The following is a 115,343-nucleotide window of genomic DNA, read 5'->3' on the forward strand; positions in this document are numbered from 1 at the left end:
CCGACACCGCGTCCTTCGACGACGCCCTCGAACTCCTCCACCTGGGCGGCCGCTCGCTCCCGCACGCCGTGCTCATGATGATCCCCGAGCCCTGGGAGAACCACACCGAGATGGACCCGGACGTCCGGGCCTTCTACGAGTACCACTCCACCCTCATGGAGCCCTGGGACGGGCCCGCCTCCGTGTCCTTCACCGACGGCACCCTCGTCGGCGCCGTCCTGGACCGCAACGGCCTGCGCCCCGGACGCTACTGGGTCACCGAGGACGGCCTCGTCGTCCTCGCCTCCGAGGCCGGCGTCCTGGACATCGACCCCGCCACCGTCGTCCGCAAGGGCCGCCTCCAGCCCGGCCGCATCTTCGTCGTCGACACCGCCCAGGGACGGATCATCGAGGACGAGGAGATCAAGGCCGAACTCGCCGCCCAGCACCCCTACCGGGAGTGGATCGACTCCGGCGTCCTGCGCATGTCCGACCTGCCCGCCGCCGAGCCCGTCCCCGTGACCGAGCTCAACCGCGCCCAGCAGGTCTTCGGCTACACCGAGGAAGAACTCCGGATCATCCTCACCCCCATGGCCCGCACCGGCGCCGAGCCCATCGGCTCCATGGGCACCGACACCCCGGTGGCCGCGCTCTCCGAGCGCTCCCGCCAGCTCTTCGACTACTTCTCGCAGAACTTCGCCCAGGTCACCAACCCGCCCCTGGACGCCATCCGCGAAGAGATGGTCACCAGCCTGTCCACGCTCCTGGGCGCCGAGCACAACATCCTCGAATGGGCCCCCGGCGACACCCGACGCCTCGTCCTGGCCACCCCGGTCATCGACCAGGACGAACTCGCCGCCATCGTCTCCGCGGGCCGCACCGAACCGGCCCTGAAGACCTTCACCGTCGACGGCACCTACCCCGTCGACGGCGGCGGCGAGGCCCTGGCGGCCCGCCTCACCGAGATCAACGGCGAGATCGACGCCGCCATCGCCGACGGCGCCCACATCCTCGTCCTCAGCGACCGCGGCGCCGACCCGCGGCGGGCGCCCATCCCGTCGCTGCTGCTCACCGGGTCGGTCCACCACCACCTCGTCCGGGAGAAGACCCGCACCGAGGTCGGCCTCATCATCGAAGCCGCCGACGCGCGCGAGTGCCACCACGTCGCGCTCCTGCTCGGGTACGGCGCCTCCGCCGTCAACCCCTACCTCGCCCTGGCCACCGTCCGGGACCTGGTCCAGCGCGGCACCATCGGCGACATCGACGCCGACGACGCCGTCCGCAACACCGTCAAGGCGTTCGGCAAGGGCGTCCTGAAGGTCATGTCCAAGATCGGCGTCTCCACGGTCAGCTCCTACACCGGAGCCCAGATCTTCGAGGCCCTCGGCCTCGGCGCCGAGGTCATCGACCGCTGCTTCACCGGCACCACCTCCCGCCTCGGCGGCGTCGGCTTCGACGTCCTCGCCGAAGAGGTCGCCATCCGCCACCGCCGCGCCCACACCGACAACACCGGCTCCGGCGCCCACCGGCGGCTGGAGATCGGCGGCGAGTACCAGTGGCGCCGCGAGGGCGAACCGCACCTGTTCAACCCCGAGACGGTCTTCAAGCTCCAGCACTCCACCCGCACCCGCCGGTACGAGATCTTCAAGGAGTACACGAGCAAGGTCGACGACCAGGCCGAGAAGCTCATGACCCTGCGCGGCCTCTTCCGCTTCAAGGAGGGCGTGCGCGAACCGATCTCCATCGACGAGGTCGAGCCCGTCTCCGCGATCGTCAAGCGCTTCTCCACCGGCGCCATGTCCTACGGCTCCATCTCCGCCGAGGCCCACGAGACCCTCGCCATCGCGATGAACCGCCTCGGCGGCAAGTCCAACACCGGCGAGGGCGGTGAGGACCCCGCCCGCTTCGTCCCCGACGCCAACGGGGACCTGCGGCGCAGCGCCATCAAGCAGGTCGCCTCCGGCCGCTTCGGCGTCACCTCGCACTACCTCACCAACGCCGACGACATCCAGATCAAGATGGCCCAGGGCGCCAAGCCCGGCGAGGGCGGCCAGCTGCCCGGCCACAAGGTCTACCCGTGGGTGGCGAACACCCGCCACTCCACCCCCGGCGTCGGGCTCATCTCCCCGCCGCCCCACCACGACATCTACTCCATCGAGGACCTCGCCCAGCTCATCCACGACCTCAAGAACGCCAACCCGTCCGCCCGGGTCCACGTCAAGCTGGTCTCCGAAGCGGGCGTCGGCACCGTCGCCGCCGGCGTCTCCAAGGCCCACGCCGACGTCGTCCTCATCTCCGGCCACGACGGCGGCACCGGCGCCTCGCCGCTGACCTCCCTCAAGCACGCGGGCACCCCCTGGGAGCTCGGCCTCGCCGAAACCCAGCAGACCCTGCTGCTCAACGGCCTGCGCGACCGCATCGTCGTCCAGGCCGACGGCCAGATGAAGACCGGCCGCGACGTCATCGTCGCCGCCCTGCTCGGCGCCGAGGAGTACGGCTTCGCCACCGCCCCCCTCGTCGTCTCCGGCTGCGTCATGATGCGCGTCTGCCACCTCGACACCTGCCCCGTCGGCGTCGCCACCCAGAACCCCGTCCTGCGCGAACGGTTCTCCGGCAAGGCCGAATACGTGGTGAACTTCTTCGAGTTCATCGCCCAGGAGGTCCGCGAACACCTCGCCGCCCTCGGCTTCCGCAGCCTCGACGAGGCCATCGGCGCCGTCGACCTGCTCGACACCACCGAGGCCGTCCAGCACTGGAAGGCCAAGGGCCTGGACCTGGCGCCCATCCTCCACGAGGTGGAGCCCTGGGGCGGGGACCACCGCGTCCAGCGCCGCATCCAGGACCACGGCCTGGAGAAGGCCCTCGACAACACCCTCATCCAGCTCGCCGAAGGCGCGCTCGACTTCGGCCGGCCCGTCAACCTCGAACTGCCCGTCCGCAACGTCAACCGCACCGTCGGCACCATGCTCGGACACGAGGTCACCAAGCGCTACGGCGCCGACGGCCTGCCCGCCGACACCATCGACGTCACCTTCACCGGGTCCGCGGGCCAGTCCTTCGGCGCCTTCGTACCCAAGGGCGTCACCCTGCGGCTCAAGGGCGACGGCAACGACTACGTCGGCAAGGGCCTGTCCGGCGGCCGCGTCATCGTCCGCCCCGCCGACGCCTCGCGCCTCGTCGCCGAGGAGCACATCATCGCCGGCAACGTCATCGGCTACGGCGCCACCTCCGGAGAGATCTTCCTCCGCGGCATCGTCGGCGAACGCTTCTGCGTCCGCAACTCCGGTGCCCTCGCCGTCGTCGAAGGCATCGGCGACCACGGCTGCGAGTACATGACCGGCGGCCGCGCCGTCGTCCTGGGCCGCATCGGCCGCAACTTCGCGGCCGGCATGTCCGGTGGCATCGCCTACGTGCTCGACCTCGACCCCGGCCGCGTCAACGCCGAAATGGTCGCGATCGAAGAGCTCACCGACGAGGACCGCGCGTTCCTCACCGACGTGCTCACCCGCCACCACGCCGAGACCGGATCCACCGTCGCCCAGGGCCTCCTGGCCGCCGGCGACACCGGCCTCGACCGGATCGCCAAGGTCATGCCGCGCGACTACAAGCGCGTCCTGCTCGCCCAGGCCGAGGCCGAGCGAGACGGCCGCGACGTCGACGAGGCCGTCATGGCCTCCGCGCAGTCCTGAGCGTCAGCCGACACGAGAGGAGGAACGATCATGGCCGACCCCAAGGGTTTCTTGAAGATCACCGAACGCGAGCTCCCCGTACACCGACCGGTGGACGTTCGCATTCAGGACTGGCGCGAGGTCTACGAGGACTTCGACCGAGGGACCGTCACCAAGCAGGCGTCCCGCTGCATGGACTGCGGCATCCCCTTCTGCCACAACGGCTGCCCGCTCGGCAACCTCATCCCCGAGTGGAACAACCTCGTCCACACCCACGACTGGGCCGAGGCGATCGAGCGGCTCCACGCCACCAACAACTTCCCCGAATTCACCGGCCGGCTGTGCCCCGCACCCTGCGAATCCGCCTGCGTGCTCGGCATCAACCAACCCGCCGTCACCATCAAGAACGTCGAGGTCTCCATCATCGACCGCGCCTGGGAGGAGGGCTGGGTCAAGCCCCTGCCCCCCACCGTGCGCACCGGTAAGAAGATCGCCGTCGTGGGCTCCGGCCCGGCCGGACTGGCCGCCGCCCAACAGCTCACCCGCGCCGGCCACGACGTCACCGTCTACGAACGCGCCGACCGCGTCGGCGGCCTGCTCCGCTACGGCATCCCCGAGTTCAAGATGGAGAAGCGGCACATCGACCGCCGCGTCGCCCAGATGACCGCCGAGGGCACGGAGTTCCGCACGAGCACCGACATCGGCGTCGACATCACCGTCGAGGAACTGCGCGCCGACAACGACGCCGTCGTTCTCACCGGCGGTGCCACCGCCTGGCGCGACCTGCCCGTCCCCGGCCGCGAACTCGCCGGCGTGTACCAGGCCATGGAGTACCTGCCCCAGGCCAACCGCGTCCAGTTCGGCGACTACGACCGCGCTCCCATCCACGCCGAGGGCAAGCACGTCGTCGTCATCGGCGGCGGCGACACCGGCGCCGACTGCGTCGGCACCGCCCACCGCCAGGGCGCCGCCGGCGTCACACAGCTTGAGATCATGCCCAAGCCGCCCGTCCACCGACCCGACGCACAGCCCTGGCCCACCATGCCCATGCTGTACAAGGTCACCAGCGCCCACGAAGAGGGCGGCAAGCGCCTCTACTCCGTCAACACCCTGGAGTTCCTCGGCGACGACGACGGCCACGTACGCGCCCTCAAGCTCGTCGAGGTCAAGCGCACCGGCAAGGGCTTCGAACCCGTCGAGGGCACCGAACGCGAGATCCCCGCCGACCTCGTCACCCTCGCCATGGGCTTCGTCGGCCCCCAGAAGGAGGGCATGATCGAGCAGCTCGGCGTCGACCTCGACGGACGCGGCAACGTCGTCCGCGACACCGACTACCGGACCAGCGTCGACGGCGTCTACTGCGCCGGCGACATGGGCCGCGGCCAGTCCCTCATCGTCTGGGCCATCGCCGAGGGGCGCTCCGCGGCCGCCGCCGTCGACCGCGACCTCACCGGCCGGGACGGCGAACTGCCCGTCGCCATCCCGCCCACCGCCCGACCCCTCGTCTGACCCACGGGGCGCACCGTACGGGGCGCGCGGGATCCTCCCGCGCGCCCCGTACGCGTACCCGCCGTGACGTTGTACACCGGTGACCCCACCGTGTCGGACCCCCGACCCCGGCCCCGTCACAATGGAACCCCGGCCCCCGACCCCGGCGCCCCCCACCCCCCACGGGAGCAACGACCATGGTCTACCGCCTCATCGGCGACGCCGCCATGCTCTTCCACTTCGCGTTCATCCTCTACGTCGCCCTCGGCGGCTTCATCGCCTGGAGGTGGCCCCGCACCTTCTGGATCCACCTCGGCGTCGCCCTCTACGGCCTGGCCATCAGCATCGTCGGTTGGACCTGCCCCCTCACCCACGTCGAGAACTGGGGCCGTGAGAACGCCGGACAGGCCGGACTCACCGAGGAGGGCTTCATCGACCACTACCTCACCGGTGTCATCTACCCCGCCGACGACCTCCGCCTGGTCCAGACGGGCGTCGGCGTGGCCGTCGTCCTCTCCTGGGTCGTCCTCGCCGTCCTCACCCGCCGCCGCGCCCGCGCCGAGAGCACCACCGCGACCTGACCCTTTCGAGACCCGCGACGCCTACCATCGGACCATGGCCTACAGGCTCATCGCCGACACGGCCATGGTCCTCCACATGGCCTTCCTCGCCTATGTCGTCCTCGGCGGCTTCATCGCCTGGAGGTGGCCCCGCACCTTCTGGATCCACCTCGGGGTCGCCCTCTACGCCTTCGGCATCGTCCTCATCGGCTGGGAGTGCCCCCTCACCCACGTCGAACGATGGGGCCGCGACCGGGCCGGCCAGGAGGGCCTGCCCCCCACCGGATTCATCGACCACTACTTCACCGGTGTGGTCTACCCGGAGGAGCACCTGGGCACCGTCCGCCTCGCGGCCGCCCTCCTCATCCTCCTCACCTGGACGGTCCTCGCCGTCCGCGGCGCGCACCGCCTCCATCGCACGTAAAGAACACGAATGGATTGATCGACGGCGCGGGACCCCGTTCACCCCCAGGGGTACCGTTCCGACATGAGCGTTGTGACCTGGGAATCCTTCCTCGCGGCCGAACACTTCATCATGCGCACCGCCCGGCTCCTCGACCGGCACCGGTTCGCCTACCACTTCCAGGCCGGACCCGCGCAGCCCGTCCGCTCCGCCCTCTCCGCCTACCGCAACATCGACGGCGGCTACGGCAACGCCCTCGACCCCGACCTGCGCGGACACGCCAGCCAACCCCTGGCCGTCGACACCGCCCTGCGCGTCCTCGACGAACTCGGCCCCGTCCCCCATGACCTCGGCCAGGGCATCTGCCGCCACCTCGCCGCCGTCGCCGCCCCCGACGGCGGCCTCCCACCCGTCACCTCCGCCGTCCGCCACACCGAATCCGCCCCCTGGTGGCGCCAACGCACCGACTTCGGCCCCGACCTCGCCCTCACCGCCTCCGTCACCGGCCGCCTCCACCGGCACAACATCACCCACCCCTGGCGCGACCGCGCCACCGCCTACTGCTGGAAGCACATCGACGCGCTCCACTGGACCGAACCCCACGAGGCCGTCGGCATCTGCGCCTTCCTCCAACACGTCCCCGACCGGCCCCGGGCCCTCCACACCATCAACCGGCTGTCCACCATGATCCGGGCCGCCGTCAACGTCCGACCCGCCGACGGCGCGGGCGTCCCGGGACCCCGCTCCGCCGCTCCCCGCCACCACGTCCACACACCCCTGGACCTGGCGCCCGACCCCTCCTGCATCGCCCGTCCCCTGTTCACCGACTCCGAGATCGACGACGCCCTCGAACGCCTCGAACGCACCCAACGCCCCGACGGTGGCTGGGACACCTCCTGGGACCACTGGGACACCGCCGCCACCCTCGAACTCGAAGGCATGCGCACCGTCCAACGGCTCCGTGTCCTCCGTGCCTACGGCCGCCTCGCGCCGACCCTCCCCACCCCCCGACGCGACCGCTGAACACCCCTGGGGCCACCACCGCGAAAGCCCCACGGAACCGTTGGTGCACAGCCCGGATCCACCTTCCCGCAGCCTGAGATACGTCCATTCGCAACCTGGTTTAGACCACTGCATCCCCCGGACGCTCTAAAGTGTTATCCGTGACACGTCGAGCAAAGATCGTCGCGACCCTCGGTCCCGCCACTTCGAGCCCGGAGATCCTCCGCAAGCTCGTCCACGCCGGACTGGACGTCGCCCGACTCAACCTCAGCCACGGAACCCACGACGACCACAGCGCCAACCTCGCCACCCTGCGAGCGGCCGCCGAGGACGTCGGACGAGCGGTCGGCGTCCTCGCCGACCTCCAAGGACCCAAGATCCGCGTCGGCACCTTCGCCGACGGCCCCGTCGAACTCAACGTCGGGGACGAGTTCACCATCACCATCGATGACGTCCCCGGTGACGCGCACCGCGTCTCCACCACCTACAAGAGCCTGCCCAACGACGTCCGACCCGGCGACCGCGTCCTCATCGACGACGGACGCATCGTGCTGGAGTGCACCAAGACCACCGGCAGCGACGTCCACACCCGGGTCGTCTACGGCGGCGTCGTCTCCAACCACAAGGGACTCAACCTCCCCGGAGTCGCCGTCAGCGTCCCCGCCCTCACTCAAAAGGATGAGGACGACCTGCGCTGGGCCCTGCGCAACCGCGTCGACATGGTCGCCCTCTCCTTCGTCCGCAGTCCCGCGGACGCCGAGGAGTGCCACCGCATCATGGACGAGGAGGGCCTCACGGTGCCCCTCATCGCCAAGATCGAGAAGCCCCAGGCCGTCGAACGCCTCCAGGACATCATCGAGGTCTTCGACGCCGTCATGGTCGCCCGCGGCGACCTCGGCGTCGAACTGCCCCTCGAAAACGTCCCCATGGTGCAGAAACGCGCCGTCGAACGCTGTCGCGACAAGGCCAAACCGGTCATCGTCGCCACGCAGATGCTCGAATCCATGATCGGAGCCCCCCGGCCCACCCGCGCCGAGGCCTCCGACGTCGCCAACGCCGTCCTCGACGGCGCCGACGCCGTCATGCTCTCCGGAGAGACCAGCGTCGGCAAGTACCCCGTCGAGACCGTCGAGACCATGGCCCGCATCATCAGCGCCGCCGAGCAGGAGTCCCTGCGCGCCTCGCACATCCTCAACCGGGTGCCCGAGACCACCGGCGGGGCCATCGCCCGCGCCGCCGCGGAGATCGGCGCCACCATCGGCGCCAAGGCGCTCGTGGCCTTCACCATGTCCGGTGAGACCGCCCGCCGCCTCGCGCGCTACCGGTCGCCCATCCCGCTCCTGGCGTTCACCACCGAGAACGCCACCCGCGGACGCCTCTCCCTGACCTGGGGAGTGGAGACCAACCTCGTCCCCTGGGTCGACAACACCGACGACATGGTCCGCCAGGTCGAGAGCGAACTGCTCCAACTCGGTGACTACACCAAGGGCGACAAGGTCGTCATCGTGGCCGGCAGCCCGCCCGGGACCACCGGTTCCACCAACTCCCTGCGCGTCCACCGCCTCGGCGACACCGTCGCCCTCGACGGCGTCTGACACGCGTCATCCGGTGTCCGGTCCGGGACGTATGAGCCGCGTCCACGGGCCGGGGCCGGATGTGGGGGCACCCTCGGAACACGCCCTGGGGCCTGTTCTCGAATGCTCTTCCGCGCCCTCGGGGGACGGGGTTCCGGCGGCCCGGAGTGAACGTCCGGGGAACGAGGGCGTGAGCGCGGGGGAGAAGGCTCCCGTTCTCCGGGCGCGCCGAGCACGGCCCGAAGCGGGGCGGAGGTTCGAAGGAACACGCCCTAGCGGTGGGTCTCCTGCTCCTGGCCGCCCGTCTCGGGCAGCACCCGCTCCAACGGCATGTCCCATGGCAGCAGGTTCCACGGGCTGCGCGGATCCTCGGTGAGCAGGCCCAACGCCGCCCACACCCGGTCCGTCCCGCCGTGATCGCCCTCCACACCCTTCTCCGGCCACAACAGGTAACCGGCGTGGAAGGCCATCGACAGCTGCTGCCACGACGAGTACCGTCGCTGGAGATCCGACGCCACCCGGCGCAACGTCGTCTGCGACTCCACCGGACTCAACCAGTCCAGCGTGGCACCACCGCACACCAGGCGGATCACGTGCACCGACTTCCACCACTGGTACGCGCCGATGATCACCGTCTCATCGCCCTCGGCCACACCCGTGACCATCCGCAGCCGGTGCACCTGCTCCGGCGACAGGGGCACCTGCTCACCGGTGGTGCGACCGCCCTGGTCGAGCGGCAGCCGCGACCGGGCCGACCCGGCCGCCAGGTCCACCACCAGGTCCACCGAGGGACCGGTGTGCAACTCGCCCATCTGCCGGTCGATCGCCGCCAGCAACGACTCCCGATCGGTCACGTTCCACTGGCGCTCCAGCAGCCGCCGGTAGGGCCGCCGCAACGTCGGCCGCGCCACCACGTCCCAGGGTTCGGCCAGCGCCACCCGGAACGGCGCGGCCACCGCGGCCGCCCACCGCTCGGTGCTGAGCGGGGCGTCCGCGTCCTTGGTGCGCAACGTCGGGGACTCGCGGGAACCGAGCACCAGCTCGACGAAGGAACCGACGGCCAGCGCCACCGCCGGCGGGAACGCCCACCCGGGCGCCACCGCCACGAGCACGACCACGAGCAACGCGACCGGTGTCAACAGCCACGGCCGACGCCGCCCGGACCCCCAGGCCACCACGACCCAGGCGCCGATCACCAGTGCGCCGAACACCCCGGCCGCCGCGGTCAGCACCCGTTGCTCCTCTCCTGAGAACCCGCCTCCGATTCTCAAGGATCCTCGAAGCCCGCCCGCGCGGGCGACCGAACCCACGGGTTGTACTCAGGTTGTGGCCGTGATGTGACCGGTTGGACCCGCCTTGCCCGGGCATGAAGTGACAAACGGCCCTTTTCGTCCCGAACCGGCCGGGTAGTTACAGAGGTTGCGCGCAGCCAGAACCGGGCACCGAACCCACCGCCCCCAGTCCGGTCGTGACGCACGTCGGTCGACGTCCGCCGTCGGCCACCGCGACAGGGGAGAGGGCCGACCGGGCCGCCCCCGGCGCCGCCTCCACGACCACGCGCTCCACGCCGGCGGCCACCGCGAACGGAGGCCCCGGAAAACGGCTCGACGGACCCACCGTGCCCTGACACGGTGGCCCCCATGACGAACCTCGAACTCCTGACCGCCGCGGACGTACGACTCATGCAGGGTCTGGCGCAGCGCGTCACCGCCACCCGCCCGGACCTGGTCAACGCGGACGCGGCGTTCGGCGAACTGGCCTGGAACTGGGGCAAGGGGCACGCCGCCGACGGCGCGACCTGGCCCCGGCGGCTGTGGTTCTCCGACGGCGACCTGATCGCGTGGGCCTGGGCCCACCTTCCGCGCCGGGTGAGACTGAGCGACGGGTCGGTGAAGGACGTCACCGGCGCCCACCTGGTGTACCAGGTCCATCCCGACCACGCCGGGCTGGTCGACGAGGTGATCGACTGGTACGACGGCACGGCGGCGGGCCTCGAACGCACGGTGGTGCCCGGCGCCGCCGACGCGTTCGCCCTGGAGCGGTGGGCCGCGCACGGCTACGGGACCGACCCGTCCTCCCTCGGGGACACCGGCTCCTGGACCCTGCTCAACGAGCGGGACCTCACCGACCTGGAACGGCCGGTCCTGCCGGACGGATTCCGGTTCCGCACCGCCGACGAGGTCGGCCCCCAGGCCGCGGTCCGGGCCCACCTGGACGCCTGGGCCCCCTCGGCGTACACGATCGAGTCCTACCGGGGCGTCCGGGACACGGAGGCCTACCGCGGCGACCTGCACGTCCTGGTGGAGGCGCCGGACGGAACGTTGGCCTCCTCGACGATCATGTGGCTCGACGAGGCGAACAGGACCGCCCAGTTCGAGCCGGTCGGGACGCATCGGGACCACCGGCGCAGGGGGCTGGCGAGGGCGATGCTCCTGCACGGAATGCACCTGGCGCGGGCGGCCGGGGCCACGCACATGACGGTCGCCTGCCTGGGGGCGCCGGGGCATCCCCGTGCGCGCGGGCTGTACCACGGCGTCGGGTTCCGCGAGTTCACCCGGGACGCGCCGCTCGTCAAGACCGCGGGCTGAGGACCGGTCGGCGCGGACGAGGGCGGGGCGCACGTCCGTCCATCTCCCCGGAGGGTCCTCGATGGGCGGCCGACGGCGCCTTCCCTCGCGGCGACTCCTCCTCCGGCCTCGCGATGAACGCGCCGTGACTCCGCTCGCGACGGGCGGCACCCACGGGACACGCCTCAACTCTTCGGCCCCACGAACGTGTCGAGTCGCGCGACGGCGTCCCTTCGGGCGACGGAGACGGAGATCTTGTCCCGGTGCGGGGGCCTGCGTTGCACGCGGACCCTCCAGGGGATCTCCAAGAGGTCGAGGGCGTCGGTGAACAGGTCGACGATGTCCCGGGAGGCGTTGACGAACTCGTACCGGGGGTACTCGTGGTACCTCCAGCCTTCGGGGGTGAGGCGGCGCACCCGGTTGATCCCCCGCCAGCCGTCGGAGTGGATCAGACCTTTGACGAACTCCTCCGGGTGGACGCGCACGATCTCCCGCTGCCAGGGTTCCAGCGTGATGGTCCGCTCGTGCTTCTTGCCGGGGCCGTGCTGGGGGAACAGGCAGGGCCAGTGTTTCCAGTCCGAGTACACCTCGGTGCAGCCCGTGCGCTGGGCTCGTCCGATGGAATGGCCGGGTAGGACCATGCCCATGGAGACCGCGCACTCGTCCATGAGTCCGGGCCACATGTCGGTGCGGGAGACGCGCAGTCGCCACACACCGCGGGTGCCGTCGCCGGTGGGGCTGATGGTCCCATCGCCCAGATAGAGACCCAGAAGGTGGCCGTAGGCCCGGAGGTCGGTGGGAGGTCGAGGGATCGGCTCGCAGCGAGGGCACTCGCCGTTGTCACGGTACTTCTCTATGAGGGAGCGATTTCGAGACCAGGATCGGAGCGTGGCGCAACTGATGCCCAGGCTTCGGGAGACTTCGGCCTGCGATAGCCCCGTGTCCAGCATGGAGACCGCCGAGCGGCGGATGTGGGATGAGTACATACCGTGCAGGGTCGCTCACACCTAGGACAATATGGCGGCGTCTCCCCAGGTCATGGGTGGTATGTCTGAAATGACGAAAGCCGCCCGATCGGGCGGCTTTCGTCTGCTTGTACCCCGGGTGGGATTCGAACCCACACTGTATGGTGTTTGAGACCATTATCTCTGCCGTTGGATTACCGGGGCTTTTGGGGTTTATGTCCGGCTTTGGGTTGGGTTGCTCCAAGGCGGTGAACCGGCGACGGTCGGCCAACGGTGATGTCACGATTGGCCAGCATTGCCGGTCCCGACGAACAGCATCCTAGCGGATCTCGGTACTCTCGTGTACGTGACGAGGACGCAGAGCCGCGTGGTGATCGCGGAAGACGAGGCCCTGATCCGCCTGGACCTCAAGGAGATGCTCGAAGAGGACGGTTACGCCGTCGTCGGCGAGGCCGGGGACGGGGAGACGGTGATCCGGCTCGCGCGCGAGCTCAAGCCGGATCTGGTGATCACCGATATCAAGATGCCCGTGCTCGACGGCCTCTCCGCCGCCGAGCGCATCGCGGGGGAGCGGATCGCTCCGGTCGTGATCCTGACCGCCTTCTCGCAGCGCGAGCTGGTGGAACGGGCGCGCGACGCGGGTGCCATGGCCTACCTGGTCAAGCCCTTCAGTAAGGCCGACCTGGTGCCCGCCATCGAGATGGCCACCTCCCGCTACGCCGAGTTGGCGGCGCTGGAGGCGGAGGTGGGCGGCCTCCAGGAGCGTCTGGAGACCCGCAAGCTGGTCGAGCAGGCCAAGGGCCTGTTGCAGAGCCGGCACGGGATGAGCGAGCCCGAGGCGTTCCGTTGGATTCAGAAGAACTCCATGGACCGCCGCCTGACCATGCGCAAGGTCGCCGAGACGGTCGTGGAGACCCTCGGGGGCAAGCAGTCCTGACGAGCTCCTTCCAGGGGGACTGAACAGGGGGTCGTGCCCGTCCGGGCGCGGCCCCTTCATCGTGTCCGGATGGACGCGTAGTGTCGTAGGAAATGTGCAGATCGCTCACCCAAGGCGGGAGAAACGAGACAAGTGTCCAGGGTCAAGGGGGTTCCTGTGACGGTTGGGTCTCGTTTCTGCACGATGGGGTGACGTTTGGGTCACGTGGCTTAAGTGAAGCTGAATGACCAGCCTAAACCGGGCTAAACTCACCGCACCGAACAGCAATGGACAACGGTGTCGAATGCGCGCATACGGCACTGTTAACCCTCAGATGCGCAAGGAGCGCGCGTGCGCACACGCCTCGTGACCGTGCTGCTCGCCCTGATCACCGCCATCCTGGTGATCCCCGGGCCTGCGGCGACGGCGGACGAACAGGGCGGTGAGACGCTGCACGGTCAGATCCGCAACCCGGACGACCGGGATCAGGGTGTCGAAGGCATCTCGATTCAGGTGTTCGATGGTGAGGACGAGATCGGTGCGGCCGATACCGACTCTGATGGAAATTGGGAAGTAGGGCTGCCCGGACCGGGCACCTACCGTGTCGTGGTGGACCAGGAGTCCGTCCCCAGCACATTCGCCGTACGGGAGACGAGCCTCGTCTCCGACGGTGAGGCGGAGGTGGAGGTACCCGCAGGCGAACAGCGCGTCCTGATCGTCGCCCTGGAACGCCCTGACGGGGGTGAGGCCGAGGAGCCGGCCTCTCCCACGGACGAGGGCGCGGAGTCCGATGGGGCCGCCGAGGAAGAGGACACGGTCGTTCCGGCGGCCAGGGGTTCCTTCGGGGACCGGTTCGTTCAGCTGGCGGCCGCGGGTCTCCTGTTCGGCCTGGTGATCGCGGTGTCCGCGATCGGCCTGTCGCTGATCTTCGGTACGACGAAGATGATCAACTTCGCCCACGGCGACATGGTCACCTTCGGTGCGATGGTCGCCCTGGTGTTCAGCAGCGGCGCGGTGGGACTGGGCAACTCCCTGCTGGCGATCTTCGCCGGTCTGGGCGGCGCGGTGCTCATCGGCGTCCTCCTGGAACAGCGCCTGGGGCGTACCGCCCTGATCGTCGCCCAGTGGTCGTCGATCTTCGCGGGTATCGTGCTGGCCACCGTGCTCGGCGTGCTGGGCGACTCGGTGGGCTGGAAGGTGCCGCTGTGGATCGCCGCGGGCATCGCGGTGGTCATGGGCGCCGTCCTGGGCGCCTCCATGGAGCGGTACATCTGGCGACCGCTGCGCAAGCGCAACGTGGCGCTGATCCAGTTGTTCATCGTCTCGATCGGTCTGGCGCTGATCCTGCGCCACATGGTCCTGGTGATGTTCGGCGCGGGTCGCAGCCGGTACTCCGGTTTCCAGATCCAGGAGCTGGTGCGTCTGGGCCCGATCTCCATGCCGCCGCGCGACCTGGTGGTCATGGCCGTGGCGATCGTGGTCCTGGTGGCCGTGGCGTGTCTGCTCCAGTTCACCCGGATCGGCAAGGCGATGCGCGCGGTCTCGGACAACCGGGACCTGGCGGAGTCGTCGGGTATCGACGTGGACCGGGTCACCCTGTACGTGTGGGGCCTGGGCGGCGGTCTGGCGGCGCTCGGCGGTGTGCTCTACGGCCTGAACCAGGTGGTGGAGTACGAGATGGGCTTCCGCCTGCTGCTGCTGATGTTCGCCGCGGTGATCCTGGGTGGTCTGGGCACCGCCTACGGCGCGATGGTCGGCGGTATCGCGGTCGGCCTGGTGGCGATGCTGTCCACCCTGTGGTTCCCGTCCCAGCTGATGCAGGCGTGGGCATTGGCGTTGATGATCCTCATGCTGCTGATCAGGCCTCAGGGTCTGCTCGGTCGTGCTGAGCGGGTCGGCTAGGAGAGAAGACGATGGACATCATTTCTATCCTCGCCGAATCCGTGCGGTCGGCGTTCGGCCCGATCGCGGCGATCTACGCTCTCGCGGCCATCGGTCTGAACCTGCACTTCGGGTACACGGGCCTGCTGAACTTCGGCCAGGTCGGTTTCATGCTGGTGGGCGCCTACGGTGTCGGCATCAGCGTGTCGGTGTTCGAGCTGCCGCTGATCGTCGGTTTCGGTGTGGGCCTGTTGTGCGCCCTGGTGTTGGCGCTGCTGCTGGGTATCCCGACGCTGCGATTGCGGGCGGATTATCTGTCGATCACGACGATCGCGGCCGCGGAGGTCATCCGACTGATCTATCGGGCGGGGTTCGCCGAGCCGCTGACCGGTGGTGTGTACGGTCTGCAGAACCTGGCCGGTGACTTCCGCGTGTGGAACCCGTTCGACGCGGGTGCCCGGTACGGCTTCGGTGACATCACGTACACGGGTGCGCAGATGTGGACGATGACGGTGACCTGGTCCCTCGTCGTCCTGATGGCGGGTCTGACGTGGCTGTTGATCCACAGCCCGTGGGGTCGTGTCATCAAGGGTGTCCGTGAGGACGAGGACGCGGTCCGCAGCCTGGGCAAGAACGTCTTCACGTACAAGATGCAGGCCCTGGTGCTCGGTGGTCTGATCGGCGCGCTGGCGGGTTGCATGATGGCGATGCACCAGGCGTCGATCCAGCCGGACCAGTTCAAACCGCAGGTGACGTTCTTCCTGTGGGTGATCCTGCTGCTGGGCGGCGCCGGGAGGGTCCTCGGGCCGATCCTGGGTTCGATGCTGTTCTGGTTCCTGATGAACTTCACGGACGGTCTGCTCAAGGGCCTCGGTCAGGACCTGGGGCTGCTGCCGTTCCTGAACGGGCCGGACTACGGCGCGATCCAGCTGGCCTTCGCGGGTCTGATGCTGGTCGTGCTGATCGTGTTCCGTCCACAGGGCTTGATCGGGGACCGCAAGGAGATGTTGATCAATGTCAAGTGACGAGACCGTGGTCGACCGGATGACGGGTGCCGAGACGGTGCCCGGATCGAAGAAGCCCGACCCGATCCTGGTGGTCGACGACGTGCGGCGTTCGTTCGGCGGTCTGACCGCCGTGGACGTGGAGCACCTGGAGGTGCAGCGCGGCACGATCACGGCGTTGATCGGTCCGAACGGCGCCGGCAAGTCGACGCTGTTCAACCTGCTCACCGGTTTCGACCGGGTGGATCAGGGGACGTGGTCGTTCCAGGGGAAGCGGATCAGCGGAAGGAAGGGCCACCAGGTGGCACGGGCCGGAATGGTCCGTACGTTCCAGCTGACCAAGGCGCTGACCCGGTTGACGGTGCTCGACAACATGTTGTTGGGCGCGACGGGTCAGACGGGCGAGCGGATCGGCGGGGCGTTCCTGCGTCCGTTGTGGCAGGCCCAGGAGCGGGCCAACACGGAGCGCGCGCTGGTGCTGCTGGAGCGGTTCAAGTTGATCGCCAAGCGCGACGAGATGGCGGGTTCGCTCTCGGGTGGCCAGCGCAAGCTGCTGGAGATGGCGCGCGCGTTGATGACCGACCCGGACATGATCATGTTGGACGAGCCGATGGCGGGTGTGAACCCGGCGCTGGTGCAGTCGTTGCTGGGGCACATCACGTCGTTGCGCGATGAGGGCAAGACGGTGTTGTTCGTCGAGCACGACATGGACGTGATCATGGGCATCAGCGACTGGATCGTGGTGCTCGCCCAGGGGCAGATCATCGCCGAGGGGCGTCCGTCCGATATCCGCTCGAACCAGCAGGTCATCGATGCCTACCTGGGTTCCCGTGAGGAGGAATGACGATGAGTGAGAACGGGGACCCGCGGCCGGGTCCGGAGAAGCCGCCGGAGCCGGTGGAGGAGGTCGTGGTGGCCCAGGAGCACCGTGAGGAGCTGCTGGAGCACGCCATGGAGGAGTCCTTGGAGGTGGGTGCTCCGGAGGACTACCTGGTGCTGGCCAAGGAGCTGGTGGCCGGGTACGTGCCGGGAGTGAACATCCTCAACGGGTGCACCCTGACCCTCACCGAGGGTGAGGTCGTGGCGATCATCGGACCCAACGGCGCGGGCAAGTCGACGTTGATCAAGACGATCTTCGGTCTGATCCCGATCCGTGAGGGTGCTCTGACGCTGCGCGGCAAGAGCATCTCGGGTCTGCCAGCGCACAGTCTGGTGGAGCGCGGTGTGGGGTACGTCCCGCAGACGCAGAACGTGTTCCCGTCGCTGACGATCGAGGAGAACCTCCAGATGGGGGCGTTCCTGCGGCCGAAGGCGTTCACGGAGCGGTTCGCGTTCGTGGCGGAGCTGTTCCCGCTGCTGGGGGATCGGCGCAAGGCGAAGGCCGGGTCGTTGTCGGGCGGTGAGCGCCAGATGGTGGCGATGGGCCGGGCCCTGATGATGGATCCGTCGGTGCTGCTGCTGGACGAGCCGACGGCGGGTCTGTCGCCGCTCTACCAGGAGGAGGTGTTCCAGCGGGTGAAGCAGGTCAACGAGGCGGGTGTCTCGGTGATCATGGTGGAGCAGAACGCCCGCCGGTGCCTTCAGATCTGTGACCGCGGGTACGTGCTGGACCAGGGCCGCAACGCGTACACGGGTACGGGCGCGGATCTGTTGAACGACCCGAACGTCATCGAGCTGTACCTGGGGACCCTGGCCAAGGGCTGAGTCCGTTCGTGCGAGGGGCGTCCCGTGAGGGGCGCCCCTTCGTCGTGCGCGGTGCGGGGGCGGGCCCGTGCGGGGCGGGAGGACGCCCCGCCCGTGGGCGCCTCGCGTGGGCGGGTGCGGGACGCTCCGGGGTCTCCGGCCGCGGCCGGGGTCCGTCACGGGCGGCCGTCCGGGTGGGGGCCTCCCCTTTCGCCGTCTCCTCGGGTGGGGGCGGCGGCCTCCTCTCCCGGGGCGTGCGGGGGTGCGCCCCTCGACCGGTGGCCGGTACGACGACAGGAACGCCTCTCCCCGGTGTGCGGGTGCGCGACCAGGGGTCCGGGACGTGGACCCGATCTCCCCGGGGGTGCGGGGCGCTGGGCGTCCTCCACTCGCGGTCGGGCCCTTCCGGCGGTCGGGCCGGGACCCCGGGGAAGGACGGGGCCCCGGGAGGCGGACGCCACGTGGCCGCGGCCCAGGGGACGGAGGGCCGATCCGCCGGGACCGGGGACGTGCCCCGGGGCCGGGCGTCGACGCGGTCCTTCCGGGGGCACGGGAACGCCCCCGGGGGGATCCCCCCGGGGGCGTTCGCCGTGATCTTCGGATGGTCCGAGGTCGGTGTGAGCCGACTCCGGGTCCGTTACTCGTTGACCGAGTACTCCTCGAAGCCGAGGGTCTCGTAGCCGTCGTCGCCGAAGTGGAAGATCTGGAAGGTGGCGGAGGTCGGGTCGCCGTTGTCATCGAAGTCGATGTTGCCGCTGACGCCCTGGTAGTTGATCTCCTCGCCGTCGGCGAGCAGGTCACGGCACTCGGCGAAGCTACCGCACTCGGTGCCCTCCGGGGCGCTCACGCCGGCCATCTCGGAGACGTACTCCGCCGGGTCGACGCTGCCCGCGGCCTCGGCGGCCAGGGCGATCACGGTGACGCAGTCGAACACCTGCGGGGCGAACTGGTAGACCTCCAGGTCCGGGGCGAACGAGCCGAGGCCGTCGTTGAACTCGGGGTTGTCCGCGCCGGGGGCCACGCCGGTGATGCCGTTGACGATCTCCGGGTTGCTCTCGTCGACGCTGTCACCGAGCTCGGGGCTGTTGAGGCCGTCGGTGATGTAGAGCTGGTCGCCGGAGACGTCGTTCTCCAGGAGCTGGGCGATGACCTGCGCGCCCTCCTCGAAGGAGATGAGCGCGATGGCGTCGGGCTCTTCGCTGCCGACGGCGTTGACGACGGAGTCGAAGGTGGTCGAGTCGGGGTCGTAGGTCTCGCTGACGACGACCTCGACGCCCTCGGCCTCCAGCTCCTCCTGGAGACCGCCGGCGTAACCGGAGCCGTAGTCGTCGGCGCGGGCGACGATGGCGACGCTCTGGTGGCCGTCCTGGATGATCTTGCGGGCCATGACCGGGCCGGACAGCAGGTCGCTGGGGGCGGTACGGAAGTAGTAGCCGCCGTCCTCGATGTTGGTCAGTTCCGGGGAGGTGTTGGACCCGGAGCACTGGACGATGTTGGAGCCGGTGATGGTGTCGTAGGTCGCCTGGGTCATACCGGAGGCGGCGGCACCGATGACGGCGTGGACGCCGTCGGAGACGAGGGCGTTGGCGGCCTCGTTGGCCTGGGCCGCGTCGCCGGCCTCGTCGCCCTCGACGATCGCGGGGAGTTCGGTGCCGAGGATGCCGCCGGCGCCGTTGATCTCCTCGATCGCGTACTCGGCGGCGGTGATCTGGGGCGGGCCGAGGAAGGCGAGGCTACCGGTCTGGGGGTAGAGGATGCCGAACTGGAAGGCATCGCCGTCGCCGCCGCCACCTCCGCCGCCGTTGTCGCCGCCGTCGCCTCCGCCACACGCAGTAAGCCCCAGTACCAGGGCCGCGGTTGCGGCAGTGAGGCCTAGGACCTTCTTGCTTGCCATGATCGTGGTCACTCCGTTCAACCGGCGAGCACGTGCTGCGTGGCGCAGCCGTGCCGGATGGTGCTCTTGCGCCCTGATGCCCATGATGTGTGGCATGACTTAATCGGGAGCGTTAGCGGAGCTTAATCACGGAAGTTCGCCGATCGAAAGCGCGAAATGCCCGTTGGTGCCGACTCGCCGTCAGGCTGTTATGCCTCTGTAGTCATTCGTGACGTCCCAGGTGTTCTTCCTGGACGGTCGGCCGTGCTCTGTACCGGAGGGGTGACAAAGTGTCGCGACGGGGGAGGGGGAGGGGTCCGACCGTCGAGATGTGACGGTCGGACGACGACGGTGTCACGGGCGTGCTTCACGGTGTCGTGAAGAGGGACTGTTCTAGGCGGGCGTCTCGCGCAGCATGCAGGTGAGGCGGGAGGTGCACACCTTGCGGTCCTGCTCGTCGGTGATGGTGATGTCCCAGGTGGCCAGGGTGCGGCCGAGGTGGACGGGGACGGCGACGCCGGTGACGTGCCCGTCGGTGGCCGAACGGTGGTGGGTCGCGTTGATCTCGATGCCGACGGCGATCCTGCCGAGGGCCCGGGCGTGGACGTTGGAGCCGATGGAGCCCAGGGTCTCGGCCAGGACGCAGGAGGCGCCCCCGTGCAGGAGGCCGAACGGTTGCGTGTTGCCCTTGACCGGCATGCGGCCGACGACGCGTTCGGCGGAGACCTCGGCGAGCTCGATGCCCATGCGTTCGACCAGGCCGCTGGTGAGGGCGCCGATCTCCATCGCCTCGCGCGGGCCCTCGGGGTCCGTCGTCATGGTGTGCCGCCTTTCGGGTGGGTGAAGTGTCCGCGTCGCATCCTAGGATTCACCTGTGGTGACCAATCGTGAGACCCCCGAGACATCGCAGGCCGGCGGACGCGCCCGCCTTCTTCTTCTGGACGGCCACTCGATGGCCTTCCGCGCGTTCTTCGCGCTGCCGGTGGAGAAGTTCGGCACCGGCACCGGCCAGTCGACCAACGCCGTGTACGGCTTCGCGTCGATGCTGGTGAAGTTGCTCAGAGACGAGGAGCCGACCCATGTCGCGGTGGCGTGGGACCTGTCGGGTCCCACCTTCCGGCACGAGGAGTACGCCGAGTACAAGGACGGACGTTCGGAGACCCCTCCGGAGTTCCCCTCCCAGGTGCCGCTCACCCAGGAGCTGATGCGGCTCATCGGGGTGGTGAACCTGTCGTCGCCCGGTTACGAGGCGGACGACGTCATCGCCACGTTGGCGCGGTTGGGCGGCGAGGCGGGCGCGGAGGTGCTCATCGCCTCCGGTGACCGGGACGCGTTCCAGCTGGTCACCGAGTCCTGCACGGTGTTGTACCCGGGCAAGAGCCTGTCGGACCTGCGCCGTATGGACCCGGAGGCGGTCGAGGACAAGTACGGGGTGACCCCGCCCCGGTACCGCGATCTGGCGGCGCTGGTGGGGGAGAAGGCCGACAACCTTCCGGGTGTGCCCGGGGTGGGTCCCAAGACCGCGGCGAAGTGGATCGTCAAGTACGGGTCGTTGGACGGGTTGATCGAGCGCGTCGACGAGATCGGCGGCAAGGCCGGGCAGAACCTGCGCGATCACCTGGACGATGTGCTGCGCAACCAGAGGCTGAACCGGCTGGCCACCGATGTTGACCTGGGTGTGACCCTGGACGACCTGGTGTTGGGCCGGGCCGACCGGGCGGGGGTGGACGCCCTCTTCGACAACCTGGAGTTCGCCTCCAACCTGCGCGAGCGCCTGTACGCGGTGCTGGGCACCGGTGAGGACGAGGCGCGGGACCCGGTCGACGGAGACGGGTTCGAGGTCGACCTGACGGTGGCCGGGACCGGCGCGTTGGCGGACTGGTTGACCGAGCACGCCTCGGTGGACGACGTCACCGGGGCGGCGCCCGCCGGGTTGGCCGTGGACGGGGTGTGGGGTCAGGGCACCGGTCGGGTGGACGCGTTGGCGGTCTCCGTGGCCTCCGGCGCGGCGGTGTTCGTCGACCCGTCGCTGTTGGACGCCGCCGACACCGAGGCGTTGGGGGAGTTCCTGGCCGACCCGGAGCGACCCAAGGCGGTGCATGAGTACAAGGGCGCGGTGTTGGCGCTGGGCGCCCACGGGTGGGCCCTGGACGGCGTGGTCAGCGACACCGCGCTGGCCGCCTACCTGGTCCAGCCGGGGCAGCGCCGGTTCGACCTGACCGACCTGTGCCGTAAGTACCTGGGTCGGGAGTTGGAGGAGGGGACCTCCGGCGATCAGCTCGCCCTGGACCTGGGGGGCGGCGACGGTCCCTCGGGCCGCCGGCGCGAGGTCGCGGTGCGGGCGGTGGCCACCCGGGACCTGGCCGGGGTGTTGGCGGCCGAGGTGGACGAGCGCGGTGGTACCCACCTGTTGGGCGGGGTGGAGCTGCCGTTGGTGTCGGTGTTGGCGCGCATGGAACGGGCGGGGATCGCCGCCGACCGCGTCTACCTGGAGGAGTTGCAGGGCGAGTTCGCGTCCGCGGGGCGGGCCGCGGTGGAGCGGGCGCACGAGATCGTGGGCCGGGAGTTCAACCTGGGGTCGCCCAAGCAGTTGCAGCAGGTGTTGTTCGAGGACCTGGGGCTGCCCCGGACCAAGAAGATCAAGACGGGGTACACGACCGACGCCGACGCGCTGACGTGGTTGGCCGCACAGACCGACAACGAGCTGCCGGCGGTGTTGCTGCACCACCGGGACCAGACCAAGTTGCGGACCACGGTCGAGGGCCTGATCAAGACGATCGCCGATGACGGGCGTATCCACACCACGTTCAACCAGACGGTGGCGGCCACGGGACGGCTCAGTTCCACCGATCCCAACCTCCAGAACATCCCCGTGCGCACCGACGTGGGTCGGCGGATCCGGCGGGCGTTCGTGGTCGGTGAGGGGTACGAGGAGCTGTTGACCGCCGACTACAGCCAGATCGAGCTGCGGATCATGGCCCACCTGTCCGAGGAGAAGGCGCTCATCGACGCCTTCAACAGCGGCTACGACTTCCACGCGCAGATGGCGGCGCAGGTGTTCGGCACCACGGTGGAGGAGGTCGACGGTGAGGCCCGGTCGCGGATCAAGGCGATGAGCTACGGGTTGGCGTACGGGTTGAGCGCGTACGGTCTGTCGCAGCAGCTGGGCATCACCCCCGAAGAGTCCAAGCGGCTCATGGAGGACTACTTCGCCGAGTTCGGCGGGGTGCGCGACTACCTGAACGCGGTGGTGGAGGCGGCGCGCAAGGTCGGCTACACCGAGACGATGCTGGGGCGGCGCCGGTACCTGCCGGATCTGACCAGTGACAACCGCCAGCGCCGGGAGATGGCCGAGCGGATGGCGTTGAACGCGCCGATCCAGGGTTCGGCGGCCGACATCATCAAGGTGGCGATGCTCCAGGTCGACTCGGCGTTGGCCGAGGGAGGGTTCGCCTCCCGGGTGTTGTTGCAGGTGCACGACGAACTGGTCGTGGAGATCGCGCCGGGTGAGCGCGAGGCGGTGGAAAACCTCGTGCGTCACGAGATGAGCACCGCCTATGATCTGCGTGTTCCGCTGGCCGTGTCGGTCGGGGGCGGACGCAGTTGGCACGACGCCGCGCACTAGCGGTGTGAACGGAGGGGGATGGTGGTCGTGAACGCGGGTGCCGCCGATGACGGCGGTCTGATCGTGGGTCCGGTCACCGTCCCCGCCGACGCCCTGGTGTGGCGGTTCTCCCGGTCGTCGGGGCCGGGCGGGCAGCATGTCAACACGTCCGACACCCGGGTGTCGCTGTCGTTGGACGTGGCCGGGTGCGGCGGGTTGGGGCGGACCCGGCGCGAGCGGGCCCTGGAACGGCTGGCGGGGCGTCTGGTGGACGGGGTGCTGACGGTGACGGTGCAGACCCACCGGTCGCAGGTGCGCAACCGGGCGGAGGCCCGGGAGCGGATGGCCGCCCTGTTGGCGGAGGCGATCGCGCCGCCGCCGCGTGAGCGGAGGGCGACGCGGCCCGGTCGGGCGGCCCGGCAGCGGCGGCTCGACGCCAAGCACCGACGCGGTGATGTCAAACGGTCACGCTCGCGTCCTCCGTTGGACTGACCGTATCGGAGGAACGGGGCGTTCGACGATGCTCCGTTCCGGGGTGTGGACGGACCGTGTCGGTCGCCCCGGGGAGGGGCGGGAACACCTGCCGTGCCGGGTGTCGGACCAGTTCGAACGGGTCGGTGCCGCATGGTTGATCTTCGCCCGTGCCCTCGGGTACATTGCCGCCATTGCGATCTTCGTCGGGTTGGCTGCTCGGGGTTCCGATTGACCAGGACGCCCTTGTCTCATATGCTGGCCGGAGCGTTGTGGGTTCGTGCGCTGTTCCGCGCCTCCGTTCGGGGGGCAAGGGGCGGCACCACCCGGGTCCGGGCTTTGGGCCCGGCGGTCGGTGGTCGCGGAAGGCTCCTTTCCGCGGTGACACCGTTCCTCTCCTTTGGATGATGGATCGGCGGGCTCGGATCTGCGGCGTGCCCATCTTCCTGAATCTGTCCGTATCCGGAGTCCACCCACAAATGACGAGCAGCACCGAGGCCACCTCGACACCCCAGGTAGCGGTCAACGACATCGGGTCCGAGGAAGCCTTCCTCGCGGCGATCGACGAGACCATCAAGTACTTCAACGACGGTGACATTGTCGAGGGCACCATCGTGAAGGTCGATCGAGACGAGGTCTTGCTCGATATCGGCTACAAGACCGAGGGTGTGATCCCGTCCCGGGAACTCTCGATCAAGCACGACGTCGACCCCGGTGAGGTCGTCGCCGTCGGCGACCAGGTCGAGGCCCTGGTCCTCCAGAAGGAGGACAAGGAAGGCCGTCTGATCCTGTCCAAGAAGCGCGCCCAGTACGAGCGCGCCTGGGGCACGATCGAGAAGATCAAGGAAGAGGACGGCGTCGTCACCGGCACCGTCATCGAGGTCGTCAAGGGTGGTCTCATCCTCGACATCGGCCTCCGCGGCTTCCTGCCCGCCTCCCTGGTCGAGATGCGCCGTGTCCGCGACCTCCAGCCCTATGTCGGCCGTGAGCTCGAAGCCAAGATCATCGAGCTGGACAAGAACCGCAACAACGTGGTCCTGTCCCGCCGTGCCTGGCTTGAGCAGACCCAGTCGGAGGTCCGCCAGACCTTCCTCAACACCCTCCAGAAGGGCCAGATCCGCAAGGGTGTGGTCTCCTCGATCGTCAACTTCGGTGCGTTCGTGGACCTGGGCGGCGTCGACGGCCTGGTGCACGTCTCCGAGCTGTCCTGGAAGCACATCGACCACCCCAGCGAGGTCGTCGAGGTGGGCCAGGAGGTCACGGTCGAGGTCCTGGACGTCGACATGGAGCGCGAGCGCGTCTCCCTGTCGCTGAAGGCGACCCAGGAGGACCCGTGGCAGCAGTTCGCCCGGACCCACCAGATCGGCCAGGTCGTCCCCGGCAAGGTCACCAAGCTCGTCCCGTTCGGCGCGTTCGTCCGCGTCGAGGAGGGCATCGAGGGTCTGGTCCACATCTCCGAGCTGGCCGAGCGCCACGTGGAGGTGCCCGAGCAGGTCGTGCAGGTCGGCACCGAGATCTTCGTCAAGATCATCGACATCGACCTCGACCGCCGTCGCATCAGCCTCTCGCTGAAGCAGGCCAACGAGAGCGTCTCGCCGGACCAGGTGGACTTCGACCCCACCCTGTACGGCATGGCCGCCGAGTACGACGAGCAGGGCAACTACAAGTACCCCGAGGGCTTCGACGCGGACAGCGGCGAGTGGCTCGACGGTTACGAGTCCCAGCGCGACGAGTGGGAGCGCAGCTACGCCGAGGCCCAGACCCGGTTCGAGGCGCACCGCAAGCAGGTCGAGGAGGCCCGCGCGGCCGAGGCCGAGGCGGCCAACGCCCCGGCCCCGGAGGAGGAAGAGGAGTACACCGGTGGTGCTCCGAGCACCAACTCCGGTTCCGACACCTCCAGCGGTGCCCTGGCCTCGGACGAGGCTCTGGCCGCCCTGCGCGAGAAGCTCGCCGGCGGCGAGGCCTGATCGGTTCTCCGTGAGCTGATCGGCCGGTCCCGCTCGCGGGTCCGCTGAAAGTCGGCCGAAGGGCCGTCCCCTCCCGAGGGGACGGCCCTTCGTCGTGTCCCGGGGACGCGGACGGCACGCTCCGGGGCGCCGCCCACCGCGGGCGGTCGCGCCGCGCGCGTCCCCCGAAGACCTTCCGGGACGGGCGGGCGTGTTCATCGTGAGGAGGCGGGGCGGTTCTCCCGTGGACCGATGAGAACGCCGCGAAAGAGGGCGCGTCGGCCGCGGACGTCCGTTGAGGAGGGCGGGTCGGGGTGGTGCGCGGCGGGGCGGGTGTTCGCGGAACACGCCCTAAGGTCGTTGTATGCCCCGGTGGGCGGGGCGTGTGAGGAGACGGCGTGTTCGAGATCCACCCGGCCACCCCCGCCGACGCGGGGGAGATCCACACCGTGCAGCGGGCGGCGTTCGTCGACGAGGCCCAGGCCTACGGGGACCCGTTCATCCTGCCGCTGACCGAGAGCCTGGAGCGGGTGGAACACCTCTTGGGCGAGGCGGACGCACTGGTGCTCAAGGCGGTGGTCGGGCATCGGATCGTCGGGGTGGGGCGTGCTCGGGTGACGGGCACGACCGGGGTGGTGGGTCGCCTGGCGGTGGTGCCGGACCTGCGCCGCAGGGGGATCGCCCGGGCCCTGTTGGAGCGGTTGGAGGGGGAACTGCGCGCCCTGCGCCCCGACCTGGCGGCGATGACCCTGTTCACCGGGGCGCAGAGCGCCGAGAACCAGCGGCTGTACCGGCGGGCGGGGTACGCGGTGACCCATCGGGAGCGGGTCGCCGATCACCTGGTGATGGTGCACATGCGCAAGGAGCTGACGACGGTCACCGCGGCCGGCTGACGGTCGTACCCGGTGTACCCCGGGGTGACCCGCCCCCGCGCATGGCCCGGTCGACCCGATCGAGAAGGTGGAGTCGACCGAGGGGGCGGGTGCCGGCGGTCGCCCCCGCGAGGCGACCCGGGGCGGACACCGCGCCCGGGGACGAGGGAGGTCGTCGTCCGCGCGTCCCGGTCCGGCGCCGGGGCGGTACGCGCGGGTATGGCGACCTCGGGGCAGGTGGGGGTGCGACGGGCCCCGGGGTGGGGGCTAGGGTCGTCGCATGCTGAAAGTGGGACTCACAGGGGGGATCGGCTCGGGCAAGAGCGCGGTCTCCACGGAACTGTCGGGATACGGCGCGGTGGTCATCGACGCCGACGCCATCGCCCGTGAGGTGGTGGAGCCGGGCACGCCGGGGCTGGCCGCCGTGGTCGCGGAGTTCGGGGAGGGCGTGCTCACCGGGGAGGGGCGCCTGGACCGCGCCCGGCTGGGGGAGATCGTCTTCGCCGACGAGGAGCTCCTGGCGCGGCTCAACGCCATCGTGCACCCGCTGGTGGGCGAACGCAGCGCCGAGTTGATGGCGCGTGCCGAGGCGGAGAACGCCCCGATGGTGGTCTATGACGTTCCGCTGCTGGTGGAGAACGGCCTACAGACGCTCTACGACGTGGTGGTGGTCGTCGACACCCCCGACGAGGTGCGGGTGGAGCGGGTGGTGGCGAACCGGGGCATGGATCCCGAGCAGGTGCGGGCGCGGATCCGGGCGCAGGCCGATCGGGAGGTCCGGTTGGCGGTGGCGGACCTGGTGGTGGACAACTCCGGTTCCCCCGAGAGGCTCAGGGAACGGGTCGCCGAACTCTGGAAGGAACTGCTCGCCCGCGCCTCCTGACCGGGTGAGGGGGCGGGCGGGGCGCGGCGTCCGAGGGGCGTGCCCTCCTGAGCCCCGGGTGCGCTGAGGCCCGCGGAGCCGTCGTCGGCCGGGGTCCGGGCTCAGTCTTCGGCGGCCCCTGCCGAGGGCTGGGGTGTCGCGGCCCGTCGTGGTCGGGGGACGCCCGCCGGGCGGTCGTCCCCGGTGGGCGGGGCGTCGGATGCGGTGTCGGGCCGGTGGTCCCCGGGGTGCAGTGCCGCCGACAGCGACGAGCCGGCGTCGACGGCCTCACGGACCAGTTCCTCCCGGACCGAGTGCGCGGCCCGCACGCTGAGCAGGCTGTCGTCGATCTCGTCGGTGTACATGGTGTCGCGGGCGGTGGTCAGGGCCAGGTCGGCGTATTCGGCGGCACGGTCGGCGATGGCCTGGCACTGTTCCCACTCGCGGTGGGCGGTCACCGCGGCGTGGACGCGTTCGCCGTAGTCGGCCAGGACGGCGATGCGTTCGGAGAGGGCGGTGTGGGCGCGCGCGACCGCCTCTTCCTGGGGTTGCAGGGCCCGGGTGACCTGCGGTGAGACCGCCTCCCGTTTGCGCTGCACGACTTCCCTGCGCAGGGTGCGCAGTCGCAGCAACTCCTGCGACATGCGCCATTCCTCCTCACGGAGCAGGGGCAGGGTGTGGGCGGCGTCGAAGGACCCGCCGAGCACCCGGGTACCCTCCTGGACCCGGTCGGTGGCCTGCTGGAGGCGGGCGAACAGGTGGGCCTCGGGCTCCTCGTGGCGGGTGGCGTGGCTGTAGGGGCGGCCGAAGTCCTGGGGGAGGACGTAGCGGTGGCGGTGCTCGGAGGCCAGCCGGGGGAGCATGCCGGGGCGCATGACGGCGCCCGCCCCGCCCGCGGTGACGAGCAGGTAGAGGGCGGCGGTGGAGGCGCTGCCGGGCACGGTGGCGGCCAGCGGCTCCAGGGCGCCGCCCAGGAGCAGGTTCCCGGTGAGGACGATGGCGCTGGACACGGGCAGTGCCCAGAAACCGTGCATGAGGAGGTCGGCCCAGTCGTCGGCGAGGGATCCCCGGTCGGAGATCAGCCCCAGGAGGACGGCGGTGACGATCAGGCACAGCAGGGCGATGAGCGGTGCGGCGGAGCCGGGGACGAGCAGGGCGAGCGCGGCCAGGGAGGTGCCGCCGGCCGCGGTGAGCGCTGCTCCGCGCCGCCAGGTGAGCCGTGACGAGGGGCCGAGGGAGTCGGGCAGGAGCCGCTCGGGATGGCCGCGCAGGCGGGTGAGCGTGCGGCGCGGCAGGGTGGGGTCGAAGGTGGGTCGGGAGGGGTGGGACACGGCTGGCACCTCATTCCGGGGGCGCAGTGCGCTGATTTCGATGGTAACCCCGTGGCCCCTGCCCGGTCAGGGGTGTTTCCGGGCCTGTGGAGGGCCATCGGTGTCGGAGACGGGGCCGTGAGGGCCGCCGCCGCGTTCTCGGGCCGGTCCGGGCGGGCTTCCGGGGCGGGGAGCGGGTTCCCGGCCGTGGCGCGGACCGGGCGCGGGTGGTTCCGGACGTGGGATGTCGTGGGCGGTCGGTAGCGTTAGGGAGGGAGGGGCCCGTGTGCGGGGGCGGGTTCCGCGGCGACGAGGGAAGAGGGCGACGTGCGACCGGTCACCGAGATCAAGCGCAGTGAGAAGCCGTTCGAGGTGGTCTCGGACATGCGGCCGGCGGGCGACCAGCCCAAGGCGATCGAGGAGATCACCCGGCGGGTGCGGGCCGGTGATCCGCACACGGTGCTGCTCGGTGCGACCGGTACCGGCAAGACGGCGACGGTGGCGTGGACCGTGGAGCGGTTGCAGCGGCCGACCCTGGTGATGCAGCCCAACAAGACGCTGGCCGCGCAGTTCGCCAACGAGTTGCGGCAGATGCTGCCGAACAACGCCGTCGAGTACTTCGTGTCGTATTACGACTACTACCAGCCCGAGGCGTACGTCCCCCAGAGCGACACCTACATCGAGAAGGACTCCTCGATCAACGACGAGGTGGAGCGGTTGCGCCACTCGGCGACGAACTCGCTGCTCACCCGGCGGGACACGATCGTGGTGGCCTCGGTGTCGTGCATCTACGGCCTGGGCACGCCGCAGGAGTACGTGGACCGCATGGCGCGGCTGGCGGTGGGCATGGAGGTGGACCGCGACGATCTGCTGCGCCGCCTGGTGGACATGCAGTACAGCCGCAACGACATGGCGTTCACGCGCGGCACCTTCCGTGTGCGCGGCGACACGGTCGAGATCATCCCGGTGTACGAGGAGCTGGCGATCCGCATCGAGATGTTCGGTGACGAGGTCGAGCGGCTGCTCACGCTGCACCCGTTGACCGGCGAGGTGCTGGGCGAGAGCGAGGAGATGTTCATCTTCCCGGCCTCGCACTATGTGGCCGGTGAGGAGCGCACCGCGCGGGCGGTGGCCACGATCGAGGCGGAACTGGGCGAGCGGCTGGCCGAGTTGGAGGGGCGGGGCAGCCTGTTGGAGGCGCAGCGGCTGCGCATGCGCACCACCCACGACCTGGAGATGATCCGCCAGCTGGGGACGTGCTCGGGTATCGAGAACTACTCGCGGCACTTCGACGAGCGGCCGCCGGGCAGCGCCCCCAACACGCTGCTCGACTACTTCCCCGACGACTTCCTGCTGGTGCTGGACGAGTCGCACGTGACGGTCCCCCAGGTCGGGGCGATGTACGAGGGCGACGCCTCCCGCAAGCGCACCCTGGTCGAGCACGGGTTCCGGCTGCCGTCGGCGTTGGACAACCGGCCGTTGAAGTGGGAGGAGTTCGTCGAGCGGATCGGGCAGGCGGTGTACCTGTCGGCGACGCCGGGCCGCTACGAGCTGCGTCAGAGCGCCGGCGACGTGGTGGAGCAGGTCATCCGGCCCACCGGTCTGGTGGACCCGGAGGTGCTGGTCAAGCCGACCGAGGGTCAGATCGACGACCTGGTGCACGAGATCCGGGTGCGGGCCGAGCGGTCGGAGCGGGTGCTGGTCACCACGCTCACCAAGAAGATGGCCGAGGACCTCACCGACTACTTCGCGGAGATGGGGATCCGGGTGCGCTACCTGCACAGCGAGGTGGACACGCTGCGCCGGGTGGAGCTGCTGCGGGAGTTGCGGGTCGGCGAGTTCGACGTGCTGGTCGGCATCAACCTGCTGCGGGAGGGCCTGGACCTGCCGGAGGTGTCGTTGGTGGCGATCCTGGACGCCGACAAGGAGGGTTTCCTGCGGTCGGAGACCTCGCTGATCCAGACGATCGGCCGGGCGGCGCGCAACGTGGCCGGCCAGGTGCACATGTACGCCGACAACGTCACCGATTCGATGCGGTCGGCGATCGAGGAGACCAACCGGCGCCGGGCCAAGCAGGTGGCCTACAACACCGAGCACGGGATCGACCCGCAGCCGTTGCGCAAGCAGATCGCCGACATCCTGGACTCCCTGAACCGGGAGGACGTGGACACCGAGGAGCTGATGGCGACCGGGTACCGCGGCGCCGGCGGTAAGACGGCGAAGGCGCCGGTGCCGGCGTTGGGGGAGCGGGGCGTGGACGCGTCGAGTCTGCCCCGGGCCGAGTTGGCGGGTCTCATCGACCAGTTGGGCGAGCAGATGCATCAGGCCGCGGCGGACCTGCGGTTCGAGCTGGCGGCCCGGCTGCGTGACGAGATCGGTGAGCTCAAGCGTGAATTGCGCGGCATGGACGCCGCTGGAATGCCCTGAGGGGCGGGGATTCCGACTTCTCCTTGTCTCGGGAAGGATACGTTGAGGCAACGATAGGGTCGCGTAGTTATCTCCGCGTGACATAATCTTGGTCCTGCGCAGGATCTATGTCGCAATTGCCGGATGAATCCGGGTGTGGGGGAAACGATGAGGGCTCGACTCCAGGTCGCCGCCGGCGGCACCGTGCTGCTGAGCACCCTGCTGACCGCCGGATGCGGCCTGGCCCTCGGTCGCGAGGAGGTCCAGGGCCCGCCCCTGCCTCCCGGGGCGGACGCCGTCACGATCCCCGAGGAGAACGTCGACACCGCGGACGTGCTCGTCGTCGTCGACGACGGTTCGCAGATACACGCCGAATGCGCGGGTCGCGAGGTCGTGATCTCGGCCGACGACGCCGTCGTGGTGCTGGACGGGGCCTGTGGCCTGGTCCGCACCACCGGTCGCGGGTCCACCGTCGACGTGGGGTCCGCCGACAAGATCGTGCTGGTCGGTGTCGACAACACGGTCTCCTTCGCGGGCGGCGACCCGGAGGTCGTCAACCACGGTCGCAACACCACCGTCGCCGAGGGCGGCAGCGCCGAGGAATGAGTCCGGGGGCGGTCCCGGACGGGGCGCGGACCGAGGCGCACGCGAATCCGTGTCGGCGCATTGACCGCCCCGCCACCCGAGAGTGACCTTGGATCGGTTACCGTTGTGCGCGTCCACATCCACATCAGAGGGATGAGGGCCACAGATCGGGCAGAGGCCACCACCGAGAGTGAATTCTCGGTATCGGTCGGCTGTTGCGTTCCCCCGCCCGGCTCTGAGGCGATACGGTCGTTCCGTCCCGCTCGTCGTCGAGGCGGCACTGCGGCGGGGAGGACACGGAGACCCGCTAGGGGAGGGGTGGATGAGCGGTTATGTCGCACGGGTGCGACATGATGAGTCGCCCGGGGGCGATGCGGGCCTCGATCCGTTGGTGCGGTCCGCCGCTCAGCGCTGGGCCGCCGCCGACCCGCTGCTACCCGAACCGGTGAGCTTCGCCGCCGACTCCTACCCCCTGTTGACCGTCAGCGACGAGGACGGCCGCACGGTCGCCGCCGGCGCCATGCACTACACCTGGTACCAGCCCGGCGAGGTCGGCCGTATCTGGGGCGTGCCCGACCAGCATTGGCTGACCCCGATCGTCGGTGGCCCCGAGCCCGCGCGCGCCCTGGACTCCCTGCTCACGAGCTGGCGCGACCAACTGGAGGACCTGCCCACCGGCACCGGCTCGGAATCGGCGGCCCTGGTGAGCTGGCCGGCCCGCGACGTGTGCGGTGTCATCCCGCTCCAACGCCACGGCCTCCAGCCCTACACCGTGCTGGCCGCGCGCCAGCGCCGCCGGGGCGTGCCCCCGTCGCTGCCGCCGCGCGACGTCACCATCCGCCTGGCCGATCGCAGCGACCTGACGCAGGTGGTGGGGCTGCTCATGGAGGAGCACCGCTACGAGCAACACTTCGGCGGGGTGTTCCTGCAACCGGACACCGCCGAGCAGACCCGCAAGGTGGCCGCCCGCGCCCTGGAACGGTCGCGTTCCTGGATCTGGCTGGCCGAACGCCGTGGACGCGCGGTGGGGCTGCTGTGGGTGTCCCCTCCCGAACGCTCCCGCTGGGCGAAGTCGCTGGTCCAGGCCCGTCCGATCGCGCACATCGGCTACGGGGTGGTCACCGCCGCCGAACGCGGGAACGGGATCGGCACCGCCCTGGTGGGCCAGGCCCACCAGGCCCTGGACAGCCACGGGGTGGGCGTCTCGGTGCTCAACTACGCCGCGTTGAACCCGCTGTCGGGGCCGTTCTGGCACCGCATGGGCTACCGCCCGGTCTGGACGACCTGGGAGATCCGCCCCGCCCTCGCCCTGCGCTGACCGCCGTCCCCGGGGCGCGGGGGGACCGGGGGCCCGTGTCCGGCCTGACGGTGTCCCCGGACCGAACCCTCGCGCCCACGGTGGCGTCACCGTGGGCGCCGCGCCTGTGGACGCCCCGGATCCGGGGCGTCGGAGGCCGGTCGATTAGCCTGTGCCCGGACGCAAGGGCGCGTGGGAGGGACGGACGATGGCCGTGGACGACCGGGGACCCGAGGGCGGAGAGCACGTCGGGATCGTCGAGGTGGGACCGCGCGACGGGTTGCAGAACGAGGCGAAGGTGCTCTCGGTCGAGGACCGGATCGAGATGATCGACCGGGCCGTGGACGCGGGAGCGCGCCGGATCGAGGCGGTCAGTTTCGTCGACCCCAGGCGGGTTCCGCAGATGGCCGGCGCCGAGGAGATCATGAAGGGCGTGCGACGCGCCCCGGACGTCTCCCACATCGGGTTGGTCCTCAACCGGCGCGGCCTGGACCGCGCGGTCCAGGCCGGGGTGTCGGAGGTCAACGTGGCGGTGCCCGCCACGGACGGGTTCTGTGTGCGCAACCAGGGCTGCACCGTCGACGAGATGCTCGACGCGCTCGTCGACATCGACCGCGCCCTCCAGGGCACCGGCATCCCGTTGAGCGTCACCGTGTCGACGGCGTTCGGCTGCCCGTTCGATGGTGAGGTGACGCCCGAGCGGGTGGTGGAGGTGGTGCGGCGCGTCGCCGACACCTCGGCGGTGGAGATCGCCCTGGCCGACACCATCGGGGTGGGCGTGCCCGGCCAGGTCACCGGGCTGGTGGGGCGGGTGGGCGAGGTCGCCGGGGGGCGCACCCTGCGCTGCCACTTCCACAACACCCGCAACACCGGTTACGCCAACGCGTGGGCGGCGGTGGAGGCCGGGGTGCGGGTGCTCGACTCCAGCGTGGGCGGGTTCGGCGGCTGTCCCTTCGCCCCGGCCGCGACCGGCAACATCGCCACCGAGGACCTGCTGTACCTGCTGCACCGCGGCGGCCTGCGCACGGGCGTGAGCCTGTCGGCCGCGGCCGCCCTGGGCGACTGGACGGGTGCGCGCCTGGACAAGGCGCCCCCCGCCTACCTGGGCCGGGCCGGGGGCTTTCCCGCCTGAGCCGCTCGCCGTCGGCGGACGTCGGGCGGACCGCTTCGGTGACCGCCCGACGTGTCCCGGTGGCGGTGCGGGTGATCCGGGCGAGGCGCCCCCGCCCACCCGGGTCGGGGCTTTCCCGCCCGATCCGGGCGAGGCGCCCCGGTCCACCCATCGATCACCGGCGGGTGCGGTGTGCTCGGACGGGGAGGTCGCGACGAGGTCCGGGGCGGTGACGAAGGCCGGCGGGCGTGGCGCGCTCAGGAGGGGAGGGCGCCCAAGAGGCGGGCGATCGCCTCGGCGGGCGGGGTCCACACGGTGGTGGCCCCGTCCCGGGTGGAGGCGGCGTCGGCGGGCGTGGCGTGCCACGCGTCGACGGGTTCGCGGTAGGCGTCCTCGTCCAGGGAGCAGGACCCGGTCGAGGCGGGGACGAGCGGAGGCCGGAGGGGTTCGGTCACGGTCGGTCACGTCCTCGTGAATTCACGATTTCCTGAATTCATGATCCTATGTATCGTTGTGGGCATGCCGCAAGTCACCACCGAGATCGACGCCCTGGCCCGGTTCGGCCGGGCCCTGGCGGACCCCATCCGCTGCCGGGTGCTCCTGGTCCTGTGCGACGGCCCCGCGCACCCGGCCGAACTCGCCGAGGAACTGGGCATCGCCCGCACCCGGCTGTCCAACCACCTGGCCTGTCTGCGCGACTGCGGACTGGTCGTCACGGTCCCCATCGGCCGCCGGGTCCGCTACGAACTGGCCGATGCGCGGCTGGCGCACGCCCTGGGCGCTCTGCGCTCGGCGGTGATCGCCGTGGAGACCGACCGCGTCTGCGTTGACGCCGAAGGGCGCCACTGATGGCGGCCCTCGCCCCCGAGCGCCGTGCGGTGCTCACCCGTCGCGTCCGACTCCTGGTCGCCGTCACGATCGCCTACAACCTCGTCGAGGCGGTGGTGGCCCTGACCGCGGGCCGGATCGCCTCCTCGGCCGCGCTCATCGGGTTCGGGCTCGACTCCCTGGTGGAGGTCTCCTCGGCGGCCGCCGTCGCCTGGCAGTTCTCCGCTTCCCGGGAGCAGGTGCGCCGGTCCCGGGAACGGGTCGCGCTGAGGATCACCGCGATCGCCTTCTTCGCCCTGGCCGCCTATGTCACCGTGGACGCGCTGCGGGCCCTCCTGGGCGCGGCGGAGGCCGATCCGTCCCCGGTCGGCATCGCCCTGGCCGCCCTGTCGGTGGTGATCATGCCCTTCCTGTCCCTGGCCCAGCGGCGGGCGGGCGGGGAACTGGGTTCGGCCTCGGCGGTCGCCGACTCCAAGCAGACGTTGCTGTGCACCTACCTGTCGGCGGCCCTGCTGGTGGGGCTGCTCCTCAACGCCGTTCTGGGGTGGTCGTGGGCCGACCCGGCGGCCGCGCTGTTCATCGCGGTCCTGGCCGTGCGCGAGGGCGTGGAGGCCTGGCGCGGGGACGACTGCTGCGCGCCCTCGGGGATGGAGGTCGCGATGCGCGGAGCCGACACCGATGACGACCGCTGTGACGGGTGCGACTGAAGAGGTGTCCCCGGGCCCCTCGGGGTGTGGTGTTCGTCGCCGTCGGGCGGGTGGACCTCGTCCGCCACGGCCGCCGCCCGTCGCCGTCGGGCGGCGCCCCGGGGCCCACCACCGGAGACGATCCCGATCCCGTGACGCACGCGACACGCTCCCGCCCGCGCGTCCGCGGTTCCGACCCCGGCGGGATCCTCGCTGGTCGTGGAGGGGAACACCCGCGCCCGCCGGTATGTTCTGCGGATGTGGTTCCACGGGGGGCCTGTTATCCTGGTGCCCCGTGGATGTCCGGCGGACCGAGCGATGATCCCACCGCTCAGGAACCGGACCGCCGCACGGCCGCTCTTGCTCGTCCGAGCCCGCCGTAGCCACTCAACCCACGGGAGCAACACTTTGGCATCCGCCGCGAGTACCAAGCACCTTTTCGTTACCGGCGGCGTCGCCTCCAGTCTCGGCAAAGGCCTCACCGCTTCCAGTCTGGGACGGCTCCTGAAGTCGCGCGGTCTGCGGGTCACCATGCAGAAGCTGGACCCCTACCTCAACGTGGACCCGGGGACGATGAACCCCTTCCAGCACGGCGAGGTCTTCGTCACCGACGACGGCGCCGAGACCGACCTGGACGTGGGCCACTACGAGCGCTTCCTCGACACGGAGCTCTCCGCGACCGCGAACGTCACCACCGGTCAGATCTACTCCAGCGTCATCGCCAAGGAGCGGCAGGGCGCCTACCTCGGTGACACCGTGCAGGTCATCCCGCACATCACCAACGAGATCAAGTCCCGCATCTACGCGATGGACGCCCCCGACGTCGACATCGTCATCACCGAGATCGGCGGCACGGTCGGCGACATCGAGTCGCAGCCGTTCCTGGAGGCGGTCCGCCAGATCCGGCACGAGATCGGCCGGGACAACTGCTTCTTCCTGCACGTCTCGCTGATCCCGTTCCTGGGCCCGGCGGGCGAGATGAAGACCAAGCCGACCCAGCACTCGGTCGCCGCCCTGCGCAGCATCGGCATCCAGCCCGACGCCATCGTGTGCCGTTCGGACCGGCCCATCACCCAGAGCCTGAAGGCCAAGATCAGCCTCATGTGCGACGTGGACGAGGCGGGCGTGGTCTCCACCCCCGACGCCCCGTCCATCTACGACATCCCCAAGGTCCTGCACCGCGAGGGCCTGGACGCCTACGTCGTGCGCCGCCTGGGCATGCCGTTCCGCGACGTGGACTGGACCGAGTGGGACGAGCTGCTGCGCCGCGTCCACCAGCCCGACCACGAGGTCACCGTCGCCATGGTCGGCAAGTACATCGACCTGCCCGACGCCTACCTGTCGGTCAGCGAGGCGCTGCGCGCCGGCGGGTTCGCCACCGACACCCGCGTCAACATCCGCTGGGTGGCCAGTGACAACTGCGCCAGCCCCTCGGGTGCGGCCGCCGAGCTGGACGGCGTGGACGGCCTCATCATCCCCGGCGGGTTCGGGGTGCGCGGCATCGAGGGCAAGATCGGCGCCATCCGCTACGCCCGTGAGAACCGCATCCCGTTGCTGGGCATCTGCCTGGGCCTCCAGGCGATCGTCATCGAGTACGCCCGCAACGTGCTGGGCCTGGAAGGCGCGAACAGCACCGAGTTCGACGACAAGGCCGTCGACCCGGTCATCGCCACCATGGCGGACCAGGAGGACGTGGTCTCCGGCGACCGCGACATGGGCGGCACCATGCGCCTGGGCCTGTACCCGGCCGACCTGGGCGAGGGCACCCTGGCCCGGGACCTGTACGAGGGTGCTCCGCAGGCCTCCGAGCGGCACCGGCACCGGTTCGAGGTCAACAACGCCTACCGGGCCGCGCTGGAGGAGGCGGGTCTGGTGTTCTCCGGCCTGTCCCCGGATGGCAAGCTGGTGGAGTACGTCGAACTGCCCCGGGACGCCCACCCGTTCTTCATCGCGACGCAGGCGCACCCGGAACTGCGCTCCCGGCCGACCAAGGCCAACCCGATGTTCCGCGGTCTGATCGCGGCGGCCTTGGCGAAGAAGAACTCCTGACGGTGGGGCCGGGCGGGGCACGAGCCTGAGAGGCGAGCACATGAGCGACACCCACCCGGCCGACACCGTGACCTCGGGGGCGGGCGCGAAGATCGCGGACGCCCCCGAGTCGTGGCCGGTGGAGCGCTCCGTGGAGCGTTTCCGCAGCCACAAGGTGGGAATGCGCACCGACTGGGTGGAGATGCCCGGTCCGGGCGGGCGGGGCACGAACCCGGCCGCCCGCGACTACATGGAGCATCCGGGCGCGGCCGCCGCGCTGGCCCTGGACGACGCCGGTCGGGTGCTGCTCCAGCGGCAGTACCGGCACGCCACCCGCCACCTGCTGTGGGAGCTGCCCGCCGGGATCATCGACGGCGACGGGGAGGGGCCGCTGGCCACCGCCCGCCGGGAGTTGGTGGAGGAGGCGGGGCTGCGCGCCGAGCGCTGGTACGAGCTCGCCGACTTCTTCCCCAGCCCGGGGTTCTCCGACGAGCGCATCCACGTGTTCCTGGCGCGCGGACTGTCCGAGGTCCCGGCCGAGGAGATCGACTTCGAACGCGAACACGAGGAGGCCGGTCTGGTCGCCGAGTGGGTGCCGCTGGAGGACGCGGTGCGCCTGGTGATGGAGGGACGGCTGCACAACGGGGCGACGGTGATCGGCGTCCTGGCCGCGCACGCCGCCTCCCGTGACGGTTTCGCCGGTCTGCGCGAACCCGTCGGACCGTGACCGGTCCCGCGCGGTCCGACACCTTCGCCGAGGACGCTCCGCGGGCGCTGGTGGAGGTGTGCTCGGCGTTCCTGGACCACCTGAGCGCGGAGCGCGCGCTGGCCGACAACACGCTGACGGCCTACCGGCGCGACCTGCGCCGTTACCGGGAGCATCTGGTCGAGGCGGGGGTCACCGCGGTCGAGGGCGTCACCCCCGTGGTGGTGGCCGCCTTCGTTCGGGCGTTGCGGGAGGGCGGGGGCGGACGGACGCCGTTGTCGGCGGCGTCGGCCGCGCGAGCCCTGGCCGCCGTGCGGGGGCTGCACCGGTTCGCGGTGCGTGAGGGGCGGGCCGGCGTCGACCCGACGACCGACCTGGCCCCGCCCGCGACGCCGATGCGGTTGCCCAAGGCGGTCCAGTTGGAGACCGTCGAACGCCTGCTGGCCGCGGCCGGTCCGGTCGAGGCGCCGGCCGCCGGTGACCGGGGCGCCCTGTTGGCGTTGCGCGACCGGGCGCTGCTGGAACTCCTCTACGGGACGGGGGCGCGCATCTCCGAGGCGGTCGGCGCGGACGTGGACGACGTCGCCGACGCGGTCGGCGCGACCGCGGACCCGGACATCCCCGTGCCCGAGGACCATGTGGGTCTGGTGCGGCTCCTGGGCAAGGGCGGCAAGGAGCGGCTGGTCCCGGTGGGCTCCCACGCCCGGCGGGCGCTGACGGCCTATCTGACGCGCGCCCGACCGGTGCTGGCGCGGGCGGGACGGGGGCGGGGCGGCCCCGCGTTGTTCCTCAACGTCCGGGGCGGTCGGCTCACCCGGCAGGGCGCGTGGGGGGCGTTGGCGGCCGTCGCGGAGCGGGCGGGGGCGGCCGGGGTCTCGCCGCACACCCTGCGGCACTCCTTCGCCACGCACCTGCTCGACGGTGGGGCGGACATCCGGGTCGTGCAGGAACTCCTGGGGCACAGTTCGGTCACCACGACACAGGTCTACACACTTGTGACAGTCGACCGGTTGCGGGAGGTCTACGCGGCGAGTCATCCTCGCGCACACCGTCGCGGCGGCTCCGACCTGCGAGAAAGCCCTTCTGGGTAGGGGGTTCGCGCCGGGTGGATCTTCGCCTTCGGTTTCCCTCGGGGGCGAAGACGTGGGATTCTACACGTGGGTTTCGTTGAAGTGCGTCGTGTCGGCGTTCTAGAGTCGCCGCACAGAGGTACGTTGCTGTCGACATATTGAGTTTCCGACGGCCGCCAGGCTCCAGGGGCACGGCATCCCTTCGGGCCGTGGCCGGTCCGTAGGGGAGGTCCAGGGTTGTGAACTGGTCGGAGAACGACGTGGCCGCACACGACGCGGCCGTCGGCGAGCAGTCGATCGCCGACCCGGTGACCAATCCCTGGGGCACGACACGCAACACGGGGGCCGATCTGCACGCCAAGAGACCTGAGCGGACCTATCCGGTGCCAGAGCCCATCGATGAACACGGCCCGGCACGGATTGTAGCACTCTGTAACCAGAAGGGTGGGGTCGGTAAGACCACCACGACCATCAACCTCGGCGCCGCCATCGCCGAATACGGCAGACGGGTACTGCTGGTCGACTTCGACCCGCAGGGCGCCCTCTCCGTCGGCCTGGGCCGACTCGATCCGCGCGAACTGGACCTGACCGTCTACAACCTGCTCATGCAGCGGGACGTGGCGGTCGAGGACGTCCTGCTCAAGACGGACATCGACGGCCTGGACCTGATCCCGAGCAACATCGACCTGTCCGCCGCCGAAGTGCAGCTGGTCGGCGAGGTGGCCCGCGAGCAGATGCTCGGCCGGGCGCTGCGGCCGGTCATCGACGACTACGACGTCGTGCTCATCGACTGTCAGCCGTCGCTGGGTCTGCTCACCGTCAACGCGCTCACCGCCGCCGACGGTGTGATCGTGCCGCTGGAGTGCGAGTTCTTCGCGCTGCGCGGTGTGGCGCTGCTCATGGACACCATCCAGAAGGTCCAGGAGCGGCTCAACGAGGACCTCGTCATCGACGGGTTCCTGGGCACGATGTACGACCCGCGCACGCTCCACGCCCGCGAGGTACTGTCCACCATCATCGACGGGTTCGGCGACAAGGTCTACGGGACGGTCATCAACCGCACCGTGCGCTTCCCGGACGCCACCGTGGCGGGCGAGCCCATCACCAGGTTCGACTCGTCCTCGGCCGGCGCCAACGCCTATCGGGATCTGGCCAAGGAGGTGCTGGCGAGGTGGCCTCTCAGCGGTCACGGCGCGTGACCCTACCCGGGGCGGACGAGCTGTTCTTCCGCTCCAGCGGCACCGAGGTGGACGCGGTGCCCGACGTGGACACCGAACGCCGCTACACGGCACCGGAACAACGGGGGAGCCGGACGTCCGAGCGTGCGCGCAGCGCCGGCCGGGTGGTGGAGGGCGCGCCCAAACCGAGCGGCCGCCAACGCCACGACGAGAAGATCACCGTCTACATCTCCGGGCCCGAACTGCTGGCCCTGGAACAGACCCGGCTGTCGCTGCGCGCCGAGCACGGGTTGAGCGCCGACCGGGGGCGGCTGGTCCGTGAGGCCGTCGCGGTGCTGCTCGCCGACTTCGAGGAGCACGGGCCGGCCAGCATGCTGGTGCGGCGACTGAGCGAGGAGTGACACGCCCGCCCGGTGTTCGGAGGGGGACACCGGGGGGCGGGAACGAGAGGCACGGGTGTCACCGGCGGGTTCGGGCCGGTGACACCCTTGTACGTATGGGTTACGACGACGAGGGGCCGCGACCATGATGGCCGGACCGGCCCCGGACGAGGCCGTGGAGGCGGGCGAGGGCTCCTTCCAGGTGCACCTCGACAACTTCGAGGGTCCCTTCGACCTGCTGCTGGGGCTCATCGCCAAGCACAAGCTGGACATCACCGAGGTGTCGCTGTCGAGGGTCACCGACGAGTTCATCGCGCACATCCGTGCCCACGGCGATGTCTGGGACCTCGACCAGGCCAGCAACTTCCTGCTGGTCGCGGCGACCCTGCTGGACCTGAAGGCGGCCCGGTTGCTGCCCCGCGGCGACGTCGAGGACGAAGAGGACCTGGCCCTGCTGGAGGCCCGCGACCTGCTGTTCGCCCGGCTGCTCCAGTACCGGGCGTACAAGGAGGTCGCCGCGTTCCTGCGCGACCGCATGGCCGCGCAGGGGCGGCGCTACGCCCGCGCGGTGCCGTTGGAGGAGCGGTTCGAGGCGCTGCGCCCCGAGGTGCTGTTCACGTTGGGGCCGCAGGAGTTCGCGGCGCTGGCCGGGATGGTGTTCACGCCCAGGGAGCCGCCGAGCGTCCCGGTCACCCACATCCACCAGCCCAAGACCTCGGTGAAGGAGCAGGGCGAGCTGATGGTGGTGATGCTGCGCGAACGCGGGCGGATGACGTTCGCGGAACTGGCCGCCGAGTGCGACGGTACCTTCGAGGTCATCGCGCGGTTCCTGGCGCTGCTGGAGCTGTACCGGGCCGCGAACGTGGGCTTCGATCAGCCCGAGCCGCTGGGGGAGCTGATCGTCACCTGGACCGGCGGGGACGCCGAGGTCGAGGTGGACAGCGAGTACGACGCCGACCCGGCGGACGAGGAGACGGGGGAGGACCGGTGACGGTGGAGGGGAGCACAGAGGTGCCGGCGACGCTGCGCCGTGACCTGGAGGCGGTGCTGATGGTCGTGGACCAGCCGGTGTCGGAGTACGAGCTGGCCAGGACCCTGAGGGTGCCCGTGGCGGTGGTCGTGGAGACCCTGGAGTCGCTGTCGCGGGAATACACCGACCAGGAACGGGGTTTCGATCTTCGGGCGGTGGCCGACGGTTGGCGTGTGTACACGCGGCCGGAGTGCGCCGACATCGTGGAGCACTTCCTCAAGGAAGGGCAGGAGGTGCGGCTGACCCAGGCCGCGCTGGAGACGATGGCGGTGGTGGCCTACCGACAACCGGTCTCCCGTGGCAGGGTCTCCGCGGTCCGCGGTGTCAACTGTGACGGCGTCATGCGTACCCTCGTACTGAGGGGGCTGATCGAAGAGGCCGGACACGACCCGGAGTCCGGTGCCCTGCTGTATCGGACCACCTCCTATTTCCTGGAACGGCTCGGTCTGCGCAGTCTCGACGAGCTGCCGGACCTGGCACCGTTCCTGCCCGACGACATCGAAGGTCTAGACGACACCGGTGAGCACACCTAACGAGAGTTCCCGCGGTGCGCGGGACGACGCCCCGCGCGGTGAGCGCGGCGACCGATACAACGACCGCGGCGACCGAGGACGCCGCGACGACCGAGGTCCCCGAGGTGGGGACGAGCGCGGCCCGAGGGGCCGTGGACGGGATGACTTCCGCGGCGGCGGTGACGACCGTCGCTCCTTCGGCGGCGACCGCGACGCGCGCGGCGGCCGTGATCTCCGTGGCGGTGACGACCGGGGCCGTGGTGGCGACCGGGGCGGCCGTGATGACCGTGGCGGCCGTTCCTTCGGCGGATCCCGCGACTCCGACCGTGGTGGCCGTTCGTTCGGCGACCGCGACTCCCGTGGCCCCGGTGGTCACCGGGGCGACCGTGACGGCGGTGACCGCGGCGGCTTCCGCGGTGGCCGTGATGAGCGCGGCGGCCGTTCCTTCGGCGGCGACCGCGGCCAGGGCGGCTCCGGCGGCTACCGGGGTTCCCGCGACGGTGGTGACCGTGGCGGCCGTTCCTTCGGCGACCGCGACTCGCGCGGCCCGGGGGGTCACGGCGACCGTCGTGGTCCCGGCGAGGGCCGTTCGTTCGGTGGCTCCCGTGATGACCGTGGCCAGGGCGGCTACCGGGGTTCGCGTGACGGGGACGACCGCCGTTCCTTCGGTGGCGACCGTGACTCCCGTGGTGGCCGTTCGTTCGGCGGTTCGCGTGAGGGCGGCGATCGTGGTGGCCGTTCGTTCGGTGACCGCGATTCGCGTGGTCCGGGCGGCTCCGGTGGTCACCGGGGTTCGCGTGACGGTGGTGACCGTGGCGGTCGTGATGACCGTGGCGGCCGTTCCTTCGGCGGATCCCGTGAGGGTGACTCCCGTGGTGGCCGTTCGTTCGGTGGCTCCCGTGATGACCGTGGCCAGGGCGGCTACCGGGGTTCGCGTGACGGGGACGACCGCCGTTCCTTCGGTGGCGACCGTGACTCCCGTGGTGGCCGTTCGTTCGGCGGTTCGCGTGAGGGCGGCGATCGTGGTGGCCGTTCGTTCGGTGACCGCGATTCGCGTGGTCCGGGCGGCTCCGGTGGTCACCGGGGTTCGCGTGACGGTGGTGACCGTGGCGGTCGTGATGACCGTGGCGGCCGTTCCTTCGGCGGCTCCCGCGACTCCGACCGTGGTGGCCGTTCGTTCGGTGACCGCGACTCGCGTGGTCCGGGCGGCTCCGGTGGTCACCGGGGTTCGCGTGACGGGGACGACCGTGGTCGTGGCGGTCACGGCGACCGCGACTCCCGTGGCGGCCGTTCGTTCGGTGGCTCCCGTGAGGGCGGCGACCGCCGTTCCTTCGGCGGCTCCCGCGACTCCGACCGTGGCGGCCGTTCGTTCGGTGACCGCGACTCGCGTGGTCCGGGCGGGCCTCGCGGCGACCGCGACTCCCGTGACGAGCGGACCGAGCGCCCCGCCAAGCGGCACAAGGTCGACCACTCGGCCGACCTCCCCGGCGGCCGCAAGGTGCCCATGGGCGACATCAAGAGCGAGAACCAGCTCTCCAAGGCCGCCCGTGAGCGACTCAGCGCCCTGCGCGCCGACTACGACCCCAAGGACGAGGAGCGTCCCGACGAGGCGCGCGACAGCTACGCCGACGTCGAGGGCGGCATCCGCCTCCAGAAGGCCCTCGCCGCCGCCGGTGTCGCCAGCCGTCGCGCCAGCGAGGAGATGATCGCCGCCGGTCGCGTCAGCGTCGACGGTGAGGTCGTCCGTCGCTTCGGCGCCCGCGTCGACCCCGAGAAGTCCGAGATCCGGGTGGACGGCATGCGCGTCGTCACCTCCCCGGACAAGCTCTATTTCGCGCTCAACAAGCCGCGCGGCGTGGTCAGCACCATGTGGGACCCGGAGGGTCGCCCCACCCTGGCCGATTACACCGGTCAGACCGAGGAGCGCATCTTCCACGTGGGTCGTCTCGACACCGAGACCGAGGGCCTCATCCTGCTCACCAACGACGGCGAGCTCTCCAACCGGCTCACCCACCCGCGGTACAAGGTCATCAAGACCTACATCGCCAAGGTACCCGGGCCGGTTCCGCACAGCGTGGTCAAGCGACTGCGCGCGGGTGTGGAGCTGGAGGACGGCCCGGTCGAGGTCGACTCCTTCCGCGTGGTCGACAACGACGGCGCCAAGGCCCTGGTGGAGATCCGCCTCCACGAGGGTCGCAAGCACATCGTGCGCCGGCTCATGGAGGCGGTCGGTCACCCGGTCGCGGACCTGGCCCGCACCCAGGTCGGACCGATCGACCTGAACACCCTCAAACTGGGCACGATGCGCGCGCTGACCTCTCGTGAGGTGAGCGAACTCTACAAGGCCGCCGGGCTCTAGCCCATCGCTTGTGGATACAGTTGACGGCGGTCACGACCACGGGTCGTGACCGCCGTTCCCTTTCCCCTTGAGGGGACGGACCGATGAGAACGACGGACAAGGCGGGATCCAAGTGGCGGTACGGGCCATTCGCGGAGCTGTGCAGGTCGACGCGGACGAACGCGAGCAGGTGCTGGAGGCCACGGCCGAACTGGTCTCCGAGGTGATGCGGCGCAACGGGTTGGACACCGAGGACGTCATCAGCGTGCTGTTCACCGCCACTCCCGACCTGACCAGTGAGTTCCCGGCGCTCGCGGCCCGCAAGCTCGGGTTCGTCGACGTGCCCCTGATGTGCGCCACGGAGATCGCCGTTCCGCACGCCCTGCCGCGCGTGGTGCGGTTGATGGCGCACGTGGAGACCGACCGGCCCCGCGCCGAACTCCACCACGTCTACCTGCGCGGTGCCCAGGCCCTGCGCCTGGACATCGCGCAGTAGCGCCCCCCTGCCCCCTAGTCTGGGAGGACACGGTGAGCGGATGGTCGAGCGGGGGGACACGGTGAAGGTGAGCGGGGACGCGGGGACGCACGACGGACGACCGTCGGTGCGCCGGGTCGCGGTGCTGGGCGCCGGTCTGATCGGTACGTCGATCGCGCTCGCCCTGGCCTCACGCGGTGTCGAGGTCCTGCTCTCCGACCCGGACGCGGCGGCTCTGCGGCTGGCCTGCGAACTCGGCGCCGGGAGTCCGCTGGCGGAGGGCGACGGGCGTCCCGTTGACGTCGCGATCATCGCGGCCCCGCCCGCCGTCGTGCCGACGGTGCTGCGCGACGCCCAGGACCGGGGGTTGGCGCACGTGTACACCGACGCGGCCAGTGTGAAGGCGAGCGTGGTGTCCGCGGCCGAACGCCTGGGGTGCGACATGGCCACGTTCGTGCCCGGTCACCCGATGGGCGGCCGGGAGAAGCGCGGTCCGGGCGCGGCCCGCGCCGACCTGTTCCTCGGGCGTTCCTGGGCGCTGTGCCCGACGGCGAAGGCGGATACCGGGACCGTGGAGCGGGTCGCCGAGGTGGCGCGACTGTGCGGGGCCGACCCGTTGGTCGTCGACGCGGCCGCGCACGACCGGGCGGTGGCGTTGGTCTCGCACGCCCCGCACGTGGCGTCCTCGGCGGTGGCGGCCCGGTTGCTCGGCGCCGACGACGACGCCCTGACCCTGGCCGGCCAGGGTGTGCGCGACGTCACCCGGGTGGCGGGCGGCGACCCGTCGTTGTGGATGGAGATCCTCGCCCACAACGCCGCCCCGGTCGCGGAGGTGTTGCGGGCGATGGCCGAGGACCTGGCCCGGGCCGCCGACGCTCTGGCGGCGCGGGACCCGGAGGACGCCGGGGGAGCGGAACCGGTCCGCGACCTGTTGGTCCGGGGTCGTGAGGGGCACGGACGCATCCCCGGCAAGCACGGTGCGGCGACCCTGCCGGAGTACACGATCATCCCGGTCGTCATCCCCGACGAGCCGGGCACGCTGGGCCGGTTGTTCGCCGCGGCGGCCGACGCCGGGGTGAACATCGAGGACGTGCGCATCGAGCACACCCCGGGTCTGCCCCTGGGGGTGGCGCAGTTGTCCGTGCTGCCCTCAGGGGTGGAGGTCCTCTCCCGGGCGTTGGCCGCCGACGGCTGGTCGGTGCACCCCGGCGCCTGACCGGGGGCGTGCCCCCGGTCCGTACGGTACGCGTGATTCCCCCGGTAGTGTGGGGCGTCGGCAGTACGACGAGTGGCAGAGGCAGGGCACGTGAGCGGGCAGGGCAGCACCGAGGGCATCGTCATCGCGATCGACGGTCCCTCCGGGTCGGGCAAGTCGAGCACCTCCAAGGGGGTGGCCAAGGCGCGTGGTCTGCGCTACCTCGACACCGGCGCCATGTACCGCGCGTTGACCTGGTGGATGCTCGACAACGGTGTGGACGTGCACGATCCGGCGGCCGTGGCCGCCGCCGTGGAACGCCCCGTCATCGAGATGGGCACCGACCCGGCCTCCCCGACGATCTCCGTCGACGGCCGCGACGTGGCCGTGGAGATCCGGACCAAGGAGGTCACGGGCAACGTCAGCGCCGTCTCGGCGGTGCCCGAGGCCCGTGCGCTGCTGGTGCGCACCCAGCGCGCGGTCATCGACGCCGCCCGGCGGGAGAGCACCGGCATCGTCGTGGAGGGGCGCGACATCACCACGGTGGTGGCCCCCGAGGCTCCGGTGAAGCTGTTCCTGACGGCCAGCGCCGAGGCCCGCGCGCAGCGTCGCAGCCGGGAGATCCACACCGGTGACGTGGCCGCCACCCAGGCGGACCTGGCCCGTCGCGACCGGCTCGACTCCAGCCGCGCCCACTCGCCGCTGAAGCGGACCGCCGACGCCACCGAGCTCGACACCACCGGTATGACCCTGGACGAGGTCATCGCCCTGGTCGTCACGTTGGTCGACGAGGCCGCGGCGACGGTCCGCGGCTGACACATCGGGCGGCCCCGGGGCCGCCCCTCCCCATCGCCGCGCACCCCGTCTCCGGGGTGACATCGGCCACCGGGGGGAACACACGGACACCCGCGGAGGTCGCCCTTCGCGGTGCACACGTGGTCGCCGTCGGCGTCCACGCCGATCGGGCCGCCCCGTCTCGCACGGGAGCGGCCGGTCGACTTTCGCACTCCTCGCGGCACGCATCCTGGGCGCGCGGGGAATCGAGGACCGGGAGCAGTACATGAGTGACGACTTCGATATCGCCGACATCGGCGTGGACGGCGAACAGGCCGTCCCCCTGCCCGTGGTGGCCGTGGTGGGCCGCCCCAACGTGGGCAAGTCCAGCCTCGTCAACCGCATCATCGGCCGCCGTGAGGCCGTGGTGGAGGACGTGCCGGGGGTGACCCGCGACCGGGTCGCCTACGACGCCGAGTGGCAGAACACCAAGTTCACCCTGGTGGACACCGGCGGTTGGGAGACCAGCGTCAGCGGCCTGGCCGCGATGGTCGCCCGGCAGGCCGAGTACGCGGCGCAGACCGCCGACGTCGTCCTGTTCGTGGTGGACGCCACCGTGGGCATCACCGACGCCGACGAGGCGGTCACGCGGGTCCTGCGCGCCACCAACCGCCCGGTGGTGCTGGCCGCCAACAAGGTGGACGGCAGCATGCAGGAGTCCGACGCGCTGAACCTGTGGAACCTGGGCGTGGGCGAGCCCTACGCCATCAGCGCCCTGCACGGTCGCGGCACCGGCGACCTGCTCGACGCCGTGGTGGAGGCCTTCCCCGAGGGGGCGGAGCGGGCCGAACCCGCCGAGGAGGAGGGCCCGCCGCGCGTGGCCCTGCTGGGTCGCCCGAACGTGGGCAAGTCCAGCCTGCTCAACCGGCTCGCCGGCGAGGACCGGGTGGTCGTCGACTCGGTGGCGGGCACCACCCGTGACGCCGTCGACGAGCTCATCGAGCTGGGCGGCAAGACCTGGAAGTTCATCGACACCGCCGGTATCCGCCGCCGGTTCCGGGCCCTCCAGGGCGCCGACTACTACGCCACCATGCGCACCGGCACGGCCCTGGAGCGGGCCGAGGTCGCGGTGGTCCTCATGGACGTCAGCGAGCCGCTGGCCGAGCAGGACATCCGTGTGGTGGAGCAGGTCGTGGAGGCCGGGCGCGGTCTGGTGCTGGCGTTCAACAAGTGGGACGTCCTGGACGAGGACCGCCGCATCTACCTGGAGAAGGAGATCGACCGCCAGCTGGCGCGGGTCTCCTGGGCTCCCCGGGTGAACATCTCCGCCAAGACCGGCCGCCACATGGAGAAGCTGGTCCCGGCGATCGAGACGAGCCTGGACGGGTGGTCCCGGCGCATTCCGACAGGTCAGTTGAACAACTGGCTCAAGGAGCTGGTGGCGGCCACGCCGCCGCCGGTGCGCGGGGGCAAGCAGCCCAAGATCCTGTTCGCGACGCAGGCGGGGGCCAAGCCGCCGCAGTTCGTGCTGTTCACGACCGGGTTCCTGGAGGACAACTACCGCCGGTTCATCGAGCGTCGGCTGCGTGAGGACTTCGGGTTCGAGGGGTCGCCGATCCACATCAGCATGCGCATCCGCGAGAAGAAGGGCGGCGTGCCGGGCAGGGCCTCCAAGGGCAGTGCGCGGCCGGACCGCCAGCACCGCCGTCGTTCCTGACGGGGATGACGATGGGGGCGCCCCGATGGGGGCGCCCCCTTTCGCGTGCGCGGGCGGGACCGTCAGGAGTCGGAGGGCAGCCGGCGCACGTTGCTCGGCGGCACGTACCGGCCGCTCTCGCCGCCGGTGCGCGGGTAGGGCAGGCGGGTGCCGCCCGGGGTGTGCGCGGGCACCGGGATGGCGGGCGCCCCCGGCAGCGGTCGGCCGGCGCTCTCCTTCATCCGCCACACCACGATCACGCCGACCGCGCCGGCGACCATCACCGGCCACGCGGGCGCGTACAGGTTGCCGGTGGACCGGACGAGCGCCTCGGCCAGCAGCGGGGTGGTGCCGCCGAACAGGGCCACCGAGATGTTGAAGCCGATGGCCAGGGCGCCGTAGCGGACGCCGGTGGGGAAGAGCGCGGGGAGCGCGGCCGGGGCGGTGCCGGAGAAGTGCACCAGGGTGATCGCCAGCAGCACGACGCCCAGGGCGACCGCGCCCGTGTCGCCCGTCTGCAACAGCCAGAACGCGGGCAGGGTCAGCACGATGGAGAACAGGCTGCCGGACAGCAGCACGGGTCTGCGGCCCACCCTGTCGCCGAGCCTTCCGAAGCCGGTGACGGCGAGCAGCATGAGCGCCATCGCGCCCAGGGTGAGGAGCAGCGCCGTGGTGGAGCCGTAGCCGAGTTCGGCCTCCAGGTAGGTGGGCAGGTACGCGGTCACCATGTAGTTGTTGACGTTGAACACCAGCACCAGGCCGATGCACAGCAGCAGGTTGTGCCACTGGCCGACGACGGTCTCGCGCAGCCGGCCCTTGTGTCGGCGGCCGTCGGATTCCCCGGCGGACCTTCGGGTGTTCTCGGCGAAGACGGGCGTCTCGTCGAGTTTGACCCGAAGGTACAGCCCGATGGCGCCGAGCGGCAGGGCGAGCAGGAACGGGACCCGCCATCCCCAGGCGAGCATGGCGTCGGAGCCCAGCAGCAGGGTCATGGCGGTGACGATGGCGGCGCCGCCCACGTACCCGGCGACGGTGCCGAACTCCAGCCAGGAGGCGAGGAAGCCGCGTCGTTCGTCGGGCGCGTACTCGGCGACGAAGGTGGCGGCGCCGCCGTACTCGCCGCCGGTGGAGAAGCCCTGGACCATGCGGGCGAGCAGCAGCAGGAGGGGCGCGGCGACGCCGATGGTGGCGGCGGAGGGGATGAGGCCGATGCAGAACGTGCCGGCGGCCATGAGCAGCATGGTGGAGGCCAGGACGCGCTTGCGGCCGATGCGGTCGCCCAGCGGGCCGAAGAACATGCCGCCGAGCGGGCGGACGAGGAAGGCCGCGGCGAACGTGGTGAAGGTGGCGATGAGCTGGACGCCCTGGGACTGCGACGGGTAGAACACCAGGCCGATGGTGACGGCGAGATAGCTGTAGACACCGAAGTCGTACCACTCGGTGGCGTTGCCGATGGCGGCGGCGGTCACGGCCTTGCGCGTGGTGCGGTGTTCGGTGGCCAGGGTCCCGGAGCCCGTCGTCTCCGACGGCTTCTCGGGCCGGCCCCCGGGCTGGTGCTCGATCACGTGTCCCCCTTGTTTGATCACTCAAGGGAACACGATAGTGACTTCAAGTGATTTATCCGTGTTCATCGGGGTGTTCCGCCCGTGTCGTCGACCCCGGGCGCGAGCGGTAGCGTGGTCGGTGTCGGCGGAGGGGGAGACATGGACAAGGTCCTGGTCAGCGCTTGCCTGATGGGCCGGCCGGTGCGCTACGACGGGCGGGCCAAACCGGTCGACGACGCGCTCCTCGACCGCTGGCGGACGGAGGGGCGCCTGGTCGTCCACTGCCCGGAGGTCGCGGGCGGGCTGCCCGTGCCCCGGCCGCCCGCCGAGATCGAACCCGGTGCCACGGCCGCCGACGTGCTCGACGGCCGGGCCGGCATCCTCACCCCCGACGGCGACGACGTCACCGCGTACTTCGTGGCCGGGGCCCGCGCCGCCCTGGCGTTCGCCCTCGACCGGGGGGTGACGGTGGCGGTCCTCAAGGCGTCCAGCCCCTCGTGCGGGTTCCACGAGGTCTACGACGGCACCTTCACCGGGCGCAGGCGTGCCGGGCGGGGCGTGACCGCGCACCTGCTGGCCGAACACGGCATCGCGGTCTTCGACGAGCACGGGATCGGTGCCGCCGACGCCCGACTGCGGGGCGTCGGCGACACCGCCGTTCAGGGCCGCACGACCTCGTAACGGGCGCAGGCGAAGTCCCCGGCCCGATGCACCTCCACCGGCTTCAGGTCCACCCGCCCCGCCAGCAGCGGCGCCCCCGCCCCCAGGGTGACGGGCGCGATGGACACGATCACCTCGTCCAGCAGGCCCAGCCGGGCCAGGTCCGCGGCGACCTTCCCGCCGCCCATGAGCCACAGGTCCTTGTCCCCGGCCGACTCCGCCGCCTTCGCGTGCAGGGCGCGCAGTTCGTCGTCGGAGTCGGCGGACGCGAACCGGATGTCGTTCCCACCCTCGAACGCGGGGAGTTCCCGGTGGGTCAGCACCCAGGACGGCATGGCGTACGCCCAGCCCTCGCCGCCCTCGTGCCGGTGCACCCACTCGTAGGTGCTCGCCCCCATCAGGAGGGCGCCGATCCCCTTCAGGAACTCCCCGATCTCCCCCTCCGCCTCATCGGAGTCGGTGGCGAACAGCCAGTCCAACGAGTGATCCTCGGTGGCGATGAAGCCGTCCAGGCTGGTCGCGGTGTTGTAGACGGTCCTGGTCATGAAGTGCCTCCGTAGTGGTCCTGAAGCCAGAGAAGGGGATCCCCGTGATCCACCTCCACCCCCTCGGCGCGCAGCATCTGGCGCACGAGTTGCCTGCGGTGCGACGCGTAGGTCAGAACGTGCGCGATCACCCCGCCGAGCAGGAAGCTCTCGGGTGGATCGCACAGGGCGTCCACCAGCCGGTCGCCCCAGGCGCCGCGACGGCCGATGCCCTCGACCGTCGCGATCCAGTGCGGGCCGATCTCCCGGTGGCGGGCCGCCAACCCGGCGGGGTCGTCGGCGCCGCGTTCGGGGAAGTCGGCCCCGTCGATCGAGGCCGACCACATCTCCTTGGACCACACGAGGTGTTCCAGCACGGCGGCGATCGACTCCTCGGGGCCGTCCCATTCCAGGACGGTCCGACCCGGGGCGTGCGCCCTGCGGTAGGCCTCCTCCGACAGGCCCGCGGCCACCCCGATGAGGTGCCCGGTGTCGGCGATGTCGTGGTGGACCTGGAGGGACACGAGGTCCATGCCGGAACGCTCCTCGGGTCGCGACTCGATCCACAGGTGGATCGGCGGGTGGAAGTGGATGCCGTTCGGGGCGGGCAGCCAGGTGCCGCTCCCGGGGGTGGTCGCCCCGGGAGGGTGACCGAAGGCCCGCCCGAACGCGCGGGTGAACCCCTCCACCGAGCGGTAACCGGCGGCGAACGCCGCGTCGGTGACACTGGTGCCCTGGCCGATCTGCCAGGCCGCGCGCTCCAGCAGCACCCGTCGGCGCAGCGCGACGGGGGACTCCCCGGTGTCGCGGCTGAGCCGTCGGGAGAAGTGGAACGGTGAGCTGAAGGCCCGTGCGGCCATGTCGCCCAGGGTGGAGTCGTCCTTCTCCAGGACCGCGTCGAGCAGTTCGCGGAGCCGGTCCCGGCCGGTGGTGGGTTCGGTCATGCGACCAGTATGTTCGCCCGGGTCGGCGCGGCGCTTGACCGTTCTTGCGCACCCGCGCGCCGCGAACACGCGCTCTCCCGCCGACCGCGACGTGGGGTGCGGCGGTCCGTCTCCGAGGAGGACGGGCACCTGCGGGCGGTCCCGGCCGGCCCCGAGGGCGGGTCCTCCAACGGCTCGACGTCGCCCCGGGCGGGTGGCGGGGCGCGTCTCCCCGGACCGGTCGCCGAAGGTGTGCGTTCCGGGCGTCGGGGTAGCGCCCACTCCGAGGGGCCACCCGGGGAGGGGATCACCATGATCGAACGCGAGGTGACGGTGCGCGCGCCGGACGTGGAACTCGACGGACGCTGGTCGACCTCTCCGGACGCCGTCGGCGCCGTGGTCTTCGCCCACGGCAGTGGCAGTTCCCGGCACAGTCCCCGCAATCGGGCCGTCGCCGACGTCCTGCGTCGGTCGGGGATCGCGACGTTGCTGTTCGACCTGCTCACACCGGAGGAGGAACGGGTCGACCGGATCACGCGCGAGCTGCGCTTCGACATCGACCTGCTCACCCGGCGCCTCACCGGGGCGGTGGACTGGCTGGCCGCGCGGGAGGACACGGCGGGGACGCCCATCGGGCTGTTCGGCGCCAGCACCGGTGCCGCGGCGGCGCTGCGGACGGCGGCCGAGCGACCCGACGCGGTCACGGGGGTGGTCTCACGCGGTGGCCGCCCCGACCTGGCGGGTGGCGGGGCGCTCCGGGCGGTGCGCGCCCCGGCGCTGTTCATCGTCGGCGGTGCGGACACCGACGTGCTGCGGCTCAACAAGGAGGCGCTCGACCGGCTCGGCGGGGCCGGTCGGATCCGGGTGGTCCCCGGCGCCACCCACCTGTTCGAGGAGGAGGGCGCGATGGAGGAGGTGGCCGACGCCGCCGGGGAGTGGTTCGTGCGCGTCTTCGGCGCACCGGGAGGGTGAGCGCGGCGGGCGCCCCGCCGGAGGGGAACTCCGGTGCGAGAGCACCCGGTGATGCGATAGAGTCTTGCCCGTTGGCGCCGCTGCGGCGGAGGTCGACGGACGGGACGTAGCGCAGTTTGGCAGCGCACTTGACTGGGGGTCAAGGGGTCGTGGGTTCAAATCCCGCCGTCCCGACAGAGCGATAGCGGTTCGGAGAAGGGTCCACCGTCAGGTGGGCCCTTCTCCGTGTTCCCGGTGGGGTCGAACCGGGGGCGGGTGGGCCGTTGGCCCACGTCGTGCAGGATGGCGTCCATCGCCCGTGCTCCGGATCGAAGTACCGGCCGGAGTTGGTGACGGTAGACGCGCTCCGTGGTGTCGGTGCCGTCGTGGCCCACGAGGAGTGAGATCTCCTCGATGCTCACACCGTGGTCGGAGAGCAGCGACACGAAGGTGTGGCGCAGCTCGCGCGCTGTCCATTCGTTCTGGTCGAGTCCTGCCTTTCTCATGATGGTGCGCAGGTCCCGCAGGACGTTGTGGTGGTCCAGCGGTGTCCCGTGCCCGGTGCAGAACACCAGGTCGTTGTCCTGCCACAGCTCGGCCGCCGCGAGACGCTCCCGCGCCTGCATGGCCTTGTGCGCGGTGATCGCTTTGACGGCGATGCGGGGCGGTTCCAGGGAGCGCCGTGACCGTCGGGTCTTGGTGTCCCCGTTGCCTCGCACCGAGGTCCACACGTGGATCGTGGGGACCGTATTGTCGGTGTCGATCTGCTCCCACCTCAGCGCCCGGATCTCCTCGGTCCGGGCTCCGGTGACGATGGAGAGCACCAGGTGGGCGTACCACCGCGTGCCTTCCGCCGCCTTGAGCACCGCCACGGCCTGTTCCAGCGTCATGGACTTGGAAGGCCGTCCGGGCTTGTCGCCCTTGAGCCTGCCGCGCTGGTCCAGCCGGGCGAGTTCGGCGACGTTGCGGGCCACCATCTCTTGGACCTGTGCGTAGCGGATGGCGCGTTCCAGCAGGTTGAGCACCAGCCGCAGCGTCCGTGAGGACAGGTGCGGTTTGCGGCCCCGGAGCCAGGCGAGCACATCGGCCACCCGTAGTTCGGCCAGCAGGTACCGGCCGAGGTAGGGGGTGATGTGCGTACGCGCGAGCCGTGTGTAGTTGTCGCGTGTGGTGGGTGCCAGGTCTGTGGTCTGGTCCCGCAGGAACTCCGCCACGCAGTCGGCGACGGTGTAGCGGGCGGGGGAGTTGACCCCCTGGTCCAGCTCTTCCAGCACCTGGGCGAGTTTGTCGTAGAGGGTGTGCTTGCTCTTGCTGCTGACCTTCTTGACCTGGCAGCGGCCGGTGTGCGGGTCCTGGCGGAGGCGGATCTCCGCGCGCCAGAGGCGGCGTGCCTTATCGAGGTAGACCGACACGTCGGGTCGGTCGGCCAGGTCTGCCCTGGTGGGCTTGCGTGGTGTTCTGGGCACCACTCCTCGTCTTTCCCGGGAACGGTCCCGTCCGGCCTAGGCCTGCGCCTGCTCCTCTACGAGGTGGTTGATGTAGGTCTCCAGGGCGGAGTGGGGGACGAGGCGTCGCCGGCCGACGCGGACGGAGGGGAGCTGTCCGGTGGCGATGAGCTTCTTGACGGTGGTGGTGCCCAGGCTCAGCGCGTGGGCGGTTTCCTGGACGGAGTACGCGACCTTGTGTTCCACACCGGGGTCCCTTCTCGCGGACGGGTTTCACTTCCTGGTCGCGATCGGAGGGCCTGATCGGGTTCAGGTGGGGTGTGGAAGGCGTGCGTACGCACTGCGGGCCCTGCCGCTAGAAGCGGCAGGGCCCGCAGAAGAACGGAGATCCGTTGTGCTCATGCCACTAGTGGGGTGGTGTGTGGGGGGGAGGGACGGCTCTACTCGGTCGCGCCCTTGACGGCTGTGAGGAGTGCTCCCCACTCCAACCGGGATGCTTCGATATGGCCGAGGGAGCGGTTCTGGGTGTCACGGAGGGCGGCGCCGTCAGAGGTTCGCTTGGCCTCCACGCAGTGGCCGCCGTTCCCTCCGCTGTAGGAAGACTTACGCCATTCCTTGGTGAGTTCCATCGCGGAACTCCTTCCTAATCGTGCGTAGACGCTCCAAGGAGACCTCTGGCGACCAGGCTACTCCGAGCAGTTCACCGAAAAGCTCGTGAGCCTCCTCGACCTTCGGGCCGTGGTACATGCTGCCCGATAGGGCGTTCTCCAGGTACAGGGCGTCCGGCTGGCCCTCGAAGGACATCAGGACCAGCATGCCGGTGTGGCCGGGGTGGAAGCCGGTCTTCAAGGGAACGATCTGCAACCCCAGCCTATGGGATTCCACCAGTTCGATCAGTTTGTCGAGCTGCTCCACCATGACCCCCACCCCTCCGGTGGGAGCCAGCAGGACGGCTTCATTCACGATGCTGTGCACCCTGGGCGGATCCGGCCTGTCCCAGATGCGCTGCCGTCGCATCCGTCCTTCGACGATCTCTTCCACCGCCTCGGGTGGAGCGAAACGGTTGGATGCCCTGGCCAGGGACCGCGCGTAGGCCCTGGTCTGGAGCAGCCCGGAGATGACCAGGGGGTGGAACTCACGGATGTGCGTCGCTGCCGGTTCGGCCTTCACCAACTCGGAGAGGAAGCTGGGATAGGACTCCCGGTTGCTGAGCTTCACCCACAGCTCTACGAGCTTGCCGTCCGCGCCGAGGAAGTCATCGATGAGGTTGACCTTGTCCCGGCTGGGCCAGTGGGTTCCGCTCTCGAAACCGCTGATCAGCGTGCCTGTCACTTGGATCCTGGAAGCTACTTGAGCCTGTGTCTTGCTGGCTGAGGTCCGATACTTCTTCAGCTCCGTTCCCCACTTCTTGGCGTGCGGCTTCACCTTCTTCTTCACCGATAAGCCACCCTTCACAACCTCGCCATAACCTCTTTGCACACAGATCTATCAGTGTTGAGAGGCTTGGTGATATCACTTCCCAGATAGAAGTGGGTTCCCCAAGCTGGGATCACCGGAGAACTTAACCCACGACACCTGAATGGGTTCCGGGATAACCAGGGAGGAACCACTCATGTCGGAAACGAGGGAAGCAGCCAAGCGGTTGTGCCACTGGGCGGATGAAAGCGGCCTGAAGGCGCTGCCGCATCCCGGCCAGGTGGTCGAGCTGAAGAAGGGGAAGCAGAGTCAGCACGTCCGTCTGTCCCGGACGGAGGGCGGTTGGTTCTGGTTCTGGCTCTGGGAGCCGTTCCGTACCGAGCAAGACGTGTGGGAGGCGGAGAAGGGCCTGCCCATGGGGCAGGAGCGGGACATGGTGCGCCGGGTACTGGCAGTGCTGGAGATCGCCGAGGCAGGGGAGAAGGTGACATGACCTCACACGAGTTCCCCCGTTACCTCGCGGAGGTCCCGCCCGAGGTCGCCGACACCCTCGCAGAAACCGAAGGGGTCGAGCGGGTCACCCACCGACAGGTCCTGTGCTCGGCGGTCGGGCTGCTCAACCTCAAGAAGCGTGGCACGCTCTTCTTCGCCAACGGCGGCGCGGTGCTCATCCGCCCCGGACAGAAGATGATCACCTTCTCCGAACTGCGGAGGGACGACCTGCCCAAGCGCTACCTCTGACCTCGCACGGCTCGGATCCCCCAACCCCTTCCACCGATCTCCGGTGGGAGGGGTTCCGTGCGGTAATGGAGCCTAGATCATGAATGCTCACTTGCACGCCGAACTCCACCGGTCTTTGCAGGTAGTGCTGCTGCCCAACTGCATCATGCTGTCTCGATACGACACCGCCCATGGCCGGAGGCTGGCGTTGTACCTCTCCTGGATCGTGGTCGCAAACAAGCCCGAAGTGGCATCCTAGGCAGCCCGCCGCATGCTGGAGATCGCCAATGGTCTCGGCAGCAAGCGCACCAACGAACGCCCCGCGTCGTGAGAAGGGCTCTGGAACGGTTCCGCGACGTTCCTGAGCTGCGCGATGCCCTGAGCGCGGCGTAGTCATTCCCATCCGCAGATCCGCGCGGAACTCAGTAGCTGAGTCGGCCCGTGGGTGCGTCGGTCGGTGCACCAATGGGGTGGCCCGTATGACGGGTGCACCCTTACGGATGTTTTTCCCTGTTCAAAGGATGCTGCACCCCGGTCGATGTGCTGCCCGACATGGGCTGCTAGCCAACATGGATTAATGAAATTCAATCTGTCTTTGAGTTCATTTCCACCTGTTCCAGAGACCACTGGGCTCGTGCCAAGACTTCGTCATAAGTTATTACTTCCGGGTGTGACAAATTATGTCGGTAGAGTTCGAATGATTTTACTTTTTCTGGATGGGGTGCTCCATTTTTTGTTAGGGAGGAGAGTTGTCCGATTACTAGGTAGGATCGAGGTGTTCCGGTATAAATTCTCTCTCCCGTTGGAAATCCTTCTGTGTCGCGAGTCTCTAGCCAGTTGCCGATATCTTCTTTGGCTCGCTCTGCGGTGATGTGAGCCTGGGCAACTCCTCCTGTCACTTCACGTGAAGGTGCCCAACAGCCTGATCGGTATTCGATTTTTTCAAGAAGTGGGTCGTCGTGCAACTTTATTTCTGCAAGAACGAGTGACCGAACGATGCCACTCGTTGTGAGCATGGCGTCTACTCGTTTTCCTGGGCCACCGACGCTAGCTCCTGCGACTGTCTTTTCAAGCTTCTCATCGTCCCATGCTGTGAAAAGTTGGCTTGAGAGTCCTACTCCGAGTATCCAAGGATTTTCTTCAAAGAACCTCTGCCATACAGATTCTCGGCTTCCTCCTTGGCGCTTTATCTCAAATTCTTCCGGGTTGTTAAGGAGCTTATCGAACTCCTCAAGTTTTTTCTTTCGGGCCGCAACGGCAACTACATCTTCCGCGCTTATATCGTTCTCAATTAGGAGTCTAAATTTTTCGGGGTCGATCTTGTACGCTACTTGGGCTGCCTGTGGCAGGGACATGGCAGAGCTCAGTAGTTCGTTGTCTATGGCAGGCTCGTCTGAGTTTTCAGGGCTTGTTTCCCTGAGTGTCAAGAACATGTTGATAAGGCGATCGGATGATTCCTTGTCTAGATTGAGGATGTTTTCGCTTTTTGCGTTTCCCGGGTTCCCGGTGATCTTGTCAAACTTGATCTCGGTCACGTTGCCTTGGTCGCGGACGATCTTCGCTCGAATCTGAACGCGCCCCTTGGCGCTCCGGTGGATTTCCACTTCTATTTCCTCGGCTTCTGTTGGTGTGTTTTGGTTTTGCTTTGCTTCGTAGATCACTTGCCATGAATACCTGGCTGTTGAACCCTTCTCGCTGTTGCGTCCAACTTTTAGAACAAAAGGTTTGCCAAAGTAAATTCTCCCTGGGGTTCGCAGAGATGCATAGTCGGCATCGCTGTTTGGCTCTGGTGGAAACAGGGATTTCCAGTCCATCATGGAGGCCCTTCTAGGGTGATGGCCTTTCGGGCTCTATTATGTCCCACATGTTCCCATGCTGCTTGGAAACCTGAGGATTCATCAGGAGAGGACAGGAGACCCGAGGTGGGGTAGCGGTGGGGTTGAAAAAGGGGCGCCTATGGGCGCCCCTCGGTGACCGGTCCCGTTGCTCGGTGGCCGGGGCGGGGGCCCGGCCTGCGGGTTCGTATTGTGGGGTGATGGTCCGCGACCCCCGGCGGCTACGCCGGGTGTGCCTGGGGGTCAAGGGGTCGTGGGTTCAAATCCCGCCGTCCCGACAGGGCAGTAGCAGGTCCGAGAAGGGTCCACCGTCAGGTGGGCCCTTCTCCGCGTTCCCGGCGGGGTCGGGGTGGGGTTGAACCGGGGTCGGGTGGGCCGTTGGCCCACGTCGTGCGGGATGGCGTCCATCGCTGGGGGCGCTGGCCGACGTCCCACCCCGGCCGGGACGCTTCGCCCCGGCCGGGGTCGACCGCCCGAAACCTCACATCCGCGTCACCGGAATCATCTCTTCCCCCACATGGCGGATGATCGCGTCGACGACGCGATCGAGTGGTTCGGTCGCGTCGATGACGATCCCGTTCTTCGGAATGTCTTCTTTCGTCCGGTGCAAGCGAACGACGAGGTCGCGTTCCGACCGCCTCGCGCCCCACTCGTCGTCCGGTCGCTCGTCGAGGCGTCGATTCAATGTTTCGAGGTCGACCTCAAGGACGAAGACGCCGTCGAAGAGGTCCATGAACTCTGCGGAGTTCCTGGAGCCGCCGCAGAAGAACGTCACCGTGCTGCCTTGGTCGGCGACCAGGGATTTCACCTTGTCGATATTCCAAATGTGGTGCTCGTGCCTGAAGCCGTCCGTTGGTCGTCCGGTTTTCGGGTCGCCTTGATAGGCCAACTCACGGTCACCATTGATGGCGTGGTGGCCTCGCCGATGCAATTCTCTACAGACCGAGGTCTTTCCGGTGCAGGAAACGCCTTCGATCAGATAGTTCCTCACGCCCATGGCTGGATTTTACAAGGGTATGTGAGGCGGGACGCAGGGTCTGGCAGGAATGTCCGGCCACTCGATCACCGTGGTCGGAGAGACGCCGACCCGCCGGTCGCCCGCCGGGCCCGGAGAAGCGTGAGGAGCATCGGTCGAAACCGGCGTGGGAGCACGGAAGGACCGGTCAAAAAGACCGCTCCGTCGTCGCGAGTCGCTCGACATCGGCGCAGTGGTAGCGATCCAGGCGGCCCGGGGCCGGCTCGTGGCGCTCAGCGGTGATCTCGAACCTGTCGGGCCCATGAGCCGGGAGAGCCGACCGGACCCGTAGCTGTCACGTGTGCCGGGTGTCCTCTTCTGGCGGGGTGCGGTTCCGGAACGGGATCGAGGAGAACACCGCGCCCGCCGCCGCCGAGTGGTCGCGGGCCGCGATCATCGTGAACGCGGAACGCGCGCGAACGCGGGACCGTCATCGGGCGAGGACGTTCGTGAACGCCCTCGCCCCGTACCCGGGCGGGTCACCTCACCGGCAGTGCCCGTTGCAGATCCACAGGAAGATGAGCCCGCAGCCGCGGACGTGCGTGCAGCCCTGGAACCCCGCGCAGACGTCGCCGCCACCACACCAGTCGTTGGACTGGGAGCAGGTGCAGTCGGCCGCCGCCGCGCGCACCGAGGACTCCTCGGGCGGACCGAGCGTGGCGAGCAGCGCGTGGGCCTCCCGCTCGCCGAAGGCGGCGATCGCGCTCTCCTTGAGATGGTCGAGTTCGGCGTCGGGTCCGGTGCGGAACGTGGTGAACAGGGCCGGCTCGGACAGCAGTTCCCCGGCGCGCTCCAACACCTCCCGCTGGGCGGCGGTCGGCTCGGGGTGCTCACGGCGGTAGCGGTCCAGGTGCTCGACCCACAGACGGCTGCGCGCCCGGGGGGACAGCTCGCCGAAGATCGCGCGGCGGTAGGTCATGGAGTGGGATCCGAAGGCGTCGAGCCGTTCCGGGAGCCGACCCCGGTTGGTCCGCGCCCAGGTCTGCGCCCGGGTGACCTCCGAGGCGTCGGCCAGGGCGGGGGTGCGTCCGGCCAGGACGAGGCCGACGGCCACGCCCAGTCCGGCACCCGCGCGCAGGAAACCCTTGCGGTCGACCCCGCTCCCGGCGCCCGGGTCGCGCAGGCGGCTCAGCGCGCCGATCAGGCGCAGGGTCGGGACGGGTCCCAGGCGGGTGAGGAGCCGGACACCGAGCGCCGGGCCGGTCCAGGCCCGGGGCCCGTCGGCGTCGACCCGGATCAGGGTGGGGGTCCACGGGGCGTGCGCTCCGTAGACCTCGCGCCGCCACCGCTCCACGTCGGTGTGCGCCAGGGGGAGGAGTTCGATCCTGTCCGAGCAGGTGTCCCGGACCATGTCGGACACGGCGCGGCAGCGCTCGCAGGACGCGTCGAAGGCCAGGATCCAACGGGGGGTTTCGCGTGGTCTCATCCTGTGTCTTTCGGTGGGGATCGGCCACTTCGTCGAATGTAGTTATTTCCTGGAACCCGGTTCCGGTCAAGGGGTGCAGAAGGGCTTTTCCGTGCCGGGGAGTTCCGTTCGCGAGGGTGCGGATGCCTTTGGGCACGGGGATTTCGGTGTCTTCCGAGGTGAGAGGGGGACTCGGTGTCCCCTGTCGTCATGTCGGTGGATAGCCTTTCCCGTGTCAATGGACCTTTCATGTACGCGGGTGATGGAATGAAGCGAGAATTTTCCGAGAAAAGCGCTCTCGGCGCGGTTTTCATCACCGTGTTCATTGACATGCTGGGTTTCGGGATGATAGTGCCGATCCTTCCCACGTACGCCCGTGAGTTCGACGCCTCCCCGGCCGTCATCGGCGCTCTGATCGCCGTCTACTCGCTCGCCCAACTGCTGCTCGCCCCCGCCGTGGGGCGGGCCTCGGACCGGTGGGGGCGGGCCCCGGTCATCGCGGTGACCGCGGCCGGGGCGGCGGTGGGCCACCTGACCATCGGCCTGGCCGGTTCGCTGGCCGCGCTGTTCGTCGGCCGGATCCTGTCCGGTGCCTGCGCGGCCAGCACCGCCGCCGCCCAAGGGGTGGTCGCCGACGTGCTGCCGCCCGAGCGCAGGGCCGGGGGGATGGCGGTCGTCGGCGTCGGCATCGGGTCGGGCATCGTGCTGGGTCCGGGCATCGCCTCCCTCCTGGTCGTCCTGGGCGACGACCGGCTGCCGTTCTTCGCCGCGGCGCTCCTGTGCCTGGTCAACATCGTGTGGGCGCTGGTCGCGCTCCCGCGCGGCGGCGTCGCCGCCTCGGGCACCACCCCCGGCGTCGCGCGCGTCACCGGAGGGCGGGGCGGCCTGCGGGCCCTGCCCGGACTGGTCCCGCTCCTGGCCGTCTCGGGTGCGGTGATGGTCGGTTTCTCGATGATCGACTCCCAGTTCCCCCTGTTCACGGCGGACCGGCTCGGGTTCGGTCCGGTGGAGAACGGCCTGCTGTTCATGTACGTCGGCTTTCTCATCGTGCTGGTGCAGCTCACCGCCACCCGGTGGTTGTCCCGGCGACTGGGGGAGATCACCCTGATGGCGATCGGCGCGACGGTCCTCGCCGGGGGCGCCGCGCTGGTCCCCCTGGCCGGTGAGTGGTGGCACGTGGCGCTGCCGGCGGCCCTGATCGCCGCGGGCAACGCCACCAACGCCCCCACCACGATGGCGGCGATCTCCCGGGTCACGCCCCAGGAGCGTCAGGGCGAGGCCTTCGGGGTCTCCCAGTCGGTGAACTCCGGGGCCCGGGTGGTCGGCCCGCTGCTCGGCGGGTGGCTGTTCCAGCAGTTCGCGCCCTCGGCGCCCTATGTCGCCGCGGCCGTGGTCCTGGGCCTGACGGCCGCCACCATCTGGGGATTGCGCGGGCGGTCCCGGTCGTGGTGGCACGCCGACGAGGGCGCCGCCCTGCGGTGACGCGGTCCCGGGCCGGGCGTCAGGCCTCCCGGGTGAGCTCGGGGGCGTTCCCTCCCGGGGCCGCCCTCCGGGCGGTCGGGGCGCCGGGCGCGGGAACCGCGCCGTCGCCACGATCCGGTGGTACCGCTCCGTCGGATCGACGGAGTGCGGGGGACCGGCGGGCGGCCAGTACGGCGGGTGTCATCGCGAGCAGGGCGGCCAGTGCCAGGGCGACACCGATCCATAGCGGTGCGCGCAGCCCGAAGGCCTCGATGCCCACTCCGCCCGCCCATGAGCCGACCACCACGCCCAGGGTGATGAACGAGGTGTGGACGGTGTTGACCATGGTCCCGGTCCCGCCCATCCGCTGCACGCGGGTGGCCATCGCCGGGTTGAGGGTGATGCCGACCAGTCCGATGCCGGCCATGGCGACCAGGACCGGGAGGGGCAGGTCGGCGAAGAGGGCGAAGCAGGTCAGGAACATCGTGTTGAGGGCCAGGCCCACCACGATGACGGAGATCGCGCGGGAGGCGGCCAGCCGACCGACCACCGTGGTGCCCACCACCGTCGCCGCCCCGTAGCCGAGCAGGAGGAGCGGAACGACCTCCCGGGAGAATCCGGTGACCTCGGTGAGGATCGGGGTGAAGTAGGAGAACGCGCTGAAGGTCGCGCCGATGATGAGCGTGGAGGTCGCCATGCGCGCCCACAGCCGTGGTTCTCGGAGTCCGGCGCCGTCGCCGCGTCCGGTGCCCGGTCCGGCCGGTTCCAGGCGAGGGAGGTACAACGCGGTGACCACGGCGACCAGCAGGGTGAGGACGCCGACGGCGGCGAAGGCGGCCCGCCAGCCGAACTGACCGCCCAGGAACGTCGACAGTGGCAGGCCCAGCAGGGTCCCGACCATCACCCCTTGCAGGGTCACGCCGATGGCGCGTCCGCGCATGTGGGGTGGGACCAGGCGGGACGCGGTGGACACGGCCACGCCGAAGAAGCCGCCGGAGGCGGCCCCGGTGATGATCCGGGCCGCCATCATGGTCGCGTAGGAGTCGGCCAGGGCGGCCAGGGTGTTGCCGGCGAAGAAGACGCCGAACAGCACCAGCAGGGCCCGGTCGGCGCGCAGCCGCACGACGGCCAGCGCCGAGACCGGGCCGCCCAGGCTCATGGCCACCGCGAACGCGGTGATGAGGTGGCCGATGCGGGTGACGGTGGTCTCCAGGTCCTCGGCCATCTGCGGCATGAGGCCGCCGACGAGGAACTCGCTGGTGACCATGGCGAACAGGCCGAGTGCCAGGAGGGGCACGGCAGGGGGCACGGGATCTCTCCTCGTTTTTATGAACTGTTCGTTTCAAAATGGGGGCGCGCGGAACGAGGTCGGGCCGGTGGCCTCAGGGGCGCAGTGACTCGACGGCGGTCGCGGCGACCGCCTCCAGGGCCGGGCGCTCGGCGCCGGACTGGGCGGCCACCCGGATCCCGGAGATGACCGAGGTGACGTACCAGGCCGACGCCTCGGGGTCGCGGTCGGGGCGCACCGATCCGTCGGCCTGACCGGCCATGACGGCGAGCCGGAGGCCGGTCAGCCGTCGGTCCAGGTCGGCGGCGAGCACCCGGGCGATCTCGGGATCACGCGAGGCGACGGAGGTGGTGGTGTTGACCACGAAGCAGCCGGATCCGGAGCCCGGCGCGCGGACCCGCGTCGCGTCGTCCACGATCTGTTCGAGCAGGGCGCGGATCCGCTCCAGGCCATCACGGTCGGCGTCGTCCAACAACGCCATCTGGCGGCCCGTCATCGTCGTGATGTAGTGCGCCAGGGCCCGGTGGAACAGGTGCTCCTTGGACCGGAACGTGTTGTACAGACTGCTGCGGTTCAACCCGGTGGCCTCGCACAGGTCGGCGGTGGAGGTGCCGTCGAACCCCTTGGCCCAGAACGCGTCGCGGGCGGCCTCGATCACCCGTTCCTCATCGAATCCCCGTGGTCTGCCCATGGGCGTCACGCTACCAGTTTGTGGACCGATCGGACCAAAACCGGGGCGCGGGTCGGGGCGGGCCGCGGAAGGGCCCGGCGGTGGGCGCTCAGGCGTTGGACCCCCCGTCCACGCCCAGGCGGGTCCCGGTGGTGAAACCGGCCCGGGGCGAGACCAGGTGGGCGACGGCCTCGGCGATCTCCTCCGGGGCGCCGAAGCGTCCCAGCGCCGATCCCCGCCTCTGGTCCTCGGCCCCGGGGCCGTCCTGGGGGTTCATCCGGGTGTCGGTGGAGCCGGGGGCGACCTCGTTGACGGTGATGCCGCGCGGCCCCAGTTCGCGGGCGAGCGCCTTGGTCAGTCCGGTGATCGCGGCCTTGGAGGCGGAGTAGGCGGCCAGTCCGGGGGAGGGCACCCGCTCGCCGAGGGAGGAGCCGATGTTGACGATCCGCCCTCCGTCGCCCAGGTGCCGGACGGCGGCGCGGGAGAGGAGCAGGGGGCCGAGCACGTTGACGTCGATCACCCGTGCCGCGGCCTCGGGGGTCAGTGATTCGATGGGGCCGGCCGTGATGACCCCGGCGTTGTTGACCAGGATGTCGAGGCCGCCCAAGAGGCCGGCGGCCTCCTCCACCAGCCGTTCGGCCTCCTCGGGACGGCCGGTGTCGGCCTGGAGGGTCACCGCCTTCCCGCCGGTGTGCTCACCGATCCGGGCCGCGGTGGCCTCGGCCGCTCGCCGGTCGGAGCCGTAGCCGATCGCCACCGCCGCCCCGTCCCGTGCCAGGCGCAGGGCGATGGCCGCGCCGATGCCCCGGCCGCCACCGGTGATCAGGGCCCGCTTGCCGTCGAGGATGCCGTTCATGTCGTGATCTCCCGATCCGTGATCGAAACGCAGGGGGGAACGAGGGGGCGACCAATTTTGGATCGCTCGTTCCAATACGGAGAACCTAGCACGCCCGGAGGGAGCCCGGGGGTGGCGTGGGTCACCCCCGGCGGTGGGTCGGCCCTCCCGGGGGTCGGCCCTCCCACTCCAGGGCGGGCACCACCATGTACGGGACCAGGGTGGCCGCACCGGCCCCGCACCGACCGTGACGTTGCAGGTCGATCAGGGCCGAGGCGATCAGGACGGCGTTGTGGCGCAACTCGGAGTCGGTCGTGCCCATCGGGATGACCCGGCGCACGTGATGGCAGCGCGCCCCGTCGACCTCGTGCACCATCCCCACGACATGGGTGCGCGCCAACCGCCGCATCGCCGCCACCGGGGGGATCCGGTACCGGTACCGGCAGCGCAGCCGGACCCCGTCGGGTCCGGTGGACTCCGCCTCGTAGGTGATGGACTCCCAGTCCTCGTCCACCTGTCGGACGGTGGTCCCCATGGCCCGCGCCCACGCGTCGATCCCGGCCCGGTCGTGGGCGGTGAGCACGTCCTCGCGCCCCTCGCGCGTCGGCCCCCGTGCCGCCTCGTCCCCGGGGGCGGGCGTCACCGCTCCGCCCCTCACCCGTGATCACCCCGTGCGCGGGCGACGGTGTGCGTCATCGTCGATGATCCTCGAAACGTCGGTGGGGTCCCGGACCCCCGATCCGGGACCCCACCGACGTTAACCCGTCAAGGCCCGGACGGGGGGCACGGAATGTGCCCCCCGTCAGGTAAAACTCAGGCCGGTAGGCCCACCCGGTCGGCCAGGGCGCCCGCCGCCGCACGGTGCTCGCGCGACCGCAGGCCCTCGATGATCATGGCGCGGGCGTGGCCGTTGTAGCGGACGGTCTCCGGGGCGGTGGCGTGCGCCTGTGCCAGCAACCGCAGCGCCTCGCCCTCACGGCCGTCCGACCGGTGGGCGCGGGCCTGCTCGATCCGGTGCCGGGCACGGCGCGGACGCGACGGGATGACGTGCGCCTCCGAGCGCATGGCCTGGCGCACCCCCTCGCCGCCGTTGCGCAGCTCCACGGCCACGGTGACCGCGTGCGCGCCCATGATCGCCTTCGAGAAGGAGGTCACCGGGTGATAGAACCCGGCGGGGAGCCGTTCGGCGACCCGTCGTGCCGTGTCCCACCGCTGCCAGGCCGTACCGCCCTCGCCCCGGCGGGCCGCGGTGTACCCGGCCTCGAACTGGAGGGCGCCCCACAGGGACAGCAGCTCGTCGGAGTCCCGCTCGGTGATCCGGGTGCCCAGGTGCGCCAACGCGCCCTCGGCCACCGCGTCGGCGGCGTCCCAGTCGCCCGCGTCGCGGTGCGCCTGGGTCATCAGCCAGGCGGCGATGCCCAGGGCGCGCGGGTCGTCGGACTCCCGGGCCGTCACCACCGCGCGTTCGCACACCCGCCACAGCAGACTCTGCGCCGGCTGGTAGGCGATGAAGAACTGCGCCAGCGAGTACACCTCCGACAGCGCCGCGCGGGCGGCGCGCCGGTCGGACTCCCCGTCGGCCCCGTGCACGGCCGCCTGGGCGTCCTCGATCAGGCCGGGCAGCAGGGCGCCCAGCACCTCGCGGTGGTCGGGCGCCGCGTGCCGGGCCCGCCATGCTCCCCGCAGGCGGGACCGCAGGTGGGGGAGGGTGGGCGGGGGTCGGTCGGTGAGCGGGATGAACACGTTGATCGCGGCCCGCACGGCGGGCAGCCGCCGGTGCCCGGGGCCGCTGAACGGTTCCACCGGGATCGACCGGGCCCCGGTCAGCGCGGCCAGGTCGCGTACCCGCAGCGCCTCGGCCAGTTTGAGCAGGAGCGGCAGCTTGGGGGTACCCAACCGACCGGTCTCCAGCGCCTTCACCCAGGAGGCGGACCGGCCCACCATCCCGCCCAGGACCTCGCGGGTCATGCCCCTGCGGGTGCGGTGCAGTCGGAGGCGGGTGCCGAAGGGTATCTCGGGGTCGACGGATTCCCCGACGTCGTCGAAGGTCACGTGTCGTCCTTCCCGGTGCGCCGCGCCCTCGGGGGCGGCGTCCCATGACATTCCCCCGTGGGGGAGGGCACCAGAGTAGGGGCGGCGGGCACGCTCCGGGAGGGTTTCGGCACGATCCGTCGCCGGCGCATCGTCCCGCCACCGCGCTCGCGCCCCCACGGGGGACGGTCGATCACCCCGGACCGGTCGGCGGAGGACGGCGGACACGGTTCGCGAGGTGGGGGCGCGAGCGCGGCGCGCACCGGCGGCGAGCGCCTCCCCGGGCACGGCGTCGGTCGTGTCCGGACACGGTGGCCCCGGCCGCACCGGTGCCCTCCGGTGAGGATCCGGTGACGGGCGTCGGTCGCGGTGAACGGGAGACCCTTGCCGGTCGTCCCACCGCTGTGAAGGCGGGTCGATCGGCGCGGACGGGAGGGGCACGGGTGCGGGGTCCGGCCCTCGCGCCACGGTGACGGGCCCCTGGCCACAGGCGGCCACGGGGCTTCGGGACCCCCGGTGTTCAAGGGGGAGAAGAGTAGAATGTCCGATTACCGTGTTGGCGGCCGGCGTACCCTGCGACCCTCGCGAAGAGCCGCGGAACCCCACACGGGCAAGGGTGCCGGTCGGTTCGACGACCCGCCGCCGGGCGGGTGGATCACCCTTGACCGAGGAGCCCGTGATGACCACGCAGACCACAGGGCAGGCACTGGACCGGGACGCGGTGGAGGAGTTCGCCGGTCGGCTGATCGGCTTCATGGACTCCGGCAGCGCCGCCCTGTTGTGCGGTCTGGGACACCGGCTGGGCCTGTTCGACACGATGGCGGGCCGAGGCGCGATGACCGGCCCGGAGGTGGCGCACGAGGCCGGTCTGAACGAGCGCTACGTGTGCGAGTGGCTGGCCGGCGCGACCATGGCCGGGGTGATCGAGTACGACCCGCCGTCCGGTACCTACCTGCTGCCCCCCGAGCACGCCGCCTGTCTGACCCGCGCGGCCGGGCCCGACAACCTCGCCCGGCTCCTGACGGTCCTGTCGATGCTGGCGCGGGTGGACGAGCAGGTGGAGGAGGCGTTCCGCAGGGGCGGTGGCGTGCCCTACAGCGCTTATGAGCGGTTCCAGGAGGTGATGGCCGAGGACAGCGGTGTACTGGTGGACGCCTCCCTCATCGACACGACACTGCCGTTGGTGGAGGGCCTGCCCGAACGGTTGGCCCTGGGCATCGACGTGGCCGATGTGGGCTGCGGGCGCGGCCGCGCCCTCAACGTGATGGGCCGGACCTATCCGCGCAGCCGGTTCGTCGGCTACGACTTCTCCCCGGAGGCCGTCGCGTTCGCCCGGGGGCAGGCCGACGCGATGGGGCTGTCCAACGTGCGGTTCGAGCTGCGCGACGTCTCCACGCTGGACATCGAGGACGGCTACGACCTCATCACGGCCTTCGACACCATCCACGACCAGGCGCACCCCGCCCGGGTGCTCGCCGGGATCCACCGGGCGCTGCGGCCCGACGGCGTGTTCCTCATGGCGGACATCAAGGCGTCGAGCGACCTGCACGAGAACGCGGAGCTGCCGTGGGCGACGTTCCTCTACACGGTCTCCCTCATGCACTGCATGACGGTGTCCCTGGCCCTGGGCGGCGATGGCCTGGGCACGGCGTGGGGCGAGCAGAAGGCGCGCGCCATGCTGGCCGAGGCGGGGTTCGGCCGGGTGCGGATCGAGGAGAACGACATCGACCCGTTCAACAACTACTACGTCTGTGCCCAGGGCTGAACCGGGCGGCCCTCGGTCTCGGCGGGCCGTGGAGTGCGGTAAGGTTCTACCTGTTGGCGACGTCGGAGACGACGGTCGTCCGGCGGACGGGACGTAGCGCAGCTTGGTAGCGCACTTGACTGGGGGTCAAGGGGTCGCAGGTTCAAATCCTGTCGTCCCGACAGAGGAAGGGCGTTCACCACGGTGAACGCCCTTTTCGCATGTCCGGTGCCCTTCACCCTCCGCTGGACAGGCCCGCCGCGGGCCGCGCGTGAGCGGTGGGCAGGGCGGCGAGGACGGCGCGGGTCCCCTCCAGGACGGTGTTGAGGGCGCGCTCGGCGGCCGCGGTGTCGTCGGCGGACAGGCGCTCCCAGATCGGGTCCGTGAGTTCGGCGATGCGTTCCCCGGTCCGGCCGAGGAACCCCCGGCCCGTGTCGGTGATCCTTCCATCGGAGATCAGGCCGCGTTCGGTCAGGTCGGCCAGCAGGGAATCGGGGTCGGGGAAGTGCGTCTGGTCGCGGATGTGCGCGGACAGGTCGCCGGGCCCCTCGAAGTGCTCGGCGATGCGGAGCGCGACCCACTGCGGCTCGGACAGTCCGCTGTCGGCGAGGACGGCGGTGAGGAGCGCGTTGAGGGTCTTCTCCGTGCGGCCGATGAGTCGGGTTCCGAACGGGATCATGGCGATCTCCTTCTTCCTGATTGTTGGTCCGACCAACATTACATGAGTGTTGGTATCGCCAACAAGCGGTATCGTGGGCGGCATGGTTCGGCGACTCGACGATCGGGCGACCTGGCTGGTGGGCCGGGCGCACCTGCGTTCCCACCGGCTCCTGCACGAGGCGTTCGCGGAGGCCGGTGCGCGCCCGTACCACTACCGCGTGCTCGCCGCCCTGGAGGAGTCCGGTCCGCTGAGCCAGGCCGACCTGGGGCGGCTCACCGATCTCGACCGCAGTGACGTCACGACCTCGCTCGACGCCCTCGGCCGGAGCGGCCTCACCGTGCGCGAGCCCGATCCGGCCCACCGTCGGCGCAACCGCGTCTCCATCACGGAGGCGGGCCGCGCGGAACTGCTCCGGCTCGACGCCGTGCTCTCCGGTGTCCAGGACCGGTTCCTGGGCCCGCTCTCGGAACCGGAGCGCGTCGTGTTCCTCGACCTGGCCGCCCGGCTGGCGGGTGACGGCGCGCCCGGCGGTCCGGGACGGAGCGGGTAGACCGCGCACGGACCGGGGGTGACCGATCGGGCTCCGGGGCCCGGGTTCCGAACCCCGTGGCACGCGACGGGACGCGGCGGAGCCGTGACACCGGTTGGGAGCACGATGTCGTGTTCGTGCACGTCACGCCGGTGAACGGGCCGCGGCGGCACGGGCGGTTCCCCCGGCGGTCGGGCGGGTAGGTGGTCCGGCATGCTGGAAAGTCTCTTCGGTGTCGCACTCGACCGGCTGTCGCTGATCCTGTTCTCCGCGGTCGGCATCTTCGCCACCGTCATCACCTACACGCGTATCGCGGGGCTGCGCAGCTTCTCCAAGATGTCGAGCTTCGACTTCGCCATGACGGTCGCCGTCGGATCGCTCGTGGCGACGGTCGCGGTGGCGCAGGTGACGCTCGTGGAGGGCATGACGGCACTGGCGGTGCTCTACCTTCTCCAGGTCGTCATCGCCCTGCTGCGCCGCTTCTCGCCGTTCCAGCGGGTGGTCGACAACGCCCCGCTGCTGCTCATGTCCGAGGGCACGATGCTCCAGGACAACATGAGGAGGTCACGGATCACCGAGGACGACCTGCGGTCGAAACTGCGCAGCGCCGATGTCGGGAGCATGGACTCGGTGCGCGCGGTCGTACTGGAGACGACCGGGGACATCAGCGTGCTCCAGGGGCGGGAGGTGGATCCGTGGCTGCTGGAGGGCGTACGGAAGGGCCGGGGACGGTGACCGTCCGGAATTCCGGACGGTCGGCAGGGGCGGTTTTTCGGAAATCCCTTTTCGTGGTGCGCGCATCTCTTTTTCGGGCGTCGCCGTGTTCGAAAAAGGAGGGTCCCGCCGATGTCGACGGGACCCTTTTCATGCGTATCGGGTCAGACTCGGCGCAGCCACAGGTAGACGGTGGCCCCGCCGTCGCAGAGGTAGTCGGAGTACCGGGCGTTCTGCACCTGCTTGCGGCCCTCCGCGTGGCAGGCGGAGTAGGTCCAGTACCAGGAGTAGTACTCCCAGCAGGGGCTGACGTTGCCGTTGTGCTCGCACTGCGGCTGCGGTTCGACCGCGGCCGCGGGGGAGGCGAGGCCGAGGGTGACGACGGCCGTCATGGCGGCTACGGTGAGCGTCTTGGCGAACTTCACTGGACACCTCTTCTGTGTTCCCGTTGAAGGGCGCCCGGAATGGGTCATCGTGGGGGCGATGGCGCGCGGTCGCGCTTTTCCGGATCGTGAGGATCATAGAATCCGTTGGGTCAAAGCAGGGGAAAAGCAAAGGCAAAGCGATGGTCAAGTGAATTCACCTATGAGAATTATGTGATTTCGTGCCGTTGTGTTCCCGCCGGAGACCGACCGCGGCTGAGGAGGGCCTCGCCCCTCAGGGTGCGGGTGCGCAGGACCCTGTTCCCCCGACGCGCGTGCACCGGGTGGGACCGGCGCGGCACCGCCGGGTGGTGGGAGGCCGTCGACACCGCCCTCGCGCACGCGCCCCACCTCGGAGGCGGTCCGGGGCCCGTCCGGGCAGGCCGGCACCCGGGCCCGGCCCGCGCCGGGACACCCCGGCCGTCGGCCCCGGTGTACGGCACGGGTTCGCCGACACCGCCCCCGCCCCCGGACGGCCGCGCATCATGTGCGGCACGCCTCCGACACCCCCGTCCAGGAGCGCGAGGACCACTCCTGAACAGCGGGGAAGAAACCCGGGCGCGCGTTGTTGCCCTTGGACGGTGGACGACGCGAAGGGGGACACCATGACGGCTACCGCGCCGGCGGCACCGGAGGAGACCGACGTGGTCGTGGTGGGCGCGGGCCAGGCCGGGCTCTCGGTGGCCTGGCACCTGCGCCGCCTGGGCCTGGTCCCCGGAACCGACGCGGTCGTGCTCGACCGGGGTCCCGCCCCCGGCGGGGCCTGGCAGTTCCGCTGGGAGGCGCTGCGCCTGGACGACGCCCACAAGGTCGACGACCTGCCGGGCATGCGGGAACTCGGTCTGAGCTTCGCCACCGCCGACGGCACCCGACCCGCCCGGGACGTCGTCCGCGAGTACTACGACCGCTACGAGCGCGCCTTCGACCTGCGGGTGCGCCGCCCGACCACGGTGTCCCGGGTGCGGGAGGCCGGGGACGGCCGACTCCTGGTGGAGACCGACCGGGGCGCGCTCCTCACCCGGGCGCTGGTCAACGCGAGCGGCACCTGGGCGCGGCCGTTCCGGCCCTCCTTCCCGGGGGTCGCGGACTTCCGGGGCGTGCAGGTGTCCACGCCGCGTTACCGGGCGGCGGAGGACTTCTCGGGGCTGCGGGTGCTGGTCGTGGGCGGGGGCACCTCCGCCGTCGGATTCCTCCACGAACTGGAGGGGGTCGCCGCCGAGACGATCTGGGTCACCCGTCGCCCGGTCCGCTTCGTCGACGATCCCGGAGCCGGGATCGCCGCGGTGGACCGGGCCGATGAGGCCGCCCGCGCCGGACGGCCGCTGCCCAGTATCTCCAGCGGTACGGGACTGCCCGCCACCGAGCGGAACCTGGCCGCCGTCGAACGCGGCCTGCTGGTGGCCCGCCCCCCGTTCACCGCGATCGAACCCCACGGGGTGCGCTGGGCCGACGGCTCCTTCGCGCCCGTGGACGCCATCATCTGGGCCACGGGCTTCCGCCCCGAGCTCACCCACCTGGCCCCGTTGGGGTTGCGTGAACCCGAGGGCGGGCTCAAGGTCGAGCGGGGCCGTTCGGTGCGCGACCCGCGCGTGTTCCTCGCCGGGTACGGACCCCAGGCCAGCACGATCGGCGCCAACCGGGCGGGACGGACCGTCGCCCGGCAGGTCGTGGACCACCTGAGCGCCCCGGTCGCCGCTTGAGGCCTCGGTGGTGGGGTGTCCGCGCGCCCGGATCGCTACTTGAGGCCTCGGTCGTGGGCTGCCCGTGCGCCCGGGGCGCCGTCCGAGGCCCCGACCACGGGGCACGTGCACGCTCGGGGCGCCGGCTGAGGCCCTGGTCGTGGAACATCCGCGCGCGCCCCGACCGCCGCCCGCGGACCTCTGCCCGGCTCCCCGCCGGCTACATCGCCGTCAGGATCGCCGCCAACGGCTCCGGAACCCGGTCCGGGTCCAGCGCTCGGGCCATCGCACGGGCGTACCGTTCCTTCTCGTTGCTCATGAACCCGTGCAGCTGCCGGTCGGCCGGTCGGCTCCGGTGCGCCGGCTGCCGACGGTAGGTCCACAAGGACCGTTCCCGGCCCTGTCCGGCGATCACCCGTTCCACCCCGGCGACGCCCAGGGCCCGGATCAGCTCGTCCTCCAGATCGGCCACGCACACGTGGAAGTCCCGCCCCAGCCCCGCCTGCGCGAAGGCCCGGTCGAAGTGCCGTTCCTCCCCCGCGTCGCACAGTCCCACCAGGCGCGCCCCCGCGCCCCGTGGACCCAGCCGGCTCACGAAGCGGCTGATGTTGGTGGCGCCGCCCATCGGCACGATCACGGCGCCCCGGGCCGCCGGGTCCACACCGAGCCGCTCCGCCAGGGTGACCAGGGCCGCGCGATCGCTCTCGCCCTCGACGAGGATCGCGACGTCGAACCCGTTCAGCCCTTCCACGCGCGCCACCCTACGGCCTCGCGCCCGCCCTGGGGGAGTTCTTTTCCGGCACGTGGCATGTCCGGTCATGTGACGTCACGCTTGGACAACGGCCGAAGCGATCCCCGATCGACGCCGATGCCGCATCGCGCACCATGGACGTGTGAGGTGGCGAGCGGCCCGGGGAGGCGCGACGGTGAGCAGGCAGGGCTTCGGCGGGTTATTGAAGGACGACCAATGGGACGCCCTCGTACGGTCCGGATCCGTGCGGGTGCACCGCGCCTCGGAGCCGATCATGGGCCAGGGGGAGCGGGACGACACCGTTCACGTCCTCCAGGGCGGGGACGTCAAGATCTCCGTGCTGCTGCGCGACGGCACCGAGGCGCTGATGGCGATGCGCGGCCCCGGCGAGGTGCTGGGGGAGATGTCGGTGCTGTCGGGGCTGCCGCGCACCGCGACGGTACGGGCCGCCCGCGGGTCCTGCACCACGTACGTGATCGCCGGGGACCGGTTCCGGACCCTGGTGCGCAACATGGTCCTCGAACGTCTCCTGTGGGAGCACATCGTGCGCCGGCAGCAGGAGAGCGAGTCGCTGCGCACCGAGATGGCCAAGCTCACCTCGCGCGAGCGGCTGGCCGAGACCATGCTCCGGCTCGCGGGCCCTTCCGGAGGTGCGGGGCGGGGACCCATCGAGCTGCACCTGACCCAGCGCGAACTCGGTGAGGCCGTCGGCCGATCCCTCTCATGGGTCCAGGGGGAACTCCGTCGGCTGCGCGAGGACGGGGTCGTCTCCACCGACCGGGGAAGCCTGGTGATCCACGGCGCGGAACGACTGCGCCGGGCCCTGTCGGACGGCGACGGGGGTGTATCGACCGAATCAGGGACACATCCGGGAAGAACGTCCCTCCGGATGCACAGTTCTGGGTAAAGGGACGGTCATCCCCGGGTGACAGTGGTGGCCATGCGGTCCGAGAGGGCCGTGTGCGTCCCTCATTCGTCACTCAGGAGTCAACAGACCATGGCGGAGACGTCTCGTCGTGCCCGTCGCACGAGCCTCGCAATGCCGCCGCAGCGCGCCGTGCTGGCACTCGACGCCGAAGGATTCTCCCGTACCCCCTCACGCCACCAGGGGATCCTCAACACCACCGTGCGGGACGTGCTGGCGGAGGCGTTCGACCGCGCCGGCCTGGCCGACCTCTGGCGGGACTGCTCGTTCCCCCAGCACACCGGCGACGGGTACGTCGTCGGTGTCCCCTCGGAGTACCTGCCACTGCTCGTCCACCCGCTGATGGACGAACTCGACGGTGTCCTGACCGACACCCAGCCGCACCTGGCGTTCGAGGACCGTGCCCTCTGGTTGCGGATGCGCGCCGCGATCGGTCTGGGGCCGCTGCCCGACAGCGGCGGCGTCCGGCCCGGTGACGGTGTCGGCAGCGCGATGACCGAGACCCACCGGCTGCTCGACGCCGCCCCGCTGAAGGCCGCCCTGGCCGACAGCGACCCGGAGATCACCCTGCTGGTCGTCGGGTTGACCGCGCGGGCCCACGAGGACGCGGTCCTGGGCGGGTACACCGCCCTGTCCCCGCGTGCCTTCCGTGACATCGAGGTGTCCCACCCGGCCAAGGGCTACCGGGCCACGGGGCACCTGTACGTGCCGCGCCCCTCCGTCCGCCCCCGCGCCGCCGCGTCCGGGAACGCCGCGCACGAGGGCGATGCGACCGGGGCCGCCGAGGTCGCCCGTCCCGCCGTACGCCGCCCGGACCCGGGGACGGTCGTCTTCGAGGCGGTGCGGGATGTCTGACGCGCCCACCCGGGTCCTCCCCGTCCCGGGGGAGGACCCCGACGGCCCGGACCGGCCGGAGTTCGCCTACGACCCGCCCACCGGCACCTCTCCCGAGGTGACCCGGCTGATGTGCCTGGCCGCCTACCTCGACGCGGCGTTCCGCCGGGTCGTCCTGAACCGGCTGGTGGACGACCCGCGTCGGGTCGTCGCCCCCTCCTACGGGTTCGACCTGGTGCCGGTGATCGCCCACTGCCTGCGCGCCCGCGACATCGACGAGGAGTTCTCCCGGAAGCTGACGTTCGCCCGGGGCGTGTGCCTCTTCACGCTGACGATCATCTCGGTCCTTCTGGTCGTCGGGTGGTTCGACATCGTCGTCCGAGGGAGGGAGTCCGCCCTGCCCCTCGTCGTGATGGTGGTCGTGCTCCTCGCGCTCTGCGTTCGGGTCGGTGTCCACTTCCTGCCCGGCGATACGGGCCGGACCGCGGTGGAGCGGGCCCGAGAGGCCGACCTCCTCTTCCTGCCCTGGCTGGCGTGGCGCGACCACCGCGAGCGGATCAAGCGCATCCTGGCCCGGGAGCTGAGCGAGGAGACCTTCACGGGTGGCCCTCCCGTCCAACCGTCCACGAAACACGGATCACTGCTGCGCTGGGTCGCCCGAGAACAGCACTCCGCGCTGATCCCGTACCGGCTCGACTCCCCCTTCCGCGGAGCGGGTCTGGAACTGAACATGTGGTCCCTGGCCTTGGAGTTGCGCAGGCGCGGGGCCGACACCCGGGAGGAGACGGGGCGTCCGCTCGACGAACGCGCCATCGTCGACCTGATCCGGCCTCAACTGGAGTCCCTGACCCTGTCGGCCGCCGGGGGCGGTCGCGATCGGCTCGGGGCGCTGGAGATCTCCGAGTGCGTGTTCCTGCCGGGCACCCTGCCGCACGGAGCCCTCCGGAGCGGGCTCCCGGTGGGGGCCCCCGACGACGCCCGGGTGGCCGACCACCTCCGTGCCGCCGTCGCCGAGGGCGGCGAACAACGCCGACACTTCCTGCGCATTCGGGTCGGCGGCTGGGACGAACAGGTGGTCGTCACCGTCTTCGTGCGGGTCCACACCCAGGGCGGCGTACTCCTGTTGGAGATCGTCCCCTATCTGTTGGCGCCCTTGAACGACGACTTCCATGTCGTGTCCGCCGTGGTGGAGGCGCTCACCTCCGGTGTGGACGTGGACGACGTCATCGACGGACTGATGTCCCGCAACGCCGGGATCCGGAAGGTCCTCGACGTCCTGTCGCGGACCTCGAAGCCGGGCGGGTCCGGCCGCAATTCCGACGACGAGGACCGGCGGATCCGGGGACCGGTGTTCTCGGTGCGCCAGTACGCGGCGGGCGGAGGTCTCTCCCACTTCCAGCGGATGGACGTGATCCGTTACGTCAAGACCATCGAACTGCGCATCGCCGAGGGCGTGAACCAAGCGCTCGAACAGGCCGGATACGAGACCGAGGAGTTCCGGCGGCGGGCCGTCCATCTGGGCAACGGGGCCGTCTTCGTCGGCGGTTCGATGACCGGCGGCGCCATCTCCACCGGGTCCGGCTCCCACGCGGAGGACAACTCCACCGACGGTTCCGCTTCACAGAGTGAGAGGGGAAGCACATGACGCGACACCACGACGATCCCGAACAGGAGGAGACCGCCCCGGCCGGGGGCGGGCTCTACGTCGGAGGGTCCATCACCGGTGGCGCGGTGGTGACCGGCGCCCGGGGCCGGGCCGAGGACCGTTCCCGCACCGAGGGGGCCGTGGCCCCGCTCCCCCCGGTCACCGCCCGACCGGTCAGCGCGCCACCGGGACAGGCGGTGATCGCCGGGCACATCACCGGCGGTGCCCTGGTCACCGGTGAGGACGGGGTGGCGGTGAACGCCTCCGTCCGCGTCGACGCGGTGACCGTCCAGGTCCTGGACGATCTGGCCGGGGTGCGCGCCGCCCTCGGCCGTCGGCCCCGGACCTTCGAGGTCGAAGCGGTCGACGACGCGCTGGCGCGCGCCGAAGAGGAGATCACGGACACCGGCGAGGTCGGTCCCGGACTCCTGCGGCGCCTCCTGGCCCTGGTGCGCGGTGGCAGCGCCGTGGTCGGCGAGATGGCGCGCACCACCCGAGCGGTGGAGGACCTGCACTCCTCCCTGTGCGTGATCGAGGGACGCCATGGCGGCTGAACCGGACCCGCTCGTACGGACATGGACGGCCGGACCCGGTCGGAACAAGGAAGAGGGGACACGATGACGACGACACCGCGCTGGGACGACGAGCGCCAGCGCTGGGAACGATCGGCCGAGACACCGTTGCCCGAACCCGAGGAGGCCGGGGCCCCCTGGTTGCCCGCCGCGGGCCTGGCGGTGGTCGCTCTCGTGGGAGCCTCCCCGGCGCTGGCCGGCGCACAAGAGGAGCCGGGAGCCTACCTGGCGGAGTCCACCGGAACGTATGGCGACGGCCCCCTGCTGGAGACCACACCCCACGACGACCCGTCGGCGACCACGACCGACCCCCTGCCCCGGACCGACGGCGGTCTCCCCGACGGCTCCTCGTCCTCCGGTGACCACGGTGGCGGTGGGGGCGGCACGACCGGAGGCGGTTCCGGTGGGGACGGCTCCGCGCGCGACCCCGAACCCGGCGGCTCCGGGGGCGACGCCCCCGAGGACACCGCGTCGGACGAGCCGGTCCCCTCCGACGAACCGTCCCCCGAACCCTCGCCCTCCCCCGACGCTCCGCCCTCCCTGGACCCGGACGTGTGGGAGATGGCGGAGGACGGGGACGGGGAGCGGGTCTTCACCCTCATCGAGGACGACGCCTTCGAGGCGGTCCTCACCTGGGACGAGGGCGACGAGACCGACCTGGAGCGCGTCCTGGAGGACCGGGTCCGGGTGCCCGCCCGCGACGAGGAGGGGTACGAGGAGATCTCCGCCCTCGCGGAGGGCGAATGGGAGCAGGGCGAGCCCGCGTTCGAGTACCTCTACGGCACCGGATCCGGCCGGCACGCCCTGGCCACGGCCCTGGTCGATGGCGACCGGGTGGTGACCCTGACCCTTCGCGGCCCCGCCGAGGAGGGGCGACAGGCCCTCGAAGAGCACCTGGTGGAGGTGCTCGGTCCGCTCGGCGTGCGGGAAGGGGAGTGACCCTCGCCGAGGACGCCCCCGGGAGGGAGTGACCCGGGGGTCGGGCGGGCGCGTGTCCGAGGACGGAGGGAGCGCGCCCGCCCCTGAAGCCGGACCCGAACGGATACGATGCGGCACTGAGCGCACCGTCACGTCCGGAAGGGGAACGGGATGCGGGGCAACAAGGTGCCCACCGAGGAGATCAAGCGGGATCCGGCGGCCTTCGCCGACCGGGTCACCGCCGACGGGAGGTTCGGCCGGTCGGCCGAGGCCGGGCGCTACCGGCTGGTGATCAACCGGGCCTGCCCCTGGGCGCACCGGACCGTCATCGTGCGCCGCCTCATGGGGCTGGAGGGGGCGATCTCGCTCGCCGTCACCGATCCCCGCCAGGAGATCATCGAGGGCGACCCGCACTGGGTGTTCACCGAGGAGACGGGGAGCCCCGGCGGCCTCGACCCGGTGCTGGGCATCCACGCCCTGCGGGAGGCCTACCTGGCCCGCGATCCCGGCTACGACGGCGGGGTGAGCGTGCCCGGCCTGGTCGACGTCACCACCGGCCACCTGGCCACCAACGACTACGACCGGCTCTGCCTGGACCTGGCCACCGAGTGGGGCCCGCTGACCCGGAAGGACGCCCCCGACCTGTACCCGGAGGCGCTCCGGGAGGAGATCGAGGAGGTCGGCGCGGAGGTCTACCGCGACCTCAACAACGGTGTCTACCGCGCCGGGTTCGCCCCCGACCAGGCACGCTACGACCGGGCCGTCGCCGGGGTGTTCGCCCGGCTGGACGACCTGGAGGCGCGCCTGTCCACCCGCCGCTACCTGGTGGGGGAGTCCCTGACCCTGGCGGACATCCGGCTGTTCACGACCCTGGTGCGGTTCGACCCCGTCTACCACGGCCACTTCAAGTGCAACATCGCCAAGCTCACCGAGTACCCGGCGCTGTGGGCCTACGCCCGCGACCTGTTCCAGACCCCCGGGTTCGGCGACACCACCCACTTCGACCACATCCGGGTCCACTACTACTGGGTCCACACCGCCATCAACCCGACGCGGATCGTCGCCGCCGGACCCGACCCGCAGGGGTGGCTCGCCCCCCACGGGCGTGAGGGAATCGGCGGGTCGCCCTTCGGGAAGGGCGCCGCGCCCGGACCGGTCCCCGCCGACGAACGCGTCCCCGGGATCTCCTAGAGGAGTCTTTCCACAAGCCTGCGCGCACGAAGAGAGGGCGTCCATGATCCGGTGCGACCCGGGACGTGGACGCCCTCGTGACCGGCCGCACTCCACGCCGACTCGGAAAGACTCGTCCAGCGGGAGCACGAAGGCGCACACGGCCGGTTCTGTGGTGGTCGTCGAGCCCGAGCGATCATGTGATCCGGACAGCGAACGTTCCTGCCGCCGGGGTGGTTCGCGGCCCTGTACCGGGAATCCTCACGTCACCCCTCACGAGCGGTCTCAGCGGCCCCGCGTGCCGTCCTTGCAAGCCGACGGTCTGCCGGGCGACCTGCGGCGGCCTCAAGGAGAACGATCGGGATCGTGAGCGCGGCCAGACCCGCGCCGATCCAGACCGCGGTCGTGATGGGCATTCCCGCCCCGAGCGCGATTCCGGCGAGGGCCGGGACGATGCCGATGCCGAGCTGGAACGCGGAGACCGTCGTTGCCCCTGCGAGCGTGGGGGCATCGGCTGCCAGGGTGAACACGCGGCCGTAGATAGCGGGGTTGAGCACGAAACCGAAGACGCCCAGGGCCAGCACGAGCGGGATCACCACGGTGGGATGGCCGGGGAAGGTCCCGATCAGCACCGAGGCGACGACGATGCCTGACGCACCGGTCAGCAGGGCCGGATGCGGGTGTCGGTCGGCGATACGACCGCCGAGAGCGAGACCGAGGTAGGCGCCGACACCGAAGATGACCAGCACCGCGGCGATCCACGCGTCGGCGATGCCGGTGACGGTCCGGAGGATCTCGGATAGGTAGTTGAAGGTCACCATGTAGGCGGCGGTGCTCAGCAACGTGGCGAGGAGAACCAGCCACAGCCTCGGCCGCCGGAGCGCGGCGAGTTCGCGGCGCACGCTCGGCTCGACGGCAGGGGGGCTCGAAGGCATGGTGACCCCGACAGCGACGGCGCCGACGAGCGTGAGGGCGACGACGAGCCAGAACCCGCTCTGCCAACCGGTCTGGTAGCCGATGAAGGTTCCGGCGGGGCCGCCGAGGATCATGGACAGGCTCAGTCCGCTGACCACGACGCCGGACGCCCTCGCCGCCCGGTCGGGGGAGACGAGTCCGACCGCGGTCACAGCGGCGACCGCGAAGAAGCCCGCGTAGGCCAGGCCCGCGATGAATCTGGTGATCAGCAGCGCGGGGTAGGTGCCGACGAGCACCCCGACCGCGATGGAAGCGGCGAAGACGAGCTGGGTGACGACCAGGGCGGTCCGGCGCGGCCACCGCAGGCTGATCACCGCGAACGGCGGCCCGCCGATGACGACGCCGATCGCGAAGGCCGTGATCAGGCCGCCCACGGCGGCCAGGCTCACGCCGATGTCCTCGGCCACGACCGGGAGAACCCCGGCGAGCAGGAACTCGGCGCTGCCCATCGCGAACAGGCTGAAGGACAGCAGGTACACCCCGGTGGGTAGGCGGCGCCTCGCGGGCGCGGCGGCCGTCACCGTCCGTCCTCGGCGCTCGCGACGGCCTGGGCCGCGGCAAGGTCTCGCTCCAGCAGCCATGCGGAGATCGCGATGCCCGCCGCCGATGCCTCCCCGGCTGCGGTGATCACCTGCGCGCGCGGGTTGCTGACGTTGCCTGCCGCCCATACTCCCGGCACGCTCGTCGCCCCGCCGGGCTCCGTGTGCACCCACCCGGTCCGCGGATCGAACCGGCAGCCCAGCGCGTGCAGGACGTCGTCGTTCGCCCGAGGGGCCGGCGCGATGAACACCGCTTCACAAGCCACGGCGCTCCCGTCGGCCAACGCCACGCCGGTCAACCGGCCGTCGTCGGTCACGAGACGCTCGATCGCGCCGTCGATGATCCTCACCCCGAAGGCCGTCAGCCGTGAGCGGTCCCCGGAGGAGAGTTCCATCTCCCCGGGGCACAGGGTCACCCGGTCCGTGTAGCGGCGCAGCAACGCTGCCTGGTGCACCGTCATGTGCGGCACTCCGCCGCCGAGCACGGCGAGTTCCCGGCCGCGTACCTCCCAGCCGTGGCAGTGCGGGCAGTGGTGCACCGCGGTGCCCCAGAGCTCGTGCACCCCTGGCGTGTGCGGCACCTGATCCGTCAGCCCGCTGGCGACCAGTACGGCACGGGACGAGATCTCCTGCCCGTCGCCGGTGTGGATGACGAAGTGGTCGTCGGTGCGCTCGGCCGCCACGACGCGGGTCTCGATCAGCGTTGCCCCATAGTGGGAGAGCTCAGAGCGTCCGATCATCAGGAACTCGGACGGGCTCACGCCATCCCGTGAGACGAAGCCGTGCATGTGCGCTGCCGACGCGTTCCTCGGCCTGCCCTCATCCAGGACCACGACCTCCGACTGCGCCCGCGCCAGCACGATCCCCGCCGTCAGACCGGCGGCTCCGGCCCCGACGATGACGACATCACACGTACGATTCATGTCTGTTACCTCCGCCGTCGACCCTGCGCCAGCGGTCACCTTTCAGCAAATTCCGTTGCCGAAACAGGAACGATCTGCTGCGATGGGGGCATGCCCACGCATCCCGCCTTCGACGCGACCCTCGGCCAGATCGGAGGTCGGCTGCGCCGCCTCCGGGAGAAGAAGAACCTCTCCCTCGCCGATCTGACCCGCGCGACGGGCATCTCCAAGAGCACCCTGTCGCGGCTGGAATCGGGGCAGCGAAAGCCAAGCCTGGAACTGCTGCTGCCGATCACGGCCGCGCTCGCCGTGCCTCTCGACGACATCGTGGCCGCGCCCCGCATCGTGGACCCGCGTATGCCGCAGGAGGCCCACCGGTCCGGCGGACGGGTCATCGTGCCGCTGTCCCGGACCCAGGGGGAGCCGAAGGCGTACAAGCTGACGATCCCCACGGCCGAATCGGACCCGCTCACCCGCACGCACCCCGGTTATGAATGGCTCTACGTGCTCAGCGGACGGCTACGCCTCGTCCTCGGCGACCACGACGTCACCCTCGGACCGGGCGAAGTCGCCGAGTTCGACACCCGGCACCCCCACTGGTTCGGCTCCACCGGCGAGGGCACGGTCGAGGTCCTCAGCATCTTCGGTGGCCAGGGCGAACGAGTCCACATCAGGGCCAAGCCCACCCGCTGGACGAGTCCTTCCGAATGTGTTCAGCGGTCATAGGCGGTCGGTGAACGGCCGACCGCCCGGCCGGTCCGGAAGTGGCGCCAGATCGCGGCGGACGACGAGAGCGCCCGCTGAGCGACCCGGACGCCGACGCCCTCGACCGTGCGGTCACGAGGGCGTCCATGTCCCGGGGCACACCGGATCACGGACGCCTTCCCTTCGTGCGCGCAGGCTTCTGGAAAGGCCCGTCCAGGAGCGCCCCGTCCCGGGATCCGGGCCGGGTCAAGTCGACAGCGTCGCGACGTGGGCGCGCAGGACGCGGACCGTCTCGGTGACGGCGGGGCGGCGGGAGGTGCCCTCGCGCCACAGCACCGCGATGCCGCGCACCGGCGTCGGATCCACGGGCCGCACCGCGACGTCGTCGGGGAGCGTCCCCCGGCCCAGTCGGGGGACCACGGCGATGCCCAGACCGGCGGCCACCAGCGCCACCTGGGTCTGGTACTCCGCCACGTAGTGGGCGATGTCGGGTTCGGCGCCGATGGCGCGCATCGTGCGGGTCAGCCAGTCGTGGCACACCGTGCCCGGGGGTTGGCAGATCCACCGCTCCCCGGCCAGGTCGGCGCGGGTCAGTGTCGTGCGGGCGGTCAGCGGATGGTCCGGCGGCAGCAGGACGTCGCACCGGTCCTCGCCGACGCGCTCCCTCACCACCCCCTCGGGGACGCTCATGGGGGCGATGTCCCAGTCGTGGACCACCGCCAGGTCCACGGTGCCCTGGGCGACCATGTGCGGGGTGGCGTGCGGGTCCTCCTCGAACAGCCGCACGTCCAGGGCCGGGTGGGTGGCGGCCAGCTCGGCCAGCACCCCGGGCAGCAGACCCCGTGCGGCGGTGGCGAACGAGGCGACGGTCAACCGGCCGTGGGGCCGCCCGCGCCGCTCCTCCAGGCACACCTCCGCCTCCTCCACCAGGGCCAGCACCCGCCCCGCGGTGCCCACGAGCATGGCGGCGGCGTCGGTGAGCACGACACCGCGCCCGCGCCGTTCCAGCAGCGGTGTGCCGGTCTCACGTTCGAGTTTGCCGACCTGCTGGGAGATCGCCGAGGGGGTGTAGCCCAGGGCCTTGGCGGCGGACGCGACGGAACCGTGGACGTGTACGGCGTGCAGGGCGCGCAGGCGGGACAGGTCGAGCACGGGGGCGCTCCTTCCGGGAGGACCCCACCATTATGAAGCAGACGTGAATCCAACGGTGTAGGAATCTTCGCTGGTGCTTAATCCGTGCGGCCGCCATCATCGAATCCATGCGTCCCCTCCACCTGTTCCTGGCCGTGCTCGTCGCGGCGATCTGGGGTGTCAACTTCGTCGTCATCGACGTCGGCCTCGACCACTTCCCTCCCCTGCTGTTCACCGCCCTGCGCTTCCTCGTCGCGGCCGTCCCGGCGGTCTTCCTCGTCAAACGGCCCGAGGTCGCCCTGGGGTGGATCGTGCTGGTGGGGGCGACCCTGGGGGTGGCCAAGTTCGGCCTGGTCTTCACCGGCATGCACCTGGGCATGCCCGCCGGGCTCACCTCGCTGGTGCTCCAGGTGCAGGCGGTGTTCACGGCGGTCTTCGCGGTGGTGTTCCTGCGCGAACGACTGCGGCCGGTCCGCTATCTGGGCATGGCGGTGGCCCTGGTCGGGATCGGCGTCGCAGCCTGGGCCCAGGGCGCCTCGGGCCCGCTCACGGCGTTCTCGATGATCATCGCGGCGGCCGCGTTCTGGGGCCTGGCCAACGTCTTCACCCGTAAGGCCGCCCCGCCCGACGCCCTGGCGTGGACGGTGTGGGTGAGCCTGGTGCCGCCGCTGCCGCTGTTCGCGATGTCCCTGCTGGTGGAGGGCCCCCGGGCGGGCCTGGTCGCGATGCGCGACCTGGACCCGACCGGGGTGGCCGCGCTCCTCTTCGTCGCCTGGGTGGCGACCGTGTTCGGGTTCGGCGTGTGGGGCTTCCTGCTGCGCGAGCACGACGCCTCGGCGGTCGCCCCGTTCACCCTGCTCGTCCCGGTGTTCGGGATGCTCTCCGCGTACGTGTTCCTGGGCGAGGAACTCACCCCGCTCAACCTGACCGCCGCCGTGCTGCTGGTGGGCGGTGTCGCCCTCACCGCGCTGGGCGGCGGCCGTTCCCGGGTCACCCGACCGGACCCGGGGGAGCGGGGCGGCGACGGGCGAACTCCGGAGCGTGCTCCGACCGCAACCCCAGACCGATGAGACGGGCGGGTACGGCCGACAGGAACGGCAGGTGCTCCATGAGCGCCACCAGCGTCGCGGGCGGTCCCACCCTGCGGCCCTGGAGCATCGGCTCCGCCATGACCTTCTCCATGGTCCGCTGTAGGCGCTGGACGACGGCGGTCGGCAGCAGCCTGCGGGCGCGCACCCGGGCCAGGTCCCGGTCCCCGACGGCGCCCGCGCGGAGCGGCTCGGCGAGCAGGGTCGCCGCCGCCACCGCGTCCTGCACGGCCAGGTTGATGCCGACCCCGCCCATCGGTGACATCGCGTGCGCGGCGTCGCCGATGCACAGCACCCCCGCGCCGTGCCAGCGGCGCAGCCGGTCGAGCCGGATGTCCAGGTGTTTGACGTCGTCCATGGACTCCAGGGCGTTCACCCCGTCGCCCAGTTCCGGGACCAGTTCGGCGATGTCGGCGCGGAACGCCTCGACGCCCCGGGCGCGCAGCTCGGCGTCGCTCCCCTTGCGGCCGATGTAGGCGATCTGGAGGTAGTCCTCGCGCGGGATGACGACGAGGAACCGGCCCCGCCCGCCCCGTGGGGTGAGCGCCATCTCCAGCCCCGTGGCGGCGGTCAGCCGGAACCACCAGGCGTCGATCCCGACCGGGAACTCCCGGGGGACCAGTTCCGCCTCGCGGCGGACCAGTGACCAGCGGCCGTCGCACCCCACGGTGAGGGCGGCGCGGATCTCGCCCTCGCCGTCGGGTCCCCGGTGGCGGACCCCCGTCACCCGGCCGTTCTCGCGCAGCAGGCCGGTGACCTCGGTGCCCATCCGCAGGGTGAACGACGGTTCCTCCCGGCCCGCTTCGGCGAGCAGGGTGAGCAGGTCCCATTGGGGGACCATGGCGATGTGCCGGTAGGGGCGGGGCAGGCGCCGGAAGTCCGCCATGGTCACGACCCGCTTCCCGCCGATGGGGAAGGCGACGTGGTCCAGGAGGGTCTGGGGCAGGGCGGCGAACCGTTCGCCCAGGCCGAGTTCGTCGAGCAGCCGGATGGTGGAGGGGTGCACGGTGTCGCCCCGGAAGTCGCGCAGGAAGTCGTCGTGCTTCTCCAGCACGGTCACCGCCACACCCGCGCGGGCGAGCAGCAGGCCGAGCACCATTCCGGCGGGGCCGCCGCCGGCGATCAGGCAGGTCGTGCGTTCGGACATGGGGGTCCTCCCGTTCCCGGGACGGTCGGGGCCGTCCCCGTTCAGTGCGGCGGGTCGGTCGCCACGGCCCGGAGGAAGGCGTCGCGGAGCACGGCGCAGGTCTCCTCCACGTCGGGGAAGTCGATGCCCGGCACCCCGGTCAGGGCCGGGCGCAGGGCGAAGTGGACGAACACGGGCGCGATCAGCTGCTGGACGAGCAGGGGCAGGGGCAGGTCGCGGAGGCGTCCGGCCGCGACCTCCCGGGACAGCCAGCCGCCCAGGGCCGCCAGGACCCGGGGGAAGAAGCGGGTGACCAGCATGTCCCGGGTGGGGCCGGTGGGTCTGGCGAACACGTCCGCCAGGATCGCGGGCATCACCCGGGGTTCGCGGCCGAACGCCCGGGCCAGTCGCAGGTGGACGCCGTGGACGGTGGCGGCCAGGTCGTCACCGGTGTCGGCGAGGAACTCCTCCAGTTCGGGCAGCGGGCTGTGCCGTTCGAAGACCGCGGCCAGCAGGCCGTCGCGCGAACCGAAGACGGCGTACAGGCTGTGCACCGAGCAGTCGGCGGCGAGCGCCACCGCCTCCAGCGTGGTGGCGGCCAGGCCCAGGTCGCCCAGGAGGCGGGCTCCGGCCCCGATGGCCCGTTCCCGTACGGGTGGTCGCCCTCCGGGGTCCACCCCGGCCGCGCGCACCGCCTCGTCCAGCGCGCCGCGCGTACCCCCGAGGCGGCGCAGGAGGGTGCTGCGGGAGACCCCCGCCTCCCGCGCGATCTCGACCAGGGGCACGTCGGCCACATCCCTTCCCGTCCGCTCCGCCGCGCGGATCGCCGCGCCCACCAGATCGTCCGGCACCCGTACATGATCGATATTTGACATCATGAACAAGGTAACCCGTAACCGGGTTCCAGACAAGGGTTCCGGTGACGGTGCGGTCACCGAGGGGGAGGGGCGGGAGGGGTCGGTCAGGAGAGGAAGCCGCGCATGAGGGCCTCGCTGCCCTCCAGGTGCTCGCTCACCGCCCGCCGCGCCGCGCCCGGGTCCCCCGCGCGCACCGCGGCCACGATCGCCCGGTGCTGGGCGCTGCTGTGCTCCAGGTTCTTCACCAGCATCGGCATGGCGTCGAGCAGGTCGTTGATCCGCATCCGCACGTCGGTCAGCGCCGCCGCCAGCGAGGGCGAGCCGGTCAGCTCGGCCAGGGTCAGGTGGAACACGGTGTCCAGCCGCCGGTAGTCGCCGACCTCCGCGCCGTCCACCGCCACCGAGCGCTCGGTGAGCAGCCGATCCTGCTCCTCGGTCAGCCCGCGCTCCGCGAGCAGCGTCGCCGCGCCGATCTCCAGGGCGCGCCGGAACGCGAACAGGTCGTCCAGGTCCACGTCCATCCCCTGGAACACCCGCCGGGCCTCGGCCCGACTCGGCCGCGGTCGCACGTAGGTGACGAAGGTGCCGCCGGTGCGGCCCCGCCGCGACTCCACGTACCCGGCCTCCTGGAGGGCCCGGATCGCCTCGCGCAGGGTGATGCGGCTGACGCCCAGCCGGGCGGCCAGTTCGCGTTCGGCCGGGAAGCGCTCCCCGTGGGGGACCACGCCCAACCGGATCGCCGACAGCAACCGCTCCACGGTCTCCTCGAAGGCGTTGCCCGCCCGCACCGGCCGGAACACCGCCTCGGCCGCCGGTCCCGCGTCCTCGACGGTGGGCTCGGCGTTCGTCCTCACCACGGTCCTCTCCATCGTGCGCCCCGCGCGCTGGTACGACCAGCCTACGGGCGGGCGGGACCGGAGCCGGTGCGGCCCCGGTCCCGGCGCCTCACTTGAGCTCCGACTCCGCCTGTTCGATCAGCGCGAACTCCTCCTCGGGCGCGTTGGCGACCAGGTGGTGGCGCGAGTGGAACCAGAAGTAGGCCAGGAACACCGCGAAGATCCCCGCCGTGATCGCCGCCCCCACCATGTCCACGAAGAACGTGGCCACCACCGCGCACAGCGCCAGCACGAACGCGATCCCGGTGGTGACCGTCCCGCCCGGGGTGCGGTAGGGGCGCTCCAGGCCCGGTTCGCGGCGGCGCAGCACCATGTGCGACAGGGTCATGAGCACGTAGGAGACCGTCGCCCCGAACACCGCGATGTTGATGAGCCGGTCTCCGTCGGCCACCGTCACCGCCAGCGCGAACCCGATGGTGCCGGGCACGATGAGCGCCAGGTAGGGGGTGCGCCGACGTCCGGTCACCGACAGCCACCGGGGCAGGTACCCGGCCCGCGACAGGGCGAACAGCTGCCGCGAGTAGGCGTAGATGATGGAGAAGAACGACGCCACCAGCCCGGCCAGGCCCACGTAGTTGACGAAGTCGGCGAGCAGCGTGTTGCCGCCGTAGGCCTCGCGCAGCGCCTCGGGCAGCGGATTGGACGACTCCGCCATCACCGACGCGCCCGCCCCGCCCGGGGCCAGCAGCAGCATGCCGGTCGCGGTGAGCATGAGCACGACCATCGCGACGATGATGCCGCGTGGCATGTCGCGCTGTGGGTCGCGGGCCTCCTCGGCCGCCAGCGGCACGCCCTCCACCGCGAGGAAGAACCAGATGCCGAACACGAACGCGCCCAGGATCCCCACGTACCCGTAGGGCAGGAAGGAACTGGCCCCGAAGGCCGTGGTGGGCTCGATGTCGAACAGGTTGGCGGGGTCGAACCGGGGGACCATGCCCACGATGAACGCCACCAGAGCCACCATGGCCACGGCCGTGATCACGAACATCACCCGCAGCGCCTCACCCACGCCCCACAGGTGGATGCCGACGAAGATCAGGTAGCAGGCGAGGTAGACGGGCCAGGCCTGGGTGAGCCCGAACAGGCCCAGCGCCTCCACGTAACCGCCGATGAACACGGCGATCGCGGCGGGGGCGATGGCGTACTCGATGAGGATGGCGGTCCCGGTGGCGAAGCCGCCGAGCGGGCCCAGGGCCCGCCGGGCGAACCCGTACCCGGCGCCGGCCGTGGGCAGGGCGGAGGCGAGTTCGGCCAGGCCCAGCACCATGCACAGGTACATGGTCCCCATGAGCAGGGTGGCGATGAGCAGGCCGCCCCAGCCGCCCTCGGCCAGGCCGAAGTTCCACCCGGCGAAGTCGCCGGAGATGACGTAGGCGACGCCCAGGCCCGCGAGCAGGACCCATCCGGCCGCGCCCCGGCGCAGTCGGCGTTTCGCGAGGTAGTCGTCGTCGGCGCGGGAGAAGTCCGCGCCCTGGATGCGCAGGGGACTCTTGTCGGGATCGGGCATCGGTTGCTCCCCAGGGGGTCGGTGGGTGCGCCCGCCGGGACCGGCCGGTGAATCAAAGGTCTGAGTCCGGTCCTTTTGGGTTGTCGCAGATGCTCCGCTCCCACCTCCTTCCTTGTCAAGAGGGTTAACGCCCTATTGACACGTACTTAGGGTGCTGGTTATCTGGCCCTGGATAAGGTCTGATCTCGAACCAATGGCGGCCGCCCCGGCGCCTCTGCGGACAAGGAGCCCCCCAGGTGAGAGCGCACGACGCACCCCGCCGACCCCCGCTGACCGTGGACGCCCTGCGCGCGGCCGTCGCCGAGGGCGACGTCGACACCGTCCTGGTCGCCTTCCCCGACATGCAGGGCCGCCTCCAGGGCAAACGCCTGTCCGGCCGGTTCTTCCTGGAGGAGGTCCTCGAACACGGCACCGAGGGCTGCAACTACCTGCTCGCCGTGGACGTGGACATGAACACCGTCGACGGCTACGCCATGTCCTCGTGGGAGACCGGTTACGGTGACTTCGCGATGGTCCCCGACCTCGCCACCCTGCGCCCCACCCCCTGGGCGGAGGGCGCGGTCATGGTCATCGCCGACCTGACCTGGCACGACGGCACCCCCGTGGTGGCCTCCCCGCGCGCCGTCCTGGACCGCCAGCGCGCACGCCTCGCCGAACGCGGGTGGACGGCGATGGTCGGCACCGAACTGGAGTTCGTCGTCTACCGCGACAGCTACGAGCAGGCCTGGGACCGCGCCTACCGCGACCTGACCCCCGCCAACCGGTACAACGTCGACTACTCGGTGCTGGGCGGCGCCCGCGTCGAACCCCTGCTGCGGCGCGTCCGCAACGAGATGACCGGCGCCGGACTGTACGTGGAGTCGGCCAAGGGCGAGTGCAACCTCGGCCAGCACGAGATCGTCTTCCGCTTCGACGAGGCCCGCGCCAGCTGCGACAACCACGCGATCTACAAGAACGGCGCCAAGGAGATCGCCGCCCAGGAGGGCATGTCGATCACCTTCATGGCCAAACCCAACGACCGCGAGGGCAACTCCTGCCACATCCACATCTCCCTGCGCGACGACGACGGCGCACCCGTCCTGGCCGAGGGAGACGGGTTGTCGGAGGCCGGCCGGCACTTCCTGGGCGGACAGCTCGCCGCCCTGCGCGAGTTCACCCTGCTGCTGGCGCCCAACATCAACTCCTACAAGCGCTACGTGCCGGGCAGCTTCGCGCCCACCGCCGTCGCCTGGGGCCACGACAACCGCACCTGCGCCCTGCGCCTGGTCGGCCACGGGCCCTCCCTGCGGGTGGAGAACCGGGTGCCCGGCGGCGACGTCAACCCGCACCTGTCCGTGGCCGCCCTCATCGCCGCCGGGCTGTACGGCATCGAGAACCGGATCGAGCCCGGCGAGCCCTTCGGCGGCAACGCCTACTCCTCCGGGCTGCCCACCGTCCCCACCACCCTGCGCGACGCGCTGGAGCTGTGGGAGGGCGGCGAACTCGCCAGGGAGGTCTTCGGCGAGGAGGTCGTGGCCCACTACGCCAACAACGCCCGTGTCGAACTGGCCGCCTTCGACGCCGCCGTCACCGACTGGGAGATGTTCCGGGGCTTCGAACGCCTCTGATCCACCGGACACGGGGCACCGGGCTCCGAGTCCTCAGCACGTCATCACCGCACACCGACAGGGGGAACCGTGGGCACCGCCACGCCACCGCCCGACGACGCACAGGTCGCCCACCCGGTCGTCGATCCGGCCACCGAGCGGGTCATCGCGACCGTCCCGCTCGCGACCATCGCCGACACCGACGCGGCCGTCGCCCGGGCCCGTGCCGCCTTCCCGGCCTGGCGGGCGACCGCCCCCGGCGAACGCGCCCGTCTGCTGCACGCCGTCGCCGACGCCATCGACGCCCATCTGGACGAACTCGCCGACCTGGAGGTCGCCAACGCCGGCCACCCCATCGGCCAGGCCCGGTGGGAGGCCGGCAACGCCCGCGACGTGTTCCGTTACTACGCCGGGGCGCCCGAACGCGCCGGCGGACGGCAGATCCCCGTTCCCGGCGGGTGGAGCGTCACCTTCGCCGAACCCCTCGGCGTGGTCGGCGTCATCGTCCCGTGGAACTTCCCCATGCCCGTCCTGTCCTGGGGGACCGCGCCCGCACTGGCCGCCGGCGACACCGTCATCGTCAAACCCGCCGAACTCACCCCCCTCACCGCCCTGCGCATCGGCGAACTGGCGCGCGGGGCCGGTCTGCCCGAGGGCGTGCTCCAGGTCCTGCCCGGCGCCGGACCGGTCGCCGGGGAGCGGCTGGTGCGCCACCCCGACGTCGCCAAGATCGTGTTCACCGGCTCCACCCGGGTCGGCAAGGGCGTCATGGCGGCCGCCGCCGACGACCTCACCAGGGTGACCCTCGAACTCGGCGGCAAGAGCGCCAACATCGTCTTCGCCGACGCCGACCTGGACAAGGCCGCCGCCACCGCCCCCTACGCGGTGTTCGACAACGCCGGCCAGGACTGCTGCGCCCGCTCCCGGCTGCTGGTCCAGGCGAGCGTGTACGACCGTTTCCTGGAGCTGCTGCGACCCGCCGTGGAGGGCGTCGTGGTGGGCGACCCGCGCGACCCCGCCACCGAGATGGGGCCGCTGATCTCCGCCGCCCAGCGCGATCGTGTCGCCGCCTACGTCGACGGCGCCACCGTCGCCTTCCGGGGCCGGGCGCCCGAGGGGCCGGGCTTCTGGTACCCGCCCACCGTGCTCACCACCACCGACCCCGCCGAACCCGCGTTCCGGGAGGAGATCTTCGGGCCGGTGGTGTCCGTCCTTCCCTTCGAGGACGAACGGGACGCCGTGCGCATCGCCAACGACACCCCGTTCGGGCTGGCCGGATCGCTGTGGACCCGTGACATCGGTCGCGCCCTGCGGGTCTCCCGCGCGGTCCGCGCCGGGAACCTGTCGGTCAACTCGCACTCGGCGGTGCGCTTCTGGACCCCGTTCGGCGGCATGGGCCAGTCCGGCATCGGCCGTGAACTGGGTCCCGACGCCCTGGACGCCTTCACCGAGACCAAGACCGTCTTCGTCTCCGACGAGACCTGATCCCCCCGCACACCGGGGACCCCGACCACATCCGAGCAGGGAGCAGCCAGATGAACCGTTTCGAGGACCGCGTCGCGGTCATCACCGGGGCCGCCGGGGGCATCGGCCGGGCCACCGCGCGCCGGCTCGCCGCCGAGGGCGCCCGCGTCGTCGCCGCCGACCTCGACGAGGAGGCGGGCCGCGCGGTCGCCGAGGAGGTCGGCGGGACGTTCGTGCGCGTCGACGTCACCGACGAGAAGGAGGTGGAGGCGCTCTTCGCGGCGGCGAGGGAGACGTACGGGAGCGTGGACGTCGCCTTCAACAACGCCGGGATCTCCCCGCCCGACGACGACTCCATCCTCACCACCGGCCTCGACGCCTGGCGCCGGGTCCAGGAGGTCAACCTGACCTCGGTCTACCTGTGCTGCAAGCACGCCCTGCCGTACATGCGCGAACAGGGGCGGGGGTCGATCGTCAACACCGCCTCCTTCGTCGCCACCATGGGCGCGGCCACCTCCCAGATCTCCTACACCGCCAGCAAGGGCGGCGTGCTGGCGCTCAGCCGTGAGCTGGGCGTGCAGTTCGCGCGCGAGGGCATCCGGGTCAACGCGCTCTCCCCGGGACCGGTGAACACACCGCTGCTGCGCGAGCTGTTCGCCAAGGACCCCGAGCGGGCCGCCCGCCGTCTGGTGCACGTGCCGTTGGGCCGGTTCGCCGAGGCCGAGGAGATCGCCGCCGCCGTGGCGTTCCTGGCCGGCGACGACGCCTCCTTCATCACCGCGTCCAACTTCCTGGTGGACGGCGGCATCTCCGGGGCCTACGTCACCCCGCTGTAACGGTCCGTCACGGAAGGGAGGGCGTCGTGACCGCGCCCGTCATCGGTATCTCCGCCTACGCCGACCACGCCCGGTGGGGGGTGTGGGACACCCGCGCCACCCTGCTGCCGCAGGAGTACGTGGACGCGGTCGCCGCCGCGGGCGCGGTGCCCGTCCTGCTGCCCCCGGTCGCGAACGCGGCCGGGGCGGTCCCCGCCCTGGACGGACTGCTGCTCGCGGGCGGCGGCGACATCGCCCCCGCCCGCTACGGCGCTCCCGTCGGCGAGCGCACCGCCGGCGTCCAGGACTTCCGGGACGCCGCCGAGAGCGCGCTGCTGGCCGCCGCCCTGGGGCGGGGGATCCCCGTGCTGGGGATCTGCCGGGGCATGCAGCTGCTCAACGTGGCCCGCGGCGGCACCCTGCACCAGCACCTGCCCGACGTGGTCGGCCACGACGGACACCGGCTCCGCCTCGGCGTGTTCGACCCCCACCCGGTCACCGTCGCCGAGGGGTCGCGCACCGCCCGGGCGCTGGGCCGCACCCGGTTGGAGGTGCCCTCGTACCACCACCAGGCCGTCGCCGAACCGGGCGCGGGGGTGACGGCGACCGCCTGGGCCGACGACGGCACGGTCGAGGCCATCGAGTACGACGACACCGACGCGGTCCTGGGGGTGCAGTGGCACCCGGAGATGGGCGCCGACCCGAGCCTGTTCTCCTGGCTCACCGACCGGGCGTCGGCCGGCGACCGGGTCCCGTCGCGCTGAACGGGGCCGACCGGCGACGGCGGTCCGCCCGGCCGTCCTCGGCACGGGCCACCCTCGCCTTCGGCATGTGCCACCCTCGCCTTCGGCGTCGTGCCCGGCGTCCGGACCGTCGCCCGCGCCGTCCCCGGCCCGGCCCCGCAAGGAGGATCTCCATGACCGGATCCCGTTACGACGTCCTCGTGGTGGGCGGCGCCGGCGTGGACACCATCGTCCGCGTCCCCGACCTCGCCGTCCCCGAGGGCGACTCGGCGCAGGTCCCGCCGGTGCGCGACCACGTGGGGCACACCGGCAACGGCGTCGCCCTGGGGCTTGCGCCACCTGGGCCTGGCCACCAAGTTCGTCGACTTCCTCGGCGACGACGTCCAGGGTCGCATGGTCCTGGACCGCTACGCCGAACTCGGCCTGGACTTCTCCCACGTGGTCTCCCCGCACGGCACGCCCCGCGGCGTCAACCTCGTCGACGACCGGGGCGGACGGTTCTCCTTCCACGACGACCGCCACCCCGCCGACCTGCGCCTGCCCCGTGAATTCGCGCTGCCCTTCCTGGAGCGGGCCCGCCACGCGCACATGTCGATCGTCGGCCACAACCGCGACCTGTACCGGGACCTGGACGCCACCGTCTCCACCGACCTGCACGACTGGGACGGGGAGGACCCCCACCACCTCGACTACGCCCTGGGCTCGGACGTGGTGTTCATGAGCGCGGTGGCGGTCCGCGACCGGATCGACGCGGTGCTGGGCGGGCTGCTGGAACGCGGCCGCGCCCGGGTGGCGGTGGCCACCGACGGGGCCGCCGGCTGCCACGTCCTGGAGCGCGGGTCGGCGTCGCCCCGCCGCTTCCCGGCGGTGCGCCCCGAAGGGTCGGTCGTGGACGCCAACGGGGCGGGTGACGCGTTCGTCTCCGGGTTCCTGTACGCCCACCTCGGCGGCGCCCCCGTGGAGGAGTGCGCGTTGGCCGGTGCCGTGGCGAGGGTGTCGGGGTGATCGGGACCCGGGACCCGGATCCGGTCTCCGAGCGGGCGGTGGTGCTCGTCCAGGGCGGCCCTGTGATCCCCCGGACCGGAGAGGCGGTGGGCGACGTTCTCCCGGGCGGCACGGGCACGGACGGGGTCCTTCGGGCGTCGATATCGGTCACTCCATGATCCCCGCCCCGGACGCCCCCGGTGTCACCGATTTCACCGGGAATAAGGAAGATCGAAATACGTTCCGGTCGTTTCGCCGGGCAGAGTGTGAACCAGGGCGTGTTCGGCGGATGCGTACGCCGCCGCGCGACGCCCCGGCACACCCGCCCGTCCACCCTTGAAAGGTCCTCGACGGACGGTCCACGACCGCCGAGATCCCTTCCGCGGTGTTCCGGTCGACGGGGGAACACCGCCCCGATCCCCTCGCCGGCCTCGCGGTGAACACACCGGGACGCCGCTCGCGACGAGCGGCGTCCACCGAACACGATCTAGTCCAGCCCGCTGGGAGGATTCTTGAGCGACACCTGGTTCGACCATCGCACCTATCGGCACACCGACTGGACCGTGCAACGGCTCGTCGACCTCAAACGACGCCGGGGCCTCACCGTCAGCCTGGTGATCCCCGCCCGCGACGAACAGGCCACCGTCGGGGGCATCGTCTCCCGGGTCCGGGCCGACCTGATGGAACGCGCGCCCCTGCTCGACGAGATCGTCGTCATGGACTCCGATTCCACCGACGACACCGGGCGGGTGGCCCGGGAGGCCGGCGCCGTGGTCCACCGGGTCGTCGACGTCCGACCCGACCTGGGGCACCGCAGGGGCAAGGGCGAGGCGATGTGGAAGTCGCAGTTCGTCACCTCCGGGGACGTCATCGCCTTCCTCGACGCCGACCTCGTCGAATGGGGTCCCCACTTCGTCTCCGCCCTGCTGGGTCCGCTGCTCACCGAACCCGGGGTGCGGCTGGTCAAGGGCTTCTACGACCGGCTGCTCGACCTGCCGGGCGGTGGGCGCGTCAGCCACGAGGGCGGCCGCGTCACCGAACTGGTCGCCCGACCCACGCTGGCCCTGCGCTGGCCCGCCCTGTCCGGGGTGGTGCAGCCGCTGTCCGGCGAGTGGGCGATCCGCCGGGACCTGTTCGCGCAACTGTCGGTGCCCTCCGGGTACGGAGTCGAGCTGGCCGTGCTGGTCGACACCCACCTGCGGTGCGGTGTGGACGCCATCGCGCAGGTGGACCTGGGCCGGCGCGCCCACCGGCACCAGTCGCTGCGCGGGCTGGGCGCCATGGCCACCGAACTGCTCGCGATCGCCGACCGCCGATCCGGCATCGACCACGGCGCTGAAGTGCCGATCCGCTGGTTCGACACCGCCGACGAGCAGGGGCGTCCGCGCACCGGTACGGTCGGTATCGTGGAGCGCCCACCGGCCGTCGGGGTCGGCCCGGAGCGACCACGCGTGCTGGGAGGAGCTGTCGGTCGGTGATGAGACTGCGGGGTCGGGAGTACGGTGCGCACGAGACGCTGGTGATGGCGATCGTCAACCGGACCCCCGACTCCTTCTACGACAAGGGCGCCACCTGGGACGACGGCCCCGCCTTCGAGCGGGTGCGCAAGGTCGTCTCCGAGGGCGCCGACATCGTGGACATCGGGGGGATCAAGGCCGCGCCGGGTGAGGAGATCGACGCCGACGAGGAGAAGCGCCGGGTCGTCGACTTCGTCGCCGCCGTCCGCGCGGAGTTCCCCGACCTCGTCATCAGCGTCGACACCTGGCGGGCCTCGGTGGGGCGCGCCGCCTGCGAGGCCGGTGCCGACCTCCTCAACGACGCCTGGGGCGGATACGACCCGGAGCTGGCCGAGGTGGCCGCCGAGTACGACGCCGCCCTGGTGTGCACCCACACCGCGGGGGTGACCCCGCGCACCCGACCGCACCGGGTGCGCTACACCGACGTGGTGGCCGACGCCGTCTCCTACACCGTCGGCCTGGCCGAACGCGCCGTCTCCCTGGGGGTGGACCCGGCGTCGGTGCTCATCGACCCCGCCCACGACTTCGCCAAGAACACCTGGCACTCCCTGGAACTGACCCGGCGCCTGGACGAGATGACCGCCACGGGGTGGCCGGTGCTGGTGTCGCTGTCCAACAAGGACTTCGTCGGTGAGAGCCTGGACCTGCCGGTGGGGGAGCGCCTGACCGGGACGCTGGCGGCCACCGCCGTGTGCGCCTGGCAGGGCGCCCGGGTGTACCGGGTGCACGAGGTGCCCGAGACCCGGCAGGTACTGGACATGGTCGCCGCCATTCGCGGGGTCCGACCTCCCGCGCGGACCGTGCGGGGACTGGCGTGAGGAGGCCCCGTTGATCGTCGCCACCGCTGTGTGCCCGCAGCCCCCGCTGCTGCTGCGGGAGTTGACCGGGGGCCGGGACGTGGCCGCCGACCTGCGCAAGGCGTGCGAGGAGGCGGTCGGCGTCCTGCTGGGGGCCGCCCCGGACGTCATCGTCGTGCTGGGCGCGGACGCCCGTTCCGCCGACCGGGTCGAGGGGCGCATCGCGCTCTCGGCGTTCGGCGGCCCGGGGGAGCGGGTGCCCGGGGACGAGGCGCTGCCGACCTCCCTGGCGGTGGCCCGCCGCCTGCTGGACGACCTCGACGCGCGGGTGCCGGTGGAGATGGGCACGATCGCCGCCGACGCCGACCCCGCCGAGGTCGCCCTGCGGGGCCGGGCCGTCGCGGACCGCCCCGAACGCGTGGGGCTGCTGGTCATGGCCGACGCCGGGGCCCGGCGCGGCCCGCGCGCCCCCGGGCACCTGGACGGGCGCACGTTCGCCGTGGACGACACGATCCGCGCGGCCCTGGCCGGCGCGGACCGGGCGTCCCTGCTGGCGCTGGACCCCGACCTGTGCGCGGAACTGCTCATCGGCGGCCGCGCCGCCCTCCAGGTGATGGCCCGGGCCCTGGACGGCGCCGTCGTCACCGCGCCCCGCCTGCTCTACGCCGACGACCCCTTCGGGGTGCTGTACCTGGTGGCGTCCTGGCCGGGGGAGGACGCGTGAGGGTGCTGCTCAACGACCTGGTCCCCGAGGCGGCGGCCCCGGGCGCCACCGTCTCCGACGGGACGCTGGCCGCGCTGTACGCCCACCCCGAACACCGGACGCGCGCGAACATGGTCGCCACCCTCGACGGCGCGGGCGCGGGGACCGACGGGCTGACCGGGTCCATCAACACCTCGGCCGACCGCGAGGTCTACACGCTGCTGCGGGACCTGGCGGACGTGGTCCTGGTGGGCGCGGGCACCGCCCGGGCCGAGGACTACGGGAGGCCGGGCCCGCGGACCCGGCCGGGCCGCACCCGCTGCCCTGAGCTGGCGGTGGTCAGCCGTTCGGCCGCGGTGCCCCCGTCGCTGGCCGAGGCCGCGCCCGACCGAGGCGGGGTCCTGCTGATCACCCGCCGCGAGGCGGGGGAGGACGCGCTGCTCCGCGCCCGCGACCTGCTCGGCGCAGACCGGGTGCTGGTCCACGGCGACGCCGAGGTCGACCTGGCGGCGGCCGTGGCAGACCTCGCCGCCCGAGGTCTGTCGCGGGTGCTGTGCGAGGGCGGACCGTCGCTGCTGGCCGACATGGCCGCCGCCGGTCTGCTCGACGAGCTGTGTCTGACCACGGTCCCGCTTTTGGCGGGTGGGGACGCCCGCCGGATCGCCGTCGGCGTCCCGGCCGGTCTGGAGCTGGTCCCGCGCCTGATCCTGGAGTCCGGGGGCACCCTCCTCCACCGTTTCACCCGACCCGTCTCCTGAGGAGCCCCCGCATGGACGTGCTGCGCGAACGGCTGATGGAGGTCGTGCTGAACCCGGTCCACGTCGACCTGCCGATGCTCGCCGCCGAGGCGTTGGCCCGGGGCCTGGACTCACCGAGCCTGCGGGAGGTGGCCTGGCTCGGTCGTACCGACCCGGCCCTGGTCCTGTTCGGTCGGGCCCTGGAGGAGCTCGGTCTGGCCTGGCCGACCGGGGACGAGGCGCACCTGTACGCGGCCCGCCGGATCTGCGCCCGCCTGCTGGACGGCGATCCGGACGCGGCCGCGGCGGTCGGGGCCGCCGAGGACGTGTACCACCACCTGTGCGAGGCCGCCGCGGAGGGCGCGCGGACCTACGACCACATGCTCTTCCTCCACGTGTCCCTGGAGTGGGACGCCGCCATGGCCCGCCGCGTCCCGCCCACCTCGGAGGAGGAGCGGTCCGTCGTCGCCCGCGTTCGGGAACTCGCCCGGGAACTCGCCCGGGAGCCGCTCGGCGAGAGCGCCCCGGGACACGCGGAAGGGGCCGGGGAACGGCTCTGATCCTCCCGGCCCCTCGGGTACGGGTGGGTCAGTCGCCGTGGGTGAAGGCGCGGTCCTCGGCGGCCTCCACCATCCGCTCCTGACGTTCGCCCACCTGGGCGCGTTCGGCCTCGGCCACCGAGCGCAGCGCCTTGCGGCGCCCGTTCCGGCGGGCCAGGGCGATCGCCGCCGAACGGCGGATGCCCAGTTCCTCACCCTCCTCGGCCAGTGCCCGGCGTACCCGGCGGCGGTGGACGTCGCGCGCCACGAAGTACACGATCATGGCGATCGCGAAGTTGAACAGGACCTTGACCGCGACGCCGCCCGAGCCGTCGAGCAGCGGCGCGTCGAACAGCCAGTGCATCGCCATCGCCGTCAGCACCAGCGCCGGCGCACCCAGCGCGCGGCGTCCGCTCGGCCGCCAACCGGCCGCGGCCACCAGGCCCACGGCGGTGCCCGCGACCGCCGACATCGCCCAGTGCGAGCCCGGACCCGTGAGGAGCAGTCGGACGACGGTCGTCTGCGCCACGGCCTCCGCGCCGTTCACCCCGCCCGCCTGGAACACGGCGTTGATCGCGTAGATGAGGTTCTCGGTCACCTCGAAGCCCAGGCCGACCAGGGCGCCGATGACGAACCCGTCCACGGGTCCGCGCACGGCGCGCGGGAAGGCGATGGCCACCAGGACGATCCCCACGAGCTTGAGGAGCTCCTCGTTGACCGGAGCCGTCAGCGCGGCGCCCCAGACTCCGGCGAACTCCAGTCCCATGGTCTTGGACCAGATCCCGTTCAGCGACCCGTTGGCGAGCAGCGCGCCGCCGGTCGCCGCCGTGAGTCCCCAGGCCACCGCCACCAGCGAGGCGGGCAGCGAGGGGGCGCGCACCGGTCGGATCCGGCGGAACAGCCAGAACCCGAGGAGCAGGGTCGCCGTGGAGAACACCAGCCCCAGTGCGGCCTCGCCGAAGAAGATCCGCACGGCGCCCGCGAACCGGAGCGTCAGCGCGATCAGCCCGAGCAGGCACGCCGGTCCGATGAGGAGCATCGAGACCAGTGCGGGCAGGTGGTACCCCAGGACGGTGCGCTCCTCCCCGCGCGGCGTCGGCACCCGCCGGGGGCCGGGCGCGTCGGCGTGGGAAGGGCGTTGGGCCGGTACCGCTCCGGCCGTGGTGTCCGGGAGCCGGGGTTCGTTGGGTGCCTGGCTCATCGGCCGCCCTCCTCGGTGAAGGTGATGGCGCGGGCGACGTCGGCGACCGCCTCCAGGTCGGCGGGGGTCGCGTCCTCGCCGCCCAGGGTCATCTCCACGGCGAACACCCCGTCGGGGGAGGTGTACAGGGTGGCCGCGCCCTCCTCGGTCCGGCTCCGCAGGACACCGGTCAGTCCCTCGGAGCCGTCCTCGGCGGTGATCACCGCGGGCTCTCCCAGCCGAGAGGTGGGGTCCCCGGCGCGGGCGAGGTCGCCCATGCCCTCCCACAAACGCTTCGCGTCGGGCAGGGGGTCGCCGACGGGCGTCACCGTGATGACGGTCAGGTCGACGGTCCCCCGGTGGAACCGGTAGGACTCTCCGAGCCGGCTGGACCCGACGTCGAGGGTCCATCCGTCCTGGGGCAGGGTCAGGGACGCCCGGTATCCGCCGCCCTCGCCGATGACGATCTCGTCTCCGGCGCGGACGCGCTCGGACCCCGGGACGAGGGCGTTGAGCAGGGACCAGCCCACGACCAGCAGGACGGCCATCGCGGCGGCCAGCCCCAGCGGGATCCAGTGGTTCCGGGCCGTCCCCGGCGCCGTATCGATCGGCTGCGCCATGGCGCCCCTCTCGTCACTCATGGTGATGGCCTATCGGACAAGCGAAACACCGATGAGCGCGCATGGTGCGAAGAAAGGGAGTACTTGGCACATTTTGGTGGAAATTTCACCGACCCCTGGAGCGCGCGGCCCCTCCACCGCCCCGCCCCGGCCGGCCCGCCGGGACGGGGAGGCCTCAGGGGTGCACCAGGATCTTCACGTGGCGGTCGCCGTGGGCGAGGAGCTCCTCGTATCCCCTCTCCCGCGCCTCCTCCAGGGAGACGCGGTCGGTGATCAGGGGTTTGGGACTCAGGTTGCCGATCCGGATCGACTCGATGACGGCGGGGAAGTCCGGCCCGTCGTAGCCGAAGCTCCCGGTGAGGTCGATCTCGGCGAGCATCAGGACGGTGGGGTCGAACTCCACGGGGCGCCCCTGGGAGACCGTCACCGCCCGGCCGCCCTTGCGCAGGGATCCGATCATCGTGAGGAGGGCGGGGGTGCCCGCGCCGGAGGCCTCGAACGCCATGTCCACCCCGCCCGGGGCGCGTGCGCGCACCTTCGAGACCACGTCCACCTCCGTGGGGTCGAGCACCAGGTCGGCGCCGAAGTCGACGGCCTGTCGCCTGCGGGTCTCCGAGATCTCGCTGACGGTGATGTGACCGGCGCTCCACGCTCGGGCGACCATGAGCAGTTCCAGCCCGACGGGACCGGCCCCGACGATCAGCACCGACTCACCGGGGACCAGGCCCGCGCGGCGCACGGCGTGCCAGGCCACCGCCATCGGCTCCACCAGCGCCGCGACCGTGGGGGAGATGCCCTCCGGCATCCGGTGCACCCGGTCGGCGGGCACCACGGCGTACTCGGCCAGGCCCCCGGCTCCGCCCATCAGACCGATGAAGCCGAAGTTCTCGCACAGGTTGTACGCGCCGCGCCGACAGGCGGCGCAGGTGCCGTCGAACACCAGGGGCTCCACGACCACCACCGCGCCCTCGGGCAGACCCTCGACGTCGGAGGCCGCCTCGACGATCCGTCCCGAGAACTCGTGCCCCTGCACGTGGGGACCGTGGGTGCGCAGCACGGGATGCAGGTACTCGTCGGGCATGGCGGGGTGCAGGTAGTTGTGCAGGTCGGAGGCGCAGAGGCCGTTCCACTCGACCCGGATCTTCACCGACCCGGGGGTGAGTCGGGGTTCGGGCACCTCGTCCAACCGAAGATCCCTCGCCCCGTGCAATCGCAACGCCCGCATGTCGCCCCCGCTCCGCCGGTCCCGCCCTTTCCCCTGGTTCCTGCCCATCCGCCCGCCCGTCCTTGGACGATCCCGCGTAAACACTTCCCCTGGCACGGGTCGGGCGGGGGCACCGCGAGCGGGACCCGAACCGCGCCCCTCACACTCGCGCGGCCGCCGCCAGCTCCGCCCGCCACACCTTCGGCACCGGCCCCGAGCAGGTCACCGCCCCCGCCCCCGCGAATCCGGCCAGGTCGCCGACCGCCTCCGCGATCGCCGCGCCCGCGGAGTCGTCGACCACGTGCTCCTCGGCGTACACGCCCTCCAGGTCCAGCACCCCGCGTCGGCGGTCGACCCGGGCGGCGATCCGCCCCACCAGCCGGTCACCGTGCAGGATCGGCAGCACGTAGTACCCGTACCGCCGTCTCGCCCTGGGCGTGTACATCTCGTTGACGTAGGTGAAGTCCCACAGCAGCGCCGTGCGCTCCCGGTCGCACAGCAGGTTGTCGAACGGCGACAGCACCGTCGTCCGCCCGCCCCACTCCTCGCCTGCGATCTCCTCGACCAACGGTAGGACGTCGACGTGCACGAACCAGGGTTCGGCGTCCCCGAACCCCGCCACCCGGGCCCGCGCCACCCGGCCCGCCGACTCCAGGCGTGCCAACACCCCCGCCGGGTCGGTGTGGCGTTCGCGCACGAAGTGTCGGCGCACGTCCCGGGCCCGCCCCGCGCCCAACGCGCGCAGCGCGTGCTCCACCGACCGCTCCTCGATCTCGGCGTCGTCCCACTCACCCCGGTCCGCCCAGGGCGGCAGACACCGGTCGCTCAGGTCCCACATCCGGGTGCGGCCCCGCCGCCCGGCCACCATGATCCGCCCCTGGGTCCACAGCAGGTCGAGCATCCGCTCCACGTTGCGCCCGGCCGTCCAGCCGGTGGACTCCCATGCCACGACCGCCCGGTCCTCGAACCCGTCGGTGGGCAGCGGTCCGGCCTCCGCCAACCGGCACAGGACGTGCTCGCGCAGTTCCGCGTTGGCCCGGGTCCACTCCGCGAGCCGCGAGTCCGCGCGCGGATACCGGCGCATCCATCCCCGGTGCAGCGGAAGATCCTCGGTGAGCACCATCGACGCCGCGTGCGCCCAGTACTCGAACAGCCACCGCTCCCGCCACCGCAGCGACTCCAGGTCGGCCGGATCGAACCGGCCCACCCGGCTCCACAGCACCAGCAGGTGGCTGGGGGCGACCACACCGATCGGGTCCAACTGGAGGCAGCGCAGATCGCGCAGCACCTCGCGCAGCCCGTCGGCGCCGGGCCCGGGGCGGGGACCGGCCAGGCGCTGACGGCGGACGGCCAGTCGGCGGACGGTGCGCGGATCCAGGTCGAGGGTGTCCACGGCGACTCCGGGGGACGAGGGAGGGTTCGGGTCCGTCAGTGAACCGCGCCCCACCGACATTCCCCCATCCCGGGGCGCCACGGGAGCGGGATCGCACGAGCGCGTCCACCCCGCCCGCGAACACCGGCGGTGCCGGCCCGCGCGAGGACCGGATCCCTCCGAACGGCACCCGCACCGTCGGGTCGTGCGCCGTGCGCCCGGGGCATCGCCCGGTCGCGCGGACCTTCCCCGGCCCCTTCTCCTCCCCGGGCCGGAACCGTGCGAACATCGTCCCCGGCCCGTACCGCGCGTGGAGGAGAACGATGGAACTGGTGTCGCTGTACCGCGAGGAGGACGGTCGCCGGGAACGGTTCCTCGATCCGCGCCCCTACCTCGCCGGGCTGCCGGACCTGGCCGACCGCCTGCCGCCCGGGGCGCGGGCCTTCGCCACCGACCCCGCCCACTACGACTTCGGCGGCCCGAGGTGCGTGAAGGACCTGCGGCCGGTCGGCGCCGCGATGCGGCCGGGGGAGAACGGCCTGTTCGACCTGACACTGACCTTCGAGCCCAACCCGTTCAAGCACGACGAGGGGCTGACGGTGACCTATTCGGGTGTCTCCTCGTTCGGCGTGGAGGCCGACGGGCGGTGGACCGGAGCGAGCGGTTCCCTGCCCGGCCTGGGCGACGTCACCCTGGACGAGGTGCTGCCGCACGGGCACGGGTGCTCGCACGAGATCGGGCTGTTGGGAGGACGGGTCCTGGTGGTCGCCGGGGACCTCGCCGCGGTGTGGGGGTGAGGGGCGCGGACACCGGGGCGCGGAGGTGACACCCGGGCCGGCCGCTGCGTCCCCGCACCGCAGGGCCCCGGCCCCGGTGCGCGGGAGGGCGATCCGCCGGTGGCGGCTCCGAACGATCGCCCCGTACCGCGGCGTCCGCACCCGGGATCGGGCCGCGCCGGGGTGCCGGCCCGCCCGTCCCGACGACCGTTCGTGGACCGCCGGGAAAACCGAACACGACCGTCGCGCGTCGTATGGTCGGCGCATCCGCGCCCGGGACGTGAGGAGGCGCGCGTGGTCGAGGATCGGACGATCGTCGAGGACGCACGGACCACCTCCTCGCGCGGCCCGCTGGGCTGGTGCGGTGTCGGGCTGGTCCTGGGCGGGGCGACGCTGTCGGTGGCCCCCGGGGTGCCGTCCTGGGCGGGACTGTCCGCCGCCGGGGCGGGCGTGCTCCTGGTCGTCGCCGGACTGCGCCGGATGCGGTCGCTCCCGGCGCGCCGCTCCCTGGTCCCGGCCGCCGCCGGACTGGCCTGCGCCCTGATCGCCGGATTCGGGGTGCGCGCCCTCACCCTGTCCCTGGCCGTGGAGCACACCCTCGCCGAGTCCGTCCCCGAGACCGCGCCGCCGATCCCCGCCGAGGTCACCGCCACGGCCTGGACCCGGACCCTTCCCGGGGACGACACCCTGGTGCGCGTCGTCCCCGGCACCCTCGGCCCGATCGTCGTCCTGGACGACGGGGTGGTGGCCCTGGACGGGATCACCGGCGACGAGCTGTGGCGTTACCGGCTGCGCGGCGCGGACGCCCGCGCCACCGTGTACGGCGGCGGCACCCGGATCCACATCGCGCACGGCGACCCGGACGACCCCGATCGCACCGGAGCGTCGACCTGGGTGGAACTCGACACCGCCCGAGGGGGCACGGTGGAGACGTTCACCGTTCCGCCCCCGCCCGCCGGGACCACGACCACGGTCCTGACGGTCGCCTCGGGCGTGCTCGTCCACTCCCGGACCGAGGAGGACGACACCCCCCGGATCGTCGCCCACGACACCGCCACCCTCCGGGAGGCCTGGTCGTTCACCGTCCCCGAGGAGCCCGGCCGGGTCTGCGCGCCCTGGCAGGGGTGGAACGCCGACAACACCCTGCGCACGACCGACCTGTTCCTGGTCGCCTACGCCTGCGTTCCCGAGGGGCGGGCGCGCGACACCGATCCGGCGAGGATCGCCGACACCCCCGGCGCGCACCTGACCGGGGTGGTCACCGCCCTGGACCGGCGCGACGGCCGGGTGCGCTGGACCCGGGAACTGCCCGGTCTGGAGGAGTTCCCGGCCCTGCGCGCCGGCGGTCCGGTCATCGACGCCGACACACGCCCCGTGATCGTGGTCGGTCCCCTCATGGGGGAGGACGCGCCGGTGATCCTGGACCCGCGGGACGGGTCGCACGCGGTGCGGATCACCGCCGAACCCTGGACCGACGGCCGGTCGGTGCTCGTGCGCGCCGACACCGGGGGAGCGGTCGTCACCGAGACGGCCGCCGACCGGCTGCTGTTCCACCGGGTGTCGCCGGAGGGCGGGATCGTCGTCACCGCCGCCCTGGACGCCGCCGACCTGCCCGAGTACGGTCCGGCGTCGGCCGTGGCGCTGTCCGACGCGGTCGTCGTCCCCCTCTCCGCTCCGGACGCGGACCGGGAGGTGCCGGCGGTGTGGTCGGTCCCCTTCGACGGCGACCCCCGGTTCTCCGTCCTCGATCCGGTGGGGGAGGCGGGGCCGCTGCCCCTGGGGAGCGGGGCCGACCATCACCGGGCCGTGGCCGTTCCCGGCGCGCTCGTCACGGTGGCGCGCGGTGCCGAGGCGGTCCGGTTGCACGGCCTGCTGCCCTGACCGGCCGGCCGAACCCGGGAAAACGCCTGCGCCCGGCCGGGCGCGCTGGTAACTTCGCCGCATGCGGGAACCGTTGACAGACCTCCACGAGGACCGCGTCGGCGAAGCCCTGGGCGCCTGGGGGATCCGTCCGGCCGCGTTCACCCATCTGCCCGTCGGTTTCGCCGACCACCACTGGAGTGTCACCGACACCTCGGGGCGGCGCTGGTTCGCGACCGTCGCCGACCTCGCCCACAAGGCCTACCTGGGCCCGACCCCGGCCGCCGCGCGGGAGCGGTTGGCGGCGGCCATGGACACCGCCGCCCGGTTGCACGACGAGGCCGGACTGGGGTTCGTCGTGGCCCCGCTGCGCACCCCCGAGGGGCGCACCATCCGGGCGGTGGGACGCGACCGGGTGCTCAGCGTCTTCCCCTACGTGGAGGGCGCCTCGGGCGGGTTCGGCCGGCACGCGTCCCCGTACCTGCGCGGCCTGTTGTTGGACACCCTCGCCCGGCTGCACCGGCGCACACCGCCCCGGAGCGCCGCCCTGTCCCCGCCGGCGATCGCGCACCGCTTCCACCTGGACACGGTCCTGGAGGAACCCTCCCGGATGGGGGCCGGCGGACCTTTCGCCGAACCCGTCGCGCACCTGCTGGCCGAGCACACCAAACGGGTGCGCGCCCGCCTGGAGGAGTACGACCGGCGGGCGGCCGAACTGGCGGGCGCCCCGGTCGTGGTGACCCACGGCGAACCCCACCCGGGCAACGTGGTCTGGCGGGGGCCGAACCCCCTGCTCGTGGACTGGGACACGGTGGGGCTCGCCGTCCCCGAACGCGACCTGTGGCTGGTGGTGGAGGACGACGCCGACCTCGAACGCTACGCCGACGCCTCCGGACACACCGTCGATCCGGCCCGGCTGGAGCTGTACCGGTCGAGGTGGGACCTCCAGGACGTCGCGGAGTTCACGGAGGCGTTCGCGCGGCCGCACATCCGCGACCGCGACACCGAGGAGGCCTGGCACGCGCTGGTGGAGATCGTCGACCGGCTGTGACCCCGGCGGGTCGTCCCCGCCTCCGTGCGGTGGCTCTGGGTAGCATTCGCATTGCCCGGAGTGATCTATCGGTTCGGCTCACGGAGACGACATGCGACTGCCCCTGAGAATCAGCGACCTTCCCCTGCGCGTGGCCACCGGCGCGTTCATCCTCAACTCGGGGCTGGACAAGTACGACGTCGACGAGGACACCGCCCGCGGCATGCACGGGATGGCGATGGGCACCTATCCCTTCCTCAAGGACGTCGACCCCGTCACCTTCGTCAAGCTCCTCTCCGCGGGGGAGATCGCCCTGGGCACCGCCCTGCTGGTGCCGCTGGTGCCCGGCAGGCTCGCGGGCGCCGGACTCACCGCGTTCGGCGCCGGCCTCCTCGGCATGTACCTGCGCACCCCCGGCCTGCGCCGTCCCGGGAGTCTGCGGCCCACCCCCGAAGGCCTGCCCATCGCCAAGGACTCCTGGCTGGTCGGCGCCGGGCTGACCCTCCTCATCGGCGGTCGCGCCCGCGGACGCGCCCGCCGATGACATCGGTCAGGGCCGCTCGGTCCTGGGGACGAACACCCGCAGCGCCGCCGGTCGCTTGGTGAACCGCACCGTTCGCGACGCCTCCATCACCTCGCCGTCCACCGCCAGCAGCCGCGGCTCCTCGGGGAGCGTCAGGACCAGCTCCCGTGCGGTCCGCTCCCGGTAGCCCTCGCCCCGCTGGTGGCGGCCGAACAGCACGTCCCGGACGGCCCGCAGCCGCGGGAACGGGCTGCGCGCGCCCAGCACCCGCACGTCCAGCCGACCGTCCACCAGGCTCTCGCGCAGCGCCGGGACCCGGGCGTGCGTGCGGTAGCGGCAGTTGCCCACGAACGCCCACCACACCTTCGTCGGTCGGCCGTCCACCACGGCCGGGGTGGGGGCGACCTCCCGCAGGTCGTGCCACAGGGCCCAGGCGAACGCCGGCCACTTGCCGATCCGGGGCGCCCACCGGTCGCGCCGCTCCACCATGCGCGGGTAGGAGCCGAACGAGGCGGTGTTGAGGAACAGGTGTCCGTCCACCTCGCCCACGTCCACCCGGGCCAGCCGGCCGTCGGAGAACGCGCGCAGCGCCACGTCCACCGAGGTCAACCCGAGGGTCCGGGCGAAGTTGTTGAGGGTGCCGTCGGGGATCACCAGCAGGGGTCTGTCGTTGTCGATGGCGGCGCGCGCCCCCGCGTTGACGGTGCCGTCGCCGCCGGCCACCGCCAGCACCTCGCCGGCCTTGGCCGCCCGGTCCATCACCTCGACGATGTCGTCGTCCTCCGAGAGGGAGACGATGGTGGCGCCCGGTAGCGCCCGTGCGATCCGGGAGGGGGTGCCCATGGCGTTCGACACGGTCGCCCCCTCGGCCACCGCGGCCGGGAGCACGTCGGCGGAGCGGGGATTGCACACCACCGTCACGCCCGTTCCGGGCAGGGCCCCGGTGGCGAGAGCCTCTCCGCCGGCCTCCCCGGGGTGGTGGACGTCCTCGGGCAGGGTCGTGGCCCCGTGGGTCAGCTCCGGCCGGGGCGGCACCATGGCGCGGGCCGCCAACGAGGCGCCCAGGCCGATGAGGGCCCCGCCCAGCACGTCGCCCGGGTAGTGGACGCCGCTGTGCACCCGGGACACCGCCACCGTCCCGGCCAGGACCGCGACCAGGGCCGCGAGCGGGCGCGGGGCGTCGGCGGCGATCCCGGCCGCGTAGCCGACGGCGGCCGCCGTGTGCCCGGAGGGGAAGGAGGAGCTGCCGTAGTCGCGGTAGGGGAGCCGGGACCGGGGCACCCCGGACACGTCCGGGCGGGGGCGGTCGGTCAGGTGTTTGACGCCCGCCGAGATCGCGTTGGCGCCGGCGGCGGCGATCATGGCGCGCAGGGCGGTGCGCCGGGCCCGGGGGCCGCCGGTGGCGGCCATGGTCGCCGATATCAGGAACCACGGCGCCATGTTGTCCGTGGCCTGAACGAACTTGGGCGTATAGGGGTCCAGGACGGGCGCCCCCAGGCCCGTCACGAGACGGTGGAATCGTCGGTCCAGCCGGTCGATCGGTCGTAGTACGCGCATTCGTCCACGGTGCTGTGTCCACGGCCGGATGTCCAGAACCCACGGGATCTTCCCCTGCTCCTCACCACCATTGGTGACCCACATCACAGGCCGGTCATGTGATCGCACCCATCCGCGCGCCCACCTGATCCGAATACCCGGTATCAGCCCCCAGGGAAGGGACATCCGTGGTCCAGGACAGGCACATCCCCCGACGCGGACGCGTCGCCGTCATCGGTTCCGGCGTCTCCGGACTGACCGCCGCGCACATCCTGCGCGAACGGGCCGAGGTGACGCTGCTGGAGGCGGACGACCGTCTGGGCGGCCACGCCCACACCCACCGGATCACCGACGAACACGGCGCCGAACTCCTCGTGGACAGCGGGTTCATCGTCCACAACCGCCGCACCTACCCGAACCTGATCCGCCTCTTCGACGAACTGGGCGTGGACACCCGCCCCACCGAGATGAGCCTGTCCGTGGCCTGCGACGGCTGCGGCCTGGAGTACGCCGGCTCCCGAGGGCCGCGCGCCCTGCTGCCCACCGGCCCCCGGGCCACCGTCGCCCACGTGCGCATGCTCACCGAGATCCCCCGCTTCCACCGGGCCGCCCGCGCCCTGCTCGACGCACCCGACGCCGACCCCGGTCCCACCCTGGGGGAGTTCGTCGCGCAGAGCGCCCTGAGCCCCTACACCGTGGCGCACTTCGTCGTCCCCCTGGTCTCGGCGGTCTGGTCGTGCCCCCCGGGCACCGCCCTGGACTACCCCGCCCGCTACCTGTTCGCCTTCCTGGCCAACCACGGCATGCTCGGGATCTGGGGATCGCCCCGATGGCGCACCGTCGTGGGCGGATCCCGGTCCTACGTCGAACGCGTCGCCAAGAACCTCGACGTCGTGCGCACCGGGACCCCCGTGCGCTCGGTGGAGCGCGTCCCCGACGGGGTCCGCCTGCGCCTCGACGGCCGTGAGGAGGACTTCGACGCCGCCGTCATCGCGGTCCACGCCGATCAGGCCCTGGCCCTGCTGCCCCGGCCCACCCCCGCCGAGCGCGAGGTGCTGGGCGCGTTCCGCTACTCCCGCAACCGCACCCTGTTGCACACCGACGCCTCGGTACTGCCCCGGGACCCGGCGGCGCGGGCGAGCTGGAACCACCGCCTGCCCTCCTGCGACCCCGACGCCGGGCCCGTGCGGGTCAGCTACGACATGAACCGGCTCCAGCACCTGCCCGGCCGCCGACGCCACCTCGTCACCCTCAACGACGACGGGCGCGTCCGCCCGGACGACGTCCTGGCCGAGATGGACTACGAGCACCCGGTGTACACCCCCGCGGCACTGGCCGCGCAACGCCGGATCGCCGACCTGGACGACGGCGTCATCGCGTTCGCCGGCGCCCACCACGGATGGGGCTTCCACGAGGACGGGTGCGCCTCGGGGGTGCGCGCGGCGGAGAGCCTGGGGGTGACGTGGTGAGCCCCGCCCCCGCCCTCTACGAGGCCGTCGTCCGCCACGTCCGCGCCGCCCCGGTGCGCTCCTCCTTCGCGCACCGCACCTATTACTGGCTGACCGACCTCGAACGCCCGCCCCGGCTCCCCTGGCCGCTGCGCCCCCTGGCCGGGTTCGCGGGCCGCCCCTCCCGCGCCGAACTCGACGCCTACCTGGCCGGGCAGGGCGTCGACCTGGAGGGCGGGCCCATCCTCGTGCTCGCCCACGCCCGCGTGTTCGGGTACGTGTTCGACCCCCTGACCGTCTACTGGTGCCACCACCGCGACGGGTCCCTGGCCCGCGTCATCGCCGAGGTCCACAACACCTACGGACAACGCCACCGCTACCCGCTCACGGTGGACGACCGGGGGCGCGCCGAGGTCGCCAAGGCGATGTACGTCTCCCCGTTCCACGGCACGGACGGCCGCTACCGGCTGGCCCTGCCCGAACCCGGCGAACGGCTCTCCCTCACGGTCACCCTCCACACCGACGGCGCCCCGCCCTTCGCCGCCTCCGTCCGAGGCCGCCGGGTCCCGGCCACCGCCGCCTCCCTGATCCGGCTCGCCCTGCGCCACCCCTGGGCCCCGCTCGTGGGCGCGGTCCGCATCCGCACCCGGGGCATCGGCCTCTACCTGCGCGGGGTCCCGGTGCACCCGCGACCGGAACACCACGACACCACCGAGAGGACAGGTCCACGTTCATGACCACGACGACCCCGCCCCCGATCACCACGGTCGACCCCCGACGCTGGCCGGACGTCGCCCGGGTGCCCCGGGCCCGGCTGCGCGCCACCGCCGCCCGCGTCCTGGCCCGGTACGCGGCCCGCGAGGCGGGGGTGCGGATCACCACGACCGACCCCACCGGGGCGAACGCCGCCGAGGGCCCGGTCCTGTATCTGCGCGACCCGGAGGCCTTCCACCGCAGACTGGCCGTCGGCGGGCTCATCGGCCTGGGCGAGTCCTACATGGCCGGCGAGTGGGACTCCCCGGACCCGGTCGCCCTGCTGACCCGGCTGGCCGAGCACTACGTCGAACTCGTTCCGCGCCCCCTGCGGCCCCTGCGCCACGTCACCCTGCCGCGCCGGGGGCTCGGCGACCGCAACACCCGGACGGCGGCCCGCCGCAACATCGGCCACCACTACGACCTGTCCAACGACCTGTTCGCGCTCTTCCTGGACCGCACCATGACCTACTCGTCGGCGCTGTTCGACGGGCCCGGCCCGCGCGACCCGCACACCCTCGCCTCGGCCCAGGAGCGCAAGATCGACCGGCTGCTGGACGCCGTGGGCGTCGGCCCCGGGACCACCCTGTTGGAGATCGGCACCGGCTGGGGCGGCCTGGCCCTGCGCGCCGCCCGACGCGGGGCCCGCGTCACCACCATCACCCTGTCCGCCGAACAGCGCGACCTGGCCGTGCGCCGACTGGCCGAGGCCGGGGTGGGGGCGGCCGTCGACGTCCGCCTGCTCGACTACCGTGACGCCGAGGGCGAGTACGACGCCGTGGTCAGCGTGGAGATGATCGAGGCCGTCGGCGAGCACTACTGGCCGGCCTACTTCTCCGCGTTGGACCGGTTGGTGCGCCCCGGGGGGAGGGTGGGGCTCCAGAGCATCACCATGGACCACCGGCTGATGCGGGCCTCCCGCCACTCCTACACCTGGATGCACAAGTACGTGTTCCCCGGCGGGCTCATCCCCTCCGTCGAGGCGATCGAACGGCAGGTGCGCGAACGCACCTCCATGACCGTCGTCGACCGCACGGCGTTCGGCGCCGACTACGCCGACACCCTGATGGTGTGGCGGCGGTCCTTCGCCGACGCCGCGGCAGAGGTCGACGGGCTCGGGTTCGACGCCGTCTTCCGCCGGATGTGGGACTTCTACCTCGCCTACTGCGAGGCCGGCTTCCGGGCCGGGCTGATCGACGTGGAGCAGATCGTCCTGGAGCGCGCCCGATGACACAGGTCACCACCATCCCCACCACCGGCGGGCCGCGCGGGGTCGCCCACTTCCTCGCCCCGGTGATCGCCGGGTTCTTCAACGGGCACCCGCCGGTCCGGCTGCGCGCCTGGGACGGCAGCGAGGCGGGACCGCGGGACGCCCCCGTCGTGATCCTGCGCCACCGCGACGCCCTGCGCCACGTCGTGGCCCGGCCGGGAGAGCTCGGCCTGGCCCGCGCCTACGTCACCGGCGCCCTGGACGTGGAGGGCGACCTCACCGACGCGCTGCGGCGGGTCGGGGCCGGGGTCCGCCGCCACGGTACGTCGTCGCTCGCGCCACGGGAATGGGTCCGCGCGGCGCGCGTCCTGCTCGCCGTGGGGGCCGTCGGGACCCCGCCGCCGGTGCCGCGCGGCGAGAGCCGGCCCCGGGGGCCGCTGCACTCCCGCGAACGCGACGCCGCCGCGGTCTCCCACCACTACGACGCCGGCAACGGGATCTACTCCCTGCTGCTCGACGAGACCATGGCCTACTCGTGCGCCTACTGGCCCGAGGACGACCCCGTCGCCACCCTCGCCGACGCCCAACGCGCCAAGCTCGACCTGGTCTGCCGGGAACTGGGGCTGCGCGAGGGGTCGCGGCTGCTCGACGTCGGCTGCGGGTGGGGTTCGCTCGCCCTGCACGCCGCCCGCGCGTACGGGGCGCGGGTCACGGCGGTCACCCTGTCGGCCGCCCAGCGCGACCACGTGGCCGCCCGGATCCGCGAGGAGGGACTGACGGACCGGGTCGAGGTGGAGCTGCGGCACTACCGGGACATCGACCGCGCCGGATTCGACGCCGTGGCCACCATCGAGATGGGCGAACACGTGGGACGCGACGAGTACGCGCCGTTCGCCCGCCGGCTGCGGTCGCTGCTGCGGCCCGGCGGTCGACTCCTGGTCCAGCAGATGTCCCGGGGGAGCGATCACCCCGGGGGCGGTCCGTTCATCGAGCGTTACATCGCCCCCGACATGCACATGCGCCCCCTGGGGGAGACGGTGACGCTGTTGGAGGACGCGGGCCTGGAGGTGACCGGGGTGCGCTCCCTGCGCCGGCACTACGTGCGCACCGCCCGGTCCTGGGCCGCCGAACTGGACCGGCGGTACGACGACCTGGTGGGGCTCGCGGGGGAGGAGACCGCACGGGTGTGGCGGCTGTACCTGGCCGGCGGGGCGCTGGCCTTCGAGGAGGGCCGGATGGGCGTCCACCAGATCGCGGCCCGCCGTCCCGCACCCGAGGAGATCCCGTGAACCTCACCGCTCTCGCCCTCACCTTCGCCGTCTCGGCGGGGGCACTGGCCGTGCTCATGCTCGGGACCTTCGCCGTCGGGCGACGGCTGGGCCGGCACAGCGTGGTCGACGTCGCCTGGGGGCCCGGGTTCGTGCTGGTGGCGCTGCTCGCGCTGGTCACCGCCACCGGAGACCCGGGCCGCTCCTGGCCGCTGCTCGTCCTGACCGCCGTGTGGGGCCTGCGCCTGGCCGTCCACATCGGTCGCCGCTCCCGGGGCGCGAAGGAGGACCCCCGCTACGAACGCCTGCTCTCCAAGGCGCCCGGGGACCCCGACCTGTACGCGCTGCGCGTCGTGTACCTGCTCCAGGGCGCGCTGATCTGGCTGATCTCGGCGCCGATCCAGGTGGCCGCGCACGCCCCCGCCCCGCTCGGCGGGTGGGCCGTGGCGGGTGTCGCCCTGTGGGTGATCGGATTCGTCTTCGAGGCCGTGGGCGACGCCCAACTGGCCGCCTTCCGCCGTGATCCGGCCAACCGGGGCCGGATCATGGACCGGGGTCTGTGGGCGTGGACCCGGCACCCCAACTACTTCGGTGACGCCTGCGTGTGGTGGGGGCTGTTCCTCGTCGCGGTCTCGGGAAGCCCGTGGACGCTGCTCACCCTGCCCGCCCCGGTGGTCATGACGTACCTGCTCACCCGGGGCTCGGGGCAGCGACTGCTCGACGAGCACATGCGGGGACGTCC

107 protein-coding genes, 3 tRNA genes and 1 pseudogene (2 of these 111 running past the window's edge) are annotated in these 115,343 nt (G+C 71.5%); 73 read left to right on the forward strand and 38 right to left on the reverse strand.

What is annotated here, in order from left to right; genetic code table 11:
- The 6 genes from gltB to pyk all read left to right on the forward strand — a co-directional run.
- Positions 1–3,668, forward strand: the 3' portion of a protein-coding gene (gene gltB, locus PWG71_RS02895; protein WP_274807874.1) for a glutamate synthase large subunit. The gene continues 895 nt to the left of window position 1, outside the view; only the last 3,668 of its 4,563 coding nucleotides appear in the window; its start codon lies beyond the left edge, outside the window; it ends in the stop codon at positions 3,666–3,668.
- A 30-nt stretch (positions 3,669–3,698) separates the two neighbouring features.
- The gene (locus PWG71_RS02900; protein WP_274807875.1) at positions 3,699–5,156 is read left to right on the forward strand and encodes a glutamate synthase subunit beta; all 1,458 of its coding nucleotides are present in this window, start codon (positions 3,699–3,701) and stop codon (positions 5,154–5,156) included.
- Between the two features lie 176 nt (positions 5,157–5,332).
- Complete coding sequence (locus PWG71_RS02905; protein ID WP_274807876.1) at positions 5,333–5,716, forward strand: DUF2784 domain-containing protein; 384 nt, start codon at positions 5,333–5,335, stop codon at positions 5,714–5,716.
- Positions 5,717–5,750: 34 nt separating this feature from the next.
- Positions 5,751–6,119, forward strand: coding sequence for a DUF2784 domain-containing protein (locus tag PWG71_RS02910; RefSeq protein ID WP_274807877.1), 369 nt, complete (start codon positions 5,751–5,753; stop codon positions 6,117–6,119).
- A 72-nt stretch (positions 6,120–6,191) separates the two neighbouring features.
- Positions 6,192–7,121, forward strand: coding sequence for a prenyltransferase (locus tag PWG71_RS02915; protein ID WP_274808128.1), 930 nt, complete (start codon positions 6,192–6,194; stop codon positions 7,119–7,121).
- 140 nt (positions 7,122–7,261) lie between these two features.
- Positions 7,262–8,695 carry a pyruvate kinase gene (pyk, locus tag PWG71_RS02920; protein ID WP_274807878.1) on the forward strand — a complete coding sequence of 478 codons (1,434 nt, stop codon included), beginning with the start codon at positions 7,262–7,264 and terminating at the stop codon, positions 8,693–8,695.
- Between the two features lie 251 nt (positions 8,696–8,946).
- Here the strand turns inward: pyk and PWG71_RS02925 are convergent, their stop codons facing one another.
- Positions 8,947–9,906: a DUF1266 domain-containing protein gene (locus PWG71_RS02925; RefSeq protein ID WP_274807879.1), complete on the reverse strand. Its 960-nt coding sequence runs from the start codon at positions 9,904–9,906 to the stop codon at positions 8,947–8,949.
- Between the two features lie 408 nt (positions 9,907–10,314).
- On the opposite strand from PWG71_RS02925, the gene PWG71_RS02930 reads away from it, so the two are divergent.
- Positions 10,315–11,262, forward strand: a complete 948-nt coding sequence (locus tag PWG71_RS02930; RefSeq protein ID WP_274807880.1) for a GNAT family N-acetyltransferase — start codon at positions 10,315–10,317, stop codon at positions 11,260–11,262.
- A 164-nt stretch (positions 11,263–11,426) separates the two neighbouring features.
- Here the strand turns inward: PWG71_RS02930 and PWG71_RS02935 are convergent, their stop codons facing one another.
- Both PWG71_RS02935 and PWG71_RS02940 read right to left on the reverse strand, forming a co-directional pair.
- Positions 11,427–12,227 (reverse strand): transcriptional regulator, encoded by an 801-nt coding sequence (locus tag PWG71_RS02935; protein WP_274807881.1) that lies wholly within the window; start codon positions 12,225–12,227, stop codon positions 11,427–11,429.
- A gap of 110 nt (positions 12,228–12,337) precedes the next feature.
- Positions 12,338–12,410, reverse strand: a tRNA-Leu gene (locus tag PWG71_RS02940).
- A gap of 163 nt (positions 12,411–12,573) precedes the next feature.
- Here PWG71_RS02940 and PWG71_RS02945 point away from each other — a divergent pair.
- From PWG71_RS02945 to PWG71_RS02965, 5 genes are all read left to right on the forward strand, one after another.
- Complete coding sequence (locus PWG71_RS02945) at positions 12,574–13,143, forward strand: ANTAR domain-containing response regulator (RefSeq protein ID WP_274808129.1); 570 nt, start codon at positions 12,574–12,576, stop codon at positions 13,141–13,143.
- Between the two features lie 330 nt (positions 13,144–13,473).
- Positions 13,474–15,024, forward strand: coding sequence for a branched-chain amino acid ABC transporter permease (locus tag PWG71_RS02950; protein WP_274807882.1), 1,551 nt, complete (start codon positions 13,474–13,476; stop codon positions 15,022–15,024).
- An 11-nt stretch (positions 15,025–15,035) separates the two neighbouring features.
- A complete protein-coding gene (locus tag PWG71_RS02955) occupies positions 15,036–16,028 on the forward strand; it encodes a branched-chain amino acid ABC transporter permease (protein ID WP_274807883.1) in 993 nt (330 codons plus the stop codon).
- Positions 16,018–16,851, forward strand: coding sequence for an ABC transporter ATP-binding protein (locus PWG71_RS02960; protein ID WP_274807884.1), 834 nt, complete (start codon positions 16,018–16,020; stop codon positions 16,849–16,851). The genes PWG71_RS02955 and PWG71_RS02960 overlap by 11 nt, the downstream gene beginning before the upstream one ends.
- Before the next feature lie 2 nt (positions 16,852–16,853).
- Complete coding sequence (locus PWG71_RS02965; protein WP_274807885.1) at positions 16,854–17,711, forward strand: ABC transporter ATP-binding protein; 858 nt, start codon at positions 16,854–16,856, stop codon at positions 17,709–17,711.
- A gap of 616 nt (positions 17,712–18,327) precedes the next feature.
- Here PWG71_RS02965 and PWG71_RS02970 read toward each other — a convergent pair.
- Positions 18,328–19,584: an ABC transporter substrate-binding protein gene (locus PWG71_RS02970; protein WP_274807886.1), complete on the reverse strand. Its 1,257-nt coding sequence runs from the start codon at positions 19,582–19,584 to the stop codon at positions 18,328–18,330.
- A 372-nt stretch (positions 19,585–19,956) separates the two neighbouring features.
- Complete coding sequence (locus PWG71_RS02975) at positions 19,957–20,382, reverse strand: hotdog fold thioesterase (RefSeq protein ID WP_274807887.1); 426 nt, start codon at positions 20,380–20,382, stop codon at positions 19,957–19,959.
- A gap of 55 nt (positions 20,383–20,437) precedes the next feature.
- On the opposite strand from PWG71_RS02975, the gene polA reads away from it, so the two are divergent.
- From polA to coaE, 5 genes are all read left to right on the forward strand, one after another.
- Entirely contained in the window at positions 20,438–23,188 is a 2,751-nt protein-coding gene (gene polA / locus PWG71_RS02980; RefSeq protein ID WP_274807888.1) for a DNA polymerase I, read from the forward strand.
- Positions 23,189–23,206: 18 nt separating this feature from the next.
- Positions 23,207–23,659, forward strand: coding sequence for an alternative ribosome rescue aminoacyl-tRNA hydrolase ArfB (gene arfB / locus PWG71_RS02985; protein WP_274807889.1), 453 nt, complete (start codon positions 23,207–23,209; stop codon positions 23,657–23,659).
- 458 nt (positions 23,660–24,117) lie between these two features.
- Positions 24,118–25,605 (forward strand): 30S ribosomal protein S1, encoded by a 1,488-nt coding sequence (gene rpsA, locus PWG71_RS02990; protein ID WP_274807890.1) that lies wholly within the window; start codon positions 24,118–24,120, stop codon positions 25,603–25,605.
- A gap of 377 nt (positions 25,606–25,982) precedes the next feature.
- Positions 25,983–26,477, forward strand: a complete 495-nt coding sequence (locus tag PWG71_RS02995) for a GNAT family N-acetyltransferase (RefSeq protein WP_274807891.1) — start codon at positions 25,983–25,985, stop codon at positions 26,475–26,477.
- A 259-nt stretch (positions 26,478–26,736) separates the two neighbouring features.
- Positions 26,737–27,339: a dephospho-CoA kinase gene (coaE, locus tag PWG71_RS03000; protein ID WP_274807892.1), complete on the forward strand. Its 603-nt coding sequence runs from the start codon at positions 26,737–26,739 to the stop codon at positions 27,337–27,339.
- A gap of 101 nt (positions 27,340–27,440) precedes the next feature.
- Here the strand turns inward: coaE and PWG71_RS03005 are convergent, their stop codons facing one another.
- Positions 27,441–28,649: a hypothetical protein gene (locus tag PWG71_RS03005; protein ID WP_274807893.1), complete on the reverse strand. Its 1,209-nt coding sequence runs from the start codon at positions 28,647–28,649 to the stop codon at positions 27,441–27,443.
- 306 nt (positions 28,650–28,955) lie between these two features.
- Here PWG71_RS03005 and uvrB point away from each other — a divergent pair, with 306 nt between their 5' ends.
- The 4 genes from uvrB (at position 28,956) to PWG71_RS03025 (ending at position 34,048) form a co-directional block, all read left to right on the forward strand.
- Positions 28,956–31,055 carry an excinuclease ABC subunit UvrB gene (gene uvrB, locus PWG71_RS03010; protein WP_274807894.1) on the forward strand — a complete coding sequence of 700 codons (2,100 nt, stop codon included), beginning with the start codon at positions 28,956–28,958 and terminating at the stop codon, positions 31,053–31,055.
- A 147-nt stretch (positions 31,056–31,202) separates the two neighbouring features.
- Positions 31,203–31,640, forward strand: a complete 438-nt coding sequence (locus PWG71_RS03015) for a DUF3060 domain-containing protein (RefSeq protein WP_274807895.1) — start codon at positions 31,203–31,205, stop codon at positions 31,638–31,640.
- Positions 31,641–31,941: 301 nt separating this feature from the next.
- Complete coding sequence (locus PWG71_RS03020) at positions 31,942–32,937, forward strand: GNAT family N-acetyltransferase (protein ID WP_274807896.1); 996 nt, start codon at positions 31,942–31,944, stop codon at positions 32,935–32,937.
- Between the two features lie 187 nt (positions 32,938–33,124).
- Entirely contained in the window at positions 33,125–34,048 is a 924-nt protein-coding gene (locus tag PWG71_RS03025; protein WP_274807897.1) for a hydroxymethylglutaryl-CoA lyase, read from the forward strand.
- 236 nt (positions 34,049–34,284) lie between these two features.
- On the opposite strand, the gene PWG71_RS03030 is transcribed toward PWG71_RS03025, so the two are convergent.
- Positions 34,285–34,482 carry a hypothetical protein gene (locus PWG71_RS03030; RefSeq protein ID WP_274807899.1) on the reverse strand — a complete coding sequence of 66 codons (198 nt, stop codon included), beginning with the start codon at positions 34,480–34,482 and terminating at the stop codon, positions 34,285–34,287.
- 64 nt (positions 34,483–34,546) lie between these two features.
- Here PWG71_RS03030 and PWG71_RS03035 point away from each other — a divergent pair, with 64 nt between their 5' ends.
- From PWG71_RS03035 to der, 14 genes are all read left to right on the forward strand, one after another.
- Positions 34,547–34,876 carry an ArsR/SmtB family transcription factor gene (locus PWG71_RS03035; protein WP_274807900.1) on the forward strand — a complete coding sequence of 110 codons (330 nt, stop codon included), beginning with the start codon at positions 34,547–34,549 and terminating at the stop codon, positions 34,874–34,876.
- Positions 34,876–35,562 (forward strand): cation diffusion facilitator family transporter, encoded by a 687-nt coding sequence (locus tag PWG71_RS03040; protein WP_274807901.1) that lies wholly within the window; start codon positions 34,876–34,878, stop codon positions 35,560–35,562. Before PWG71_RS03035 ends, PWG71_RS03040 begins: the two co-directional genes overlap by 1 nt.
- Before the next feature lie 387 nt (positions 35,563–35,949).
- A complete protein-coding gene (locus PWG71_RS03045) occupies positions 35,950–37,590 on the forward strand; it encodes a CTP synthase (RefSeq protein WP_274807902.1) in 1,641 nt (546 codons plus the stop codon).
- Between the two features lie 40 nt (positions 37,591–37,630).
- The gene (locus tag PWG71_RS03050; protein WP_274807903.1) at positions 37,631–38,296 is read left to right on the forward strand and encodes an NUDIX domain-containing protein; all 666 of its coding nucleotides are present in this window, start codon (positions 37,631–37,633) and stop codon (positions 38,294–38,296) included.
- Complete coding sequence (locus tag PWG71_RS03055; RefSeq protein WP_274807904.1) at positions 38,293–39,366, forward strand: tyrosine recombinase; 1,074 nt, start codon at positions 38,293–38,295, stop codon at positions 39,364–39,366. The genes PWG71_RS03050 and PWG71_RS03055 overlap by 4 nt, the downstream gene beginning before the upstream one ends.
- Before the next feature lie 218 nt (positions 39,367–39,584).
- Complete coding sequence (locus PWG71_RS03060; RefSeq protein WP_274807905.1) at positions 39,585–40,544, forward strand: ParA family protein; 960 nt, start codon at positions 39,585–39,587, stop codon at positions 40,542–40,544.
- The gene (locus tag PWG71_RS03065) at positions 40,541–40,924 is read left to right on the forward strand and encodes a hypothetical protein (RefSeq protein WP_274807906.1); all 384 of its coding nucleotides are present in this window, start codon (positions 40,541–40,543) and stop codon (positions 40,922–40,924) included. Before PWG71_RS03060 ends, PWG71_RS03065 begins: the two co-directional genes overlap by 4 nt.
- Positions 40,925–41,048: 124 nt before the next feature.
- Positions 41,049–41,894 (forward strand): segregation and condensation protein A, encoded by an 846-nt coding sequence (locus PWG71_RS03070; RefSeq protein WP_274807907.1) that lies wholly within the window; start codon positions 41,049–41,051, stop codon positions 41,892–41,894.
- A 2-nt stretch (positions 41,895–41,896) separates the two neighbouring features.
- Positions 41,897–42,466 (forward strand): SMC-Scp complex subunit ScpB, encoded by a 570-nt coding sequence (gene scpB / locus PWG71_RS03075; protein ID WP_446724963.1) that lies wholly within the window; start codon positions 41,897–41,899, stop codon positions 42,464–42,466.
- The gene (locus PWG71_RS03080; RefSeq protein ID WP_274807909.1) at positions 42,453–44,804 is read left to right on the forward strand and encodes a pseudouridine synthase; all 2,352 of its coding nucleotides are present in this window, start codon (positions 42,453–42,455) and stop codon (positions 44,802–44,804) included. Before scpB ends, PWG71_RS03080 begins: the two co-directional genes overlap by 14 nt.
- 112 nt (positions 44,805–44,916) lie before the next feature.
- Positions 44,917–45,279 (forward strand): chorismate mutase, encoded by a 363-nt coding sequence (gene aroH / locus PWG71_RS03085; RefSeq protein WP_274807910.1) that lies wholly within the window; start codon positions 44,917–44,919, stop codon positions 45,277–45,279.
- 40 nt (positions 45,280–45,319) lie between these two features.
- A complete protein-coding gene (locus PWG71_RS03090; protein WP_274807911.1) occupies positions 45,320–46,474 on the forward strand; it encodes a prephenate dehydrogenase in 1,155 nt (384 codons plus the stop codon).
- Between the two features lie 90 nt (positions 46,475–46,564).
- A complete protein-coding gene (gene cmk / locus PWG71_RS03095) occupies positions 46,565–47,269 on the forward strand; it encodes a (d)CMP kinase (protein ID WP_274807912.1) in 705 nt (234 codons plus the stop codon).
- 223 nt (positions 47,270–47,492) lie between these two features.
- Positions 47,493–48,944, forward strand: a complete 1,452-nt coding sequence (gene der, locus PWG71_RS03100) for a ribosome biogenesis GTPase Der (RefSeq protein WP_274808130.1) — start codon at positions 47,493–47,495, stop codon at positions 48,942–48,944.
- 62 nt (positions 48,945–49,006) lie between these two features.
- Here the strand turns inward: der and PWG71_RS03105 are convergent, their stop codons facing one another.
- Positions 49,007–50,488 carry an MFS transporter gene (locus tag PWG71_RS03105; protein WP_446724964.1) on the reverse strand — a complete coding sequence of 494 codons (1,482 nt, stop codon included), beginning with the start codon at positions 50,486–50,488 and terminating at the stop codon, positions 49,007–49,009.
- A gap of 138 nt (positions 50,489–50,626) precedes the next feature.
- Between PWG71_RS03105 and PWG71_RS03110 the strand changes: the two genes are divergently transcribed.
- Positions 50,627–51,148 (forward strand): DUF523 domain-containing protein, encoded by a 522-nt coding sequence (locus PWG71_RS03110; protein WP_274807913.1) that lies wholly within the window; start codon positions 50,627–50,629, stop codon positions 51,146–51,148.
- On the opposite strand, the gene PWG71_RS03115 is transcribed toward PWG71_RS03110, so the two are convergent.
- Both PWG71_RS03115 and PWG71_RS03120 read right to left on the reverse strand, forming a co-directional pair.
- Positions 51,127–51,672 (reverse strand): dihydrofolate reductase family protein, encoded by a 546-nt coding sequence (locus PWG71_RS03115; protein ID WP_274807914.1) that lies wholly within the window; start codon positions 51,670–51,672, stop codon positions 51,127–51,129. The genes PWG71_RS03110 and PWG71_RS03115 overlap by 22 nt on opposite strands.
- Positions 51,669–52,595, reverse strand: coding sequence for a helix-turn-helix domain-containing protein (locus tag PWG71_RS03120; RefSeq protein WP_274807915.1), 927 nt, complete (start codon positions 52,593–52,595; stop codon positions 51,669–51,671). Before PWG71_RS03120 ends, PWG71_RS03115 begins: the two co-directional genes overlap by 4 nt.
- 291 nt (positions 52,596–52,886) lie before the next feature.
- Between PWG71_RS03120 and PWG71_RS03125 the strand changes: the two genes are divergently transcribed.
- Positions 52,887–53,546 (forward strand): dienelactone hydrolase family protein, encoded by a 660-nt coding sequence (locus PWG71_RS03125; RefSeq protein ID WP_274807916.1) that lies wholly within the window; start codon positions 52,887–52,889, stop codon positions 53,544–53,546.
- Positions 53,547–53,646: 100 nt separating this feature from the next.
- Positions 53,647–53,720: transfer RNA gene (locus tag PWG71_RS03130), tRNA-Pro, on the forward strand.
- On the opposite strand, the gene PWG71_RS03135 is transcribed toward PWG71_RS03130, so the two are convergent.
- The 4 genes from PWG71_RS03135 to PWG71_RS03150 all read right to left on the reverse strand — a co-directional run bounded on the left by PWG71_RS03135 (position 53,702) and on the right by PWG71_RS03150 (position 56,449).
- The gene (locus PWG71_RS03135) at positions 53,702–54,991 is read right to left on the reverse strand and encodes a site-specific integrase (RefSeq protein ID WP_274807917.1); all 1,290 of its coding nucleotides are present in this window, start codon (positions 54,989–54,991) and stop codon (positions 53,702–53,704) included. The genes PWG71_RS03130 and PWG71_RS03135 overlap by 19 nt on opposite strands.
- A 36-nt stretch (positions 54,992–55,027) precedes the next feature.
- Complete coding sequence (locus tag PWG71_RS03140; protein ID WP_274807918.1) at positions 55,028–55,216, reverse strand: helix-turn-helix domain-containing protein; 189 nt, start codon at positions 55,214–55,216, stop codon at positions 55,028–55,030.
- Between the two features lie 194 nt (positions 55,217–55,410).
- Positions 55,411–55,599 carry a DUF397 domain-containing protein gene (locus PWG71_RS03145; RefSeq protein WP_274807919.1) on the reverse strand — a complete coding sequence of 63 codons (189 nt, stop codon included), beginning with the start codon at positions 55,597–55,599 and terminating at the stop codon, positions 55,411–55,413.
- Positions 55,574–56,449: a helix-turn-helix domain-containing protein gene (locus PWG71_RS03150; RefSeq protein WP_342455934.1), complete on the reverse strand. Its 876-nt coding sequence runs from the start codon at positions 56,447–56,449 to the stop codon at positions 55,574–55,576. Before PWG71_RS03150 ends, PWG71_RS03145 begins: the two co-directional genes overlap by 26 nt.
- A gap of 133 nt (positions 56,450–56,582) precedes the next feature.
- Here PWG71_RS03150 and PWG71_RS03155 point away from each other — a divergent pair, with 133 nt between their 5' ends.
- Together PWG71_RS03155 and PWG71_RS03160 are read left to right on the forward strand one after the other, a co-directional pair.
- Positions 56,583–56,879, forward strand: coding sequence for a hypothetical protein (locus PWG71_RS03155; protein ID WP_274807920.1), 297 nt, complete (start codon positions 56,583–56,585; stop codon positions 56,877–56,879).
- The gene (locus tag PWG71_RS03160) at positions 56,876–57,127 is read left to right on the forward strand and encodes a hypothetical protein (protein WP_274807921.1); all 252 of its coding nucleotides are present in this window, start codon (positions 56,876–56,878) and stop codon (positions 57,125–57,127) included. The genes PWG71_RS03155 and PWG71_RS03160 overlap by 4 nt, the downstream gene beginning before the upstream one ends.
- 563 nt (positions 57,128–57,690) lie before the next feature.
- Here PWG71_RS03160 and PWG71_RS03165 read toward each other — a convergent pair.
- The 3 genes from PWG71_RS03165 to PWG71_RS03175 all read right to left on the reverse strand — a co-directional run bounded on the left by PWG71_RS03165 (position 57,691) and on the right by PWG71_RS03175 (position 61,382).
- On the reverse strand, positions 57,691–58,923 hold the full coding sequence (locus PWG71_RS03165) for a Shedu immune nuclease family protein (RefSeq protein ID WP_274807922.1): 1,233 nt from the start codon (positions 58,921–58,923) through the stop codon (positions 57,691–57,693).
- Positions 58,924–59,422: 499 nt separating this feature from the next.
- Positions 59,423–59,938: an AAA family ATPase gene (locus tag PWG71_RS03170; protein WP_274807923.1), complete on the reverse strand. Its 516-nt coding sequence runs from the start codon at positions 59,936–59,938 to the stop codon at positions 59,423–59,425.
- A 502-nt stretch (positions 59,939–60,440) separates the two neighbouring features.
- Positions 60,441–61,382 carry a bacteriocin fulvocin C-related protein gene (locus PWG71_RS03175; RefSeq protein WP_274807924.1) on the reverse strand — a complete coding sequence of 314 codons (942 nt, stop codon included), beginning with the start codon at positions 61,380–61,382 and terminating at the stop codon, positions 60,441–60,443.
- A 246-nt stretch (positions 61,383–61,628) separates the two neighbouring features.
- Here PWG71_RS03175 and PWG71_RS03180 point away from each other — a divergent pair, with 246 nt between their 5' ends.
- On the forward strand, positions 61,629–62,843 hold the full coding sequence (locus PWG71_RS03180) for an MFS transporter (protein WP_274807925.1): 1,215 nt from the start codon (positions 61,629–61,631) through the stop codon (positions 62,841–62,843).
- 19 nt (positions 62,844–62,862) lie between these two features.
- Here the strand turns inward: PWG71_RS03180 and PWG71_RS03185 are convergent, their stop codons facing one another.
- The 5 genes from PWG71_RS03185 to PWG71_RS03205 form a co-directional block, all read right to left on the reverse strand.
- Complete coding sequence (locus tag PWG71_RS03185; RefSeq protein WP_274807926.1) at positions 62,863–64,131, reverse strand: MFS transporter; 1,269 nt, start codon at positions 64,129–64,131, stop codon at positions 62,863–62,865.
- Positions 64,132–64,204: 73 nt separating this feature from the next.
- Positions 64,205–64,801: a TetR/AcrR family transcriptional regulator gene (locus tag PWG71_RS03190; RefSeq protein WP_274807927.1), complete on the reverse strand. Its 597-nt coding sequence runs from the start codon at positions 64,799–64,801 to the stop codon at positions 64,205–64,207.
- 88 nt (positions 64,802–64,889) lie between these two features.
- Positions 64,890–65,636, reverse strand: a complete 747-nt coding sequence (locus PWG71_RS03195) for an SDR family NAD(P)-dependent oxidoreductase (RefSeq protein ID WP_274807928.1) — start codon at positions 65,634–65,636, stop codon at positions 64,890–64,892.
- Between the two features lie 121 nt (positions 65,637–65,757).
- Positions 65,758–66,258, reverse strand: coding sequence for a hypothetical protein (locus tag PWG71_RS03200; RefSeq protein WP_274807929.1), 501 nt, complete (start codon positions 66,256–66,258; stop codon positions 65,758–65,760).
- A gap of 170 nt (positions 66,259–66,428) precedes the next feature.
- Positions 66,429–67,667: a helix-turn-helix domain-containing protein gene (locus PWG71_RS03205; RefSeq protein ID WP_274807930.1), complete on the reverse strand. Its 1,239-nt coding sequence runs from the start codon at positions 67,665–67,667 to the stop codon at positions 66,429–66,431.
- 658 nt (positions 67,668–68,325) lie between these two features.
- Between PWG71_RS03205 and PWG71_RS03210 the strand changes: the two genes are divergently transcribed.
- A complete protein-coding gene (locus tag PWG71_RS03210) occupies positions 68,326–69,411 on the forward strand; it encodes a class I SAM-dependent methyltransferase (protein ID WP_274807931.1) in 1,086 nt (361 codons plus the stop codon).
- An 87-nt stretch (positions 69,412–69,498) separates the two neighbouring features.
- A tRNA-Pro gene (locus PWG71_RS03215) sits at positions 69,499–69,572 on the forward strand.
- A 53-nt stretch (positions 69,573–69,625) separates the two neighbouring features.
- Here the strand turns inward: PWG71_RS03215 and PWG71_RS03220 are convergent.
- Entirely contained in the window at positions 69,626–70,069 is a 444-nt protein-coding gene (locus tag PWG71_RS03220) for a hypothetical protein (RefSeq protein ID WP_274807932.1), read from the reverse strand.
- Positions 70,070–70,151: 82 nt separating this feature from the next.
- Between PWG71_RS03220 and PWG71_RS03225 the strand changes: the two genes are divergently transcribed.
- Together PWG71_RS03225 and PWG71_RS03230 are read left to right on the forward strand one after the other, a co-directional pair.
- Positions 70,152–70,601, forward strand: coding sequence for a MarR family winged helix-turn-helix transcriptional regulator (locus PWG71_RS03225; RefSeq protein ID WP_274807933.1), 450 nt, complete (start codon positions 70,152–70,154; stop codon positions 70,599–70,601).
- A gap of 192 nt (positions 70,602–70,793) precedes the next feature.
- Entirely contained in the window at positions 70,794–71,315 is a 522-nt protein-coding gene (locus PWG71_RS03230) for a DUF421 domain-containing protein (protein ID WP_274807934.1), read from the forward strand.
- A gap of 143 nt (positions 71,316–71,458) precedes the next feature.
- On the opposite strand, the gene PWG71_RS03235 is transcribed toward PWG71_RS03230, so the two are convergent.
- Positions 71,459–71,719, reverse strand: a complete 261-nt coding sequence (locus tag PWG71_RS03235; protein WP_274807935.1) for a hypothetical protein — start codon at positions 71,717–71,719, stop codon at positions 71,459–71,461.
- A 602-nt stretch (positions 71,720–72,321) separates the two neighbouring features.
- Between PWG71_RS03235 and PWG71_RS03240 the strand changes: the two genes are divergently transcribed.
- The gene (locus PWG71_RS03240; protein WP_274807936.1) at positions 72,322–73,416 is read left to right on the forward strand and encodes an FAD-dependent oxidoreductase; all 1,095 of its coding nucleotides are present in this window, start codon (positions 72,322–72,324) and stop codon (positions 73,414–73,416) included.
- 199 nt (positions 73,417–73,615) lie between these two features.
- On the opposite strand, the gene PWG71_RS03245 is transcribed toward PWG71_RS03240, so the two are convergent.
- A complete protein-coding gene (locus PWG71_RS03245) occupies positions 73,616–74,146 on the reverse strand; it encodes a TOPRIM nucleotidyl transferase/hydrolase domain-containing protein (protein WP_274807937.1) in 531 nt (176 codons plus the stop codon).
- Between the two features lie 175 nt (positions 74,147–74,321).
- On the opposite strand from PWG71_RS03245, the gene PWG71_RS03250 reads away from it, so the two are divergent.
- From PWG71_RS03250 to PWG71_RS03275, 6 genes are all read left to right on the forward strand, one after another.
- Entirely contained in the window at positions 74,322–75,053 is a 732-nt protein-coding gene (locus tag PWG71_RS03250) for a Crp/Fnr family transcriptional regulator (protein WP_274807938.1), read from the forward strand.
- 132 nt (positions 75,054–75,185) lie between these two features.
- Complete coding sequence (locus PWG71_RS03255) at positions 75,186–75,926, forward strand: hypothetical protein (RefSeq protein WP_274807939.1); 741 nt, start codon at positions 75,186–75,188, stop codon at positions 75,924–75,926.
- On the forward strand, positions 75,919–77,550 hold the full coding sequence (locus PWG71_RS03260) for a hypothetical protein (RefSeq protein ID WP_274807940.1): 1,632 nt from the start codon (positions 75,919–75,921) through the stop codon (positions 77,548–77,550). Before PWG71_RS03255 ends, PWG71_RS03260 begins: the two co-directional genes overlap by 8 nt.
- Positions 77,547–78,104, forward strand: a complete 558-nt coding sequence (locus PWG71_RS03265; protein ID WP_274807941.1) for a hypothetical protein — start codon at positions 77,547–77,549, stop codon at positions 78,102–78,104. Before PWG71_RS03260 ends, PWG71_RS03265 begins: the two co-directional genes overlap by 4 nt.
- A gap of 63 nt (positions 78,105–78,167) precedes the next feature.
- Complete coding sequence (locus PWG71_RS03270; protein WP_274807942.1) at positions 78,168–79,061, forward strand: hypothetical protein; 894 nt, start codon at positions 78,168–78,170, stop codon at positions 79,059–79,061.
- Positions 79,062–79,211: 150 nt separating this feature from the next.
- A complete protein-coding gene (locus PWG71_RS03275; protein WP_274807943.1) occupies positions 79,212–80,231 on the forward strand; it encodes a glutathione S-transferase family protein in 1,020 nt (339 codons plus the stop codon).
- A 245-nt stretch (positions 80,232–80,476) separates the two neighbouring features.
- Here PWG71_RS03275 and PWG71_RS03280 read toward each other — a convergent pair whose 3' ends face one another.
- Positions 80,477–81,706: an MFS transporter gene (locus PWG71_RS03280; RefSeq protein WP_274807944.1), complete on the reverse strand. Its 1,230-nt coding sequence runs from the start codon at positions 81,704–81,706 to the stop codon at positions 80,477–80,479.
- Positions 81,703–82,647 (reverse strand): NAD(P)/FAD-dependent oxidoreductase, encoded by a 945-nt coding sequence (locus PWG71_RS03285; RefSeq protein ID WP_274807945.1) that lies wholly within the window; start codon positions 82,645–82,647, stop codon positions 81,703–81,705. The genes PWG71_RS03280 and PWG71_RS03285 overlap by 4 nt, the downstream gene beginning before the upstream one ends.
- 90 nt (positions 82,648–82,737) lie before the next feature.
- Here PWG71_RS03285 and PWG71_RS03290 point away from each other — a divergent pair, with 90 nt between their 5' ends.
- Positions 82,738–83,352: a helix-turn-helix domain-containing protein gene (locus PWG71_RS03290; RefSeq protein ID WP_274807946.1), complete on the forward strand. Its 615-nt coding sequence runs from the start codon at positions 82,738–82,740 to the stop codon at positions 83,350–83,352.
- On the opposite strand, the pseudogene PWG71_RS28740 reads toward PWG71_RS03290, so the two are convergent.
- Positions 83,340–83,462 (reverse strand): annotated as a pseudogene (locus PWG71_RS28740) (IS982 family transposase); the annotation flags it as partial. The gene PWG71_RS03290 and the pseudogene PWG71_RS28740 sit on opposite strands and share 13 nt — an antisense overlap.
- Positions 83,463–83,577: 115 nt before the next feature.
- Positions 83,578–84,483: a LysR family transcriptional regulator gene (locus PWG71_RS03295; protein WP_274807947.1), complete on the reverse strand. Its 906-nt coding sequence runs from the start codon at positions 84,481–84,483 to the stop codon at positions 83,578–83,580.
- A gap of 107 nt (positions 84,484–84,590) precedes the next feature.
- On the opposite strand from PWG71_RS03295, the gene PWG71_RS03300 reads away from it, so the two are divergent.
- Positions 84,591–85,532 carry an EamA family transporter gene (locus PWG71_RS03300; protein WP_274807948.1) on the forward strand — a complete coding sequence of 314 codons (942 nt, stop codon included), beginning with the start codon at positions 84,591–84,593 and terminating at the stop codon, positions 85,530–85,532.
- Here PWG71_RS03300 and PWG71_RS03305 read toward each other — a convergent pair.
- The 4 genes from PWG71_RS03305 to eat form a co-directional block, all read right to left on the reverse strand.
- A complete protein-coding gene (locus tag PWG71_RS03305; RefSeq protein WP_274807949.1) occupies positions 85,453–86,697 on the reverse strand; it encodes an FAD-dependent oxidoreductase in 1,245 nt (414 codons plus the stop codon). The two genes, PWG71_RS03300 and PWG71_RS03305, sit on opposite strands and share 80 nt — an antisense overlap.
- Before the next feature lie 41 nt (positions 86,698–86,738).
- Positions 86,739–87,554 carry a TetR/AcrR family transcriptional regulator gene (locus PWG71_RS03310; protein ID WP_446724965.1) on the reverse strand — a complete coding sequence of 272 codons (816 nt, stop codon included), beginning with the start codon at positions 87,552–87,554 and terminating at the stop codon, positions 86,739–86,741.
- A gap of 83 nt (positions 87,555–87,637) precedes the next feature.
- Positions 87,638–88,402, reverse strand: coding sequence for a FadR/GntR family transcriptional regulator (locus PWG71_RS03315; protein WP_446724966.1), 765 nt, complete (start codon positions 88,400–88,402; stop codon positions 87,638–87,640).
- 76 nt (positions 88,403–88,478) lie between these two features.
- On the reverse strand, positions 88,479–89,936 hold the full coding sequence (gene eat, locus PWG71_RS03320) for an ethanolamine permease (protein WP_274807951.1): 1,458 nt from the start codon (positions 89,934–89,936) through the stop codon (positions 88,479–88,481).
- Between the two features lie 236 nt (positions 89,937–90,172).
- Here eat and PWG71_RS03325 point away from each other — a divergent pair, with 236 nt between their 5' ends.
- The 10 genes from PWG71_RS03325 to PWG71_RS03370 all read left to right on the forward strand — a co-directional run bounded on the left by PWG71_RS03325 (position 90,173) and on the right by PWG71_RS03370 (position 99,842).
- Positions 90,173–91,543: a glutamine synthetase family protein gene (locus tag PWG71_RS03325; protein WP_274807952.1), complete on the forward strand. Its 1,371-nt coding sequence runs from the start codon at positions 90,173–90,175 to the stop codon at positions 91,541–91,543.
- A gap of 69 nt (positions 91,544–91,612) precedes the next feature.
- Positions 91,613–93,007, forward strand: a complete 1,395-nt coding sequence (locus tag PWG71_RS03330) for an aldehyde dehydrogenase family protein (RefSeq protein WP_274807953.1) — start codon at positions 91,613–91,615, stop codon at positions 93,005–93,007.
- Between the two features lie 50 nt (positions 93,008–93,057).
- Complete coding sequence (locus PWG71_RS03335) at positions 93,058–93,822, forward strand: 3-oxoacyl-ACP reductase (RefSeq protein WP_274807954.1); 765 nt, start codon at positions 93,058–93,060, stop codon at positions 93,820–93,822.
- A 26-nt stretch (positions 93,823–93,848) separates the two neighbouring features.
- The gene (locus PWG71_RS03340) at positions 93,849–94,565 is read left to right on the forward strand and encodes a gamma-glutamyl-gamma-aminobutyrate hydrolase family protein (RefSeq protein WP_274807955.1); all 717 of its coding nucleotides are present in this window, start codon (positions 93,849–93,851) and stop codon (positions 94,563–94,565) included.
- Positions 94,566–94,874: 309 nt separating this feature from the next.
- Complete coding sequence (locus tag PWG71_RS03345) at positions 94,875–95,549, forward strand: carbohydrate kinase family protein (protein ID WP_274807956.1); 675 nt, start codon at positions 94,875–94,877, stop codon at positions 95,547–95,549.
- Between the two features lie 491 nt (positions 95,550–96,040).
- Entirely contained in the window at positions 96,041–97,006 is a 966-nt protein-coding gene (locus PWG71_RS03350; RefSeq protein ID WP_274807957.1) for a glucosyl-3-phosphoglycerate synthase, read from the forward strand.
- Positions 97,003–97,863 carry a dihydropteroate synthase gene (gene folP, locus PWG71_RS03355; RefSeq protein ID WP_274807958.1) on the forward strand — a complete coding sequence of 287 codons (861 nt, stop codon included), beginning with the start codon at positions 97,003–97,005 and terminating at the stop codon, positions 97,861–97,863. Before PWG71_RS03350 ends, folP begins: the two co-directional genes overlap by 4 nt.
- A 10-nt stretch (positions 97,864–97,873) precedes the next feature.
- Positions 97,874–98,566, forward strand: coding sequence for a hypothetical protein (locus PWG71_RS03360; protein ID WP_274807959.1), 693 nt, complete (start codon positions 97,874–97,876; stop codon positions 98,564–98,566).
- A complete protein-coding gene (locus tag PWG71_RS03365; RefSeq protein ID WP_274807960.1) occupies positions 98,563–99,303 on the forward strand; it encodes a dihydrofolate reductase family protein in 741 nt (246 codons plus the stop codon). Before PWG71_RS03360 ends, PWG71_RS03365 begins: the two co-directional genes overlap by 4 nt.
- An 11-nt stretch (positions 99,304–99,314) precedes the next feature.
- Complete coding sequence (locus PWG71_RS03370; RefSeq protein WP_274807961.1) at positions 99,315–99,842, forward strand: hypothetical protein; 528 nt, start codon at positions 99,315–99,317, stop codon at positions 99,840–99,842.
- A 28-nt stretch (positions 99,843–99,870) separates the two neighbouring features.
- Here the strand turns inward: PWG71_RS03370 and PWG71_RS03375 are convergent, their stop codons facing one another.
- The 4 genes from PWG71_RS03375 to PWG71_RS03390 all read right to left on the reverse strand — a co-directional run bounded on the left by PWG71_RS03375 (position 99,871) and on the right by PWG71_RS03390 (position 104,218).
- Positions 99,871–101,022, reverse strand: coding sequence for a PrsW family intramembrane metalloprotease (locus PWG71_RS03375; protein WP_274807962.1), 1,152 nt, complete (start codon positions 101,020–101,022; stop codon positions 99,871–99,873).
- Positions 101,019–101,642, reverse strand: a complete 624-nt coding sequence (locus PWG71_RS03380; protein ID WP_274807963.1) for a hypothetical protein — start codon at positions 101,640–101,642, stop codon at positions 101,019–101,021. Before PWG71_RS03380 ends, PWG71_RS03375 begins: the two co-directional genes overlap by 4 nt.
- Positions 101,643–101,796: 154 nt before the next feature.
- On the reverse strand, positions 101,797–102,798 hold the full coding sequence (locus tag PWG71_RS03385) for a 2,3-butanediol dehydrogenase (RefSeq protein ID WP_274808134.1): 1,002 nt from the start codon (positions 102,796–102,798) through the stop codon (positions 101,797–101,799).
- Between the two features lie 187 nt (positions 102,799–102,985).
- Complete coding sequence (locus tag PWG71_RS03390; protein ID WP_274807964.1) at positions 102,986–104,218, reverse strand: winged helix-turn-helix domain-containing protein; 1,233 nt, start codon at positions 104,216–104,218, stop codon at positions 102,986–102,988.
- A 302-nt stretch (positions 104,219–104,520) separates the two neighbouring features.
- Between PWG71_RS03390 and PWG71_RS03395 the strand changes: the two genes are divergently transcribed.
- From PWG71_RS03395 to PWG71_RS03410, 4 genes are all read left to right on the forward strand, one after another.
- Positions 104,521–104,994 (forward strand): hypothetical protein, encoded by a 474-nt coding sequence (locus tag PWG71_RS03395; RefSeq protein ID WP_274807965.1) that lies wholly within the window; start codon positions 104,521–104,523, stop codon positions 104,992–104,994.
- Positions 104,995–105,267: 273 nt separating this feature from the next.
- Positions 105,268–106,854, forward strand: a complete 1,587-nt coding sequence (locus tag PWG71_RS03400) for a hypothetical protein (RefSeq protein ID WP_274807966.1) — start codon at positions 105,268–105,270, stop codon at positions 106,852–106,854.
- A gap of 61 nt (positions 106,855–106,915) precedes the next feature.
- The gene (locus tag PWG71_RS03405) at positions 106,916–107,884 is read left to right on the forward strand and encodes a phosphotransferase (RefSeq protein ID WP_274807967.1); all 969 of its coding nucleotides are present in this window, start codon (positions 106,916–106,918) and stop codon (positions 107,882–107,884) included.
- A gap of 91 nt (positions 107,885–107,975) precedes the next feature.
- On the forward strand, positions 107,976–108,407 hold the full coding sequence (locus PWG71_RS03410; protein ID WP_274807968.1) for a hypothetical protein: 432 nt from the start codon (positions 107,976–107,978) through the stop codon (positions 108,405–108,407).
- Positions 108,408–108,413: 6 nt separating this feature from the next.
- On the opposite strand, the gene PWG71_RS03415 is transcribed toward PWG71_RS03410, so the two are convergent.
- Positions 108,414–109,943, reverse strand: coding sequence for a bifunctional phosphatase PAP2/diacylglycerol kinase family protein (locus tag PWG71_RS03415; RefSeq protein ID WP_274807969.1), 1,530 nt, complete (start codon positions 109,941–109,943; stop codon positions 108,414–108,416).
- A gap of 167 nt (positions 109,944–110,110) precedes the next feature.
- Here PWG71_RS03415 and PWG71_RS03420 point away from each other — a divergent pair, with 167 nt between their 5' ends.
- The 5 genes in view from PWG71_RS03420 to PWG71_RS03440 are tightly spaced (at most 56 nt apart) and all read left to right on the forward strand, a layout consistent with a single transcriptional unit that may run on beyond the window.
- Positions 110,111–111,391, forward strand: coding sequence for an NAD(P)/FAD-dependent oxidoreductase (locus PWG71_RS03420; protein WP_274807970.1), 1,281 nt, complete (start codon positions 110,111–110,113; stop codon positions 111,389–111,391).
- Positions 111,388–112,107: a DUF1365 domain-containing protein gene (locus PWG71_RS03425; protein ID WP_274807971.1), complete on the forward strand. Its 720-nt coding sequence runs from the start codon at positions 111,388–111,390 to the stop codon at positions 112,105–112,107. The genes PWG71_RS03420 and PWG71_RS03425 overlap by 4 nt, the downstream gene beginning before the upstream one ends.
- Positions 112,104–113,354 (forward strand): SAM-dependent methyltransferase, encoded by a 1,251-nt coding sequence (locus PWG71_RS03430; protein WP_274807972.1) that lies wholly within the window; start codon positions 112,104–112,106, stop codon positions 113,352–113,354. The genes PWG71_RS03425 and PWG71_RS03430 overlap by 4 nt, the downstream gene beginning before the upstream one ends.
- Positions 113,351–114,622: an SAM-dependent methyltransferase gene (locus PWG71_RS03435; protein WP_274807973.1), complete on the forward strand. Its 1,272-nt coding sequence runs from the start codon at positions 113,351–113,353 to the stop codon at positions 114,620–114,622. The genes PWG71_RS03430 and PWG71_RS03435 overlap by 4 nt, the downstream gene beginning before the upstream one ends.
- 56 nt (positions 114,623–114,678) lie before the next feature.
- Positions 114,679–115,343, forward strand: the 5' portion of a protein-coding gene (locus PWG71_RS03440) for a DUF1295 domain-containing protein (RefSeq protein WP_446724973.1). 64 nt of this gene lie beyond the right edge of the window; the window shows 665 of its 729 coding nt (coding positions 1–665); its start codon is at positions 114,679–114,681; its stop codon lies off the right edge, out of view.

This window comes from Nocardiopsis sp. N85, assembly GCF_028882275.1.
Classification (GTDB): domain Bacteria; phylum Actinomycetota; class Actinomycetes; order Streptosporangiales; family Streptosporangiaceae; genus Nocardiopsis; species Nocardiopsis lambiniae.

Coding starts and splice junctions, on each gene's coding strand:
- PWG71_RS02900 (WP_274807875.1), top strand. CDS start 3,699: ATGGCCGACCCCAAGGGTTTCTTGAAGATCACCGAACGCGAGCTCCCC.
- PWG71_RS02905 (WP_274807876.1), top strand. CDS start 5,333: ATGGTCTACCGCCTCATCGGCGACGCCGCCATGCTCTTCCACTTCGCG.
- PWG71_RS02910 (WP_274807877.1), top strand. CDS start 5,751: ATGGCCTACAGGCTCATCGCCGACACGGCCATGGTCCTCCACATGGCC.
- PWG71_RS02930 (WP_274807880.1), top strand. CDS start 10,315: ATGACGAACCTCGAACTCCTGACCGCCGCGGACGTACGACTCATGCAG.
- PWG71_RS02935 (WP_274807881.1), bottom strand. CDS start 12,227: ATGTACTCATCCCACATCCGCCGCTCGGCGGTCTCCATGCTGGACACG.
- PWG71_RS02955 (WP_274807883.1), top strand. CDS start 15,036: ATGGACATCATTTCTATCCTCGCCGAATCCGTGCGGTCGGCGTTCGGC.
- PWG71_RS02960 (WP_274807884.1), top strand. CDS start 16,018: ATGTCAAGTGACGAGACCGTGGTCGACCGGATGACGGGTGCCGAGACG.
- PWG71_RS02965 (WP_274807885.1), top strand. CDS start 16,854: ATGAGTGAGAACGGGGACCCGCGGCCGGGTCCGGAGAAGCCGCCGGAG.
- PWG71_RS02970 (WP_274807886.1), bottom strand. CDS start 19,584: ATGGCAAGCAAGAAGGTCCTAGGCCTCACTGCCGCAACCGCGGCCCTG.
- PWG71_RS02975 (WP_274807887.1), bottom strand. CDS start 20,382: ATGACGACGGACCCCGAGGGCCCGCGCGAGGCGATGGAGATCGGCGCC.
- arfB (WP_274807889.1), top strand. CDS start 23,207: ATGGTGGTCGTGAACGCGGGTGCCGCCGATGACGGCGGTCTGATCGTG.
- rpsA (WP_274807890.1), top strand. CDS start 24,118: ATGACGAGCAGCACCGAGGCCACCTCGACACCCCAGGTAGCGGTCAAC.
- coaE (WP_274807892.1), top strand. CDS start 26,737: ATGCTGAAAGTGGGACTCACAGGGGGGATCGGCTCGGGCAAGAGCGCG.
- PWG71_RS03015 (WP_274807895.1), top strand. CDS start 31,203: ATGAGGGCTCGACTCCAGGTCGCCGCCGGCGGCACCGTGCTGCTGAGC.
- PWG71_RS03020 (WP_274807896.1), top strand. CDS start 31,942: ATGAGCGGTTATGTCGCACGGGTGCGACATGATGAGTCGCCCGGGGGC.
- PWG71_RS03025 (WP_274807897.1), top strand. CDS start 33,125: ATGGCCGTGGACGACCGGGGACCCGAGGGCGGAGAGCACGTCGGGATC.
- PWG71_RS03035 (WP_274807900.1), top strand. CDS start 34,547: ATGCCGCAAGTCACCACCGAGATCGACGCCCTGGCCCGGTTCGGCCGG.
- PWG71_RS03040 (WP_274807901.1), top strand. CDS start 34,876: ATGGCGGCCCTCGCCCCCGAGCGCCGTGCGGTGCTCACCCGTCGCGTC.
- PWG71_RS03050 (WP_274807903.1), top strand. CDS start 37,631: ATGAGCGACACCCACCCGGCCGACACCGTGACCTCGGGGGCGGGCGCG.
- PWG71_RS03070 (WP_274807907.1), top strand. CDS start 41,049: ATGATGGCCGGACCGGCCCCGGACGAGGCCGTGGAGGCGGGCGAGGGC.
- PWG71_RS03090 (WP_274807911.1), top strand. CDS start 45,320: ATGGTCGAGCGGGGGGACACGGTGAAGGTGAGCGGGGACGCGGGGACG.
- PWG71_RS03110 (WP_274807913.1), top strand. CDS start 50,627: ATGGACAAGGTCCTGGTCAGCGCTTGCCTGATGGGCCGGCCGGTGCGC.
- PWG71_RS03115 (WP_274807914.1), bottom strand. CDS start 51,672: ATGACCAGGACCGTCTACAACACCGCGACCAGCCTGGACGGCTTCATC.
- PWG71_RS03120 (WP_274807915.1), bottom strand. CDS start 52,595: ATGACCGAACCCACCACCGGCCGGGACCGGCTCCGCGAACTGCTCGAC.
- PWG71_RS03125 (WP_274807916.1), top strand. CDS start 52,887: ATGATCGAACGCGAGGTGACGGTGCGCGCGCCGGACGTGGAACTCGAC.
- PWG71_RS03145 (WP_274807919.1), bottom strand. CDS start 55,599: ATGGAACTCACCAAGGAATGGCGTAAGTCTTCCTACAGCGGAGGGAAC.
- PWG71_RS03155 (WP_274807920.1), top strand. CDS start 56,583: ATGTCGGAAACGAGGGAAGCAGCCAAGCGGTTGTGCCACTGGGCGGAT.
- PWG71_RS03160 (WP_274807921.1), top strand. CDS start 56,876: ATGACCTCACACGAGTTCCCCCGTTACCTCGCGGAGGTCCCGCCCGAG.
- PWG71_RS03165 (WP_274807922.1), bottom strand. CDS start 58,923: ATGATGGACTGGAAATCCCTGTTTCCACCAGAGCCAAACAGCGATGCC.
- PWG71_RS03170 (WP_274807923.1), bottom strand. CDS start 59,938: ATGGGCGTGAGGAACTATCTGATCGAAGGCGTTTCCTGCACCGGAAAG.
- PWG71_RS03175 (WP_274807924.1), bottom strand. CDS start 61,382: ATGAGACCACGCGAAACCCCCCGTTGGATCCTGGCCTTCGACGCGTCC.
- PWG71_RS03180 (WP_274807925.1), top strand. CDS start 61,629: ATGAAGCGAGAATTTTCCGAGAAAAGCGCTCTCGGCGCGGTTTTCATC.
- PWG71_RS03190 (WP_274807927.1), bottom strand. CDS start 64,801: ATGGGCAGACCACGGGGATTCGATGAGGAACGGGTGATCGAGGCCGCC.
- PWG71_RS03195 (WP_274807928.1), bottom strand. CDS start 65,636: ATGAACGGCATCCTCGACGGCAAGCGGGCCCTGATCACCGGTGGCGGC.
- PWG71_RS03210 (WP_274807931.1), top strand. CDS start 68,326: ATGACCACGCAGACCACAGGGCAGGCACTGGACCGGGACGCGGTGGAG.
- PWG71_RS03220 (WP_274807932.1), bottom strand. CDS start 70,069: ATGATCCCGTTCGGAACCCGACTCATCGGCCGCACGGAGAAGACCCTC.
- PWG71_RS03225 (WP_274807933.1), top strand. CDS start 70,152: ATGGTTCGGCGACTCGACGATCGGGCGACCTGGCTGGTGGGCCGGGCG.
- PWG71_RS03230 (WP_274807934.1), top strand. CDS start 70,794: ATGCTGGAAAGTCTCTTCGGTGTCGCACTCGACCGGCTGTCGCTGATC.
- PWG71_RS03240 (WP_274807936.1), top strand. CDS start 72,322: ATGACGGCTACCGCGCCGGCGGCACCGGAGGAGACCGACGTGGTCGTG.
- PWG71_RS03255 (WP_274807939.1), top strand. CDS start 75,186: ATGCCGCCGCAGCGCGCCGTGCTGGCACTCGACGCCGAAGGATTCTCC.
- PWG71_RS03260 (WP_274807940.1), top strand. CDS start 75,919: ATGTCTGACGCGCCCACCCGGGTCCTCCCCGTCCCGGGGGAGGACCCC.
- PWG71_RS03265 (WP_274807941.1), top strand. CDS start 77,547: ATGACGCGACACCACGACGATCCCGAACAGGAGGAGACCGCCCCGGCC.
- PWG71_RS03270 (WP_274807942.1), top strand. CDS start 78,168: ATGACGACGACACCGCGCTGGGACGACGAGCGCCAGCGCTGGGAACGA.
- PWG71_RS03275 (WP_274807943.1), top strand. CDS start 79,212: ATGCGGGGCAACAAGGTGCCCACCGAGGAGATCAAGCGGGATCCGGCG.
- PWG71_RS03285 (WP_274807945.1), bottom strand. CDS start 82,647: ATGAATCGTACGTGTGATGTCGTCATCGTCGGGGCCGGAGCCGCCGGT.
- PWG71_RS03290 (WP_274807946.1), top strand. CDS start 82,738: ATGCCCACGCATCCCGCCTTCGACGCGACCCTCGGCCAGATCGGAGGT.
- PWG71_RS03300 (WP_274807948.1), top strand. CDS start 84,591: ATGCGTCCCCTCCACCTGTTCCTGGCCGTGCTCGTCGCGGCGATCTGG.
- PWG71_RS03305 (WP_274807949.1), bottom strand. CDS start 86,697: ATGTCCGAACGCACGACCTGCCTGATCGCCGGCGGCGGCCCCGCCGGA.
- PWG71_RS03310 (WP_446724965.1), bottom strand. CDS start 87,554: ATGATGTCAAATATCGATCATGTACGGGTGCCGGACGATCTGGTGGGC.
- PWG71_RS03315 (WP_446724966.1), bottom strand. CDS start 88,402: ATGGAGAGGACCGTGGTGAGGACGAACGCCGAGCCCACCGTCGAGGAC.
- eat (WP_274807951.1), bottom strand. CDS start 89,936: ATGCCCGATCCCGACAAGAGTCCCCTGCGCATCCAGGGCGCGGACTTC.
- PWG71_RS03335 (WP_274807954.1), top strand. CDS start 93,058: ATGAACCGTTTCGAGGACCGCGTCGCGGTCATCACCGGGGCCGCCGGG.
- PWG71_RS03370 (WP_274807961.1), top strand. CDS start 99,315: ATGGACGTGCTGCGCGAACGGCTGATGGAGGTCGTGCTGAACCCGGTC.
- PWG71_RS03375 (WP_274807962.1), bottom strand. CDS start 101,022: ATGAGCCAGGCACCCAACGAACCCCGGCTCCCGGACACCACGGCCGGA.
- PWG71_RS03380 (WP_274807963.1), bottom strand. CDS start 101,642: ATGAGTGACGAGAGGGGCGCCATGGCGCAGCCGATCGATACGGCGCCG.
- PWG71_RS03395 (WP_274807965.1), top strand. CDS start 104,521: ATGGAACTGGTGTCGCTGTACCGCGAGGAGGACGGTCGCCGGGAACGG.
- PWG71_RS03405 (WP_274807967.1), top strand. CDS start 106,916: ATGCGGGAACCGTTGACAGACCTCCACGAGGACCGCGTCGGCGAAGCC.
- PWG71_RS03410 (WP_274807968.1), top strand. CDS start 107,976: ATGCGACTGCCCCTGAGAATCAGCGACCTTCCCCTGCGCGTGGCCACC.
- PWG71_RS03415 (WP_274807969.1), bottom strand. CDS start 109,943: ATGCGCGTACTACGACCGATCGACCGGCTGGACCGACGATTCCACCGT.
- PWG71_RS03430 (WP_274807972.1), top strand. CDS start 112,104: ATGACCACGACGACCCCGCCCCCGATCACCACGGTCGACCCCCGACGC.
- PWG71_RS03435 (WP_274807973.1), top strand. CDS start 113,351: ATGACACAGGTCACCACCATCCCCACCACCGGCGGGCCGCGCGGGGTC.